This is a genomic window from Micromonospora sp. NPDC085948 (assembly GCF_040686315.1).
Lineage (GTDB): Bacteria > Actinomycetota > Actinomycetes > Mycobacteriales > Micromonosporaceae > Micromonospora.
Map to the genome: position 1 here is coordinate 112,548 of NZ_JBFBJW010000011.1, position 109,199 is coordinate 221,746.

Annotated in this window: 118 protein-coding genes, 1 tRNA gene, 1 other RNA gene, 2 pseudogenes and 1 riboswitch (1 of these 123 only partly in view); of the genes and pseudogenes, 68 read left to right on the forward strand and 54 right to left on the reverse strand. The window is 71.2% G+C overall.

The window, feature by feature from the left end:
* Positions 1-187: the final stretch of a LuxR C-terminal-related transcriptional regulator gene (locus tag AB0O48_RS24920; RefSeq protein ID WP_365068627.1), read on the forward strand. It extends 2,717 nt beyond the left edge of the window; 187 of the gene's 2,904 nt are visible here — the last part of the coding sequence; the start codon falls outside the window, past its left edge; the stop codon is at positions 185-187.
* Positions 188-200: 13 nt separating this feature from the next.
* Here the strand turns inward: AB0O48_RS24920 and AB0O48_RS24925 are convergent, their stop codons facing one another.
* From AB0O48_RS24925 to AB0O48_RS24945, 5 genes are all read right to left on the reverse strand, one after another.
* Positions 201-749 carry a DsbA family protein gene (locus AB0O48_RS24925; protein ID WP_357244813.1) on the reverse strand — a complete coding sequence of 183 codons (549 nt, stop codon included), beginning with the start codon at positions 747-749 and terminating at the stop codon, positions 201-203.
* The gene (locus tag AB0O48_RS24930; RefSeq protein WP_357244815.1) at positions 746-1,243 is read right to left on the reverse strand and encodes a redoxin domain-containing protein; all 498 of its coding nucleotides are present in this window, start codon (positions 1,241-1,243) and stop codon (positions 746-748) included. Before AB0O48_RS24930 ends, AB0O48_RS24925 begins: the two co-directional genes overlap by 4 nt.
* 96 nt (positions 1,244-1,339) lie before the next feature.
* Positions 1,340-2,026 carry a BON domain-containing protein gene (locus tag AB0O48_RS24935; RefSeq protein WP_357244817.1) on the reverse strand — a complete coding sequence of 229 codons (687 nt, stop codon included), beginning with the start codon at positions 2,024-2,026 and terminating at the stop codon, positions 1,340-1,342.
* A gap of 581 nt (positions 2,027-2,607) precedes the next feature.
* Positions 2,608-3,006: a hypothetical protein gene (locus AB0O48_RS24940; RefSeq protein WP_357244819.1), complete on the reverse strand. Its 399-nt coding sequence runs from the start codon at positions 3,004-3,006 to the stop codon at positions 2,608-2,610.
* Between the two features lie 140 nt (positions 3,007-3,146).
* Positions 3,147-3,287, reverse strand: coding sequence for a hypothetical protein (locus AB0O48_RS24945; protein WP_204941479.1), 141 nt, complete (start codon positions 3,285-3,287; stop codon positions 3,147-3,149).
* A gap of 384 nt (positions 3,288-3,671) precedes the next feature.
* Between AB0O48_RS24945 and AB0O48_RS24950 the strand changes: the two genes are divergently transcribed.
* Entirely contained in the window at positions 3,672-4,034 is a 363-nt protein-coding gene (locus AB0O48_RS24950) for an STAS domain-containing protein (protein WP_357244821.1), read from the forward strand.
* 19 nt (positions 4,035-4,053) lie between these two features.
* On the opposite strand, the gene AB0O48_RS24955 is transcribed toward AB0O48_RS24950, so the two are convergent.
* On the reverse strand, positions 4,054-4,881 hold the full coding sequence (locus tag AB0O48_RS24955; RefSeq protein WP_357244823.1) for a 5'/3'-nucleotidase SurE: 828 nt from the start codon (positions 4,879-4,881) through the stop codon (positions 4,054-4,056).
* Complete coding sequence (locus AB0O48_RS24960) at positions 4,878-5,855, reverse strand: PfkB family carbohydrate kinase (RefSeq protein ID WP_365068631.1); 978 nt, start codon at positions 5,853-5,855, stop codon at positions 4,878-4,880. Before AB0O48_RS24960 ends, AB0O48_RS24955 begins: the two co-directional genes overlap by 4 nt.
* 188 nt (positions 5,856-6,043) lie before the next feature.
* Between AB0O48_RS24960 and AB0O48_RS24965 the strand changes: the two genes are divergently transcribed.
* The gene (locus tag AB0O48_RS24965) at positions 6,044-6,511 is read left to right on the forward strand and encodes an SRPBCC family protein (protein WP_365068633.1); all 468 of its coding nucleotides are present in this window, start codon (positions 6,044-6,046) and stop codon (positions 6,509-6,511) included.
* A 169-nt stretch (positions 6,512-6,680) separates the two neighbouring features.
* Here AB0O48_RS24965 and AB0O48_RS24970 read toward each other — a convergent pair whose 3' ends face one another.
* From AB0O48_RS24970 to AB0O48_RS24990, 5 genes are all read right to left on the reverse strand, one after another.
* The gene (locus tag AB0O48_RS24970) at positions 6,681-7,181 is read right to left on the reverse strand and encodes a hypothetical protein (RefSeq protein WP_357244828.1); all 501 of its coding nucleotides are present in this window, start codon (positions 7,179-7,181) and stop codon (positions 6,681-6,683) included.
* Positions 7,182-7,388: 207 nt separating this feature from the next.
* A complete protein-coding gene (locus AB0O48_RS24975; protein ID WP_357245193.1) occupies positions 7,389-8,405 on the reverse strand; it encodes a hypothetical protein in 1,017 nt (338 codons plus the stop codon).
* A gap of 56 nt (positions 8,406-8,461) precedes the next feature.
* Positions 8,462-8,593: riboswitch (cyclic di-AMP (ydaO/yuaA leader) on the reverse strand.
* A 111-nt stretch (positions 8,594-8,704) separates the two neighbouring features.
* Positions 8,705-9,622, reverse strand: a complete 918-nt coding sequence (locus AB0O48_RS24980; RefSeq protein WP_365068636.1) for a cation diffusion facilitator family transporter — start codon at positions 9,620-9,622, stop codon at positions 8,705-8,707.
* 107 nt (positions 9,623-9,729) lie between these two features.
* Entirely contained in the window at positions 9,730-11,844 is a 2,115-nt protein-coding gene (locus AB0O48_RS24985; protein ID WP_365068638.1) for an AAA family ATPase, read from the reverse strand.
* Positions 11,845-11,952: 108 nt separating this feature from the next.
* On the reverse strand, positions 11,953-12,900 hold the full coding sequence (locus tag AB0O48_RS24990; RefSeq protein WP_365068640.1) for an alpha/beta hydrolase: 948 nt from the start codon (positions 12,898-12,900) through the stop codon (positions 11,953-11,955).
* Between the two features lie 159 nt (positions 12,901-13,059).
* Here AB0O48_RS24990 and AB0O48_RS24995 point away from each other — a divergent pair, with 159 nt between their 5' ends.
* Entirely contained in the window at positions 13,060-13,686 is a 627-nt protein-coding gene (locus tag AB0O48_RS24995) for a carbonic anhydrase (protein WP_357244836.1), read from the forward strand.
* 74 nt (positions 13,687-13,760) lie between these two features.
* Here AB0O48_RS24995 and AB0O48_RS25000 read toward each other — a convergent pair whose 3' ends face one another.
* Positions 13,761-14,090 carry a hypothetical protein gene (locus AB0O48_RS25000; protein ID WP_238687209.1) on the reverse strand — a complete coding sequence of 110 codons (330 nt, stop codon included), beginning with the start codon at positions 14,088-14,090 and terminating at the stop codon, positions 13,761-13,763.
* A 309-nt stretch (positions 14,091-14,399) separates the two neighbouring features.
* Here AB0O48_RS25000 and AB0O48_RS25005 point away from each other — a divergent pair, with 309 nt between their 5' ends.
* Positions 14,400-14,891, forward strand: a complete 492-nt coding sequence (locus tag AB0O48_RS25005) for a DUF3145 domain-containing protein (RefSeq protein ID WP_357244838.1) — start codon at positions 14,400-14,402, stop codon at positions 14,889-14,891.
* Positions 14,892-14,977: 86 nt separating this feature from the next.
* Positions 14,978-16,711 carry a glycoside hydrolase family 3 N-terminal domain-containing protein gene (locus AB0O48_RS25010; protein ID WP_365068643.1) on the forward strand — a complete coding sequence of 578 codons (1,734 nt, stop codon included), beginning with the start codon at positions 14,978-14,980 and terminating at the stop codon, positions 16,709-16,711.
* Positions 16,712-16,741: 30 nt separating this feature from the next.
* Here AB0O48_RS25010 and AB0O48_RS25015 read toward each other — a convergent pair whose 3' ends face one another.
* Positions 16,742-17,407: a lipoprotein gene (locus AB0O48_RS25015; RefSeq protein WP_357244841.1), complete on the reverse strand. Its 666-nt coding sequence runs from the start codon at positions 17,405-17,407 to the stop codon at positions 16,742-16,744.
* A gap of 135 nt (positions 17,408-17,542) precedes the next feature.
* Between AB0O48_RS25015 and AB0O48_RS25020 the strand changes: the two genes are divergently transcribed.
* Positions 17,543-17,761, forward strand: a complete 219-nt coding sequence (locus AB0O48_RS25020) for a hypothetical protein (RefSeq protein ID WP_365068645.1) — start codon at positions 17,543-17,545, stop codon at positions 17,759-17,761.
* A 48-nt stretch (positions 17,762-17,809) separates the two neighbouring features.
* Here AB0O48_RS25020 and fabF read toward each other — a convergent pair whose 3' ends face one another.
* From fabF to AB0O48_RS25060, 8 genes and pseudogenes are all read right to left on the reverse strand, one after another.
* Positions 17,810-19,036, reverse strand: a complete 1,227-nt coding sequence (gene fabF / locus AB0O48_RS25025; RefSeq protein ID WP_357244845.1) for a beta-ketoacyl-ACP synthase II — start codon at positions 19,034-19,036, stop codon at positions 17,810-17,812.
* Between the two features lie 2 nt (positions 19,037-19,038).
* A complete protein-coding gene (locus AB0O48_RS25030) occupies positions 19,039-19,278 on the reverse strand; it encodes an acyl carrier protein (RefSeq protein ID WP_030330276.1) in 240 nt (79 codons plus the stop codon).
* A gap of 85 nt (positions 19,279-19,363) precedes the next feature.
* Positions 19,364-20,308 (reverse strand): beta-ketoacyl-ACP synthase III, encoded by a 945-nt coding sequence (locus AB0O48_RS25035; RefSeq protein ID WP_357244847.1) that lies wholly within the window; start codon positions 20,306-20,308, stop codon positions 19,364-19,366.
* Positions 20,309-20,322: 14 nt separating this feature from the next.
* Positions 20,323-21,231: pseudogene (locus tag AB0O48_RS25040) on the reverse strand (ACP S-malonyltransferase); the annotation flags it as partial.
* 78 nt (positions 21,232-21,309) lie between these two features.
* Positions 21,310-22,611, reverse strand: a complete 1,302-nt coding sequence (locus AB0O48_RS25045) for a helix-turn-helix domain-containing protein (RefSeq protein ID WP_357244849.1) — start codon at positions 22,609-22,611, stop codon at positions 21,310-21,312.
* 11 nt (positions 22,612-22,622) lie between these two features.
* Positions 22,623-23,426: a septum formation family protein gene (locus tag AB0O48_RS25050; RefSeq protein ID WP_357244851.1), complete on the reverse strand. Its 804-nt coding sequence runs from the start codon at positions 23,424-23,426 to the stop codon at positions 22,623-22,625.
* 136 nt (positions 23,427-23,562) lie between these two features.
* Positions 23,563-24,246: a response regulator transcription factor gene (locus AB0O48_RS25055; RefSeq protein ID WP_357244853.1), complete on the reverse strand. Its 684-nt coding sequence runs from the start codon at positions 24,244-24,246 to the stop codon at positions 23,563-23,565.
* Positions 24,243-25,448, reverse strand: a complete 1,206-nt coding sequence (locus AB0O48_RS25060) for a histidine kinase (RefSeq protein ID WP_365068649.1) — start codon at positions 25,446-25,448, stop codon at positions 24,243-24,245. Before AB0O48_RS25060 ends, AB0O48_RS25055 begins: the two co-directional genes overlap by 4 nt.
* A gap of 120 nt (positions 25,449-25,568) precedes the next feature.
* Between AB0O48_RS25060 and AB0O48_RS25065 the strand changes: the two genes are divergently transcribed.
* Both AB0O48_RS25065 and AB0O48_RS25070 read left to right on the forward strand, forming a co-directional pair.
* Entirely contained in the window at positions 25,569-26,111 is a 543-nt protein-coding gene (locus AB0O48_RS25065; RefSeq protein ID WP_365068651.1) for a phosphoribosyltransferase family protein, read from the forward strand.
* 213 nt (positions 26,112-26,324) lie between these two features.
* A complete protein-coding gene (locus AB0O48_RS25070; RefSeq protein WP_357571383.1) occupies positions 26,325-26,645 on the forward strand; it encodes a hypothetical protein in 321 nt (106 codons plus the stop codon).
* Positions 26,646-26,677: 32 nt separating this feature from the next.
* Here AB0O48_RS25070 and AB0O48_RS25075 read toward each other — a convergent pair whose 3' ends face one another.
* A complete protein-coding gene (locus tag AB0O48_RS25075; protein ID WP_357244861.1) occupies positions 26,678-27,328 on the reverse strand; it encodes a hypothetical protein in 651 nt (216 codons plus the stop codon).
* A 241-nt stretch (positions 27,329-27,569) separates the two neighbouring features.
* Between AB0O48_RS25075 and AB0O48_RS25080 the strand changes: the two genes are divergently transcribed.
* Complete coding sequence (locus AB0O48_RS25080) at positions 27,570-28,187, forward strand: copper resistance protein CopC (RefSeq protein WP_365068653.1); 618 nt, start codon at positions 27,570-27,572, stop codon at positions 28,185-28,187.
* A gap of 123 nt (positions 28,188-28,310) precedes the next feature.
* A pseudogene (locus AB0O48_RS25085) lies at positions 28,311-28,430 on the forward strand (transposase); the annotation flags it as partial.
* Positions 28,431-28,552: 122 nt separating this feature from the next.
* Here the strand turns inward: AB0O48_RS25085 and AB0O48_RS25090 are convergent.
* The 4 genes from AB0O48_RS25090 to AB0O48_RS25105 all read right to left on the reverse strand — a co-directional run bounded on the left by AB0O48_RS25090 (position 28,553) and on the right by AB0O48_RS25105 (position 33,466).
* Complete coding sequence (locus tag AB0O48_RS25090; RefSeq protein WP_357571385.1) at positions 28,553-29,101, reverse strand: DinB family protein; 549 nt, start codon at positions 29,099-29,101, stop codon at positions 28,553-28,555.
* A gap of 281 nt (positions 29,102-29,382) precedes the next feature.
* Positions 29,383-30,792 (reverse strand): glutamate--tRNA ligase, encoded by a 1,410-nt coding sequence (gene gltX / locus AB0O48_RS25095; protein ID WP_357244864.1) that lies wholly within the window; start codon positions 30,790-30,792, stop codon positions 29,383-29,385.
* Positions 30,793-30,842: 50 nt separating this feature from the next.
* Positions 30,843-32,120 carry an MFS transporter gene (locus AB0O48_RS25100; RefSeq protein WP_357244866.1) on the reverse strand — a complete coding sequence of 426 codons (1,278 nt, stop codon included), beginning with the start codon at positions 32,118-32,120 and terminating at the stop codon, positions 30,843-30,845.
* Positions 32,117-33,466 carry a GH1 family beta-glucosidase gene (locus tag AB0O48_RS25105; protein WP_365068656.1) on the reverse strand — a complete coding sequence of 450 codons (1,350 nt, stop codon included), beginning with the start codon at positions 33,464-33,466 and terminating at the stop codon, positions 32,117-32,119. Before AB0O48_RS25105 ends, AB0O48_RS25100 begins: the two co-directional genes overlap by 4 nt.
* Positions 33,467-33,654: 188 nt before the next feature.
* Between AB0O48_RS25105 and AB0O48_RS25110 the strand changes: the two genes are divergently transcribed.
* A complete protein-coding gene (locus AB0O48_RS25110) occupies positions 33,655-34,101 on the forward strand; it encodes an SRPBCC domain-containing protein (protein WP_088988232.1) in 447 nt (148 codons plus the stop codon).
* 277 nt (positions 34,102-34,378) lie between these two features.
* On the opposite strand, the gene aceE is transcribed toward AB0O48_RS25110, so the two are convergent.
* Positions 34,379-37,117, reverse strand: a complete 2,739-nt coding sequence (gene aceE, locus AB0O48_RS25115) for a pyruvate dehydrogenase (acetyl-transferring), homodimeric type (RefSeq protein ID WP_357244870.1) — start codon at positions 37,115-37,117, stop codon at positions 34,379-34,381.
* Positions 37,118-37,289: 172 nt separating this feature from the next.
* Between aceE and AB0O48_RS25120 the strand changes: the two genes are divergently transcribed.
* Positions 37,290-37,673, forward strand: coding sequence for a hypothetical protein (locus AB0O48_RS25120; RefSeq protein ID WP_365068659.1), 384 nt, complete (start codon positions 37,290-37,292; stop codon positions 37,671-37,673).
* A gap of 26 nt (positions 37,674-37,699) precedes the next feature.
* Positions 37,700-38,104 (forward strand): YjbQ family protein, encoded by a 405-nt coding sequence (locus AB0O48_RS25125; RefSeq protein WP_357244874.1) that lies wholly within the window; start codon positions 37,700-37,702, stop codon positions 38,102-38,104.
* Positions 38,105-38,248: 144 nt separating this feature from the next.
* Here AB0O48_RS25125 and AB0O48_RS25130 read toward each other — a convergent pair whose 3' ends face one another.
* Positions 38,249-39,895: an alkaline phosphatase D family protein gene (locus AB0O48_RS25130; protein WP_357571388.1), complete on the reverse strand. Its 1,647-nt coding sequence runs from the start codon at positions 39,893-39,895 to the stop codon at positions 38,249-38,251.
* A 227-nt stretch (positions 39,896-40,122) separates the two neighbouring features.
* Here AB0O48_RS25130 and AB0O48_RS25135 point away from each other — a divergent pair, with 227 nt between their 5' ends.
* The 5 genes from AB0O48_RS25135 (at position 40,123) to AB0O48_RS25155 (ending at position 44,306) form a co-directional block, all read left to right on the forward strand.
* Positions 40,123-40,527: a MarR family winged helix-turn-helix transcriptional regulator gene (locus AB0O48_RS25135; protein WP_365068774.1), complete on the forward strand. Its 405-nt coding sequence runs from the start codon at positions 40,123-40,125 to the stop codon at positions 40,525-40,527.
* Positions 40,528-40,578: 51 nt separating this feature from the next.
* Entirely contained in the window at positions 40,579-43,056 is a 2,478-nt protein-coding gene (locus AB0O48_RS25140) for a thiamine pyrophosphate-dependent enzyme (RefSeq protein WP_365068661.1), read from the forward strand.
* A gap of 113 nt (positions 43,057-43,169) precedes the next feature.
* A complete protein-coding gene (locus AB0O48_RS25145; protein ID WP_007463483.1) occupies positions 43,170-43,607 on the forward strand; it encodes a DUF3052 domain-containing protein in 438 nt (145 codons plus the stop codon).
* 86 nt (positions 43,608-43,693) lie between these two features.
* Entirely contained in the window at positions 43,694-44,158 is a 465-nt protein-coding gene (locus AB0O48_RS25150; protein ID WP_357244880.1) for a peroxiredoxin, read from the forward strand.
* Between the two features lie 76 nt (positions 44,159-44,234).
* Positions 44,235-44,306, forward strand: a tRNA-Val gene (locus AB0O48_RS25155).
* Positions 44,307-44,678: 372 nt separating this feature from the next.
* Here AB0O48_RS25155 and AB0O48_RS25160 read toward each other — a convergent pair.
* Positions 44,679-45,266 carry a TetR/AcrR family transcriptional regulator gene (locus AB0O48_RS25160; protein ID WP_365068664.1) on the reverse strand — a complete coding sequence of 196 codons (588 nt, stop codon included), beginning with the start codon at positions 45,264-45,266 and terminating at the stop codon, positions 44,679-44,681.
* A 74-nt stretch (positions 45,267-45,340) separates the two neighbouring features.
* On the opposite strand from AB0O48_RS25160, the gene AB0O48_RS25165 reads away from it, so the two are divergent.
* Together AB0O48_RS25165 and AB0O48_RS25170 are read left to right on the forward strand one after the other, a co-directional pair.
* Complete coding sequence (locus tag AB0O48_RS25165) at positions 45,341-45,757, forward strand: nuclear transport factor 2 family protein (RefSeq protein WP_365068666.1); 417 nt, start codon at positions 45,341-45,343, stop codon at positions 45,755-45,757.
* Complete coding sequence (locus AB0O48_RS25170) at positions 45,754-45,957, forward strand: heavy-metal-associated domain-containing protein (protein WP_357244886.1); 204 nt, start codon at positions 45,754-45,756, stop codon at positions 45,955-45,957. The genes AB0O48_RS25165 and AB0O48_RS25170 overlap by 4 nt, the downstream gene beginning before the upstream one ends.
* Positions 45,958-45,985: 28 nt before the next feature.
* Here the strand turns inward: AB0O48_RS25170 and AB0O48_RS25175 are convergent, their stop codons facing one another.
* Together AB0O48_RS25175 and AB0O48_RS25180 are read right to left on the reverse strand one after the other, a co-directional pair.
* The gene (locus tag AB0O48_RS25175) at positions 45,986-46,399 is read right to left on the reverse strand and encodes a hypothetical protein (protein ID WP_365068668.1); all 414 of its coding nucleotides are present in this window, start codon (positions 46,397-46,399) and stop codon (positions 45,986-45,988) included.
* Entirely contained in the window at positions 46,399-46,521 is a 123-nt protein-coding gene (locus AB0O48_RS25180; RefSeq protein WP_365068670.1) for a hypothetical protein, read from the reverse strand. Before AB0O48_RS25180 ends, AB0O48_RS25175 begins: the two co-directional genes overlap by 1 nt.
* 404 nt (positions 46,522-46,925) lie before the next feature.
* Here AB0O48_RS25180 and AB0O48_RS25185 point away from each other — a divergent pair, with 404 nt between their 5' ends.
* Complete coding sequence (locus AB0O48_RS25185; protein WP_365068672.1) at positions 46,926-47,477, forward strand: DinB family protein; 552 nt, start codon at positions 46,926-46,928, stop codon at positions 47,475-47,477.
* Positions 47,478-47,482: 5 nt separating this feature from the next.
* On the opposite strand, the gene AB0O48_RS25190 is transcribed toward AB0O48_RS25185, so the two are convergent.
* Both AB0O48_RS25190 and AB0O48_RS25195 read right to left on the reverse strand, forming a co-directional pair.
* The gene (locus AB0O48_RS25190; protein ID WP_357244894.1) at positions 47,483-48,235 is read right to left on the reverse strand and encodes a hypothetical protein; all 753 of its coding nucleotides are present in this window, start codon (positions 48,233-48,235) and stop codon (positions 47,483-47,485) included.
* A gap of 93 nt (positions 48,236-48,328) precedes the next feature.
* Entirely contained in the window at positions 48,329-49,069 is a 741-nt protein-coding gene (locus AB0O48_RS25195; protein WP_365068674.1) for a 3-oxoacyl-ACP reductase family protein, read from the reverse strand.
* A 229-nt stretch (positions 49,070-49,298) separates the two neighbouring features.
* On the opposite strand from AB0O48_RS25195, the gene AB0O48_RS25200 reads away from it, so the two are divergent.
* The 3 genes from AB0O48_RS25200 to AB0O48_RS25210 all read left to right on the forward strand — a co-directional run bounded on the left by AB0O48_RS25200 (position 49,299) and on the right by AB0O48_RS25210 (position 51,729).
* Positions 49,299-49,928 carry an HAD-IA family hydrolase gene (locus AB0O48_RS25200; RefSeq protein WP_365068676.1) on the forward strand — a complete coding sequence of 210 codons (630 nt, stop codon included), beginning with the start codon at positions 49,299-49,301 and terminating at the stop codon, positions 49,926-49,928.
* Between the two features lie 73 nt (positions 49,929-50,001).
* Positions 50,002-50,481, forward strand: a complete 480-nt coding sequence (locus AB0O48_RS25205) for an N-acetyltransferase (protein WP_357244900.1) — start codon at positions 50,002-50,004, stop codon at positions 50,479-50,481.
* Between the two features lie 105 nt (positions 50,482-50,586).
* A complete protein-coding gene (locus AB0O48_RS25210) occupies positions 50,587-51,729 on the forward strand; it encodes a polysaccharide pyruvyl transferase family protein (protein ID WP_357244902.1) in 1,143 nt (380 codons plus the stop codon).
* An 8-nt stretch (positions 51,730-51,737) separates the two neighbouring features.
* On the opposite strand, the gene AB0O48_RS25215 is transcribed toward AB0O48_RS25210, so the two are convergent.
* Positions 51,738-51,944 (reverse strand): hypothetical protein, encoded by a 207-nt coding sequence (locus AB0O48_RS25215; RefSeq protein ID WP_357244904.1) that lies wholly within the window; start codon positions 51,942-51,944, stop codon positions 51,738-51,740.
* 83 nt (positions 51,945-52,027) lie between these two features.
* On the opposite strand from AB0O48_RS25215, the gene AB0O48_RS25220 reads away from it, so the two are divergent.
* The 3 genes from AB0O48_RS25220 (at position 52,028) to AB0O48_RS25230 (ending at position 56,879) form a co-directional block, all read left to right on the forward strand.
* A complete protein-coding gene (locus tag AB0O48_RS25220) occupies positions 52,028-52,546 on the forward strand; it encodes a DinB family protein (RefSeq protein WP_365068679.1) in 519 nt (172 codons plus the stop codon).
* A 162-nt stretch (positions 52,547-52,708) separates the two neighbouring features.
* The gene (locus tag AB0O48_RS25225) at positions 52,709-55,903 is read left to right on the forward strand and encodes a DEAD/DEAH box helicase (RefSeq protein ID WP_365068681.1); all 3,195 of its coding nucleotides are present in this window, start codon (positions 52,709-52,711) and stop codon (positions 55,901-55,903) included.
* Between the two features lie 73 nt (positions 55,904-55,976).
* Positions 55,977-56,879 carry an SWIM zinc finger family protein gene (locus AB0O48_RS25230; protein WP_365068683.1) on the forward strand — a complete coding sequence of 301 codons (903 nt, stop codon included), beginning with the start codon at positions 55,977-55,979 and terminating at the stop codon, positions 56,877-56,879.
* Positions 56,880-56,883: 4 nt separating this feature from the next.
* Here AB0O48_RS25230 and AB0O48_RS25235 read toward each other — a convergent pair whose 3' ends face one another.
* On the reverse strand, positions 56,884-57,141 hold the full coding sequence (locus AB0O48_RS25235) for a DUF3040 domain-containing protein (protein WP_357244910.1): 258 nt from the start codon (positions 57,139-57,141) through the stop codon (positions 56,884-56,886).
* 432 nt (positions 57,142-57,573) lie between these two features.
* Between AB0O48_RS25235 and AB0O48_RS25240 the strand changes: the two genes are divergently transcribed.
* The 5 genes from AB0O48_RS25240 to AB0O48_RS25260 are packed head-to-tail and all read left to right on the forward strand — an operon-like array spanning position 57,574 to position 63,887.
* On the forward strand, positions 57,574-59,685 hold the full coding sequence (locus AB0O48_RS25240) for a DUF1800 domain-containing protein (RefSeq protein WP_365068686.1): 2,112 nt from the start codon (positions 57,574-57,576) through the stop codon (positions 59,683-59,685).
* A gap of 8 nt (positions 59,686-59,693) precedes the next feature.
* Entirely contained in the window at positions 59,694-61,076 is a 1,383-nt protein-coding gene (locus tag AB0O48_RS25245; protein WP_357244914.1) for a DUF1501 domain-containing protein, read from the forward strand.
* Positions 61,073-62,491: a ferredoxin reductase family protein gene (locus tag AB0O48_RS25250; RefSeq protein ID WP_357244916.1), complete on the forward strand. Its 1,419-nt coding sequence runs from the start codon at positions 61,073-61,075 to the stop codon at positions 62,489-62,491. Before AB0O48_RS25245 ends, AB0O48_RS25250 begins: the two co-directional genes overlap by 4 nt.
* Positions 62,492-62,503: 12 nt before the next feature.
* Positions 62,504-63,115 (forward strand): FMN-binding protein, encoded by a 612-nt coding sequence (locus AB0O48_RS25255; protein ID WP_357244918.1) that lies wholly within the window; start codon positions 62,504-62,506, stop codon positions 63,113-63,115.
* 49 nt (positions 63,116-63,164) lie between these two features.
* Complete coding sequence (locus AB0O48_RS25260; RefSeq protein ID WP_357245200.1) at positions 63,165-63,887, forward strand: FAD:protein FMN transferase; 723 nt, start codon at positions 63,165-63,167, stop codon at positions 63,885-63,887.
* A gap of 293 nt (positions 63,888-64,180) precedes the next feature.
* Here the strand turns inward: AB0O48_RS25260 and AB0O48_RS25265 are convergent, their stop codons facing one another.
* Positions 64,181-64,852 (reverse strand): bifunctional DNA primase/polymerase, encoded by a 672-nt coding sequence (locus AB0O48_RS25265; protein WP_365068688.1) that lies wholly within the window; start codon positions 64,850-64,852, stop codon positions 64,181-64,183.
* Between the two features lie 248 nt (positions 64,853-65,100).
* On the opposite strand from AB0O48_RS25265, the gene AB0O48_RS25270 reads away from it, so the two are divergent.
* From AB0O48_RS25270 to mctP, 7 genes are all read left to right on the forward strand, one after another.
* Positions 65,101-66,330 carry a helix-turn-helix domain-containing protein gene (locus tag AB0O48_RS25270; protein WP_357244922.1) on the forward strand — a complete coding sequence of 410 codons (1,230 nt, stop codon included), beginning with the start codon at positions 65,101-65,103 and terminating at the stop codon, positions 66,328-66,330.
* Between the two features lie 16 nt (positions 66,331-66,346).
* Positions 66,347-66,919, forward strand: coding sequence for a flavoprotein (locus AB0O48_RS25275; RefSeq protein WP_365068690.1), 573 nt, complete (start codon positions 66,347-66,349; stop codon positions 66,917-66,919).
* 83 nt (positions 66,920-67,002) lie between these two features.
* On the forward strand, positions 67,003-67,875 hold the full coding sequence (locus AB0O48_RS25280; RefSeq protein ID WP_357571396.1) for a Nif3-like dinuclear metal center hexameric protein: 873 nt from the start codon (positions 67,003-67,005) through the stop codon (positions 67,873-67,875).
* Complete coding sequence (locus AB0O48_RS25285) at positions 67,865-68,602, forward strand: C4-type zinc ribbon domain-containing protein (protein WP_357244928.1); 738 nt, start codon at positions 67,865-67,867, stop codon at positions 68,600-68,602. Before AB0O48_RS25280 ends, AB0O48_RS25285 begins: the two co-directional genes overlap by 11 nt.
* Before the next feature lie 3 nt (positions 68,603-68,605).
* Positions 68,606-69,748 carry a bifunctional RNase H/acid phosphatase gene (locus AB0O48_RS25290; protein ID WP_365068693.1) on the forward strand — a complete coding sequence of 381 codons (1,143 nt, stop codon included), beginning with the start codon at positions 68,606-68,608 and terminating at the stop codon, positions 69,746-69,748.
* 166 nt (positions 69,749-69,914) lie between these two features.
* Positions 69,915-70,157, forward strand: coding sequence for a DUF3311 domain-containing protein (locus AB0O48_RS25295; RefSeq protein WP_238647498.1), 243 nt, complete (start codon positions 69,915-69,917; stop codon positions 70,155-70,157).
* Complete coding sequence (gene mctP, locus AB0O48_RS25300) at positions 70,157-71,806, forward strand: monocarboxylate uptake permease MctP (protein WP_357571398.1); 1,650 nt, start codon at positions 70,157-70,159, stop codon at positions 71,804-71,806. Before AB0O48_RS25295 ends, mctP begins: the two co-directional genes overlap by 1 nt.
* Positions 71,807-72,090: 284 nt before the next feature.
* Here mctP and AB0O48_RS25305 read toward each other — a convergent pair whose 3' ends face one another.
* The gene (locus tag AB0O48_RS25305) at positions 72,091-72,549 is read right to left on the reverse strand and encodes a MarR family transcriptional regulator (protein WP_357571399.1); all 459 of its coding nucleotides are present in this window, start codon (positions 72,547-72,549) and stop codon (positions 72,091-72,093) included.
* Positions 72,550-72,603: 54 nt separating this feature from the next.
* Between AB0O48_RS25305 and AB0O48_RS25310 the strand changes: the two genes are divergently transcribed.
* A complete protein-coding gene (locus tag AB0O48_RS25310) occupies positions 72,604-73,836 on the forward strand; it encodes an MFS transporter (protein ID WP_365068696.1) in 1,233 nt (410 codons plus the stop codon).
* A 29-nt stretch (positions 73,837-73,865) separates the two neighbouring features.
* On the opposite strand, the gene AB0O48_RS25315 is transcribed toward AB0O48_RS25310, so the two are convergent.
* Positions 73,866-74,627: a sulfite exporter TauE/SafE family protein gene (locus tag AB0O48_RS25315; protein ID WP_357571400.1), complete on the reverse strand. Its 762-nt coding sequence runs from the start codon at positions 74,625-74,627 to the stop codon at positions 73,866-73,868.
* 130 nt (positions 74,628-74,757) lie between these two features.
* On the opposite strand from AB0O48_RS25315, the gene rnpB reads away from it, so the two are divergent.
* The 6 genes from rnpB (at position 74,758) to AB0O48_RS25345 (ending at position 82,034) form a co-directional block, all read left to right on the forward strand.
* An RNA gene (rnpB, locus tag AB0O48_RS25320) (RNase P RNA component class A) lies at positions 74,758-75,173 on the forward strand.
* Positions 75,174-75,392: 219 nt separating this feature from the next.
* Positions 75,393-75,779 (forward strand): hypothetical protein, encoded by a 387-nt coding sequence (locus AB0O48_RS25325; protein ID WP_365068699.1) that lies wholly within the window; start codon positions 75,393-75,395, stop codon positions 75,777-75,779.
* Between the two features lie 623 nt (positions 75,780-76,402).
* A complete protein-coding gene (locus AB0O48_RS25330; protein WP_365068701.1) occupies positions 76,403-78,781 on the forward strand; it encodes a hypothetical protein in 2,379 nt (792 codons plus the stop codon).
* 961 nt (positions 78,782-79,742) lie between these two features.
* Positions 79,743-80,372, forward strand: a complete 630-nt coding sequence (locus AB0O48_RS25335) for a hypothetical protein (protein ID WP_365068702.1) — start codon at positions 79,743-79,745, stop codon at positions 80,370-80,372.
* Positions 80,373-80,475: 103 nt separating this feature from the next.
* On the forward strand, positions 80,476-81,009 hold the full coding sequence (locus AB0O48_RS25340) for a hypothetical protein (RefSeq protein ID WP_365068704.1): 534 nt from the start codon (positions 80,476-80,478) through the stop codon (positions 81,007-81,009).
* A gap of 68 nt (positions 81,010-81,077) precedes the next feature.
* Complete coding sequence (locus AB0O48_RS25345; protein ID WP_365068706.1) at positions 81,078-82,034, forward strand: threonine/serine dehydratase; 957 nt, start codon at positions 81,078-81,080, stop codon at positions 82,032-82,034.
* Between the two features lie 17 nt (positions 82,035-82,051).
* Here the strand turns inward: AB0O48_RS25345 and AB0O48_RS25350 are convergent, their stop codons facing one another.
* The 6 genes from AB0O48_RS25350 to AB0O48_RS25375 all read right to left on the reverse strand — a co-directional run bounded on the left by AB0O48_RS25350 (position 82,052) and on the right by AB0O48_RS25375 (position 85,134).
* Positions 82,052-82,486, reverse strand: a complete 435-nt coding sequence (locus tag AB0O48_RS25350; RefSeq protein ID WP_357244946.1) for a hypothetical protein — start codon at positions 82,484-82,486, stop codon at positions 82,052-82,054.
* Positions 82,487-82,552: 66 nt separating this feature from the next.
* Positions 82,553-83,227, reverse strand: a complete 675-nt coding sequence (locus AB0O48_RS25355; protein ID WP_365068709.1) for a PhzF family phenazine biosynthesis protein — start codon at positions 83,225-83,227, stop codon at positions 82,553-82,555.
* 8 nt (positions 83,228-83,235) lie between these two features.
* The gene (locus tag AB0O48_RS25360) at positions 83,236-83,730 is read right to left on the reverse strand and encodes a nuclear transport factor 2 family protein (RefSeq protein ID WP_365068711.1); all 495 of its coding nucleotides are present in this window, start codon (positions 83,728-83,730) and stop codon (positions 83,236-83,238) included.
* Positions 83,731-83,773: 43 nt separating this feature from the next.
* Positions 83,774-84,109, reverse strand: coding sequence for a glyoxalase superfamily protein (locus AB0O48_RS25365; protein ID WP_365068713.1), 336 nt, complete (start codon positions 84,107-84,109; stop codon positions 83,774-83,776).
* Positions 84,110-84,149: 40 nt separating this feature from the next.
* Positions 84,150-84,341: a DUF397 domain-containing protein gene (locus AB0O48_RS25370; protein WP_365068715.1), complete on the reverse strand. Its 192-nt coding sequence runs from the start codon at positions 84,339-84,341 to the stop codon at positions 84,150-84,152.
* Positions 84,328-85,134 (reverse strand): helix-turn-helix transcriptional regulator, encoded by an 807-nt coding sequence (locus AB0O48_RS25375; protein WP_365068717.1) that lies wholly within the window; start codon positions 85,132-85,134, stop codon positions 84,328-84,330. Before AB0O48_RS25375 ends, AB0O48_RS25370 begins: the two co-directional genes overlap by 14 nt.
* Positions 85,135-85,478: 344 nt before the next feature.
* Here AB0O48_RS25375 and AB0O48_RS25380 point away from each other — a divergent pair, with 344 nt between their 5' ends.
* The 5 genes from AB0O48_RS25380 to AB0O48_RS25400 all read left to right on the forward strand — a co-directional run bounded on the left by AB0O48_RS25380 (position 85,479) and on the right by AB0O48_RS25400 (position 87,431).
* The gene (locus AB0O48_RS25380; RefSeq protein ID WP_357571406.1) at positions 85,479-85,754 is read left to right on the forward strand and encodes a hypothetical protein; all 276 of its coding nucleotides are present in this window, start codon (positions 85,479-85,481) and stop codon (positions 85,752-85,754) included.
* Positions 85,751-86,026 carry a hypothetical protein gene (locus AB0O48_RS25385; protein WP_357571407.1) on the forward strand — a complete coding sequence of 92 codons (276 nt, stop codon included), beginning with the start codon at positions 85,751-85,753 and terminating at the stop codon, positions 86,024-86,026. The genes AB0O48_RS25380 and AB0O48_RS25385 overlap by 4 nt, the downstream gene beginning before the upstream one ends.
* A 56-nt stretch (positions 86,027-86,082) precedes the next feature.
* Positions 86,083-86,439: a hypothetical protein gene (locus tag AB0O48_RS25390; protein WP_357571408.1), complete on the forward strand. Its 357-nt coding sequence runs from the start codon at positions 86,083-86,085 to the stop codon at positions 86,437-86,439.
* Positions 86,436-86,843 carry a MerR family transcriptional regulator gene (locus tag AB0O48_RS25395; RefSeq protein ID WP_357571409.1) on the forward strand — a complete coding sequence of 136 codons (408 nt, stop codon included), beginning with the start codon at positions 86,436-86,438 and terminating at the stop codon, positions 86,841-86,843. Before AB0O48_RS25390 ends, AB0O48_RS25395 begins: the two co-directional genes overlap by 4 nt.
* Before the next feature lie 90 nt (positions 86,844-86,933).
* Entirely contained in the window at positions 86,934-87,431 is a 498-nt protein-coding gene (locus AB0O48_RS25400) for a hypothetical protein (protein WP_365068720.1), read from the forward strand.
* Position 87,432: 1 nt separating this feature from the next.
* Here AB0O48_RS25400 and AB0O48_RS25405 read toward each other — a convergent pair whose 3' ends face one another.
* On the reverse strand, positions 87,433-88,353 hold the full coding sequence (locus AB0O48_RS25405) for an expansin EXLX1 family cellulose-binding protein (RefSeq protein WP_365068722.1): 921 nt from the start codon (positions 88,351-88,353) through the stop codon (positions 87,433-87,435).
* Between the two features lie 217 nt (positions 88,354-88,570).
* Between AB0O48_RS25405 and AB0O48_RS25410 the strand changes: the two genes are divergently transcribed.
* Both AB0O48_RS25410 and AB0O48_RS25415 read left to right on the forward strand, forming a co-directional pair.
* A complete protein-coding gene (locus AB0O48_RS25410; RefSeq protein WP_365068724.1) occupies positions 88,571-89,017 on the forward strand; it encodes a DUF3592 domain-containing protein in 447 nt (148 codons plus the stop codon).
* A 39-nt stretch (positions 89,018-89,056) separates the two neighbouring features.
* The gene (locus tag AB0O48_RS25415; RefSeq protein ID WP_365068726.1) at positions 89,057-89,866 is read left to right on the forward strand and encodes a class I SAM-dependent methyltransferase; all 810 of its coding nucleotides are present in this window, start codon (positions 89,057-89,059) and stop codon (positions 89,864-89,866) included.
* On the opposite strand, the gene AB0O48_RS25420 is transcribed toward AB0O48_RS25415, so the two are convergent.
* Positions 89,867-90,469, reverse strand: coding sequence for a TetR/AcrR family transcriptional regulator (locus tag AB0O48_RS25420; RefSeq protein WP_365068728.1), 603 nt, complete (start codon positions 90,467-90,469; stop codon positions 89,867-89,869).
* A 120-nt stretch (positions 90,470-90,589) separates the two neighbouring features.
* On the opposite strand from AB0O48_RS25420, the gene AB0O48_RS25425 reads away from it, so the two are divergent.
* From AB0O48_RS25425 to AB0O48_RS25435, 3 genes are all read left to right on the forward strand, one after another.
* Positions 90,590-91,426 carry an SDR family oxidoreductase gene (locus tag AB0O48_RS25425; RefSeq protein ID WP_365068731.1) on the forward strand — a complete coding sequence of 279 codons (837 nt, stop codon included), beginning with the start codon at positions 90,590-90,592 and terminating at the stop codon, positions 91,424-91,426.
* Positions 91,427-91,581: 155 nt separating this feature from the next.
* Positions 91,582-92,808: an epoxide hydrolase family protein gene (locus AB0O48_RS25430; RefSeq protein ID WP_365068733.1), complete on the forward strand. Its 1,227-nt coding sequence runs from the start codon at positions 91,582-91,584 to the stop codon at positions 92,806-92,808.
* Positions 92,809-93,750, forward strand: a complete 942-nt coding sequence (locus AB0O48_RS25435; RefSeq protein WP_365068735.1) for a redoxin family protein — start codon at positions 92,809-92,811, stop codon at positions 93,748-93,750.
* Here the strand turns inward: AB0O48_RS25435 and AB0O48_RS25440 are convergent.
* A complete protein-coding gene (locus AB0O48_RS25440) occupies positions 93,737-94,621 on the reverse strand; it encodes a transglutaminase domain-containing protein (protein ID WP_365068737.1) in 885 nt (294 codons plus the stop codon). The genes AB0O48_RS25435 and AB0O48_RS25440 overlap by 14 nt on opposite strands.
* Positions 94,622-95,056: 435 nt before the next feature.
* Between AB0O48_RS25440 and AB0O48_RS25445 the strand changes: the two genes are divergently transcribed.
* On the forward strand, positions 95,057-95,230 hold the full coding sequence (locus AB0O48_RS25445; protein ID WP_357244982.1) for a hypothetical protein: 174 nt from the start codon (positions 95,057-95,059) through the stop codon (positions 95,228-95,230).
* Between the two features lie 27 nt (positions 95,231-95,257).
* Here the strand turns inward: AB0O48_RS25445 and AB0O48_RS25450 are convergent, their stop codons facing one another.
* Positions 95,258-95,776: a hypothetical protein gene (locus AB0O48_RS25450; protein ID WP_365068739.1), complete on the reverse strand. Its 519-nt coding sequence runs from the start codon at positions 95,774-95,776 to the stop codon at positions 95,258-95,260.
* Between the two features lie 37 nt (positions 95,777-95,813).
* Positions 95,814-96,458 carry a GrpB family protein gene (locus AB0O48_RS25455; protein WP_365068741.1) on the reverse strand — a complete coding sequence of 215 codons (645 nt, stop codon included), beginning with the start codon at positions 96,456-96,458 and terminating at the stop codon, positions 95,814-95,816.
* 74 nt (positions 96,459-96,532) lie between these two features.
* Here AB0O48_RS25455 and AB0O48_RS25460 point away from each other — a divergent pair, with 74 nt between their 5' ends.
* Positions 96,533-96,865, forward strand: a complete 333-nt coding sequence (locus AB0O48_RS25460; protein WP_365068743.1) for a helix-turn-helix transcriptional regulator — start codon at positions 96,533-96,535, stop codon at positions 96,863-96,865.
* Positions 96,826-97,809 carry a hypothetical protein gene (locus AB0O48_RS25465; RefSeq protein ID WP_365068745.1) on the forward strand — a complete coding sequence of 328 codons (984 nt, stop codon included), beginning with the start codon at positions 96,826-96,828 and terminating at the stop codon, positions 97,807-97,809. Before AB0O48_RS25460 ends, AB0O48_RS25465 begins: the two co-directional genes overlap by 40 nt.
* A 3-nt stretch (positions 97,810-97,812) precedes the next feature.
* Here AB0O48_RS25465 and AB0O48_RS25470 read toward each other — a convergent pair whose 3' ends face one another.
* On the reverse strand, positions 97,813-98,310 hold the full coding sequence (locus AB0O48_RS25470; RefSeq protein ID WP_357244992.1) for an NUDIX domain-containing protein: 498 nt from the start codon (positions 98,308-98,310) through the stop codon (positions 97,813-97,815).
* Between the two features lie 176 nt (positions 98,311-98,486).
* Between AB0O48_RS25470 and AB0O48_RS25475 the strand changes: the two genes are divergently transcribed.
* From AB0O48_RS25475 to npdG, 4 genes are all read left to right on the forward strand, one after another.
* Positions 98,487-98,690 carry a hypothetical protein gene (locus tag AB0O48_RS25475; protein WP_357244995.1) on the forward strand — a complete coding sequence of 68 codons (204 nt, stop codon included), beginning with the start codon at positions 98,487-98,489 and terminating at the stop codon, positions 98,688-98,690.
* Positions 98,691-98,772: 82 nt separating this feature from the next.
* Positions 98,773-99,678 (forward strand): histone, encoded by a 906-nt coding sequence (locus tag AB0O48_RS25480; RefSeq protein WP_365068748.1) that lies wholly within the window; start codon positions 98,773-98,775, stop codon positions 99,676-99,678.
* Between the two features lie 83 nt (positions 99,679-99,761).
* Positions 99,762-101,192, forward strand: a complete 1,431-nt coding sequence (locus tag AB0O48_RS25485; protein ID WP_357571420.1) for an RNB domain-containing ribonuclease — start codon at positions 99,762-99,764, stop codon at positions 101,190-101,192.
* A gap of 87 nt (positions 101,193-101,279) precedes the next feature.
* Positions 101,280-101,978 carry an NADPH-dependent F420 reductase gene (gene npdG, locus AB0O48_RS25490; RefSeq protein ID WP_357245001.1) on the forward strand — a complete coding sequence of 233 codons (699 nt, stop codon included), beginning with the start codon at positions 101,280-101,282 and terminating at the stop codon, positions 101,976-101,978.
* Positions 101,979-102,109: 131 nt separating this feature from the next.
* On the opposite strand, the gene panB is transcribed toward npdG, so the two are convergent.
* Both panB and AB0O48_RS25500 read right to left on the reverse strand, forming a co-directional pair.
* Positions 102,110-102,955 (reverse strand): 3-methyl-2-oxobutanoate hydroxymethyltransferase, encoded by an 846-nt coding sequence (gene panB, locus AB0O48_RS25495; RefSeq protein WP_357571421.1) that lies wholly within the window; start codon positions 102,953-102,955, stop codon positions 102,110-102,112.
* A 188-nt stretch (positions 102,956-103,143) separates the two neighbouring features.
* Positions 103,144-104,901, reverse strand: a complete 1,758-nt coding sequence (locus AB0O48_RS25500) for an NAD+ synthase (protein WP_357571422.1) — start codon at positions 104,899-104,901, stop codon at positions 103,144-103,146.
* Between the two features lie 287 nt (positions 104,902-105,188).
* Here AB0O48_RS25500 and glnA point away from each other — a divergent pair, with 287 nt between their 5' ends.
* The 4 genes from glnA to AB0O48_RS25520 all read left to right on the forward strand — a co-directional run bounded on the left by glnA (position 105,189) and on the right by AB0O48_RS25520 (position 108,345).
* On the forward strand, positions 105,189-106,538 hold the full coding sequence (glnA, locus tag AB0O48_RS25505; protein WP_354974466.1) for a type I glutamate--ammonia ligase: 1,350 nt from the start codon (positions 105,189-105,191) through the stop codon (positions 106,536-106,538).
* 90 nt (positions 106,539-106,628) lie between these two features.
* Positions 106,629-107,054, forward strand: coding sequence for a DUF350 domain-containing protein (locus tag AB0O48_RS25510; protein ID WP_357245007.1), 426 nt, complete (start codon positions 106,629-106,631; stop codon positions 107,052-107,054).
* Positions 107,055-107,133: 79 nt separating this feature from the next.
* Positions 107,134-107,826, forward strand: a complete 693-nt coding sequence (locus tag AB0O48_RS25515) for a WYL domain-containing protein (protein WP_357245009.1) — start codon at positions 107,134-107,136, stop codon at positions 107,824-107,826.
* Positions 107,827-107,973: 147 nt separating this feature from the next.
* Entirely contained in the window at positions 107,974-108,345 is a 372-nt protein-coding gene (locus tag AB0O48_RS25520; protein ID WP_357245011.1) for a VOC family protein, read from the forward strand.
* A gap of 242 nt (positions 108,346-108,587) precedes the next feature.
* On the opposite strand, the gene AB0O48_RS25525 is transcribed toward AB0O48_RS25520, so the two are convergent.
* The gene (locus AB0O48_RS25525; RefSeq protein ID WP_357245013.1) at positions 108,588-109,106 is read right to left on the reverse strand and encodes a hypothetical protein; all 519 of its coding nucleotides are present in this window, start codon (positions 109,104-109,106) and stop codon (positions 108,588-108,590) included.
* Positions 109,107-109,199: the final 93 nt, after the last annotated feature.

The window sequence follows — 109,199 nt, forward strand, 5'->3', positions numbered from 1 at the left end:
GCTCACCGAGCGGGAGTTGACCATCCTGCGCTACCTGCAGAGCATCCTGTCCAACGTGGAGATCGCCAGCGAGTTGTCCCTCTCGGTCAACACGGTGAAGACCCACGTTCGCAACATCTACCGCAAACTCGACGCGACCCGCCGGCGCGAGGCGGTCCGGCGGGCGCGCGAGTTGCAGCTGATCTGAGCGGGCCGACAGGTCAGGCGTCGCCCGCCGCGTCCACGGCCGCCAGCAGATCGGGCAGGTCGTACCCGCCCTCGTGGCGGACGCCGTTGACGAACAGGGTGGGGGTGCCGTTCACCCCGCTGCGGATGCCGCCCACGAAGTCCCGGCGCACCCGGTCCGCGTGCGCCCGGTTCTCCACCTCGGCGTTCAGCTCGTCCGGCGGCAGTCCGACCTGCTCGACACCGAGCGAGAGGTGCACCGGGTCGAGTTGGTCCTGGTGCTCGTAGAGCCAGTCGTGCATCTCCCAGAACCGGCCCCGGACCGCGGCGGCCTCGGCCGTCTCGGCGGCCCGTTCGGCGTACGGGTGCACGTTGGCGATGGGGAAGTAGCGGTAGACCAGCCGGACGGTGTCGGCCCGCTGCCGCAGCAACTCGTGCAGGTTCGGGTAGGCCGCACCGCAGAACTGGCACTGGAAGTCGCCGTACTCGACGACGGTCACCGCCGCGTCGGCCGGCCCCCGGACGTGGTCCTCGGTGGTGACCGGGTCCCGGAGTCGGGCGGTCACCTGCAGTGGCGTGGTCATCCGGTCATCACCTTCCGATCGGCGGCGAGTTGGTCGAGCGCGTCGAAGATGCCGTCGGCGCCCGGGTTGACGTCGGGCGGCGAAACGAAGCTCCAGGTCACCTGCCCGGCCGGGTCGAGCACCACGAGTGCGCGGTCCGCCTCACCCTGCGAGTTGTACGCGCCGTAGCGGCGGGCCACCTCGCCCTTCGGCTCGAAGTCGGCTAGCAGCGGGAACTCGATGCCCCGGCTCTCCGCGAACGCCCGGTGTGACCAGATGCTGTCCACCGAGATGCCGAGCACCACCGCCCGGTACTGCGCGAAGACGGGTGCCGCCGACTGGTAGAGCGACATCTGGTCGCCGCACACCGGGCTCCAGTCGGCCGGATAGAAGGCGAGCACGACCGGTCGTCCGCGGAACTGCTCGGGCCCGGTCAGGGCACCGTCCGGGGTGGCCGGCAGGGTGAAACCGGGCGCGGAACGCCCCGGCTGGATCAGCCCGTTCGGATCACTCATGCCCCCAGCCTGCTCCCGGGGTGGGTGAGTCCGGCTCACCCACCCCGGGTGGTTTCGCGCTCGCTCAGTGCCAGCCGGGCGCTCGCCCGCGCTCGCTCAGCGCAGCACCGGGGCGACCGCGATGTGGTTCTGCACCTCCCGGATGCCCGGGGCGGACCAGGCCACCTGCTCGACCTCGGCCCGTTCGGGCATGGAGTGCACCAACCCGGCGAGCACCGCGGTGTCGCCGTGCACCCGCACGCTGATCCGTTCGGCCTCGGTCGCTCCGGCTCGGGCGAGCGCGTCGATGATCCGATCGGCGAGCTGTCGGCCGTCCGGTGCGGCGGCGGGCCGTACGGTGATGCCGTTGCTCAGCCCCCGTACGCCGGTGAGCCGTCCCACCGCCCGCTCTGCCGCGCGGCGCTGGTATTCCCACTCGACGTCGCCGTGCAGCGTCACCCAGCCGGCCGAGACAGTGACCTGGAGCTTCTCGATGGGTACGAACGCGTCCCATTCCAGCGCGTGGCTGGCCGCAGCGGCCAGGTCGGGATCGGTGCGTTCGGCGGCGTCGGCCAGCTGCACGGCCAGGTCGTTGGCGACCGCCCGGACCCGGGCGACCCGGTGGGCGGCCCGTTCGGCGGCCCACTTCTTGGCGTAGCTGTCCACCCGGCCGGTCAGCGTGACGACGCCCTCGGCGACGGTCACACCGATCTCGTGCGGCTGCACCCTCGGTTCCCAGGTCAGCTCGTCGAGTACGGCGGACTGGATGTCCTGGTCGGTGCGGTCGATCTCCGCGATCGCCATCTGGGCCTCCTCCCTGCGTGGGTGGCGGACCGGTGGCGGCTGCGGCCGGAGGTCCGCCGGGGTCCGAGCCTGCCGTCGGTCCGGGTGATCCGTCCTCACCCACGGTGGGTGAGGAGTCGCAGCTCCGAGTGCCAGGGTGTCCGAAGGCAGATGCATGGGAGCGCTTCCAAAGCGAGCGCCTTTCGGTTACCGTAATCGCAGTCCTCGATTGCGGGAGCCGTCGCGTCGGGTGGTGGAAGTCAGGGCAACTCCACCTCGTCCCCGTCGTCGTGCTCGTCCCCCGGGCCACGACGTCCCCAGCGGATCGACTCCGTCCCCCGGTCTCGATCCGCGAGCAAGCCACCGATACCCGCACGTCTCGCGGGCCTGGTCCGCTGCGTGCTGGCCACCGCCGTCGTGGTGGGTCCGCACCCCGCCGGCCCCCGCCCGAACACCGGTCCGCCGGGCTGCCTGAGGGGTCCGGCACCCGGCGGGCCGGCCCACAACTTCATATTGGGTACGGCACCGGCCGGCGGCACGACGACGGACCCCGCCCGACCAGGGGTGAGCGGGGTCCGTGCTGGTGCTGGTGGACCTGTCGGTCAGACCGCCGGGGAGTTGGGTCGGTCCACGTCGACGAACTCCACGTCGTCGACAGCGTGGGCGTCCCGGCTGCCGGCGGCCCGCGCGGCGGAGCCGACGGCCCAGCCGACGGCGGCGCCGACAAGCGCGGCGCCGATCAGCAGCGTCCACGGCAGAGCCGGCTGTCGACCGGCGAGCGCGTCGAAGGCCAGCGAGGCCCGGCGTCGCGCCTCCTCGGCGGCGGAGCCCACCAGGTCACCCGCACCGTCGGCGATGTCGCCGCTGTTGCGACGGGCCGAGCGGGCGGTGTCCCGCACGCTGTCTCCGGCCGAGTTCACGGCAGAGAGCAGCTGCTCCCAGGCATGGTCCGCAATCCGCTCCGGCTTGCTGCGGCGGTCCAGCACGTTGGTTCCGAACATCGTGGTTACCTCCTCGGGTGCCGAAGCCGCCGGCCACTTCGGACTTCGGCGTCTGTTCAGCGCGTCACGGTTCGCCTACCCCGCCAGTGCCCAGGGCCGCCCGAGCGCAAACCCGGCCGGCTCCGGCCCGCCGCCGCGACTCAGCGCACCACCACCACGGCGACGCCGCGGGCGAAGTCGTCGTCATCGTCGTCATCGTCGTCTCCACCGCCGAAACCGCAGGCCAGTACGAGAGCGAGTAGAACGCCGACGCCGGCCAGACCGGCAAGTCGTTTGATCATCGAAGGTCCTCTCCGTATGGGGGGTGTCCCGGCCCGATGCTAGGTGGCGTCGGCAACTGGTGGGCCCGGGTCGGGGGGTGTCCGCGCGCGACACGCCGGTGGCACGGGGCGGGCCGCCGGTCGGGGGTCGGTTGTCGGGCGCGTCGGGTCGGGACGGCTACCCTGGTCCGCGGCGCATCGGTCGCGACCGGTCGTCGGAGGTCAAATAACAAAAAGTCTTGAGCAATCAGATACTCAAAAGTGCGGATATGGGTGCCTTTGTGGGTCCGGATCCGTGAATTGCTCATCCCGAGGGGTGGCGACCGAGGCTGTCAGAGGAATACTCTCGGTCGCGGCCCGCGTACTGATGAGGCGCCCGGGGGACGGGCGGGTGGAGGTGCTCGCGTGAGCCTGTCGATCGTGAAGTCTGTTCTGTCCGGTGGAGTCGTGGAGATCGCCCCGCGGGGCGAGATCGACGTCGACACAGCGTACGAGGTGCGCGAGGCGATCGCGGAGGTGCTGGCCAAGGGCCGGCCGCTCCGCATCGAGCTGAACATGAGGCTGGTCACCTTCATCGACTCCGTCGGCATCAGCGCCATGGTTGCCGGCTTCCAGACGGCCGAGGTCAGCAACGTCAAGCTGGTGGTCACCGAGCCGAGCCGGTTCGTGCACCGGCAGCTCTGGGTGACCGGTCTGCTCGGCCTGTTCGGTGCCCCCGAGCCCTACTTCGCCGGTGCCGCCACCCCCGAGGTGCTGCCTGGCGCCTGAGCGCCACCAGACAGCACGGTCAGGGCTGGTCGTCCAGTCCGGTCAGGTCGATGTCGGTCGCCTCGGTGACTGCTCGGATGGCCGTCACCGACGCGTACCCGGCGGCCAGCAACGCCACATCGGTGCCGGGCTGCGCGGCCTGCCCCGGCTCCTCCAGTGAGGTACGCACGAAGCCGTGGCCGGATTCGGCCACCGTCATCTGCACCTGACCGAAGCTGGCCAGCGTGCCGCGTCGCACCCCGCGCAGCCGCCCGTGCGGCAGATCCGGGGCGTTCACGTTGAGCACGCTCTCCATCGGCCCGGAGGTCAACCGGGGGAGCAGGTCCAGGGCGACCCGCGCGGCGGTGCTCCAGTGCCGCTCGGCGTCGCGTACCCGGGCGGCGGCGTCCACCGCGGCACCACCGCTGGCTGCCGTCGCCTCGCCCGCGGACAGCACGTCGAGGGAGACCGCCATCGCCCGGCAACCGTTCGTGGCGGCGGTGAAGGCGGCTCCCACAGTTCCGGAGTGCAGCACGGCCCGCCCCGCGTTGGCACCCCGGTTGATCCCGGAGAGCACCACCGACGGCGGTGGGCCGAATGCGCCGTGCAGCGCGATCAGGGTGATGAAGCCGGGGGAGCCACCCACCCCGTACGCCGGCACGCCAGCCAGGTCCGGCAGCGGATGGTCGTTCACGACGACCCTCCCGTCGCGCTCCACGGCGCTCATCGCGGCGCTGGTCCCGCTCGCCTCCTCCAACGGCGCGGCGACCACCACGTCCAGGCCCCGCTGTGCCGCCGCCCAGGCCAGTGCCTGAATGCCGGGCGCGGCAATCCCGTCGTCGTTGGTGATCAGCACCCGCAGCGTCATCGTTCGACCACCCGGCCGGCCAACTCGTCCGGGGTGGTCCGCTCCTGGGGTCGGCTGTCCGCCGGCACCAGCCGGACCCGGTCGACCAGGCCGGTGATCGAGTCCAGTCGTCCGGTGCCCAAACCGTGCCGGGTCACGTTCATCGCGCCGGCGGCGGCGCCGGTGCGGATGGCGGTCCGGATGTCCCCGCCCCGGGCCACGACGGCGGCCACCCCGGCGGTCATCGAGTCGCCCGCACCGCGCGGATCGGCGGCCTCCAACCGGGGCATCTCGACCTCGAACAACTCGCCGTCGATGAGCGCCAACGCCGGCTGTTCGGCCCGGCTCACCACCACCGTCTCGGCGCCGGCGGCGTGCAGTTCGTACATGGCCCGGGTCAGCTCCAGGCTGTCGTCGCTGCAGGCGCGGCCGTCGCGGATCAGCTCCTCGTGACTCACCTTGAGGAAGAACACACCGCTCTCCAACACCGCGCCGAGGTGGTCGCCGGAGAGGTCGACCACCACCCGGCCGCCGTTGGCGGCGAGGTCGGCGGCGAAGCGCCGGTACAGATCGGCCGGGACCAGCCACGGCTCGTTCGGCCCACTGAGGATGCTCACCGCGGCCCGCAGGCCCTCGCCGAGGGCCAGGTTGTACAGCTCGTCCAACTCGTGTCGGCTCAACGGCTGCCCCGGTATGTCGGCGATCTCCTGCCGCGAGCCGTCCCGGCGGTCGTGCACGTACCCGCCGCTGCCGGAGTCACGGACCACCACCTTCAGGTCCACGCCCTCGCTGACCAGGAGCGGCTCCAGCACCTGACCGATCTCGCCGCCGAGGGCGGCGCAGAGCACCACGTCGACACCGAGCGACATCGCCATCCGCGCCTGCCAGACGCCCTGCCCGCCGGGGTGCAGATGCAGCTCGGGGTGGTCGTTCGGCTGGTCCACGGTGACCGTGAGCTGCGGGGTGGGCGCGAAGACCATCACGTGCCCGCTCATCCGTCGTCGCCACTCATGATGCCGCCCTCCTGCACGGTTGGGTGATTCCTCACCAACCGACCCTAATGCGACACCTGGCGGCGGGGCATCCCATCGGCTGCGGTTCGCCCTGGCATCGGCGGCCGTCGGGCGTTGCCAGGCAGACATCGGTACGGGACGATCGTGCGACACGCGACGGTGGGAGAAGAGTGCTCAGCAGCGATACCTTCAGCTACACCGTCCAGGCCCGGTGCACGCTGGCCGACGCCGCGGCGATGCTCAGCGACCTGACCCGACAGGGCGAACTGCATCCGCTGATCGTCCAGGTCCGCCAACTGCCGCCCCGACCCGGCGCCCGGGCCAGCTACACGATCAACGACAGGCTGGTGGCCGGCCCACTGCGCTTCCGGACCACGTACCACGCGGACGTGCTGATCAGCGAGCACGACGAGATCGTCATGGTGGCCCGCCAGTGGCCCGCCACCACGGTGCGCAACCACACGCGACTGCGCGCCGAGCCGGAGGGTCTGGTCCGGATCGACGTCGAGATCACCCTGACCGCGCCGACGCCGCTGTTCCGGTACGCGTTCCGCCAGGCGCGGGCCGCTCACCTCGCCCTCGCCGCCCGCCTCGGCCCGGCCCTCGACCGAGCCGGTGACCCACCACCCCCAGCCTGACCGCCCCCGCCCCGCCGTCCCGCCTCATGATCGTGCTCGATCCAGGATCTAGTGGCCTGCGGGCGTCGGGAGGCCACTACGTCCTGGTTATAGCGCGATCTTGGCGGCGCGATCTTGGCGGCCCGGTCGCGTCAGCCCGGGTCGCGCCAGCCCGGTCGTGGTGGCGCGGTCACGGGTTGCGGCCGTGGCCTGCCAGGGCGGGTCGGGCGGCGGGACGTCGGCCCCACGGCTTGTACGTGGACAGCACCGTCGCGATGATCATCAAGGTCGTCGACACCGCCGGCGCGATGACCAGGTCCACGCGGTCCCGGGCGGGGAGGGCGGCGCCCACCGCACCGGCGTGCCGCAGATTCGGCGTGAGCAGGAACAACACCAGTCCGACCATCACCGTGGTGAGCACGAGCTTGGCCAGCACCCAGCGATGGCGCCACAGCCCCCACGGGGTGAGTAGCGCGCTGGCGACCCCGATCAGCCAGACCAGGACGCTCAGCGGCGCGAACAGCACCGTGCCGACCAGCGCCGTGACCGGGTAGACCACCGCCGGGTCGGCGCCCCGCTGCACGGCGATGCCGAGGGTGAGGAGCACCAGGTCGGCGCCGAGCCAGCCGAGCGAGGTGACCAGGTGCAGGGTGAGGAGCCCCTTGCGGGCGGTGGGTGGGATCCGACGCATACCGCGATGCTGCCCGCCGACCCGCGCCGGGTCGTCCGACCGCCGACGACATCCGGGGTACGCCCGGCGACGTACCCCGGCCCGGCGACACCATCCTGATCAACACGACAATCGCCGACTCCGGGGTATCCCGTCGTCCGGACACCCCGGAGTCGGCGACCGCGAGTGGATCACCCCCGGACCGGACCGGGGGAGCCGTCGGGTGGGTCAGTAGACCGACAGGTGTACGTGGTTGGTGTGGTCGGTGGACGGGGTCCCGCTCGCGCCGCTGTACGACTTCCACCCGCTGCTGGGCAGCCAGATCTGCCGGTACCAGATCACGTACAGCACGGCGAGCCGGTCGGCGTTGCGGATGAAGTACGCGGCCAGGTTGTTGCCGTACGTCTTGTCGCCGCCGGTGGCGTTGCCGCCGAAGCCGCTCGCCTGGGCGGCGAAGTCGCAGGCCCGGCCCTTGGGATGTTCACCGGAGCCGCTGGGGCGGTGACAGGAGACGTACCGGGTGAAGCCGGCGGCCTTGGCCTGGTTGAGCGCGTGCAGGGTGCGCGGGGTGATGCAGCCGTTGGCGGGGGTGGGGTCGTTGACGCTGCACGACTCGGATGGCCAGGAGCCGTCCGAGTTGCGGGGTGCCGCCTTCGCGTTGGCGGTGGAGGTGCCCCGGTTGGAGCCGCTGTCGGCGGTGGGCTGCGGCTTGGGGGTGTTGGCCACGGTCAGGGCCCGTTCGGCCTGGTCCTTGCGCTTGGCCATCACCGCGACCTGCTTGCGCTGTTCGGTGATCTCGCCGTTCAGGGCGGTCCGGGTGCGGTTGGCCTGGTCCTTGGTGGCGAGCAGATCGCGCAGCACCCGGTCCTCGTTGGCGGCCACCGCCTCCAGGGCGGCGGCCCGGTCCATGAAGCCCTCCGGGCTGTTGCTGTTGAGCAGCGCCGACACCGCGCCGAGCCGGCCGGTGCGGTACGCCACGCCGGCGATCTGACCGACCTTGCCGTCGCGCTGGGCCAGCTCGACCTCGATGGTCTTCAGTTGGGTGGCGAGTTGCTGCTGCCGCTGCACGGAGGTGTCCAGAGCGCGCTTCGCGTCCAGGTAGCCCTTGCTGGCTGCCTCGAGTTGGGCGCGGAGCGAGGGGGTGCCGCCCTCCTCGTCGGAGTCGGGTGCGGCGGCGGCCCGCAGGCCGGTCGGGGGAGCGGCCGAGGCGGTGCCGGCCGGGATCGCGACGCCGAGGGCGAACATCGCGACGATCAGGGCCGCCAGTCGGGCGGCGGGTGGTCGTGCTGGTGCCACTGCGCATGTCCTTCCGTCAGCCGCCGACCGGGTTAGCTGACGGGTTCGGGACGGAAGATCCCTACCGCTGACGCGGATGCACCCCAGGAACGTGGTTCCCCGGTTCGCCCGGTTGGGCGATTAGGCGGCGGCCGCCACCGGCGCCTGGAGGGCGCCGCCTGGTGGAGGCCGGGACCGAGCCTACCGGTGCGGGTGGGGCGGCTGCAGCCGATGTGACGGACGGTGCGTACGTCGTCACGAGAAAAGTGTCACCACTCGATCGAGCCGCAGGCTCCGGAGGCGGCGCCGGGCTCGATCTGCAACGTCGCGTGTTCGATCCGGAAGTCGTCGTGCAGGGCGGTACGCGCTGCGGTGAGCACCGCGCCGACCTCGGCGCCGGGTGCCATGGTCAGGTGCGCGGAGGCCACGTCCATGCCGGAGGTGAGCGTCCAGACGTGCAGGTCGTGCACCTCGACCACCCCGGGGACCGCGGCCAGCCGGTCGTGCACGGCGGTCACCTGGAGGTGCTCCGGGGCGGCCTGCACCAGGATGCGGACGGCGGCCCGTGCCAGCCGCCAGGTGCGCGGCAGGATGAACACGCCGATGGCGACGGCGACCAGTGGGTCGGCCCACCACCAGTCGGTGACGGAGATGAGGAGCGCCGCGCCGATCACGCCGAGTGAGCCCAGCAGGTCGCCGAGCACCTCCAGGTAGGCGCCCTGGATGTTGATGCTCTCCCGGGCTCCGGCGCGGAGCAGGGCGAAGGCGGCGATGTTGGCGAGCAGGCCGAGCACGGCCACCACGAGCATCGGGCCGGCGACGACCTCGTGCGGGTCGCCGAAGCGGCGGATCGCGGTGATCAACACGTAGATCGCGACGCCGGAGAGCAGAACGGCGTTGGCCAGCGCGGCGAGGACCTCGAGTCGGTAGAGCCCGAAGGTGCGCTGCGGGTCGGTGGTGGCCCGGCGGGTCGCGGTGATCGCGGCGAGCGCCATCCCGATGCCGAGCACGTCGGTGAACATGTGTCCGGCGTCGGAGAGCAGGGCGAGTGAACCGGTGTGCAGGGCGGTCACCGCCTCGACCACCATCAGAGCGGCGAGCAGCCCGAATGCCGCCCAGAGTCGACCCCTGTGCTGGTGTGCGGCATTGGCGACCGACCCATGGTGGTGGTCATGACCTGCGCCCACGAGATCCACCTTCCGCCGCCGGTTGGGGCCCGGTCAAATGTATGCTCACATCGCTATGTATGCAAGTGTGGCGTGGACCGCTGGTCCGCCGGGCGAGGCGCGCCGGATCAGCCGGTTGGATCGATGGTGGTGAGCCGTTGCGTGGCCCGGGAAAGTGCCACGTACAGGGTGCGTACCCCCGCGCCCGGATCCGCCCGGATCTCGCTCGGGGCGACGAGCACGACCCCGTCGTACTCCATGCCCTTGGCCTCCAGGCTGGTCACCACCTGGAGGCGCGGCGCGGCGAGCGCGGCGAGCCAACCGGCGACCTCGTCGCGGCGGGGGACCGGCGTGATCACCCCGACCGTGCCCTCCACCTCGGCCAGCAGCCCGGCGGCCGCCTTCACGACGGCGGTCTCCAACCCGCTCGCGGGCACCACCAGCTCGACCGGATCGACCCCGGTGGAGCGCACCGCGGTCGGCAGCGGCAGGTCGGGGTAGAGCCGGCGGATCTCCGCCGCCGCCACCGCGAAGATCTCCGACGAGTTGCGGTAGTTGGTGGTGAGCGTGAAATCGTGCCGCTTACGCCGGCCCAGCGCCTGGTCCCGGGCCCGGGTCAGCTCCTCCGGATCGCCGGTCCACGCGGTCTGCGCGGGGTCACCCACCACCGTCCAGGAGGCCAGGCTGCCGCGCCGTCCGACCATCCGCCACTGCATCGGCGAGACGTCCTGTGCCTCGTCCACCACCACGTGCGCGTAGTCCCGGTAGTCCTCCGGACGCTCCCGGGCCGCCGCCCGGGCCGCCCGCTGCCGTTCGCTCGCGGTGGTCAGCTCGCGGACGCCGCCAGCGAGCTGGAACGGGTCGCGGCGGGCCTTGGCCGGCTGCGCCGGCTTGCCGAGCAGGGCGTCCAACTCGTCGAGCAGCGCGATGTCGGCGATGGTCAACCCGTCGGATTCCAGGCTCCGGTACGCGGCGCCGAGCAGCCGGATCTCCGCGGAGGAGAGGATCCCGCCCGCGTACCGGCGCAGCCGCTCCGGCCGGGCCAGCCAGCCGAGCACGTGCCGGGGGTGCAGCCGGGGCCACCACGCCTTGAGAAACTCGCGGAACTCGGCCCGGTCGGCGATCTCCGCCTCGAAGGTCCGCTGGTCCGGCAGGCGAACGCCCACCTCGCGGGCCTGCGCCCAGAGCGCGGCGAACACCCCGTCGAAGCCGGCCCGGCGCACCTCGTTGCGACGGGCGCCGCGGTGCAGCGCGCGGTCCCGGATCCGGTCCAGCGCGGCCCGGTCCAGCCGCAGCAGCGTGCCCCGGTAGAGCAGCCGCAGCTCACCCGGGCCGTCCGGAACCGCGTCCCGGACCGCGCGTTCCAGCACCCGACGCATCCGCAGCGAGCCCTTCACCGCCGCCACCTCGGGCGGGTCGGTGCGGGTGGCGGTCATCCCCGGAAACAGAGTGCCCAGCGAGTGCAGGGTGGCGGTGTCCTCACCGAGCGAGGGCAGCACCGAGGCGATGTACTCGACGAAGACCCCCGACGGGCCGACCACCAGGATCCCGCCCCCGGCGTAGCGGCTGCGCTCGGAATAGAGCAGGAACGCCGCCCGGTGCAGGGCGACCGCGGTCTTGCCGGTGCCCGGGCCGCCCGCGACGATCGTCACCCCGGAGCCGGGCGAACGGATCGCCTCGTCCTGCTCCCGTTGGATTGTCGCCACGATGTCGCGCATGCCCCGGCCGGTCGCCTTGGACAGGGTGGCCAGCAGGGCGCCGTCGCCGACGACCGTCATCCCCTCCGGGGCGGCGGTCGGGTCCAGCAGGTCGTCCTCGATCCGGGTGACCCGCTCGGCACGGGACTGGATCGTGCGGCGACGCACCACGTCCAGTGGCTGCGCCGGCGTGGCCTGGTAGAAGGCGGCGGCGGCGGGTGCCCGCCAGTCGACGACGAGCGTGCTGGCGTCCTCGTCCCGGATCCCGAGTCGCCCCACGTGCAGCACCTGCCGGTCCCGCAGGTCCAGCCGGCCGAAGACCAACCCCTCGTACTCGGCGTCCAGGACGTGCCGCCGCTGCGCCGCGTGGAAGACCATCGCGTCGCGCTCGACCAACGCGCCGAACGTGCCCACCCGGGCGATCCGGTAGCCGTCACGCTCGGCGCGGACCGCCGAGCGCCGCAGTTCGGCCAGTCGGGCGTACACCCGGTCGAGGTGTCGTTGCTCGACGGCGATCTCCTGCTCCAGGCCGGTCTGGTCGGTCAACACACGCTCCTTCGAAGGTCGCCGGCAGGCGGCGGAAACCGCGCAAGCCAACCGCAGAAGGGTACGGCCCCGGGCCGTGCCCGCCGCGCCCGAGGTGCGGGAACGCGCTCAGCCGCCCGTCCCGGCGGCGGTCGCGGCGGCGATCGGGGGCGTCGGCCCGGTGAGTACCCGCCGCAGGACGCCGGTGAGCGCGGCGTTGACCTCGTCCGGGCGCTCCATCATCAGCATGTGCCCGGCGCCCGGGCAGACGGTCAGCTCGGTGGCCGGGAGGGCCGCCGCGATCGACTCGGCGCAGGGCGGCGGGGTCAGCCGGTCCCGGTCGCCGACCAGGGCGGCGGCCGGCAGGTGCGCCAACGCGCCGAGGGTGTCCAGTCGGTGCTGGGTGCCGATGGAGGCACGGAACCCGCCGATCGAGCGCAGCGAGGCACGAGCCACCGCCGACGTCACCAGCCGGATGTCGGCCGGCTCGCAGCGGTCTCCGAACAGCATCCACCTGATGCTCGGTTGCAGCGCGTTCAGCAGTGCCCGGGGCGCTCGCCACGAGCCGCACCGGGCCAGCACGCCGGCGCCTGTCGTCTCGGCCAGCCGGATCAGTCGGGCGATCCGCGGCGAGAGCCCGTAGACGGTGTGGGTGTGCCCCTCGGCGGTGGTGGACACGAAGACCAGACCGGCGGTACGGCCGGCGAAGTGCGCGGGGTGGCGGTGGGCGTACTCCATGATCGTCATGCCGCCCATCGAGTGCCCGACCAGCACCACCGGGCCGCTCGGCGCCACCGTGTCGAGCACCGCGGCCAGGTCGTCGCCGAGTTGGGCAAGGGTGGCCGAGGGCAACGCCATGCAGCTGGACCGGCCGTGGCCCCGCGCGTCGTAGGTGACCACCCGCACCGACCCGCCGACCGACGCCGCGGTGAGCGCGTCGACCTGCCGGTGCCAGGCGCGCCCGTCCAACGTCCAGCCGTGCAACAGGACGGCGGTGACCTGGGCGTCCGTCGGCCCCGTCACCTCCACGTTGAGCCGTACACCGTCGGGCATACCGACCTCGAAGCGCTCCGGCATCGTCACCTCCCCAGGGCCGCCCGGCACCACCAGTCCCTCCAATATCCGGCTACCCGCCAGGACACCACGCCAATCGCGCCGCGGCTGACATTCCCCGACCTCGCCCGTGGGGCCCGACGGCGGGCCAAGCTGGAGGACATGGGGTCGTCGGGAGCGCCCATGGGCGAGGCGTCGGGGCAGCGGCGGCAGGCCGGCGGCACTCCTCGCTCGGCACTGGCCGACCTGCTCGCCGGTAACCGGCGGTTCGTCAGCGGGCAGCCGATCCACGGGCACGACGTCACGGCCGCCGCGGCCGCCGCCTCGGGCGACCAGCAGCCGTACGCCGTGGTGCTCGGCTGCATCGACTCGCGGGTGCCGCTGGAGGCGATCTTCGACCAGACCTTCGGCGCGATCTGCGTGATCCGTACCGGTGGGCACGTCCTCGACCGGGCGGTGTGCGGGTCGATCGAGTACGTGGTCGGTCAGCTCGGCGTACCGCTGGTGCTGGTCCTCGGGCACGAGCGGTGCGGCGCGGTGGAGGCCACGGTGGCGGCGGTGCGCGCCGGGGAGCGCCCCGGTGGCTCGCTGGCGTACCTGGTGGACGAGATCGCCCCGGCGGTGACCGGGGTGGGGATCGACGACCCGGCGGTGCTGCCGCTCGCGATCCGCCGGCACGTCCGCCGGACGGTGCGCACCCTGCGCGAGGACGACCTGCTGGCCGGGCCGGTCGCCGCCGGTCGGGTGGCCGTGGCCGGCGGCCTCTACGACCTGGCCACCGGCGAGGTCGCCCTGCTCGATCCGGGCTGACCGGGACCGTGGACACGCGAAACCGCCCGCCGGGACTCCCGACGGGCGGTTTCGATGATGCGGTGGGGGAGGGCTCAGCCCTCGAAGACACCGGCCGCGACCAGGCGCTTCTCGGTGGCCTCCCAGCCGTCACCCGGGTGGGTGACAGCCAGGTTGTTGATCTCGGCCCGGATCTTGGCGGCGTGGCCGGCGGCGGCCAGCACGCGGATCTCCTCGACGAAGGCGTCGGAGTCCGTGCGCAGGTGCGCGGTCTTGCCGTTGGTCAGGTTCCGCACGTAGGCGTGCTTGCCGCCGTTGAGCGGGATGAGGTACTTGAACTCGCCCAGCACGCTGAGGGCGCCACCCTGGCCAGCCTGGCCGGCCCGGACGGACGCGCGCGCGGTCTTAGAGGTGTTGCTCGCCACGGAGGTACTCCTTGCAAGACGTACGGGAGGACTGGACGTCCGGGGGCTGTGTGCGGGCCACACTGCGCTCGGCCCGCGAAGGTGTAACGCGGCATAAGCCGCCGGTGGAACTGTACAGGACCACGACATCATGCTGGTCGTCGCGGTGTCCTGAGAGGTAACCGCAGCCACCCGTCCGGCTATTCCGGCCGGCGTTTTTTCCGATTCCCTGGCGCACCACGCGTCACAGGAGTCATCATGTGTTGCAGCAGCCACCTGGGTGGACGAGGTCGTAGGGGAAGACGCACCTCGCTCTCCCGGGAGGTCACCGTGCCAACGCGTGGCGTCGTATACGTCCATTCGACCCCGCTCGCCGTGTGCTCACACGTCGAGTGGGCGATCGCGCGCGTCCTAGCCGCGCCGGTCAACCTGCAGTGGACGGCTCAGCCCGTCGACCCCGGCGCACGCCGGGCCGAGTGCGGGTGGACCGGTCGTCCGGGGACGGGCGCCGAGCTGGCTGTTGCCCTCCGGCAGTGGCCCATGATCCGTTTCGAGGTCACCGAGGAGCCGAGTCCCGGTGTCGACGGCGAGCGGTTCATGTACGTGCCCGCGCGGGGTCTGTTCCGGGCCACCGTCGGTGTCGCGGGCGACATCCAGCTCGGCGAGGACCGGCTCCGCGCCCTGATGGTCGCCTCCCGGGCGCCTGAGGCGCTGGCACACGCTCTGGACAAGGCGCTCGGCACCGCGTGGGACGCCGACCTGGAGCCCTACCGGTACGCCGGCGACGGCGCCCCGGTGACCTTGCTCACCCGCGTGGGCTGACCCGGTCGCCCGTCCGCTGGCCGTACGCGTCGGGCCGGGCGCGACCGGTAAGGTCAAGTTGCCCCGATAAGGGAGAAGCTGGTGGGATGGGCGGCGTGTCGAATCGCCCCTGGCGCGCCACCGTCGCAGTCGCCGCCCTGACCGCCCTGCTCGTCTCCGGCTGCTCGGGTGCCGCCGAGCGCCCCACGCCGACGGCCAGCCCGGTCGGCGCGTCCGCCGCCCCGAGCGCCCCCGCCGCGACGCCGGCCAGCGACCCCGCCGCCCGTGCCGCGGCGCTTGTCGCCACGCTGTCCGACGAAGATCTTGTCGGTCAGGTGCTGATGCCGTACGCCTACGGCGACTCGGCGACGAAGGTCTCCGCCGGCTCGGCCGCCGGCAACCAGGCCCTCGCCGGGGTCGACACCCCCGCCGACATGATCACCAAGTACCGGCTGGGCGGCCTGATCCTGGTCGGCTTCAGCGCCGACGACCCGACCAAGGGCAACCAGGAGACCACGAACGTCGACAACCCGAAGCAGGTGCACGAACTCACCAGCGGGCTGCGTGCCGCCGCCGGTCGGCTCGCCGCCGGCCCCGCGCCACTCCTGGTCGGCACCGACCAGGAGTACGGCGTCGTCACCCGGGTGACCGACGGGGTCACCGTGCTGCCCAGCGCCCTCGCGGCGGGCGCGGCTGGCGACCCGAAGCTGACCGAGGCCGCCTGGCGGGCCGCCGGTGCCGAGCTGGCGGCGATGGGGATCAACGTCGACTTCGCCCCGGTGGCCGACGTGCTGGCCACCCGCAGCACCGTGATCGGCTCCCGTTCGTTCGGCGCCGACCCGAAGCAGGCCGCGGCGCAGGTGGGTGGCGCCGTCCGCGGCCTCCAGGCGGAGGGTGTCGCGGCCACCCTGAAGCACTTCCCCGGGCACGGCCACAGCGCCGACGACTCGCACCAGGATCTGCCGGTGCTCACCCAGTCGGCCGCGGCGTTGCAGAGCGGCGCCTGGCCGCCGTTCACCGCCGGCATCGACGCCGGGGCGATGGCGGTGATGTCCGGGCACCTGGACGCGCGCGCGATCGACCCGGGGACCCCGGCGACGTTCTCCCACAAGCTGCTCACCGACGTGTTGCGCGGTCAGCTCGGCTTCAAGGGCGTGGTGATCACCGACGGGATGAACATGCCGCCCGCGAAGCGCTGGGCTCCCGGCGAGGCGGCGGTCCGGGCGCTCAACGCCGGCAACGACCTCATCCTGATGACCCCGAACGTCGGTCAGGCGTACGACGGGCTGCTCGCCGCTCTGCGCGGCGGGTCGCTGCCCCGGACCCGGCTGGTCGAGGCGGTCACCCGGGTGCTGACCATGAAGTTCCGGCTTGCGGAGACCCCCGCCGCGCAGATGTCCACGCTCAACGCCCCGACTCACCGCGCCGCGGCCGACGCGCTGGCCGCCGCCGCCGTCACCGTGCTGCGCGGCACCTGCGGCGCCCCGGTACGCGGGCCGGTCACCGTCACCTCCTCCGGCGGTCGGGACGGCACCCGCGCCGCGCTCACCGCCGCGCTGACCGCCGCCGGGGTGCAGGTCAAGCCCAGCGGCGGCACGATCGTGCACCTGGTGGGCTACGGCGACGGCGCCAAGGACCTGCGCACCGACGCGGCGGTCACGGTCGCCATGGACACCCCGTACGTGCTGAGTGGTGCGACGTCACCGACGCTGCTGGCCACCTACTCCTCCAGCCGGGCGTCCATGACCGGGCTGGCCGCCGTGCTCGCCGGCAAGGCCCGGCCGGGCGGACGGTCCCCGGTGACCGTCCCCGGACTGCCCGCCACGACCTGTGGCACCTGACCGGTCGGCGCGGACCGGTCGGCGCCCACCTCACTCGCTCTTCGCGAGCCCTCGCACCGCGAGCCGATACGCCGGCAGCACGTCGGTCCGTTCGACGATCAGCCCCTCGCTGACCTCGAAGACCAGCGTCTGACCCGCCGACTGGACGGCCAGCGCCCAGTTCCGCGACTCCTCCTCGGCCAGCGCGTCGGTGGCGAGCCAGGTCATCTCGGTGGCGTCGAAGCCGCCGGCGCGCAGGTCGCGGAACTGCTGGCCGGCAACTTTCTCGCCGCCTCCGGTGGCGTAACTCTCCAGCGCGGCGCGCGGGGTGACCGTCGGTGAGTCCGCCGCCCAGATCCGCAGGAACCCGCCACCGGCCGCCCGGCCGTCCACCTCGCAGCGCACGGTGGTGCCGCCGCGTTTGGTGAGCGCCTCGCCGACCAGTTCGGCCAGCTCGCCCTTGGGCGGCTCGATCGCCTTGGCCGTCCACCCTTCGGCCAGCGGAAACGACACAGGTACCGGGCAGGGGGAACCCGGGCCGCCGGCGGTGCCGCTGGGCGATGCCGGGGCCACCTCGTCGTACCAGGGCTCGCCCGTGGCCTGCGGGGCCGGGCCGCCGGCCGCGGGCCGGGCGGGAGCGGCGGCGTCGTCGCCGCAACCGGCCAGCAGGCCGAGGGCGAGCGCCGCCGACACGGCGACGCGGGTACGAGTGTGCATGGTGGTGGTCCCCGTCAATTGATCTACAGTCGGCCCATCCAATCCGTGCGGTGTTTCCATGTCAACAGGGGATCGTGTGCCCGCGCGACGGAAATCGGGTCGCCGCCGCCCCGCTCGGTCTGACAACCTCACCGCATGGGAGAGGCAGCGGGATTCCGGCACACGCAACGGTCGGACGGCACTGTGGTGATCACCCACCACGGACGGGTCGCCGGCACGTTGCGCGGCGCTCGGGCCGCGGAGTTCCTCGCCGAGGTCGACGACGACCCGCAGCTGGTGATGGCCCGCTGGACCGGCAACTACCGCCACGGCAACGAGCGCACCGCGAAACAGCACCCCCGCAACCGCGGCTGAACGACGCAGGGCCCCTCCTCGACGAGGAGAGGCCCTGCGCGCAGCGTCTCAGGGACGGGCGAAGACGAGCGCCACGTTGTGGCCGCCGAAGCCGAACGCGTTGTTCAACGCGGCCGGGATCTCCATGTGGCGGGCCTTGTGCGCCGCGACATCCAGCGTGAGACCGGGCTCCGGGTCGTCGAGGTTGATCGTCGGAGGGACGACACTGTCGCGGATCGCCAGGATGGTGGCGATCGACTCCAGCGCGCCGGCCGCACCGAGCAGGTGACCGGTCATCGACTTCGTCGCGGACAGCACCGGGTGGTCGCCGAGCGCCTTGTGCAGCCCGCCGATCTCCAGCATGTCACCGACCGGCGTCGAGGTGGCGTGCGCGTTGACGTGCACGATGTCCCGCTTGGCCACGTCCGCGTCCGCGATCGCCTTGGCGATGGCCCGGATGGCGCCCTCGCCCTCGGCGTGCGGCTGCACGATGTCGTACGCGTCGGACGTGATGCCGGCGCCGGCGAGGCGCGCGTACACCCGGGCGCCCCGGGCCGCGGCGTGCTCGGCCCGCTCCAGCACCAGGATGCCGGCGCCCTCGCCGAGGACGAAGCCGTCGCGGCCCCGGTCCCACGGGCGGGAGGCGCGCTCGGGCTCGTCGTTGCGGGTCGACATGGCCCGCATCGAGCTGAAGCCGGCGATCGGCAGCGGGTGGATGACCGCCTCGGTGCCGCCGGCCACCACCACGTCGGCCCGGCCGGAACGGATGATGTCCAGGCCCAGCGCGATCGCCTCGGCGCCGGTGGCGCAGGCGCTGGCCACCGCGTGCACCCCGGCCTTGGCGCCCAACTCCAGCCCGACCCAGGCGGCCGGACCGTTCGGCATCAGCATCGGGATCGTGTGCGGGGAGACCCGCCGTGGCCCGGACGCTTCGAGGATGTCGTCCTGGGCGAGCAGGGTGGTGGCACCGCCGATGCCGGAGCCGACGCTGACGGCCAGCCGCTCCCCGTCGAGGTCGGAGCCGGCGAGGCCGGCGTCCGCCCAGGCCTGCTGCGCCGCGATGATCGCGATCGCCTCGGAACGGTCCAGTCGGCGCAGGCGGATCCGGTCCAGCACCTCGGACGGCTCCACGGCCAACTGGGCGGCGATCCGGACCGGCAGTTGCGCGGCCCACTCCTGGGTGAGGGCACTCACCCCGGAGCGGCCGGCGAGCATGGCGTCCCAGGTCGACGCGACGTCCCCGCCGAGCGGGGTCGTCGCGCCGAGCCCGGTGACGACGACGTCAGGACGACTCATGATCAGGACTGCGCCGCGATGTAGCTGACGGCGTCACCGACGGTCTTGAGGTTCTGCACCTCGTTGTCCGGGATCTTGACGCCGAACTTCTCCTCGGCGGCCACCACGACCTCGACCATGGAGAGCGAGTCGACGTCGAGGTCGTCGGTGAAGGACTTCCCCTCGGCCACGTCGTCCGGGTTCACTCCGGCAACCTCTTCGAGGATCTCGGCGAGGCCGGTGGTGATCTCGTCACGGGTCATTGCGGTTGGTTCCTTTCATCGGGGTTGTCCGACGGACGGCGTCGCCGACCGCCACTCCTCGACGCGTACGCGTCGAAGGGGGTCTTCAGGGGCAGCGGACGACCTGACCGGCGTAGGTCAGGCCGCCGCCGAAGCCGAACAGCAGCACCGGTGCGCCCGAGGGCACCTCCCGGCGCTCGACCAGCTTGGACAGGGCCAGCGGCACGCTCGCGGCGGAGGTGTTGCCGGACTCGACGATGTCCTTCGCGATGATCGCGTTGGGGATGTTGAGCCGCTTGGCGATGCCGTCGATGATCCGGGAGTTGGCCTGGTGCGGCACGAACGCGGCCAGCTCCGACGGGTCGACCCCGGCCCGCTCGCAGGCCTGCAGGGCGAGCGGCGCCAGCTCGGTGGTGGCCCAGCGGAACACCGCCTGTCCCTCCTGCTGGACGTACGGGCGCCAGCCCTCGATGCGGACCGCGTCGCTCTTCTCCGGCACCGAACCCCAGACCACCGGCCCGATCCCGGACGGCTCGTCGTCGGCGGTGGCCGTGACCACCGCCGCACCGGCGCCGTCGGCGAAGATGATGCAGGTGGAACGGTCGGTCCAGTCGGTGAAGTCGGACAGCTTCTCCGCCCCGATGACGATCGCGTTGCGCGACGCGCCGGCCCGGATGGCGTGGTCGACGGTGCCCAGCGCGTACGCGAAGCCCGAGCAGGCGGTGTTCAGGTCGTACGCGCCCGGGGCGGTGATGCCCAGCTTGGCGGCGACCCGGCAGGCCACGTTGGGGCTGCGGTCGATCGACGTGCAGGTGGCGACCACGACCAGGTCGATGTCGGCGGCGCTCAGACCCGAGTTGGCCAGCGCCTTGCCGGCGGCGGCGGCGGCCATGTCGGCCACCGTCTCGGTGTCGGCGATCCGCCGGCTGACGATGCCGACGCGGTCGCGGATCCACTCGTCGTTGGTGTCGACGAGCTGGGCGATGTCGTCGTTGGTCACCACCCGGGACGGCTGGTAGTGCCCCATCGAGACGATGCGACTGCCAGTCATGAACGACCTCCGATGCGGGCGATCAGGTCCCGTGCGGCCGGCAGGTCGTCCGGGGTGTTCAGGGTGACGATCTCCGGCGCGCCCTCGCCCTTGAGGTCTCGCTTGACCAGCCCGGCGAGAGTGCCGGCCGGTGGTAGTTCGATCACGCCGGTGACCCCGAGGTCGGCCAGCGTACGCATGCACAGATCCCAGCGCACCGGCGCGGTGACCTGGCGGACCAGGCGCCGCACCAGCTCGGGGCCGTTGTCGACGGCGGTGCCGTCGAGGTTCGACAGCAGGATCCGGACCGGGTCGGCGGGGGTGATCTCGGCGGCGACGGCGGCGAGCGCGGTCTCCGCCGGGGCCATGTACGGGGTGTGGAACGCGCCGGCCACCTTGAGTCGGATGACCCGGGCACGGGCGGGCGGCTCGGCGGCGAGCTTGTCGAGCCCGTCCAGCGCGCCCGCGGCGACGGTCTGCCCGGCGCCGTTGCGGTTGGCCGGGTACAGCCCGTGCGTCGTGATCGCGGTGAGCACCTCGTCCGGGTCGCCGCCCAGCACGGCGGCCATGCCGGTCGGCTCCAGCGCGCAGGCGGCGGCCATCTCCCGGCCGCGTACGCCGGCGAGGGTGATCGCGGCTTCCGGGGTCAGCACGCCGGCGACGGCGGCGGCACCCAACTCGCCGACGCTGTGCCCGGCGGTGAGTCCGACGCCGTCCAGGGGCAGGTGTTCGGCCGCGAGCAACGCCGCCGCGACCAGCAGCGGCTGGGTGCGGGCGGTGTCCATGATCTCGTCCGCGTCGGCGGCGGTGCCCAGGTGCACCAGATCGACCCCGGCCAACGCCGACCACTCGCGCAGCCGCGCCTCGGTGCCGGTCAGGTCGAGCCAGGGGGTCAGGAAGCCGGGTTTCTGAGAACCCTGGCCGGGACTAAGTACGGCGAGCACGCCTAAGACTCTCCCGGATTCGCGCGGGTAACGCTGTGCCGCCTTCGACCAAACCGCACTAGAACCTTTGGAGGTTTCCTACAAAAATCGGCGGGGATCATCCTCGTTTTGTGCCGTTTTCCGGTTGGCCGGGGTCATTGTCTGGGTCGGTCCGGTCGAGGAGAGCGGGACGACCGGGTCCAACCGCCCCACGGTCAGCGCGACCTGAAGCGCGAACGCGTCCCGGGGCGACAGCGGCGAGAAGCCGGTCACCTCGGCGATCCGCCGCAGCCGGTAACGCACCGTGTTCGGATGGACGAACAACGCGCGGGCGGCGCTCTCCAGCGTGCCACCGGCGGCCAGGAAGGCGTCGAGCGTCGCCAGCAACTCGCCGCCGGCGCGCACCAGCGTCGCGTACACGTCGTGGCGCAACCGTCGACGAGCCTCCGCGTCGCCGGCCAGGGCCCGCTCCGGCAGCAGATCCGCGGCCGGCACCGGGCGGGGAGCACCGGGCCAGGCCGGCGCGGCCCGGAAACCGGACAACGCGGCCCGCGCCGACTCGGTCGCCTCGTCCAGACTCGGTACGGCCGGACCGACCACCACCGGCCCGTCGCCGAACGCGCCGAGGAGTTTGGCGGTGGCGGTCAACGGGTCCGCCGCCCCGCCCAACACGATGACCAACCGGTCGCCGTGCACCCCGCCGATCACCTCCACACCGATCCGGCGGGCCTGCCGATAGACCACGTGCAGCACCGCGGAGACCTCCCCACCGGGGGAGCGACCGACCGCCACCGCCACCGGCGGCGCGTCCGCCCAGCCGAGCGCGGCGGCCCGACTGGCCAGCACATCGGGTGAGTCACCGCGCAACAGCGCGTCGACGAGCAGGGCCTGCAACCGGGCGTCCCACGCACCACGCGACTCGGCCGCCCGTGCGTACACCCGGGCGGCGGCGAACGCGATCTCCCGGGAGAAGCGCAGCACCGCTTCGCGTAGCTGCTGCTCCTCACCCTCGGCGGCCAGGTGCGACACCTGCTCCTCGACCACGTCGATGGTCACCTTGATCAACGCGACGGTCTGCTGGAGGGTGATCGACCGGGCCAGCGCCTGCGGGGCGGCGGCGAAGACCTCGTCCGAGACCTCCTGGGTGCTGTCCGCCGTGCCGCCACCCTCGCTCAACCACTGCACCAGCGACCGGGCGCCCGCCTGGGCCACCAGCATCACCCAGGAGCGCTGGTCGGCCGGGAGCGCCCGGAACCACGGCAGCGTCTCGTCCATCCGGGCCACGCTGGAGGTGGCCAACGCCCCCGCCGAACGCTCGATCCGGCGCAGCGTGGCCGCCAGTTCTCCACCCCCCGGCGTACTCACCGCCCTAGCCTGACACGTCGTGAGCAGGCCATCCACGTCGGCACCGGTCAGCGGGTCGCCGGGAGCACGCGTCGACCGGCGCCCTTCACCGAAGTGTTGAGCACTCGGCCGGGGCTGTGCAGGAAACACCAGGCGCCGGCGCCCGCCTGCCACTCGGGCTCGGTCGTCGGGAAGAGCGCCGCCACCTCGAACCGGTCGCCCAGGTCCCGCTCCGGCAGCCCGACGTGTTGCGCGATCCGTGACCGGCAACCCGCCTCCATGACCTCGTCGGTGACCTCGCCGGCCTCCGGACCGGGCCGCCAGAGGCCGGCGAACTCGGTGGCGTGCGGCCCGGTGCAGTCGGTTGGCGGCAGGTTGACGCCGCTGGCGGTCTCCTCCGGTTCGGTGAAGCAGCTCAGCCGCAGCGGCGAGTCACCGGTCAGGGCGCCGGCCAGGGTGTTGGCCCGGGGATTCGGAAACCACCGGTCCACCGCATGCATCTCCAGCAGGTCGCAGCGGTACCACCGCTCACCCGCATCCCAACGGGCCGCCGACGGGGTCAGCACCCGCATCGCCAGCCGTGACTCGCGCCACTCGCCGCCCAGGAACAGGGCAGCCTCGGCGTCGCAGGACTTGTACGCCCGCCCGATGCCCTCGCTGTCGGCGGGCGGTGGCTTCGACGCGTCGGCGTCCGCGCCACCGAACAGGCCGGCCAGAAAGGTCTCCGTCTCGTGCTTCGACGAGCAGGGGATCGGCGTGTACGCCTCCGGGCTGCGCTCGTCGGAGGCGGTGGCATGGCACACCCCGGCCTCGGGCATGAGGAACGAGGATGGTTCCTCGGCGAGGATGGCGTCGCAACCGCCCGCCCCCATGATCAACACCGTCAGGGCCGTCGTCCCCCACCACCGTCGCACGGTCTCCCCATTCTCAGCGGCCGACATCGACGTCGGTGGCGCGCAGCGTACGGCAGGCAGGCGGTCCGTCGGCGTCCGGAGTGGACGCGGGGACTCACGGTTGCGGGGGAGCGGGCAACCCCAGCTCCTGGGCCAGGATCGCGGCCTGTACCCGGCTGCGCAGCCCCAGTTTCGCCAGGATCCGGCTCACGTGCGTCTTGGTGGTGCTCTCCGCCAGCACCAGCCGGTCGGCGATCTGCTGGTTGGACAGGCCCAGGCCGAGGCAGGCCAACACGTCGCGTTCCCGCGGGGTGAGGGTGCCCAGCGCGGCCCGGGTGTCCGCCGACGCGCCCGGTGCGGTGGCCGCGAAGGCGGCGATCAACCGGCGGGTCACGGCAGGGGCGATGAATCCGTCGCCGCTCGCCACCGTCCGCACCGCGGCCACCAGGCCCTCGGCGTCGGTGTCCTTGAGCAGGAACCCGGCCGCGCCGGCGCGCAGCGCGCCGAAGACGTACTCGTCGAGGTCGAAGGTGGTGAGCACCAGCACGTCGGCGAGCAGTTCGGTGACGATCGCCCGGGTCGCGGAGATCCCGTCCCGGCGGGGCATGCGAACGTCCAGCACGGCCACGTCCGGGCGCAACTCCCGGCACAGCCGGACCGCCTCGTCGCCGTCGGCCGCCTCGCCGACCACCGTCAGGCCGGCGGCGGCGCCCAGGATCAGGGCCAGGCCGGCGCGTACCGCCGGCTGGTCGTCGGCAAGCACCACCCGCACCGTCGCGTCGTCCGCCGGCCCGGTCACCCGACCTCCCCGGTGGGCAGGGCGGCCCGGACCTGCCAGCGCCCGTCCTGCGGCCCGGCGGTGAACCGCCCGGCCAGCAGCGTGGCCCGCTCCCGCATCCCGATCAGCCCGGCTCCGGCGCCCGGCAACCCGCCCCCGGGTGCGCGCACCGGATTCTCCACCGTCACCACCACCTCCGACGGCCGGTACGCGATGGTCAGCTCCGCCTCACCCGTGCCGTGCTTGAGCGCGTTGGTCAGCGACTCCTGCACGATCCGGTACGCGGCGAGGTCCACCCCCACCGGCAGCGGGCCGGGGGTGCCGTCGGTGCGCACCCGCACGGCGAGGCCGGCGGCCTGGATCCGCTCGACCAACCCGTCCGCCTCGGCGAGCCGCGCGGTGACCACCTCCGGCAGCGCCGGGCCGTCGCCCGTCGGAGCCGGCCCGCGACCGGTCGCCGGCTCGCGCAGCAGCTCGATCATCTGACGCATCTCCGCCAGGCCCTGCACGCTGCTCTCCCGGATCACCCGCAACGCCGAGGAGATCTGACCGCGGTCCAGGCCCGGTACGGACAGCACGGCGGTGGCGTGGATGGCGACCGCGCTGAGGTGGTTGGCGACGACGTCGTGCAGCTCCCGGGCCATCCGGGCACGTTCGGCGCTGACCGCCTGCTGGCGGTCCAGCTCGGCCAGCCGGGCGGTCTGCTCGGCCCGCGCCCGTTCGGCGGCGGCCTGGTCGCGGTACTGACGCACGCTGATCCCGGTCAGGACCGGCAGTAGTCCGGCGAGCACCACCAGCACCCCGATGGTGACGCCGCGCCAGTTGTCGAGGGAGATTACGCCGACGACGGCACCGACGAGGCTCAGTCCGATGGTCACCCGCAGCAGCCACCGCCACAGCCGGGGCGGGCCGTACACGCAGGCGTCGTAGAGCACCTGCGTGTAGACCAGGATCGTGCCCAGCGAGTTGCCGAGCGCGGTGTCCACCGCCAGCGCCCCGGTGCCCACGGCCAGGCTGGCGCGTGGGGCCACCCGACGCATGCCCACGGCGGCGCACATCACCAGCAGCGGCGGCAGGAACAGCGCCGAGGGCACGCCCGTGTCCGGGCGGACCTGCGGCTGCCAACCCAGGGCGTAGAGGACCAGGCCGCCGGCCAGCGACGCGGCGGCGAGCGCGAGGTCGCGGCCGAGGGTGCCGGAGCCGAGCCACGGTGGCGGTCGCATGCCCACGATCCCACCACAGCCGCCGACGCTTCGACACCGCCCGGAGAAGGAGCCCGACGGCACCGACATGCGCCGAAAGGGGTACGCGCGGCGATGCCCGACAGCGCGAGAATGATCAACATGACTGATCGGGAGAACCTGGCCGCCCTGGCCCGCGAGATCGACGCGACCTGCCGACTGACCGGCACGTTCGTGCTCCGCTCCGGGCGGACCGCCGACGAGTACTTCGACAAGTACCGCTTCGAGGCCGATCCCCGCCTGCTGGACCGGGTGGCCGCCCACCTCGCGCACCTGGTCCCGACGGGCACCGAGGTGCTGGCCGGATTGGAGATGGGGGGTATCCCGGTGGTGACCGCGCTCGGCCGGCACACCGGGCTGCCGTGCGCGTTCGTCCGCAAGAGCGCCAAGCCGTACGGGACGGCCCGGCTGGCCGAGGGGGCGGACCTGACCGGGCGGCAGGTGCTGGTGGTCGAGGACGTCGTCACCTCCGGCGGACAGGTGGTCATCTCCACCGGCCAACTCCGCGACCTGGGTGCCCGGGTGGAACACGCACTCTGCGTGATCGACCGCGCCGAGGGTGGGGCCGAGGCGCTCGCCGGTCACGGCGTGGCGCTGCGGGCGCTCCTGCGCCGGGCGGATCTGGAGGCGCACCGCGCCCGCTGAGCGCCCGCCCGACCGGGTTGCGGGCCGCCGCGTGAACGGCACGAAAAGAACCTGTGAACTGCGCGACCAGGTTCCGCGCTCGCCGTCGTCTGCGTGAGCTGGCCGGTGCCGACCCCGGGTACGCGGCGCGCGGCCCGTCGGTCCCGGCCAGTACGGTGACAGGGGCACGTCGGGGAAGTACCCGCGGGTGAGGCGAGCGTGAGGAGACCGGGAATGGCGCACGGGGAGGCCGAGCACGGCTGCGCCCAGGGCGAGCCCTGCCGGCCGGGGCACCACGACCCGCAGGCGAGTGGCAAGCACCGTCGGCCGACCGCCGGCGCGCCGTCGCACCCGGTCGAGCCGTGGGCCGACGACGAGACCACCCTCCCGCGTCAGCGCTCCGCCGAGCCGCCCGCCCGGAGCGAGCCCGACGCGGACGTCCCCGCTGGTTGCCTCAGCGACCTTGCCGGCTGGGCCGGGGCCCATCGGCACGGTCCGGTCCGGCCGCGCCGACGCGCCACCCGCCGGGAGCGGCCACCGCGCCGCTGGTGCTGAGCCCCCGGCGCCTCGGCGACGGCGGCCCGGAGCTAACGGGTACGACGGCGGATCAGCAGGGCGATCCCGGCGAGGCCGACCGTGATCGTCAGCATCACTCCGACGTTGAGCAGTAGCAGGCGCTGCAGATCGCCGAGCGCGTCGTCGAGGTCCTTCGCCGGGTCGAGCGTGTCCTCCGGGAGCACCCGCTCGCCACCGCCCGCGCCGCCACTGACCGTGTCGAACTGCCGCTCCAGCGGCACACCGGCGGTGCGCAGGGTCTCGGACATGCTGAGCCGACCCAGGAACCAGCCAGCACTGATCTTGCGGGCGTCCGGCTGCTTCGCCGGTCGGTAGACCCGCGGGCCGCCGACCGCCTTGGGATAGAGGTCGTACGTCTGCTGCGCCGTCTCACCGGCGAACACCACGACCGTGTACTTCGGACCGAGGTCGGCCGGCTTCGGCCCGGTCCGCATGCCGGTCTGCCCGAGGAAGTTGACCTGGTCGATGACCGCGCCGACGTGGGCGGGCTGCGTGTCCGCGCGCAGGCGCAGCGGCGCGTCGAGGCCCACACCGGTGATGTCCACCCCGGCTGGTGCCGGGTTCGGCGCCGCCGAGGCCGGACCGGCGGTGCCGAACGACAGCAGCGCCGTCGCCAGCGCGCCCACCACCACGGTGGCCAACCGCCTCATGTGTCGGACCATCCCGCCTCCTCGCCCCGTTCGATGGATGGCTTCGGTGTGACGCCTGGAGCGGTCTGCCGATGCGACGCCGACCAGGAGGGTCGGTCCTACACCTACAGACTCCGCAAAACGTCGATGAGTTGCAGCTTGTGGAACAGTAATTGGAACTATCTGCGATCTCTGCTCGACTAATGAGGAGCCGTTTGATCAGCGGGCGGATCGTACCCTTACGGAGGGGTTCATGGGGGGCAGGGTTACACGTATGGCACGGGTCGTGCCAGTGGTGCTCGGCGTGGCGTTCGGTGTGTCGTTTTTGGTGCCGGCCGCTCCGGCCGCCGCGCACAACTCGCTGACCGGCAGCGATCCGCGCGACGGTGCCCGAGTGGCGACGGCGCCCGCCCGGATCGAGCTGCGGTTCCTCGCCACGCCCGCACCGGCTACGACGAAGATCACAATAACGGGACCGGACAATGTGGTCGCTGGCGGCCCGCCCGTCTTCGCCGGCAAGCGGGTGCGAGTGCCGTTCACGCCGGCGGCCGCGGGGCTCTACGTCGTCGGCTACCAGCTCGCGTCCAGCGACGGGCACCCGGTGAAGGGCGAGGTGCGGTTCACCCTCACGACCGGGACCGCCGCCAGCCCGGCCGTCCTGCCGTCGGCTGACGGTGGCGCCAGCCCGGCCGGTTCGCCCTCGGCCGTCGGCACACCCTCCGTCGGTCCCGCGTCGGAGACGCCTGGCAGCTTGACGGCCCCTGCGCTGCCGGCGGCGTCGGAGCAGTCCGACTCCGGCGGTCGCTGGTGGATCTGGGCGCTCGGCGGCCTGCTGCTGCTCGCCGCACTCGCAGCCGGCCTCTTGTTCCGCCGCCGGCAACGAGTTCGGTGACCCTCTGCTACTCACCGCTCCCGGTGGGCCAGGTGAGCACTCGGCTTTGACCAGAGCCGTGTGAGTTCTGAGCGCAGATCGTGCCCCTGCTGGTGGTCGGGAGACAGAACCGCTGGTGGGATGTCGCGCTATCGGGAACGACGCTCGGTCTCCGGCGGCAAGAGTGACACCGCCGACGCCCACACGCTGGCCGACATGGTCCGCGCCGACCGGCACCAGCTGCGCCCGGTGGCCGGCGACAGCGACCCGCCACGGTCCGCCGCTTGACGGCCCAGCCGTAGCTTCCAGCAAGAGACCAACGATTTCCGTTGGCCAGGCCCGCGACTCCTCACCGTACGGACCGGTCGACGGGGTCAGGGCAGAGGCTACCCGCGCGCCTGCCGCAGCAACCGAAGTTGGCCGACCTCGGCGGCATTCTTCATCAGCTCGGCGTTCACCCAAGCGATCATGTGGGCGACGGTGTGCACGGGATCGTCCTGCCACGGAAACGGCGCGGTACCGTCGAGGTCGGCGTCGCTGAGCTGGTCGAACACCGCCAACCATTCGGTACGGAGGTCACACAGCCACGCCACCGTCTTGTCGCCGTCACCGGGCCAGCTGATCTCGGTACGCTCCCGTGGCGTGCGCCCCTGGGCATGGTCGATAGCGACCGTCCACCACCAGCCGATATGCCAGGTGATCCACCCGACCGTCGGGACGGGAATCGGGTCAGGTTCGGCATCCGCCCAGTCCGGCGCCCACCCGCCGTCGGCATCCGGGCGTACCGTCCAGCAATGCGTAGCGGGCTCCCAGAGGAAGTCCGCCGGCTCCAGGCGTTCCAGGTGGTACTCGAACAGCGACCAGGTCAGGTCGAACTGCCAACGCAGCAAGTCACGACGGGATACAGGCACCAGGCGACCTTGCCACACCCGCATGTTCCGGGTCGAACGGGATTCTTGCCCCGATCGGCAACCCCAGGGACCATCACGGCGGCCGGCACGGGTTGCCGCCTCCCTCAACTGGCCCCTCAACGTTGATCTTTTCGCTGGAAGCTGCGGCTGGGCCTTGACAGCCAACGCACATGGGATGCCTTTGCTCTGCACCCGCGGATGCGACGGCTACGGTCTGTGACCGGCGCCTATCGGGGTGCAGAGCAAAGGCGGGGCGGTGCGGAGTTGCGCCGGTGACGCGTTCTTGACGCGTCGCCGAGCGACAGTCAGACCAGTCGGAGTCGGGCGGCGCGCATCCGGGTCAGGGTGCGCTCGCGACCGAGCACCTCCAGCGACTCGAACAGCGGCAGGCCCACGGTGCGGCCGGTGACCGCGACGCGTACCGGTGCCTGGGTCTTGCCGAGCTTGAGGCCACGCTCGGCGCCGACCGCCTCCAGCGTCGACTTCAGGGCCTCGGCGTCCCACGGCTCCAGCGCCTCGAACGCCGCGATGGCGGCGTCCAGCAGTTCGGCCGAGCCGTCCTTCATCGTCTTGGCCCAGGCGGCCTCGTCGATCAGCGGGGAGGCGAGGAACAGGAAGTCGACGTTCGGCACGATCTCGCTGAGTAGCGCGAGCCGGGTCTGGGCCAGCGGGGCGACGGCGGCGAACGCGTCGGCGTCGAACTCCTCGGGCTGCCACGGCGGCGGCGCGATGGTCCCGGTGCCGGTCAGCCACGGCTGGCAGGCGTCGATGAAGTCGGGCACGGGCAGCGCGCGAATGTACTCGCCGTTGAACGCGCGCAGCTTCTTCTCGTCGAAGAACGCGGGGGAGGGGTTGACCTCCTCCAGCCGGAACTCGTCCTCGATGACCGACCAGGGGACGATCTCCCGGTCGCCGGACGGTGCCCAGCCGAGCAGCATCAGGTAGTTGCGCATCGCGCCGGCGAGGTAGCCCTCGTCGCGGTACGCCTCCAGGGCGACCTTGTCCCGGCGCTTGGAGAGCTTCTGCCGCTTCTCGTTGACCACCACCGGCACGTGCGCCCAGATCGGCGGCTTGACCCCGAGGGCGTCCCAGAGCAACTGCTGCTTGGGCGTGTTGGGCAGGTGCTCCTCGGCCCGGATCACGTGGGTGATTCCCATGGTCATGTCGTCGACGACGTTGGCCAGCAGGAAGACCGGCGAGCCGTCGCCGCGGGCGATGACGAAGTCCTCGATGAGCTTGTTCTCGAAGGTGGGCTCACCGCGGATCAGGTCGACCACCACTGTCGTGCCCTCGTCGGGCGTCCGGAAGCGCAGTGCGTGCCCCGGACCCGGGCCGAGGCCACGGTCGCGGTGGTAGCCGTCGTAGCCCTGGTACTGGGAGCCGGTGCGGGCCTGCACGTCCTCGCGGGTGCAGTCGCAGTAGTAGGCGCGGCCCGAGTCGTAGAGACGAGCGGCGGCGGCCCGGTGCTCGCCGGCGTTCTCCGACTGGAAGTACGGACCCTCGTAGCTGCCCCGGGAGATGCCGATCCAGTCCAGCGCGGAGAGGATGCCCTCGGTCCACTCGGGCTTGTTGCGCGCCGCGTCGGTGTCCTCGACGCGCAGCACGAACACCCCGCCCTGCTGCTTGGCGTAGATCCAGTTCTGCAGCGCCGAGCGGGCACCGCCGACGTGGAACATACCGGTCGGGGAGGGGGCGAAGCGCACACGTACCGTCACGTCCCCCAGCCTACGGCGGCCCGCGACCGCATTCCGCCAGGGGCCTCGACTCACGGCACCGAGCGGATCTTCACCACCAGGGCGCTGCCGACCAGGGTGACCACGGCGGTGACCGCGTAGAGCGTGGGGTAACCGCCCAGGTACACCACGAGCGGGGCGGACAGGGCTGGGCCGAGCACCTGCGGCGCCGAGTTCGCGATGTTGATGACGCCCAGGTCCTTGGCCCGGTCGGTGGCCCGGGGCAGCACCTGGGTGATCAACGCGGCGTCCACCGCGAGGTAGACGCCGTAGCCGGCGCCGAGCAGCAGCGCGGCGACGATCGCCATCGGCCAGACCGGCGCGACCGCGAGCAGCAGCGCCGCCACCGCCATGATCAGCCCGGACACGATGACGTAGATCTTGCGGCGCCCGGAGCGGTCCGAGAGCCGGCCGGCGACCACCGCGGTCAGCATCATGCCGAGCGTGTAGAGCAGGATCAGCACCAGCAGCCCACCCTCGGGGTCGGGGTGGCGCACCCCGTCGGTGAGGAAGTACAGCAGGTAGAGGGTGCCCAACGCGTTGCCGAGCTGGACCAGGAACCGGGTGATCCAGGCCCAGGCGAAGTCCGGGTGTCGACGCGGGCTGATCCACATCGAGGCCAGCAGTGCCCGCGTGCGCACCACGGGCCGATGCGCACGCGGCAGCGGTTCGTCGGGGGTGAACAGCGCGAACGGCAGCGACAGCACCAGAATGGCCGCCGCGATGGCCAGGTAGCCGGCCGCGTTGCCGGTGACCACGGCCGTGACCAGCACCGCGCCGAGCACCAGCCCGAGCGCCTGCGGGATGCCCACCCAACCCGAGACGCCGCCGCGTTGCGTGACCGGCACCCGATCCGGGATGGCCGCGCTGAGGCTGGCCAGCATCGCGTTGAAGCAGACCTGCGCCGCCACCCAGCCGAGGGCCACCCCGAGGATGGTCCGCTGCTGGGCCAGCAGCACCAGGGCCACCGCGCCGAGCAGCGCCCCGCCCGCGGTCCAGACGTGCCGGCGGCCGAACTCCCGGCCGGCGATCCGCAGGCAGGTCCGGTCGGAGTACGCCCCCGCGAGGGGGTTGGCGAGCACCGCGGCCAGGGCGCCGAGGCCGGTGACCACCGCCAGCATGTTCTCCTTGTCGCCGGGCGCGATCTGCTCGATCTGTTGCGGCAGCAGCACCTGGATGGGCGTGAAGAACGCCATCCACACCCCGAGGTTGGCCGCGAAGATCAGACCGATCCAGCCGCGCCGGACCGGCACGGTCGGCTCGGCGAGCGCGGCCGGCAGCGACGCCGGCGTCGGGTCGAGGGTGGTCACCGCGCCGACCCGTCCCGGGAGGCCACGATCACGTCCCGCAACCAGGTGTACGACGACTTCGGCGTACGCGTCTGGGTGGCGTAGTCGACGTGCACCAGACCGAAGCGCTTGGTGAACCCCTCGGCCCACTCCCAGTTGTCCAGCAGCGACCAGACGAAGTACCCGCGGACGTCCACCCCGTCGTCGATGGCGGCCCGGACCGCCCGCAGGTGCCCGTCCAGGTACGCGATCCGCTCCGGATCGGCCACCTGCCCGTCGGCGTCGGGTGCGTCGTCGTACGCGCAGCCGCCCTCGGTGATCTCGATGGGCGGCAGGTCGTCGCCGTAGGTGTCGCGGAGCCAGCCGAGCAGCTCGCGCAGGCCGTCGGGGGCCACCGGCCAGTCGAAGGCGGTCCGTGGATAGCCGTCCAGCGGCACCAGGTCGAACGGCAGCGGCGAACCCTCCTCGGCGGCCCGTACGCCGGTGGGGTTGTAGTAGTTGACCCCGAGCACGTCGATCGGCGCGGCGATGGTGTCCAGGTCGCCGGGGCGCACGACGCTCGGGTCGAGGCCGGGCAGCTCCGGATAGCCGCGGCCGAGCAGCGGGTCGGTGAAGAGCCGGTTGTGCAGCGCCTCGTACGCCGCCCCGGCGGCCCGGTCGGCGTCGCGGTCGCCGAGCACCCGCACCGGCGAGTAGTTGTTGGCGATCGCCACCGGGCTGCTGGTGTGGGTGCGCAGCGCGGCGACCGCGAGCCCGTGCCCGAGCAGTTGGTGGTGGGCGGTCGGAAAGGCGTCGAAGAGCAGCGCCCGGCCGGGGGCGTGCTCGCCCATGCCGTACCCGAGGCTCATGTGGATGAACGGCTCGTTCAGGGTGATCCAGAGCCGGACCCGGTCGCCGAGTCGGGCGGCGGTCAGGTCGGCGTACTCGGCGAACCGGGCGGCGGTGTCGCGGTGCAGCCAGCCGCCGGCCTCTTCGAGTGGCTGCGGCAGGTCCCAGTGGTAGAGGGTCGCCACCGGGTCGACGCCGGCGGCCAGCAACTCGTCCACCAGTCGGTCGTAGAAGTCCAGGCCGGCCGGGTTGGTCGGGCCGGTGCCGGTGGGCCGCACCCGGGGCCAGGCGATGGAGAACCGGTACGCGCCGACGCCCAGGCCGGACATCAGCGCGACGTCCTCGGCGTACCGGTGGTAGTGGTCGCAGGCGACCTCGCCGCTGCTGCCGTCGCTGATCCGTCCGGGGGAGTGGGCGAACGTGTCCCAGATGGACGCTCCGCGACCGTCGGCCGTGGCGGCGCCCTCGATCTGGTGGGCCGAGGTGGATACGCCCCAACGGAAGCCGGCGGGGAACCCCGGCATCGGTGCGGTCGACATGCGCCCTCCCGGTCAACGTGAAACGTGCTCGGGACTTTAGGGCGCTCTCCATCAATGCGCCATAGGCCGGCTTGGCGCAATCCGCAATGGTTGATCGGCGTGTCTTTTTCCGAACCCGTCCAGGTAAGTCCGATTTAGCGCATAGAGTGCCGATATCGTGTGATGTCCTCACCGGAGGAAAGACGGAAATGATCCTCGTTGAACGCAGTGCGCACGTGGCGGCGCCAATTGAAGTGGTCTGGGATGTCGTCCAGCGGGCCGAGCAGTTGCCGGCCTGGCTGGCGGGCGTCCGCGCGGCCGAGGTGCTCTCGGGAGAGGGCTTCGGCCGGCGACAACTGGTCCAGGCGGGGCGCGGCTCGGCGCACGAGGCCGAGGTGATCGCCTACCAGGAGCCGACGCTGATCGGCTGGCGGGAACGGGCCAAGGGCGCGGGCTCTCGGGCGGAGGCGCGCACCGAGATCTACGTCCAGCTCACCACCGACGAGGAGGAGGGCGGGACCATCGTGCGACTCATCGTGGTCCGCTGGCCGGCCGGCCCGGTCAAGGCTGCCCTGCTGCGCCTCGGACTGCGTCGGGTCGGCGCCGACCTGGAGGACTCGCTGGCCCGGCTCACCGACCTGGCCGCCGTCGGCTGACGAGCGCCCATCCTCCCGGCGTCACCCGCGACGGCGGTGGTCCGGATCCCCGCCAGGGACCCCGGACCGCCGCCGCTTCCGGCTCCCGACCCCGCCGGCCCGCGGTCGCGCCCACCCCTGCTCGGGTCGATCATGGAGTCGTGGTGCCCGGTGCGAGGTGTCTTGACTGCTTCGTCCCCCACCACAACTCCATGATCGACCCGAGCGGGGGGTGTGGGTTGTGATCGAACAGAAGGGCCCGGCGCGCAAGCGCCGGGCCCTTCTCGATGGTGCTGGATCAGCTGTCGCCGCCGGTCTCGCCGACCGGGGCGGCGTTGACGTCGTCGATCGCGTACTTCTTGGCGGCCTCGGCCGGCACGCTGGCCGCCACCGCACCGCTGCGGGCAAGCTGCCGCAGCGTGGCCACCACGATGGACTCCGCGTCGACGTGGAAGTGCCGGCGCAGCGCGTGCCGGGTGTCCGACATGCCGAAGCCGTCGGTGCCGAGCGACGTGTAGTCGCCGGGCACCCAGCGGGCGATCAGGTCCGGCACCGCCCGCATCCAGTCGCTGACCGCGACCTTCGGCCCGTCCGCGTCGGCGAGCTTCCGCGCGATGTACGGCACCTTCGCCTCGGCGCCCGGGTTGAGGAGGTTGTACTCCTCGGTCTCCACCGCGTCGCGACGCAGCTCCGTCCAGGAGGTCACCGACCAGACGTCGGCGGCCACCCCCCAGTCCTGGGCGAGCAACTGCTGGGCCTTGAGCGCCCACTGCATGCCGGTGCCGGAGGCGAGCACGTTGGCCTTCGGGCCGTCGACCTCCGGTGCCGGGGAGTAGCGGTAGATGCCCTTGAGCAGGCCTTCCACGTCCACCCCGGCCGGCTCGGCCGGCTGCAAAATCGGCTCGTTGTAGACCGTCAGGTAGTAGAAGACGTTCTCCTGCGCGTCCCCGTACATCCGGTGCAGGCCGTGCTCCATGATGTGCGCGATCTCGAACGAGAACGCCGGGTCGTACGCGACCACGGCCGGGTTGGTGGCCGCGATCAGCAGCGAGTGCCCGTCCTCGTGCTGGAGGCCCTCACCGTTGAGCGTGGTCCGACCGGCGGTGGCGCCGAGCAGGAAGCCCCGCGCCATCTGGTCGGCTGCCGCCCAGAGCCCGTCGGCGGTCCGCTGGAACCCGAACATCGAGTAGAAGATGTACATCGGGATCATCGGCTCGTCGTGCGTGGCGTACGCCGAACCCGCGGCGGTGAACGAGGCGACCGAGCCGGCCTCGTTGATCCCCTCGTGCAGGATCTGCCCGGTGGTCGACTCCTTGTACGACAGGAACAGCTCCCGGTCGACCGAGGTGTAGCGCTGGCCGTGCGGCGAGTAGATCTTCGCGGTGGGGAAGATCGAGTCGAGACCGAAGGTACGGGCCTCGTCCGGGATGATCGGCACCCAGCGCTTGCCGAACTCCTTGTCCTTCATGATGTCCTTGAGCAGGCGGACGAAGGCCATCGTCGTGGCCACCTTCTGCTTGCCCGAGCCGCGCTTGACGTCGGCGAACCGCTCCGGACCGGGGATGGTCAGCCGCTTGGTGCTGGTCCGCCGGGACGGCAGGTAGCCGCCGAGCTGCTCGCGCCGCTCCTTCAGGTACTGGATCTCCTCGGACTTCTCACCCGGGTTGTAGTACGGCGGAAGGTAGGGGTTGTCCTCCAGCGCCTTGTCCGGGATGTCCAGGTAGAGCCGGTCGCGGAAGGTCTTCAGGTCCTCCAGCGTCAGCTTCTTCATCTGGTGGGTCGCGTTGCGGCCCTCGAAGTGCGAGCCGAGCGTCCAGCCCTTGATCGTCTTCGCCAGGATGACGGTGGGCTGACCGGTGTGCTCGGTGGCCGCCTTGTAGGCCGCGTAGAGCTTGCGGTAGTCGTGCCCACCCCGCTTGAGGTTCCAGATCTCGTCGTCGCTGAGCGGGTCGACCATCTTGCGGGTCCGCGCGTCGCGGCCGAAGAAGTGCTCCCGCACGTACGCGCCCGACTCCGCCTTGTAGGTCTGGTAGTCGCCGTCGGTCGTGGTGTTCATGAGGTTGACGAGCGCGCCGTCGGTGTCCGCGGCGAGCAGCGGGTCCCACTCCCGGCCCCAGACGACCTTGATGACGTTCCAGCCGGCACCCCGGAAGAACGACTCCAGCTCCTGCATGACCTTGCCGTTGCCCCGGACCGGGCCGTCCAGCCGCTGGAGGTTGCAGTTGATCACGAAGGTGAGGTTGTCCAGCTCCTCGCGGGCGGCCACGCCGATGGCGCCCAGCGTCTCCGGCTCGTCCATCTCGCCGTCGCCGAGGAACGCCCAGACGTGCTGCTGCGAGGTGTCCTTGATGCCGCGGTGCTGCAGGTAGCGGTTGAACCGGGCCTGGTAGATCGCGTTCAGACCGCCGAGACCCATCGAGACGGTGGGGAACTCCCAGAAGTCCGGCATCAGCCGCGGGTGCGGGTACGACGGCAGCCCACCGCCGGGGTGCGACAACTCCTGGCGGAACCCGTCGAGCTGGTGCTCGCTGAGCCGCCCCTCCAGGAACGCCCGCGCGTACATGCCGGGGGAGGCATGGCCCTGGTAGAAGATGTGGTCGCCGCCGCCCGGGTGGTTCTTGCCCCGGAAGAAGTGGTTGAAGCCCACCTCGTAGAGCGACGCCGAGCTGGCGAAGGTCGAGATGTGCCCGCCGACGCCGATCTCCGGGCGCTGCGCCCGGTGTACCAGCATCGCGGCGTTCCACCGGACGTACGCCCGGATCCGCCGCTCGACGTGCTCGTCACCCGGGAACCACGGTTCGCGTTCCGACGGGATGGTGTTGATGTAGTCGGTGGTGGTCAGGGGCGGAACCCCGACCTGGCGCTCACGGGCCCGCTCCAGCAAGCGCAGCATGACGTAGCGGGCGCGCTTGGCACCGCGTTCGTCGATGACACCGTCAAGCGACTCGACCCATTCGCTTGTCTCTTCAGGGTCGATGTCCGGAAGCTGGCTCGGTAGGCCGTCGCTGATCACCGGGCGCTTGCGTTCCGTAGCCACAGGCGTTCCCTCGGTTGTGTGTGGGATAGGTCTCTAGCGCCATCCTGCCCTCTCGTGGCACCCCTCGTCACGCCTAGGTCCCCCGGACGCGATGCTGAACACAGGTACCCGCCGGTAACTTAGCGCTACGAAGTGCCCTCGACCCCTTGTCTGGGCCTTTTATCGTGACGCCATGAACGGGCGACGAGTGGGTGCGGGCGGTGCGCTTCTGGCGGTCGGGACCCTCGCGGCGATCCCCGGAACGTGGGTGCTGGCGTCGGGGGACCCCGCCGTACTCCCGGTCGTGATCTTCGGTCTGGCCGCCGTGGTGTTCGGCGCGGTCCAGGCGCGCCGCGGCCTGCGGGCCCCGGCCCCCGCGAGGACGCGGCCGGTGCCGGGTCAGCGCCGCGGGCACGAGGACACCTACACCCCATATACCTACTACGGGAGCGGCTCGAGCGACTACGGGAGCGGCACCGGCGCTGAGGGCTGGTCCGACGGCGGTGGCTGGTCCGGAGGCGGTGGCGGTTCCGGTGGCGGTGGCGGCGACTCGGGTGGCGGTGGCGGCGGATCCTGACTCGTGTCTGCGGCAGAATGCGACGTATGCGCAGCGACGTCATCACCGTCCAGACCGGGTCACGGCCGACCGTCCGGGACATCACCGCAGAGGCCCAGCAGTTCGTCTCCGGCGAGGACGACGGCCTGTTGCACGTCTTCGTGCCGCACGCCACCGCCGGTCTGGCGATCATCGAGACCGGGTCGGGCTCCGACGACGACCTGCTGAGCGCGCTGGACGACCTGCTGCCCACGACGGATCGTTGGCGGCACCGGCACGGATCGCCCGGCCACGGCCGCGACCACGTGCTGCCGGCGCTCGTCCCCCCGTACGCCACGCTGCCGGTGCTCGGCGGCCGGCTCGCGCTCGGCACCTGGCAGTCGATCTGTCTCGTCGACACCAACGGCGACAACCCGACCCGCCAGGTCCGCTTCTCGTTCCTCCCCGGCTGATCGCCGTCCTGGGCCTCGACCCGTGCCGCCGCTCCGTGTCGGCGCTCAGCTCAAGATCCGCGCAACATCTCCGAAACTGCTGCCTCAGCCTGTGCCGAGGCAGCAGTTTCCCCGATGTTGCGCGGATCTTGCGGCGTCGGGCGGTTAGGGGCGGACGGTTTCCTGATCGACGGTCTGCTGGCCGGGGTCCGCGGACGGCGCGGCGCTGCGAACCGCCGACGGGACCGGGTTGTCCGCCGTCTGGTGCAGGCCGGGCACGCGGTCCTCGATCACGAACGAGGCCCGGGTGTACGCGGGCGCGCCCGGTCGGCTGACGTACGGCAGCACGTCGAAGTCGGCGGTGAGCTGTCCCGGGGTGATCGTGGTGCGCACGTATCCCCGCAGGTTGTTCTGGAAGCGCAGGTGCGGGTTGAACGCGAACCACGGGTGCGAGCCGGACGTCGAGTCCGCGCCGTCACCCGTCGAGGTGATCGAGGAGCAGACCAGCTCGGTACCGACGGTGCGCGAGGTCGGATCGGCGTAGTCCAGCTTGAGGTCGCTGGCCCAGTGCGCGTGCACGTCGCCGGTCAGCACCACCGGGTTGCGTACCCCGGCAGCCAACCAACCCCGGGTGATGCGGTCCCGGGAGGCGACGTAGCCGTCCCAGGAGTCCATGCTGGTGACGGTGAGCGGACCGGAGTTGTTGTCCCGTTGAGCGAAGAAGACCTGCTGGCCCAGGATGTCCCACTGGGCGTCCGAGCGACGGAAGCCGTCCAGCAGCCACGCCTCCTGCTCGGCCCCGGTGATCGACCGGGACGGGTCGGCTGCCGCCGCGCAGTCCCGATAGCCGTCGCCGCAGGCCTGGTCGTCGCGGTACTGCCGGGTGTCGAGCAGGTGGAACGTGGCGAGCCGCCCCCAGCGCACCCGCCGGTAGAGCTGCATGTCGATGCCGCGGGGGATCGAGGTGCGCCGCAGCGGCATGTTCTCGTAGTACGCCTGGAACGCCGCCGCCCGCCGCGCGGGAAACTCCGGGTCCGGCGCCTCGGGCACCTCGTCGGCCCAGTTGTTCTCCACCTCGTGGTCGTCGAACACCACCGCCCACGGCGCCACCGCGTGCGCGGCCTGCAGGTCGGCGTCGGTCTTGTACTGGGCGTGCCGCTGCCGGTAGTTGGCCAGCGTCCGGGTCTCCGGTCCCTCGTGGTCACGCGGGTTGCCACCGGGGACGTTGTACGTGTCCGGGGCGTACTCGTACTGGTAGTCGCCCAGGTGCAGGATCAGCTCCGGCTCGGTCTCGGCCAGCCGCCGGTAGGCGGTGAAGTAACCGTGCTCGTACTGGGAGCAGGAGGCGAAGCCCATCGCCAGGGCGGCCGGCATGCTCCATGGTGCCGGGGCGGTGCGGGTACGTCCGGTCGGCGAGACGTGGCGCTCGGCCCGGAACCGGTAGAAGTACTCGCGCCCGGGCAGCAGGCCGGCCAACTCCACGTGCACGCTGTGCGCCGAGCGGGTGCGGGCGACGGCGACGCCGCGGCGCACCACATGCCGGAACCGCTCGTCGACGGCCAACTCCCAGTGGACCGGCACCGCGCGGTCCGGCATGCCGCCGAGGCCGTCCTCGGCCAGTGGCTGCGGGGCCAGGCGGGTCCACAACACGAATCCGTCGTGGTCGGGGTCGCCGGAGGCCACACCGAGGGTGAACGGGTAGGCCAGCGGCCGGGCCGCCGCCGCGCCGGCCGCCGCCGGCAGCCCGGTGACCGCGCCTGCGGCGCCGATTGCGGCGCCGGACAGCAGGATGGTACGTCGGGACAGTGACACGAATCCTCCCCAGAGTCCGATCTGCGTGACACCGGGAGCCTGGCGAGCCCCGGTGGCCGACAGATGACAGTCAGTGGCCCGGCTCGTCGCCGGCAGTCGAACACCGACGACCGCTGTCGATTCGTCCTGGGCGCACTGCGTACGATGTGGCCGTGACGCAGGAGGTGGGTTCCGCAGCAGGTGGACCGGTGGATCGGGCTGATCTCGCCGCCGACGTGCTGCGCCGGATGGCCCACGTGAGCGACGCTCTGCGTCACCGGCAGGGCTCCGCGTTCGCCGAACTGGGGCTCACGCCGGCGGCGGCCCGGGCGTTGCGCGAACTGGACCCGGACCACCCGCTGCCCGCCCGTGATCTCGCCGGTCGACTGGGCTGCGACAGGTCGAACGTGACGATGCTGGTCGACAAGCTGGAGCAGGCCGGGTTGGTCGAGCGCCGCACCGACCCCGGGGACCGTCGGCAGAAGACGTTGGTGGTGACCGAGCGGGGACGCGTCGAACGGGACCGGGTGACCGAGGTGATGTCCGACTCCCGACTCCTGTCCGGGCTGACCGACCGGGAGCTGAGCACCCTTCGTGACCTGGTCCGGAAGGTGTCCTCCGGTGACCGTCTGGAGCCCTGCGGGCCGGAGTGAGTCGACACGCGCCGACCGTGTCCCACTGGGCGACCAGGGCCCTCGTCGGTAATGCTGTCCCACGTGACAACCCCGCAAGATCTCGACGACCGGTTCCGGGAGACCCTGGCGGCTCTGCCCGCCGCGGGGCGGCGGCGTGATCCCGCCGACCCGGTCAGCGACGATGCCCCACTGACCGGCGCGCAGGTGCTGGACCTGTTCGACGCGCAGGTGACCAGCCGGCAGCTCGACCTGGCCGGCCGTTGGCTGCGCAGCTTCGGGGAGGGTTTCTACACCATCGGCTCGGCCGGGCACGAGGGCAACGCCGCGGTCGCCGCCGCGCTGCGCCCCACCGATCCGGCGCTGCTGCACTACCGCTCCGGCGCCTTCTACTGCGTCCGCGCCGCGCAGGTCGCCGCCGACTCGGCATCGACCGCCGACCCGAAGCCGCCCGACGCCGAGCCGCCCGACGCCGAGCCGAGCAGCTCCGAGCTGACCCACGCCGAGTCGAGCAACTCCGAGCCGCCCGACTCCGAGCCGACCGACGCCCACCCCATCGGGTCCGAGCCGCCCACCGGCGGGTTCGCGCCGTACGTGGACGCGGCCCGGGACGTGCTGCGCGGGATGGTCGCCTCCAGTCAGGAACCGGTCGCCGGCGGCCGGCACAAGGTGTTCGGCCGAGCCGATCTGGCCATCGTGCCGACCACCTCCACCATCGCCTCGCACCTGCCCCGCGCGGTCGGGATGGGGCTGGCCGTGCAGCGGCTGCGCCGGCTGGACAACGCCGGGCGACGTACCGCAGTCGGCAGTGGCGCGGTCCCAGCGGCCGCCCCGTGGCCCCCGGACGCGATCGTCGTGTGTTCCTTCGGCGACGCCTCGGTCAACCACGCCAGTGCCACCGCGGCGTTCAACACCGCCGGGTGGTACGACCACGCCAAGCTGCGTATCCCGGTGCTCTTCGTCTGCGAGGACAACGGGCTGGGCATCAGCGTCCGTTCACCGGAGGGCTGGGTCGAGGCCACCCTGCGGGCCAGGCCGGGCATCCGCTACTTCAGCGCGGACGGGGCAGACCCGGTGCAGACGTACGCGGTGGCGGCGGAGGCCGCGGCCTGGGTACGCCGTACCCGGCGGCCGGCCGTGTTGCACCTGCGGACGGTACGGCTGATGGGACACGCCGGGGCGGACGCGGAGTCGGCGTACCGGAGCGCGGCCGAACTGGCCGAGGACCTGGACCGGGACCCGGTGGTCGCCACCGCGCGGCTGCTCGTCGACGCCGGCGTGGCCACCGGCGAGGAGTTGCTGGCCCGGTACGACGAGACCGGCTGGCAGGTACGGCGGCTGGCCGAGGAGGTGCTGGGCGAGCCGAAGTTGGCCTCCGCGGCCGACGTGGTGTCGGCGCTGGCGCCCCGCCGTCCGGTGCGGGTGGCGCGGGCGGTGGGCGACGCCGCGGCGCGGGCCAGCGGACCGGGCGCCGGTGCCCGGGCCGAGGCGTTCGGGGGCAAACCGCCGGAGCTGGCCGGGCCGATGACCCTGGCGCAGAGCATCAACGCGGCACTCGCCGACGGGATGCTCGACCACCCGCAGATGGCAATCTTCGGCGAGGACGTGGCGGCCAAGGGCGGCGTGTACGGGGTGACGAAGGGGCTGCGTGACCGTTTCGGGGCGGCCCGGGTCTTCGACACGTTGCTCGACGAGACGTCGGTCCTCGGGTTGGGCCTCGGCGCCGGGTTGGCCGGGATGCTGCCGGTGCCGGAGATCCAGTACCTGGCGTACCTGCACAACGCGGAGGACCAACTGCGCGGCGAGGCGGCCACCATGCAGTTCTTCTCGCGGGGTGCGTTCCGCAACCCGATGGTGGTCCGGGTGGCCGGGCTGGCGTACCAGGAGGGGTTCGGCGGGCACTTCCACAACGACAACTCGGTGGCCGTACTCCGGGATGTGCCCGGTCTGGTGGTCGCGGTGCCGGCGCGGCCGGACGACGCGGCACCGATGCTACGGACCTGCCTGGCCAGCGCGGCGGTGGATGGCAGCGTCTGCGTGTTCGTGGAGCCGATAGCGCTCTACCACACGCGCGACCTGTACGCCGAGGGCGACGGGGAGTGGCTGGCCGGCTATCCGGAGCCGGGCGCGTGGGTGTCCGGGCACGTGCCGATCGGCCGGGCCCGGGTCTACCGGGTCGGCTCGGCCGACGACCTGACCATCATCACCTTCGGTAACGGGGTGCGGATGTCGCTGCGGGCCGCGGCGGTCCTCGCCGAGGAGGGGGTGGGCACCCGGGTGGTGGATCTGCGCTGGCTGGCGCCGCTGCCGGTGGCCGACATCATCCGGGAGTCGTCGGCGACCGGCCGGGTGCTGGTGGTGGACGAGACGCGCCGATCCGGCGGGGTGGGCGAGGGGGTCATCGCCGCCCTGGTCGACGCCGGATATGTCGGTGCCGCACGTCGAGTGGCCGGAGTTGACTCGTTTGTACCATTAGGTCCGGCAGCGCGTCACGTACTGGTCTCCGCGGAAGCCATTACCGACGGTGCCCGTACGCTGCTGGCACGGTAAATTCCGTTCCACCCGGTGCGCCACTTGCGCGCGGACCAACAACTGTGTGGACTTTGCCTGACGGCCGTCGCACCGACGCCGCGAGCAGGGACGAGATGAGGAGGCACGCGACAGTGAGCGCGACCGCTGGTCAGGCCGCCGACGGGGTACGCAGCCTGGCGGACCGGTTCGGTATCGAACCGGGGATGGTCGTCATGGAGATGGGGTACGACGACGACGTCGACCAGGATCTCCGAGACGCCCTGACCGACCGCTGTGGAGATCTGGTCGACGAGGACACCGACGAGGTGGTCGACGCCGTGCTGGTGTGGTACCGCGACGGCGACGGTGACCTTTTCGAACTTCTCGTCGACGCCCTCGGCCCGCTGGCCGACAACGGGGTCGTGTGGCTCCTCACCCCGAAGGCGGGGCGTGACGGGCATGTCGAGCCGAGCGAGGTCGCGGAGTCCGCGCCCACCGCCGGCCTTCAGCAGACCTCGACCGTCAACGCCGGCCGGGACTGGAGCGGCGCACGTCTCGTGCTGCGCCGAGGGGCCAAGGCCAAGAAGTAGCCCGCGCCGCTTCGCAGCCCGGCGGTCCGCACCGTCGGGTGGCAGGCTGGTGCCGTAACCCGACTCGACCCCCGAGGAGAGTACGCATGCCCATCGAGGTTGGCGCCGAGGCGCCGGACTTCGTCCTGAAGGACCAGAACAACCAGGAGGTCCGACTGTCGGACTTCCGGGGCAGGCGCTCCGTCCTGCTGGTCTTCTACCCGCTCGCCTTCACCGGCACCTGCCAGGGTGAGCTGTGCGAGGTGCGGGACAACCTCGACGCGTACGCGAACGACGACGTCCAGGTGTTGACGGTCAGTGTCGACTCGGTCTACAGCCACAAGATCTGGGCCGACCGTGAGGGCTACCAGTTCCCCATGCTTGCCGACTTCTGGCCGCACGGCGCCGTCGCCCAGGCGTACGGGGTCTTCAACGACGTCGCCGGCATCGCCAACCGGGGCACCTTCGTCATCGACAAGGCCGGCGTGGTCCGCTTCGCCGAGATGAACGGCCCGGGCGAGGCCCGCGACCAGCAGGGCTGGCGCAAGGCCCTCGCCGAAGTGACCGGCTGACCGGAGTACGCCGTGCGCCGGGGCCGGCGGCGAGCAGGTAAGCTTGCCAGCCACCGGCCCGCCGCACGGGCGATCCGGGCGCGTAGCTCAGTGGGAGAGCACCCGCCTTACAAGCGGGGGGTCGCAGGTTCGAAACCTGCCGCGCCCACCCCTCAGTCCAGCAAGCGAGATGGGCTGCCGGTGATCCGGCGGCCCATCTCGTCTCCTGGCCCAGCCCACGAGGCCTGCTCGCGCTTCCGCTCACGACCCCGTGGCCTCCGCTCGCTGTCCACCCCCGGGGCACTCCTCGGGCGGGGCGTAGGCACGAATGGTGCCGTTGTGTCGCGCCACGTCGCCCTCGGCGGTGAGGGGTACGAGGCGTTTGCAGACGGGACACCGGCCCCGCTGGTGCGGCGGGCGCTGCGTCACCGCGCCTCCCCGGGTCGGTCGTCGCACGTCATCGGTTTTCTCAGCCGGGTCATGTCGCCCATCGTTGCCGATCGAGGCTCGGCCGCGGCCGCACCTCAGCGTCCGCGGATGATCACCCGCTGGGTCGCAGCAGCCTGATCAGGACGGTACGCAGCGCGTCGGCGGCCTCGGCCCGGGACATCCGGCCGGCGTCGACCTCCTCGCCCACGGCGTGGCCGATCTTGATGGTGATCGCGGCGAGCAACCCGGCCGGTAGTCCACTGTCGAATTCGCCGCTCGCCTGTCCGCGCCGGACCACCCGGTCGATCCGGTCGGCGACCGGCGCGTGCCGTTCCTCGTCGACCTGCGGGCTCACCGGCAGTGACGCGATCTGCTGGGTCAGGCCCGGATAGCGCTCGGCGATCTGGGTGCCGGCCGTGAGGACGCGGATGAGCGCGTCCGGGGCGGGTCCGCGGTCCGGCTCGGCGGCGTCCATCGCGGCGACGGCCTCGTCGGTGATCCGTCGGACGACGGCCACCATCAGGTGCTCACGGGACGGGAAGTGGGCGTAGACGGTCTGCCGGGTGACGCCGGCGGCACCGGCGATGGCGTCGAGGCTGGCGTCGGGCTGCGCGTCGAGCAGTCGGAGCGCCGCGTCGAGGATCGCACCGCTGTTGCGGCGCGCGTCCGCGCGGCGGTTGCGGTCCGCTGAACCACTCATCTCTTACACCTTGCCAAAGTTGTTGAGGGTCGATATTTTACAAGCTGTAAAGCTTCGACCGAAGGATGGGTGAGATGAAGGCTTCCGACGGCACTGACCCGAAGGAGTTCATCGCCAACTTCTTCACCTCTTTCATGCACGATCTGGTCCGTGGCGACGAGGATCCGGCGACGGTCGTGGACCGCTACCACACGCCCGACATTGTGCAGGTCGCCGACGGCCACCTGATGGACCGCGCCAAGCTCATCGCGCACACCCGCCCGGCCCGCAAGCACCAGACCGGCGCCCGGTGGGAGGTGCACGAGGCGATCGCCGACGGGGACCGGATCGCCGCCCGCTACACCCTGCACTTCCAGACCTCCACACGGGAGGGCAGTGTGGACGTGTACTTCTTCGGGCAGTTCGCTGACGACGGGCGGATGCGGCAGGCGCACATGCTCACCCGTGCCGTTCCCGTCCGGGCCAGCGACGAGGAGCAGCTGTCGACATGACCGTCAGCAGCTATCGCGTGATCGGTATGGCCTGCGGGCACTGCGCGGGCTTCGTCACCGAGCAGATCGAACGGATTCCCGGTGTCACCGACGTGGCAGTGGACGTCGAAGGCGACACCGCCACGGTGACGAGCGACCGACCTCTCGACATCGCCGAGGTGCGTGCCGCCGTCGAGGAAGCCGGCTACGAACTGCCCTGACGCCTGCCCCCGGGACGGACCGTGCGCGTCAGTGTGCGGGATCCGTCAGGTCCCGGGTGACGATCGCGAAGCGATGCGCGAACTCGACGGCTGCGTCGAGGTGGAGACTGGTGACGGGCGAGTCCACCAACGGTGGGGTGTCGCGGCGAACCGCGAAGCGGGTCCGTACCAGCGTGTCGTCCGGGCCCTCCTCGTCGATGTCCACCAGCTCGGGCATCGTGCCCGGGCGACCGCTGCCCGAGGCGGTCCAGCGGTACCGCAACTCCAACACGCCGTCCTCGGGGCAACTCCAGCTCAACTGGCTCACCGAAGCGCCACCGGCGGCGTTGGCCCACGCGCTCCAGCCGGTGCCGTCACTTCGCAGGCACACCCAACTGGACTCCAACGCGCCGTAGTCGTACGGGCCGCTGTCCCACAGCCCGACGAGGATCTCGTCGGGCATCAGGAGTCGCTGCCCAGGTTGAGCCGTAGGGCGTGCATCGCCACCTCCTCGAACGACGTGTCGAACACCTCGACGCTCACGTCGTCGGCGAGAACCTCGACGAGGTCTTCGTGGCAGACCACGAGGAAGTGGCGCAGCTGCCGCCAGCCCGAGGGATGTCTGATCCGGGAACGGCACCGCGTTCTGTGCCTCCAACCTGCCGGGCCACGGCGAACCCTGCACCTCGTAGAACCCGTACTCCCAGTCGGGGTCGTGGAGAGGGTGACCGGGCAACGCCTCGTCGTTCGGACAGCCGAAGAGCACCTGCGTGAAACCGACGAAGGTGGCCATCGCCACGCGGTGCGGCGCCTCGGCGACGAAGACGAGACGACAGCTCCGCTCGTCCGCCAGCAGTAGCTCACCCGACCCGGCGGGCGACGGAGAAACTCCCAGGTCCAGCAGGACCGCCTGTGGCCTCACCCACCGAATTCTATTCGGGTCCACGCGGGATGGACCGACCCCGATCGGCCCGTTAGCCTCGTCCACCATGACCAACGTGGACGAGGACGGTCACCCCGAGCCGCCGATCGCGGGCGACGAGACCGCCACCCTGTTGGGTTCCCTGGACCGCCAGCGCGCGACCCTCGCGTGGAAGACCGGTGGGCTCGACGCCGACAGCCTGCGGGCGACGCTCGGCCCGTCGTCGATCACCCTGGGTGGGCTGCTCAAGCACCTGGCCTTCGTCGAGGATCTCTACTTCTCGCTGAAGCTGGCCGGGCGCTCACCGGGAGCACCGTGGGAGACGGGCGACTGGGCCGCGAACCCCGGCTGGGAATGGCGCTCCGCCGCCGAGGACACCCCGGAGCAGCTCTACACGCTCTGGCGGGAGGCGGTGGCCCGTTCCCGTGCCACCGTCGCCGAGCTGCTGACCGACGCCGGACCGGAGCAGTTGGCCCGGGGTGAGTGGCCGGACGATCGCGTACCGAGCCTGCGCCGGGTCCTCGTCGACCTCATCGAGGAGTACGCCCGGCACGTCGGTCACGCCGACCTGATCCGGGAGTCGGTGGACGGGCTCACCGGCGAGGACCCGCCCCGCTGAGGGGTTCACGTCAGGGTCGCGTGCAGCCGATCCAGTTCGCGCTGGGTGCCGATGGCCTGGCGGTGCTCGGGGTGCTCCACGTACTGCCGAACCGTGTTCGCGAGGAACGCCGGGTCCACGTGCAGCCGCCCGACCGGCAGCGGATACGGGTGGGGCGGCTTTCCTGGCGCCGCGGCCAACCGCATCAGGGGGATGCTCGCGGCCCTGCGGGGCGGAGGAGGCGGACCACCCGGCAGTAGGCGATCCCAGGGCAGGAAGGTCCGCCTGACGAGGCCCTGTTCCGTGATGCCATCGCGGTCCAGGGTGAGCAGTGGCCGGTTCAGCAGCAGGGTGAGCGCGATACCGCCCAGGACGACGGCCGCGACAGCGATGGCCAGCGCCACCGCGCCCGTGGTCCGGACGAGCTGCGCGCGATCCCCGCCAGCGATCCGTTCGGTCTGCACGAAGGCCGCCGCGATCCAGCCAAGAACCATCGACCAGGAGCCCATCCACGCGGGGCTCGCCGGCGCGACGAAGCGGTGCCGCTGCGGGTCCACCAGCCAGGTCGCGGGCCGCCGGTTGCGTCTGGTCAACAGGGCGTAGCCGACCCACGGCACCAGGAGCGTGCCGGAGAGGACAGCCATCCACGCCAGGAAGGCGACGCCACTCGGGTCGATCCGCCAGGTCACCGGCCTGAACCACAGTTCGGCGCACACCCGCAGGGCGAACGCGGCCACGGCGAAGGGCCAGACCAGCAGGCGTGCCGCGCGCAGGGGCATGGCCGGCACCGTAGGCCGTCCGGTCAAGCCGTCCAGCGGGTCGAACCTGAGGTCGGGCGGCGCCGGAGGGCGCGGCGACGCCGCCCGGGGTCCTCAGCTGGTGAAGCCGCCGTCCACGTTGACCACCGCGCCGGTCACGTACCCGGCCTCGGGGCTGGCCAGGTGCGCGACGGTGGCGGCGATGTCGGCGGGCCGAGCGTAGCGGCCCACGGCGGTGAATCCGCTGATGGTCGCCGCGTTCGGTCCGTCCGCCGGGTTGGCGTCCGTGTCCGTCGGCCCGGGGTTGACCAGGTTGACGGTGATGTCCCGTGGTCCCAGCTCGCGGGCCAGGCCCCGGGTCAGGCCGACCAGAGCGGTCTTGCTCATCGAGTAGAGCGTCAGCCCGGGGAAGACGGCCCGCTCTCCGACGTTGCTGCCGATGCTGATGATTCGTCCGCCTTCCCCCAGGTGCCGCAGCGCCGCCTGCACGGCGACGTACGGCGCCCGGATGTTCACCGCGATCGTCCGCTCCACCTCTGCCATGCCCAGTTCGTCCACGGCGCCGACGAGGAAGACCGCTGCGTTGTTCACCAGGATGTCCAGCCGACCCAGGTCGGCGACCGTCCGGTCGACCGCGTCCCGCACGGCGCTCGGGTCGGCGCCGTCGGCCTGGACGGCCAGTGCTCGCCGGCCGAGCGCCTCGATCTGCCGCACCACTGTCGCGGCCCGCTCCGCGTCCTGTCGGTAGGTGAACGCCACATCGGCCCCGTCCTGGGCCAGGCGCAGGGCGATGCCGGCCCCGATGCCGCGGGAACCACCGGTCACCAGGGCAACCTTGTCGCTGAGTGTCGTCATGCAAACGATCATGTGGCCGTGCCGACCTCCCGGTCTGGCGGCGATCGGACCCCTCGTTCCCACCTCCAGGTCCGATACCCGCGACCGCACCCACCCAGCCTCAAGATCTGCGCTGCTTCAGGGATCGTGCTGCCTCAACGGCCGACGAGACAGCAGGAGCACCGAAGTTGCGCGGATCTTGGGCTGCGGGGGAGGGTGGCCTGGGGACCGGGCGACGGGGAGGGTGATCGTGGGGCTGGGTGGCATCGGGGCGGTGCTGTTCGACATGGACGGCACCCTCGTCGACTCCGACGCCGCCGTCGAGCGGGCCTGGGAACAGTGGGCCGCCGAGTACGGGGTCGACCCGGCGGCGGCGTTGACGATCGCCCATGGCAGCCCCGCGGACCGGACCATCCGCCGCCTGCTGCCCGCGCTCGATGACACCACTGTCGCCGCGGCGTCGGCGCGGCAGCTCGCGTTGCAGTACGACGACCTGTCCGACGTGGTGGCCACCCCGGGGGCGCACGACCTGCTGACCGCGCTGGCCCGGCTGGGACTGCCCTGGGCGGTGGTGACCAGCGCCGACCGGCGGCTGGCCGAGGCTCGGCTCGGTGCCGCCGGCATCATCGCTCCCGTGCTGGTCACCGTGGAGGACGTGCGTGTCGGCAAGCCGGATCCGGAGGGTTACCGGCGGGCCGCCGCCCGGTTGGGCGTACCCGTGCCGCGGTGTCTGGTCGTCGAGGACGCCGAGGTGGGCCTGCGGGCCGGGCGGGCCGCCGGCGCGATGACCGCCGCGCTGAAAGGGCTCGATGGCGACCTGCGGCTCGACGACCTGACGCAGTTGACGCGCCACCTGGACCCGTCGCCCACCGCGCGCTGACCGGCGAACCCGGTGGCGTACCCGGGTCGGATCTGCTGCACTCTTCCCCGTCGACGACGGAGGGGAGGACTCGGTGGAGTTGACGCTGACACCGATGACGGAGCAGGACCTGGCCCGGTTGCTCGGGGAGCTGGAGCAGGCGTACGCCGAGGACCTGGTGGCGCACCGGGGGTTGACCCCGGAGGCGGCCCACGAGCGGTCGGCCACCCAGATCCGGGAGTCGCTGCCGGCGGGCGCGGCGTCCGAGAGGGCGCTGCTGCGGGTGGGCCGGGTCGACGGCATCGAGGTCGGTTGGATCTGGGTGACCCTGCCGACGACGGCCGCCCCGAGCCAGGCCTGGATCGACAACATCGAGGTGCATCCCGCGCAGCGGGGACGCGGGTACGCACGTCGGATGATCCAGCTCATCGAGGCCGAACTCGCCCAGCTCAACGTGCCCGAGCTGGGTCTGAACGTCTTCGGTACGAACACCGCGGCGATCGGGCTCTACCGGAGTCTCGGCTTCGAGGTCACGTCGCAGCAGATGGTGAAGCGGATCGCCGCGGCGGGCTGAGCCGGCGGCGCGGCCCCGGAGCGACCCCAGGCCGGTCCCCTGGGCAGGACTGTTCACCTGCCCAGCGGGAAACCGGCGCGGACCGCACCTGGGGAGGAGCGACGGATGACGCACGGTGTCGGACTGACCATCGGTGTGCTCGGCTCGTACGGTGGGCGAAACCTCGGCGACGAGGCGATCCTCACCGGCCTGCTCACCGATCTGCGTACGCAGGAACCAAACGCCCGGATCATCGTCTTCTCCCGTAACCCGGAGCACACGCGGGCCGCCCACCCGGACGTCGAGGCGGTGCCCTGGGAAGGCGTCAGCCGCACCGACTCCGCCCTCGTCCTGGCCCAACTCGACCTACTGATCCTGGGTGGCGGCGGCATCCTCTACGACCGGGAGGCCCGCCGCTACCTGCGGGTGGTCCGGGTCGCACAGGAACGCGGCCTGCCCCTGATCACGTACGCGGTGGGGGTCGGGCCGCTCAGCGACGCGGTGGACACCGGCATGGTCCGGGAGACGCTCTCCGGCGCGACCCAGGTGACGGTCCGTGACCAGGAGTCCCGGATGGTGCTGGAGGAGGCGGGTCTGCTCAATCCGATCACGGTCACCGCCGACCCGGCGTTCCTCCTGCAACCCGAGGACTTCCCGGCCCACCTGCTCGCCGAGGAGGGGGTGCCGGTCGGTAAACGGCTGGTCGGGATCAGCGTGCGGGAGCCGGGGCGGGCCGCCGAGCGGCTCGACGTGGACGGCTACCACCGGCTGCTGGCCCAGATCGGTGACTTCCTGGTGCACCGGATCGACGCGTACGTGCTGTTCGTGCCGATGGAACGGGACGACATCCGGCACGCCCACGGGGTGCTCTCCCACATGGTCGCCGCCGATCACGGTCGGATCCTGCACGGCACCTACTCGCCGCAGCAGGTGCTCGGACTGATGCGCCACTTCGACCTGGCCGTCGGCATGCGTCTGCACTTCCTGATCTTCGCGGCGATGGTCGGCACACCGTTCCTGCCCCTGCCGTACGCCGGCAAGGTCTTCGACCTGGCCCAGCGGCTCGGCGTGCCGGCGCTGCGCGGCGTGGAGCGGGAGGTCGAGGGGCCGCTGTTGGCCGAGGTCGACCGGCTGTGGGACGAGCGGGAGCAACGCGCGGAGGCCACCGCCCGACGGGTGGCCGAGGTGTGCGAGCAGGCGCGGGGCACCTCGGAGGTCACCCGCGGGGTGCTGGAGGGCCTACGCAGCCAGGCCCTCACCCGGGTCTGAGTGGGCGGTCACACGGCGGGACCCGTCCACCGGTAGCGCCACTCGCGGGCCTCTTCGTGGGCGGTCTCCAGCTCGTAGATCTGTGCCTGCGCCAGCCCACCCGAGCCGAGGTGGTGGTGGGTCAGCGGTGGACGGCCGTTGCTGTCCAGTTCGACGGTGATGGTCTGCCCGTCCGCCGTGCCGCCGACGAGAAGGATCCGCACGGATGAAGCCATGCGCCCATCCTGCCCGTCGTGCCGCCCGCCCGCAGCGGATAGCGGGGCAGCGGGGCGACCCGACCCGTGGCTAGGGTCGGCGGATGGAGCAGACGATCGATCCGACGCTCGGCCCGGTGCTCGCCCGTACCGGCGACGAGCGCGCCGTACTGGACTCGTTCCTCGACTTCCACCGGGCCGTGCTGCTGCGCAAACTACGCGGTCTCTCCGACGCCGACGCGGGCCGACGGCTGGTGCCCTCGGCGACCACGCTCGCCGGGCTGGTCAAGCATCTGACCCTGGTCGAGCGGAACTGGTTCCCGACCCTGCTGGCCCCCGAGCCGGGCGACGTCTACCTGACCTCGGAGGAGGATGCGGTGGCGAGCTTCACGCTCGGTGACCAGGACACCGTCGCCGAGCTCACCGAGGCGTACGAGCGGGCCTGCGCCCGATCGCGGGCGATCGCCGCCCGCTTCGACCTTGACCACGTGGTGCCGCACCCACAGCTCGGCGAGGTGTCGCTGCGCTGGATTCTGGTGCACCTGATCGAGGAGACGGCCCGGCACGCGGGTCACGCCGACATCCTGCGCGAGCTGACCGACGGCGAGTGCGGCGCGCTCTGAACCCCGCTGCCCCGCGATCTTGCACTTTCTGTCGCGGCATAAGGGGCATACGCCACGCATCGCCGACAGAAACTGCAAGATCGCGCGAGGGGTGCGCCGGGTCGCGCCGGGGTCGCGCGGGGGCCGCCTATCCTGGGCGCGGGCGGCGACGAGGAGGAGCAGGTGCTGGTCATCCACGGGCTGTGGCTGCCCGGCGACGACTCGACCGGCGGCCTCGCCGTCTGGGCCGAGGACAGCGCCGCGCCACAGGCGCCGACCCGGTCCGGCCGGCCGCCCCGGGAACGCCCGCACCCCTTCGCCGCCGGGCACGCCGACCTGGTCGCCGTCCTCGCCGACGCCGCCGAACCGGCCCACCCCGGCACCGCGCTGCTCACCCTGCCCACCCGGGCGGGCGCGCCGGTCGACTCGCCCGAGCTGATCCGGACCGCCGTCGCACCCCCGGCCCGCGGCCGGCTCACCCTGGCCGGGTGGCGCGTCCCCGTGCTGATGTACGCCCCAGACGACGCGCTCTCGCTGCTCCGCGCCCTGGACGACCTCCCGGCGGTGCCCGGGTCAACCCTGCGCCACCTCGCCGACCTGGCCGACTTCGCCGCCGACCTGGTGACCCGCGGTCGAGTCCTCCCCGGCGTCGCCACGACGGCCGGTGGCACGGTCGCAGGGGCGTCGTCAGGCGGTTCCGTCCAGGTGCCGGCCCAGGCGGTCTGGCGTCCGCTGCTGACCGGCACCGACGCCGCCTGGGCGCGCTCGCTGGCGCTGGCCCTGCCGCCAGCCGCCCGAGCCGCCGTGGACTCCGCCACCCTTGACCCGGCCGGCATCGCGGCCTTGGCCGGTGGTTCGGGTGGGAGCGAGTTGACCGCGGCCGAGGTCGTCGCGGATGCGCTCGACGCGCTCACCGACGCCGCCGCGCGGGCCGCCCTGGCGACCACCACCCTGGCCCGGGGACTGCGCCCGGGTGGCCCGGCACCGGCCTGGTTGGCGGCGCTCGCCGGCCCGCAGCGTGACTTCACCGTCGATCCGACGGCGTTGGCCACGCTGCGCGAAGAGCTGGACGCCTGGCAGCGGGACGCCGCCGGCGGCCCGGTGCGGGCCAGTTTCCGACTGGTGGAGCCGGCCCCGGACGAGGTCACCGAACCGATCCTGGCGACCCGACCGGCGCCGAACGACATCGTGCCGGCGCCGGTCGAGTCGGTCGGTGGTGGGCGTTGGCGGCTGGAGTTCGGGTTGCAGGCCGCGGACGAGCCCGGCCTGCACGTCGACGCCGGGCAGGTCTGGCGGGCGCCGCAGACGCTCGGCGGCCTGGCCGGCCGGACGACCAGCCCGCAGGAGACGCTGCTCGCCGAGCTGGGCCGGGCCAGCCGGCTCTGGCCGGACCTGGACGCCGCACTGCGCACCGCCGCCCCCGAGGCGATGGGCCTCGACGTCGAGGGGGCGCACCGGTTCCTCAGCGAGGGCGCTCCGGTGCTGCACGCGGCCGGGTTCGGGGTGCTGCTGCCGTCCTGGTGGCAGCGCTCGTCGGCGCGGCTCGGCGCCCGGCTGCGGGCCCGCAGCCGCACCGCGCCCGGCACGGTCGGTGGCATGGAGGCCGGTGTCGGGCTGGATGCCCTGGTCGACTACCGCTGGGAGATCGCCCTCGGGGACCAGCCGCTGTCCGCCGAGGAGCTGGCCGCGTTGGCGGAGATGAAGACCCCGCTGGTACGGCTGCGCGGCCGGTGGGTCGAGCTGGACCCGGGGCGGCTCGCCGCCGGTCTGCGGCTGCTCCGCTCGGCGGGCGAGCTGACCGTCGCCGACCTGCTCCGCCTCGGGCTGGCCGACGGTGAGGCCACCGGGGCGCTGCCGGTGCTGGAGGTGACCGCCGACGGGGCGCTGGGCGACCTGCTCGCCGGTGCGGTCGAGCGTCGGCTCACCCCGCTGGACCCACCACCGGGCTTCCAGGGGACGTTGCGGCCGTACCAGCAGCGTGGGCTGGCCTGGCTGGCGTTCCTGCGTTCACTCGGCCTGGGTGGCGTGCTCGCCGACGACATGGGGCTGGGCAAGACGGTGCAACTGCTCGCGCTGCTCGCCGGGGACCCACCGGAGGCCGGACCGACGTTGCTCGTCTGTCCGATGTCGCTGGTCGGCAACTGGCAGCGGGAGGCGGCCCGGTTCACCCCGCAGCTGCGGGTGCACGTACACCATGGGGCGGAGCGGGCGCGGGGGGCGGAGTTCACCGCGACCGCGCACGGCGCGGACCTGGTCGTCACCACCTACTCGGTGGCCGCCCGCGACGCCGCCGACCTGGCCGGCATCGACTGGCACCGGGTGGTGGTGGACGAGGCGCAGGCGATCAAGAACGCGTCGACCCGGCAGGCCGAGGCGGTCCGCGCGTTGCCCGCCCGGCAGCGGGTGGCGGTGACCGGTACGCCGGTGGAGAACCGGCTCGCCGACCTGTGGTCGATCATGCAGTTCGCGAATCCGGGGTTGCTGGGGCCGGCGGCGACGTTCCGCAAACAGTTCGCCGAGCCGATCGAACGGCACGGCGACGCCGAGGCCGCCGAACGGCTCCGCCGGATCACCGGGCCGTTCGTGTTGCGCCGGCTCAAGACCGACTCGTCGATCATCTCGGATCTGCCGGAGAAGCTGGAGATGGAGGTGCTCTGCAACCTCACCGCCGAGCAGGCCGCCCTGTACCGGGTGGTGGTCGACGACATGCTGGCCCGGATCGAGACAAGCGACGGCATCGAGCGACGCGGCCTGGTGCTGGCCACCATGACCCGACTCAAGCAGGTCTGCAACCACCCGGCCCAACTGCTGCGTGACGGCTCGCCCCTGGAGGGCCGCTCCGGCAAGCTGGCCCGGCTCACCGAGATCATGGAAGAGGTGCTGGCGGCGGGGGAGCGGGCACTGCTCTTCACCCAGTACGCCGAGTTCGGCGCGATGCTGCGGGGTCACCTGTCGGCGCGGTTCGGCCGGGAGGTGCTGTTCCTGCACGGCGGCCTCGGTAAGGCCGAACGGGACGCCATGGTGCAGCGCTTCCAGTCGGCGGACGGTCCGTCGCTGTTCGTCCTCTCCCTCAAGGCCGGTGGCACCGGGCTCACCCTGACCGCCGCCAACCACGTGGTGCACGTGGACCGGTGGTGGAACCCGGCGGTGGAGGACCAGGCCACCGACCGGGCGTTCCGGATCGGGCAGCGTCGACGGGTGCAGGTCCGCAAGTTCGTCTGCGCCGGCACGGTCGAGGAGAAGGTGGCCGCGATGATCGCGGACAAGCGCAGCCTCGCCGAGCGGGTGGTCGGCACCGGCGAGCAGTGGATCACCGAGCTGTCCACCGGTCAGTTGCGGGACCTGTTCACCCTGGAGGCCGGGGCGGTGGTGGAGTGAGCGAGCGGAGCGCGCGAACCATCAGGCACAGCGTGGTGCCTCACGCCGGCGCGGAGCGCAGCGGAGCGCTGGCGTGACCGACTTCGCCGACTACGGGCGCCCCCGCCGGGTCGACGGGGGACTGCGGGCACGCAGCGCCCGAGGGGCGATCGGTCGCTCCTGGTGGTCGCGGCGGTTTCTGGAGGTGCTGGAGTCGTTCGCGCTGGGCACCCGGCTGACCCGTGGCCGGTCGTACGCGCGGGCCGGCCAGGTGCTCACGCTGGACATCGCGCCCGGACGGGTCAGCGCGGTGGTGCAGGGCTCCCGGCCGCAGCCGTACCAGGCATCCATCGCGCTGAAGCCGTTTCCGTCCGCGCTCTGGTCCCGGATCGAGGCGGAGCTGGCCGGCCAGGCGTTCTTCAGCGCCCGGCTGCTCGCCGGGGACCTCCCCGACGAGTTGGAGGAGCTGTTCATCGCCGCCGGCGCGCCGCTCTTCCCGACCGGCGTGGACGAGCTGACCCAGCGGTGCAACTGCCCCGACTTCGCCGTGCCGTGCAAGCACCTCGCGGCGACGTTCTACCTGCTGGCCGAGGCGTTCGACGCGGACCCGTTCGAGCTGCTGCACTGGCGCGGTCGATCCCGTGCCGAGTTGCTCGACGAGTTGCGTGCCCGGCGGGTCGAGGCCACCGGAACGGCCCTGCCACACGCCCCGGTCGATCCACCGTCCGAAGCGGACGACGAGGGATCGACTGTGGACGTCGTGGCACCCGTCGGTGCGGCCCGTGCGCTGGCCGGTCTGCCGGCAACTCCGCTGGCCGACGCCGCGGACCGGTTCTGGATGCCGCCGGTGCCGCTGCCCGATCGGCCACCCCGGCTGGCGACCGGCCCCGACCTGCTGCTGCGCCAGCTCGGAGCGCCAGCGCCGGCCATCGGCGGGCCGGGACTGCTCGAACGGTTGCGCCGCGCGTACCGGGCGTTCAACCCGGCCGACCGGTGAGCCGTCACGTCCACCGGCGGCGGAACCGCCACATGACCGCGGCGTTGGCCACCAGCACCACCGCGCAGATCGCGCCGGTCAACCGACCGGCGAACACGGCTATCGCCGGCAGCGACGCCCACAGCACGATGGTCAACAACATCAGGTAGCGGCCCCTGCGGGCCCGGGCCCGGTGGTCCAGCCGGTTGAAGAAGGCCGGGTCACTCTCCCGGAGCTGACGGGTGATCTGGTCGAATCTGCGCTGATCCTCTTTGCTGAGCATGGCGCTGCCTTCCCCTCACGCGTTCAGCGGTTCGGCGGCATACCCGCTGCTGCGGCGGCTCACGCTCACCCGCTGCTGCTACTTTTCCGCCACGTGAGGTCACCTCATCTCCGGCTTACCCAAACCTTAAGTTTGCCTGTGGTGGTGAACGACGCGGAACGTGTCGCGTGTGGCGGAGCGGTCCGGTCTGTGCCCGGCTGCCGCGCGTCCGCCCTGCTGGGAAGCTCCGCGCCCGCCCGGCGCCCGGCGCCCGACCGCGATGCCGCACTGAGCGCTGTCTTAAGTGCCCTCGCGAGGGTGTTCAGCCCACCTTGAAGGCACCTGAGTGCTTGGTTACCTTGCCGTAGCAACCCCCCTCAGGCAACAGTCGCCGCACCTGCCGCACCTGCCCGGTCGCAGCTTCCGGCGCTCATCAGAAATCGGGATTGGTACATGGCCGACCAGAATGTGCCACCACGCCGACCGCGGGACGACCGCGGTTGGGACGGACGCCAGCACCACAACGCGGACGGCTACGGCGACCCCAGCACGTCCGCGCCCTACGGGTACGAGTCGCCCCACCCCTACCAGGGCGGCTACCCCGCGCAGGCCGACCCGCGCGAGCAGTACGGCGACGGTTACGCCCACGCCGGACACCCCGCCCCCGGCCCGCGTGGACCGCAGTGGGTCGGCCCGGAGGGTCTCGGCCGGCCGGCGCCGGCGCGACCGGCCGGTGCCGGACTGCCCGCTCTGGACGATGACGACGACTCGGGCCGCAAGGTCGGCCGGCGCAAGGCCGTGTTCGCCCTCGGCGGCACCGCTGCCGTCGTCGCCGGTGGCGCGGCGCTCGCCATGACCCCGCAGATCCGTGGCCTCTTCGGCGACGGGACGACGGCGGCGGCGAAGGCTGGCGACGCGACCGGCAGCACGGTGACCGACGGCACCGCGGCGCGGCCCAGCGGCCAGCAGCCCAGCACGGTGCGGACGTACACCGAGCAGAACGAGAGCTACATGGGCTCCCGGGCCGGCGAGGCGTTGAAGAAGAACGCGCCAACGACCGGACGGACCCTGTCCGGTCCGGCCGCCGCCGCCACGTCGACCAAGGTGACCGTCAAGACGGTGCTGGCCAAGGACCCGATCCTGCACCTGGCCCGGCGCGCCACCTTCGGACCGACGCCCGAGGTGATCGCCGACATCAAGAGCAAGGGCATCGACGCCTGGATCCGCGCCCAGTTGGAGCCGGACAAGATCGAGCCGAGCAAGGCCGAGCTGAAGCTCGCCGAGTTGCCGACCCTGAAGCTCGACCCACAGCAGTTGCGCGCCCAGCGGGACCAGCTCAACGACCAGGGCGCCCAGCCGGAGCGGGAGATGGTGGACGCCACCATCGCCCGGCAGATCTGGTCCAAGCGCCAGCTGTTCGAGGTGATGGTCGACTTCTGGAACGACTTCCTGCACGTCGCCGCCGACTTCGACGGCGGCGAGGCCTACCGCAACTCGTTCGACCAGGACGTCGTGCGCAAGCACGCGCTGGGCAGCTACCCGGAGATGCTTGTCGCCGCGAACAAGCACCCCGCGCTGCTGATCTACCTGAACCAGAAGGACTCCCGCAAGGACGCGATCAACGAGAACCTCGCCCGGGAGAACCTGGAGCTCTACTCGGTCGGCGTCGACGGTGGTTACGAGGAGCAGGACGTCCGGCAGGCGGCGATGCTGCAGACCGGCCGCGGCATCGACCGCGAGGGCAAGTACGTCTTCAAGCCCGAGCAGCACTACGTCGGCAAGGTCAAGATCCTCGGCTTCACCCACGCCAACGACTCGCTGGACCCGAAGAAGGCCGACGCGGCGATCGACGCGTACATCGCCTACATCGCGCTGCACCCGTCGACGGCGAAGTACGTCGCGCAGAGCCTGGCGACCCGGTTCGTCTCGGACACCCCGCCGAAGTCCCTGGTGGACCGGCTCGCGAAGACGTACACCACGAACAACGGCCTGATCAAGCCGGTGTTGATGGCACTGTTCTCCTCCTCGGAGTTCTGGGCCGGTGTGGGCCAGAAGGTGCGCCGGCCGATGGAGTACCTGGTCGCCACGTACCGCACCCTGGGTGTCTCACCGGAGGCGTCGCCGAAGCACAACAACGGCGACAACAAGCGCACCCCGTACGCCCGGGGCCTGCGGCAGATCCACGACAAGCTGCGCGAGCTGGGCCACTTCCCGATGGGTCAGCCCACCCCGGACGGCTACCCGGATGTCTACGTCGCCTGGACGTCGGCCGGCACCATGGTCAACGGCTGGAACGAGGCGGGCGAGATCATCGGCGGTTACCGCACCACCTTCACGTACACAGCCCCGGAGAAGTTGGTCGCCGCGCCGCCGGCCACCGCCGGGGCGTACGTGGACGCGCTCTCCCAGCGGCTGGTGGGTCAGAAGCTGAGCACGCGGGAGAAGGACCTGATCCTCAATGTGGCCGGTGTCCCGCCGACTGCCAAGGTCGACGCCACGTTCAACGGGGCCATCACCGCCGTCGCGCGGGCGATCCTCGCTTCCCCCCAGCACCACCTCCGGTGAGGCACCCGATGGAGAAGACTGTGTACAACTCTTTCCCCCTGCACCCCGAATGCCCCGATGTGCGACGGCTGGCCGACAACCCGGCCGAGGCGTTGCTGCGCGCGGAGGCGGACATCGTCGCCGCCGAGAGCGCCGCCGAGCGGGACCGCTACCGCACCCTGGAGAATCTGGAGGAGGCGCAGCAGGACGGTCGTGGCGTCACCCGCCGGACCTTCGTCGTGGGTGCCGCGGCCACCGCCACCGCCCTGGCCACCGCCCAGTTCGTCACCACGTCGGCGTCGTTCGCCGCGACCCCGACTGGCACCCTGATCCACGTCTTCCTCTACGGCGGCCTGGACGGGCTGAGCCTGGTCGCGCCGGACAACGACCCCGTGCTCGCCAAGGACCGTCCCGACCTGCTGCTCGGCAACGACTCGTTGGCCCTGGACCGCGGGTTCAAGATGACCAGCGCGTTCAAGCCGTTGGAGAAGTGGCTGGCGGCCGGTCAGCTGGGCTTCGTCCCGGGGACCTCGGACCCGCGCCTGTCGCGCAGCCACTTCCAGGCCGCGGACGCCTGCAACCTGGGTGGCCTGCCCAACGAGACCGGTGGCCGGGGCTGGCTCGACGGCCTCGTCGACCACCTGGGCAAGGGCACCGCGTTCCGCAGCGTCGGCATCGGCAGCACGCTGCCCCGTTCGCTGGTGGGCACCAACGGCGCCCTGTCGCTGAACAACGTGGGATCGCTGCGGCTCAACGGCGACCAGAAGTACCGGGCCGCCACCGAGGCGGCCATCCGGGGGCTCTTCACCGGGATCAACCACCCGGTGGAGGAGGCCGTGCAGGAGGGCATGGGTGCGCTGGCCACCGCCCAGCAGTTGGCGGCCAAGCCGTACGAGCCCGCCGAGGGCGTCAAGTACGAGGGCGTCGGCAACTCGTTCAAGCAGCTCGCCCAACTGATCAAGGGCGGCGCGAACGTCCGGGTCGCCACCGTCGGGATGGGCGGTTACGACACCCACGAGAACCAGGGCACCGCCGCGGGCGGCCAACTGCACCGCAAGTTGAACGAGCTGGCCACCGCGATGGCGGCCTTCTTCACCGACCTCGGTCCGCAGGCCGCCGACGTGACGATCATGGTGTCCAGCGAGTTCGGTCGTCGGATCCGCTCCAACACCGGCGGCACCGACCACGGGCACGGTGGGGTGGTCACGATCCTCTCCGGCAAGAAGCTGGCCGGTTCGCTGCTCGGCGACTGGAACGGTCTGGACAAGCCGGACTCCGGTGACGTGCCGGAGTACAACAACATGTTCAACGTGTACGGCGCGGTGGCCCAGGGCCGGTTCGGGCTCACCAACGCGGAGGTCGAGAAGGTCTTCCCCCGCCAGAAGTACGCCCCGATGAAGCTGTACGCGTGACGTACCCGCACACCCACGCCGCCGGCCGTCGTACCGGGACCTCGTCCCGGCACGGCGGCCGGTCGGCTGCTCCCGTACCCCCGCAGGTCCCGGACCGGCGCGGACCCGGCGGCCGGCGGCTGCTGGGCCTGCTGCTCCTGGTCGGCCTGCTCGCCAGCGTGCTGCCGTGGTGGCTGGGCACCCCCGCCGGTTCGTTGCGCAGCACCGCGTCCACCGTCACCGCAGCCGGCCGGATCAGCGGTCTGATCGCCGGCTACCTGCTGCTGGTGCAGGTGCTGATGATGAGCCGGCTGCCGGTGCTGGAGCGGTGGATCGGCGGTGAGCAGATAGCCCGCTGGCACCGCGACGTCGGCGCCACCCTGCTGGTCGCCGTGCTGGCGCACCTGTCGCTGATCATCGTCGGCTACTCGGACCTGCGGAACCAGTCGCTCCTCGCCGAGGTCGGCACGCTGCTCGGCGACTACGAGGACATGGTGTCGGCGTTCGTCGCCGCCGGCCTCATGATGCTTGTCGGGTTCAGCAGCATCCGGGGGATCCGCCGGGCGCTGCCCTACGAGATGTGGCACCTGCTGCACCTGTCCAGCTACCTGATCCTGCTGCTCGGCTTCGGCCACCAGTTCGCCCACGGCGCGCAGCTGTACAAGCCCGGTCCGGTGCGCACCGGCTGGATCGCGCTCTACGTGCTGGTGGTCGCCGCCCTGCTCTGGGGCCGGGTGCTCGCGCCGTTGGCGTTCAACCTGCGCTACCGGCTGCGGGTCGCCGACGTGGTCGCCGAGAGCCCCGACACCATCTCCATCTATCTCACCGGCGAGCGGCTCGGCCGGCTGACGATGCTCGGTGGCCAGTACTTCCGCTGGCGTTTCCTCACCCGGGGCTGCTGGTGGCAGTCGCACCCGTTCTCCGTCTCCGCCGCCGCGAACGGTCGCTGGCTGCGGCTCACCGTCAAGGTCGTCGGCACGCACACCGCGGACCTGCGCGACCTGACCCCGGGCAGCCGGGTCTGGGCGGAAGGCCCATCGGGCACCTTCACGGCCGCGCACCGGGTCCGCGAGCGGGCACTGCTGATCGCGGGCGGCAGCGGCATCACGCCGATCCGGGCGATGCTGGAGGAGCTGCCGCCGGGCGCGGCCCTGATCTACCGGGCCCGTACGCCCGCCGACGTGCTGCTCAGCCGTGAGCTGGACTGGCTGGCGCAGGAGCGGCACACCTCGGTCTGGTACGTCATCGGCTCCCGCGACGACCCCGGTCCCCGTCAGCTGATGAGCCCGGACGGGTTGCGGCAACTGGTGCCCGACGTGGCCCGGCGCGACGTCTACCTGTGCGGGCCGCCCGGCCTGGTGGAGCAGTCGGTCCGCGCGCTGCGCGGCGCCGGTGTGCCCCGACGGCAGATCCATCTGGCCACGTTCGAGTTGTAGGAAGGCATCCCCATGCGTCGCGCGTTGCTCGCGATCACCGGCCTGGCCGCCAGCACCACCGCGCTCGTGGTGTTCAAGGGCTCGCCGGGCGCCACCCAGGTCGCCCAGAACCTGCCGACCGCCCAGCCGGTCAACCCCACCCCGCAGGGTGTCGACCCGGCCGCCGAACCGCCCGCCGGCGCGACCGCCGAACCGCCCGCCGGGGCACCGACGCCGTCGGTGAAGCCCAGCGCGCCGTCGTCGGCCAAACCCACCAAGAGCACCACCCGGCCGCCCAGCACCCCCCGTGCCACCACGAAGGCTCCCTCCGCGCCGCGGACCACCACCAAGGCGCCGGAGTCGACCACGCGGCGGGTCACGGGGCCGGGCGTGGACAACGAGTACGGCTTCGTCCAGGTGCAGATCGTCGTCTCCGGCACCCGGATCGTCGAGGCCGTCTCGCTGTCGCTGCCCAGCGGCGGCGAGTCCGACATCCACAGCGACGACGTCAGCAGCAGGTACGACGGCACCGGCGGCGAGGTGGTGCAGAAGCAGAGCGCCAACGTCAACACCGTCTCCGGCGCCACCGAGACCAGCAACTCCTACAAGCAGTCCCTGCGGGGCGCGATCGAGCAGGCGTTCTGACGTGCCGGCCGCGATGATCCGACCCGGGCTGTGCCGGGTCGAGCAGATCATGGGTACGGCGATCACCCTGGACCTGGCCGACGACCTGCCCCCGGCGGCCCTGCACGAGTTGGCCGACGACGTCTTCGCCTGGATGCGCGAGGTGGACGCCCGGTTCAGCACGTACCGGCCGGACAGCGAGGTGTGCCGCTTCGACCGGGGTGAGGTGCTGCTCTCCGAGGCGTCCGCGGATCTGCGGTTCGTGCTGGAGGCCTGCGCGGACCTGTGGGGTGCCACCGACGGCTTCTTCGACGCGTACGCCACCGGGCGGCTCGACCCGTCCGGCTTCGTCAAGGGTTGGGCCGCTCAGGTCGCCTCGGATCGCCTGCTCGCGGCCGGCGCGGCGAACCACTGCGTGAACGCCGGCGGTGACGTGCGGGTGCGCGGCCTCTCCCCGGCCGGGGCGCCGTGGCGCGTCGGCATCCGGCACCCCTGGGACGCCATGGCGACCTGCCTGGTGCTCACCGGCACCGACCTGGCGGTGGCCACGTCCGGCGTCTACGAGCGTGGCCGGCACGTGCTGGACCCGCGCCGGGGCGCCCCGGCCAGCGGGTTGCGCTCGGTGACAGTGGTCGGCGCGGACCTCGGTGTGGCCGACGCGTACGCCACCGCCGCCCTCGCCATGGGAACACCCGGCCTCGGCTGGCTGAACGGCCTCGACGACCACACCCACGCGGTGGTGACCGACGACGCCCGCCAGTACGGTTCCGCCGGCCTGCCGCTCACCGACTAGAAGGCCGCGCAGCCCGGCCGGGGCTCCTAGCGGACCGGGCGGTGGGTGCCGGCCGGGCGGGAGCCGGTGGGGCGTGGGCGGCCGGGACGCGAGCCGGACGGCCGGGTGCCGGCCCACCGGTGGCGTGGGTGGCTGCGGCGGGGCGGTTCGGTGCCGCCGGGATGAGGCGCCCTGTCGTTCGTGGACATCGTTCCCCCGTTCGTGGCGCGCGTTCGCGCCGTCTCCCTGTCAACGAGGACCGGCGCCCCGGCGACGCTGTCGGGCACCTGATGGAATCGTCGGCCGGGCACGTCTCACATGCCTCGTCGGGGCAGTGGCAGGTGGCCGGGGAGCAGGTCGGGGGCGAGCGTCACCCCGGCGGCGCGCAGCGCCCCGATCAACGTGTTCTGCACGAGGTACGAATCCGGCAGCTGCCAGCGGGCCTGCTCGGGGGCGACCGCCCAGCGGACCGTGCCCTCCGGCAGTCGGGTGGGCGGCGCGGGGACCCACGAGCCCGGCCCGTGCCGGACCACGTGGAAGCAGTGCTCCAACTCCGGCCGGAGCGGGTCACCGGGGCGGACCAGGAACATCCACCGCCCGGTGGGGGTGACCAGCACCGGTCCTCGTACGCCGGTGCCGGCCGGGTGGATCTGCACCGCGTCGAGCACGTGCCGGCCCAGGTGGGCGGGCACCTCCAGCACGTCGAAGGCCCGGCCGGTGGGCAGCAGCACCCCGTGTGGACGGTTCCGCCACCAGGTGGCCACCCGGGCCGGGTCGGCGCTGGCGGCCAACTCCCAGTTCTCCAGGGCGGGATGGCAACCCACGGTGGGACAGCCGGCCCGGCCGCAGACGAAACGGCTGCGGGCCAGACAGGCCCCCGGCGTGACCTCCCACCCGTGCGTGGCGTACCGCATGGCGACCCGGCGCAGCCGGACTCGTTCCAGCGGTGACAGTTCGGCGACGCGCGGTCCGACGTTCCCCCACATGTGTGCCATCTCCCTTCGTCGGGCCCGGCGGTCGCCAGGTCGCATGTCGAGCACCGTCACTGCCGTAACCCACGATCGTTGAGGTTGACGAACGGCTCGTGCAACTTGCACGAAAAGTACGAGGACTGGCTGTACGGCTGACGTACATCGTGTGCGACCAGCGAAAACCTGAAAGCGAACGGCCGTCGTCGCACCCGCGGACATCGCCCCGGCTCGATCGGTCGGCGGCGGCAGGGGAGGATGGGCAGATGGACGAGCTACCCATAGGACGGCGAGTGGCGTACTGGCGGGGACGCCGCAAGATGTCCCAGCAGGTCTTCGCCGACCGGCTGGGAAAGTCCAAGAGCTGGGTGGACAAGGTCGAACGCGGCGTCCGCCGGTTGGACAAGTTCTCCGTCCTCTACGAGATCGCCGACATCCTCCAGGTCGACGTGCAGCTCCTGCTGGGCAAGGACCCGGAGCGCCGCACCGACGCGCTGAACTGCATCGACCAGGTCGAGGTGCAGGAGATCCGGGCGGCGCTGGAACGCTACGACTCGATGAGCGCGTACTTCGACGCGGTGCCGTGTCCGCCGCCGCTTGACGACCTGCGCAAGGCCGTCAACCACGCCTGGCTGACCTACCAGTACGGCCGCTACGGCATGCTCACCCGGGCGCTGCCCAAGCTGCTGCGCGACGCACAGGCCGCCGACGCCGCCTACGGCGGTGACCGGGCACCCGAGGCGGCCCACCTGCTCGGGCAGGTCTACCAGATCGCCTCCTCGGTGCTGCGCAAGCTCGGCGAGTGCGACCTCGCCTGGTTGGCCGCCGACCGGTCGATGGCGGTGGCCCAGCGGGCCGACGACCCTCTGCTGGCCGGCATCGCGACCACCCGGGTCTGCAACGCGCTCGTCGCGATGGGCCGGGCCCGCCCTGCGCTGGAGCTGAACGTCCAGATCGCCAACCGGCTGGCCCCGGGTGGGAGCAACGGGGTCACCCCGGCCCGCCTCTCCGTCTACGGGATGCTGCTGCTCCAGGGTGCGATGGCCGCGTCGCGCATCGGTGACACGGCGAGCGTCGACGACCTCATCAACTGCGCGCAGGAGGCCGCCACGCTGCTCGGCGGCGACCACAACCACTACTGGACGTCGTTCGGCCCGACGAACGTCGAACTGCACCGGGCCGCCGCCGCGGTGGAGCTGGGTGACGGGGGGCGGGCCGTGGAGGTGCACCAGATGCGCATCGCGGAGCCCGCCTTCAACGCGCTGCTGCCCGAACGTCGCGCCCACCACCTGCTCGACATCGCCCGCGGGTACGCCCAACTGGGCGACGTGGCGAACGCCGGCGAGATGCTGCTGCTCGGTGACCGACTCGCTCCGTCGGAGGTCCGCTGCCGGCCGATCGCCCACGAGGTGATGTCGGACATCCTTCGTCGCACACGTGGTGCGCCGCCTTCTCCGGTAGCGGAGTTGGCTGAGCACATGGGAGTAGGGGTATGAGCGCGGAGCCGGTGTGATGGCCGGTTCAGCACGCCACAGCGGGCACCGCCAGGTGCTCTACGTCATCGCCTGCGGTTCACCGCTGGCCCGGCACGTCGGTCGCCTGGTCGACCTTGCCCAGCAGGATGGTTGGGACGTCTGCGTGGTCGTCACCCCGGACGGGGCGAAGTTCGTCGACCAGGCCGCACTGGCCCGGCAGACCGGCCACCCGGTGCGGACGCACTACAAGAATCCCGGTGACCCGGACGTGTTGCCGCCCGCCGACGCCATGATCGTCTGCCCGGCCACCGTCAACACGGTCAACAAGTGGGCGGCCGGGATCACCGACACCCTGGCGCTCGGGTTGCTGGTCGAGGCGCAGGGCAAGGGCGTCCCCATCGTCGCGGTGCCGTACACCAACGCCGCGATGGCCGTCCACCCCGCGTTCCGCGCCGGGGTGGCCCGGCTGGCCGAGTGGGGCGTCACGGTGCTCTTCGGTGACCACGTGATCGCCCTGCATCCGCCCGGCACGGGGGAGCAGTACCTGCACACCTTCCCGTGGACGATGCCGCTCGCCGCCCTGGACGCCGTCTCCGTGAGCGCTGCCTGACGCTCACCCGTACGGCCTGCCCGCGACCCGGCCTGGCCGGGTGTCACCGCTGGACCGCCCCCGCGCCGGTAAGCTGGCCCGCCGTGAGCACTAGCAGATCCGCCCCCACGGTGACCGAGGTGGTGGCCGAGCTGGAACGGCGCTATCCACCGGCCTGGGCCGAGGAGTGGGACCGGGTGGGCCTGGTGCTCGGCGAGCCGGCCGCCCCGGTCCGCCGGGTGCTCTGCGTCGTCGACGTGGTGCCCGAGACGGTCGCCGAGGCCCTCGCCGCCGACGTGGACATGATCGTCGCGCATCACCCCCTGCTGCTGCGCGGGGTCTCCTCGGTGGCTCCGACGACCTTCAAGGGCCGGATCATCCACCAGCTGATCCGGGCCGGGGTGGCGCTCTACGCGGCGCACACCAACGCCGATGTGGCCGCCCCGGGCGTCTCCGACGCCCTCGCCGCCCGATTCGGGCTGACCGGGCTGCGCCCGCTGCAGCGGCCCGCGCCCGGCTCGGCCGCCCACGGCGACGACCGGGGCTTCGGCCGGATCGGGGAGCTGCCCCAGCCGATGACTCTCGCCGAGCTGACCCGACACGCGGCCGCCGTGCTCCCCGTCACGTCCTGGGGAGTTCGCGCGGCGGGGGATCCCGGGCGTATGGTTCGTACCCTCGCCGTCAGCGGCGGGTCGGGGGACAGCTTCCTCGGCGCCGCGACCGCCGCCGGGGTGGACGCGTTCCTCACCGCCGACCTGCGGCACCACCCGGCCGGCGAGCACCTCGCCGCCGATGGTCCCGCCCTGATCGACGCCGCCCACTGGGCGACCGAACGACCGTGGCTGGACGACCTGGCCGCCCTCCTGCGGGAGGCGCTGGGCGTCGAGACGCTGGTGTCCGACCTGGACACCGACCCGTGGACCGTGCACGCCGCCGCACCCGCTGTGGACGACAAGGAGCCCGACCGTGAAGGCTGACCCTCAGGTGCAGCGCCGCCTGCTCGACCTCCAGGCGATCGACACCAACCTCGCCCAGCTCGCGCACCGCCGGCGTTCGCTGCCGGAGCGGGCCGAACTGGAGTCGCTGGCCCGGGAGTTGTCGTCGTTGGAGGATGAGCGGGTCCGCGCCCAGGTGGCGGTCGACGACCTGGACCGGGACATCGCCCGGTTGGAGAAGGACGTCGAGCAGGTCCGCGCCCGCAAGGAGAAGGACGAGAACCGGCTCGCCGCAGGCACCGGCCCGGCCCGGGAGTTGGAGGCGCTCCAGCACGAGCTGGTCTCGTTGAACCGGCGCCAGGGCGACCTGGAGGACGCCGAGCTGGAGCTGATGGAGCAGCGCGAGACCGCGCAGGGCGTCCTGGACGGCGTGGAGCAGCGGCTGGCCGAGACCCGGGACAAGCGGGCCGCGACCGAGCAGCGCCGCGACGACGCGATGGCCGAGATCGCCAAGGAGGAGGAGTTCAAGCGCGGCGCCCGTCAGCCGCTCGCCGCCGACCTCCCGGCCGACCTGGTCACCCTCTACGACAAGATCCGCGCGGACACGGGGTTGGGTGCCGCGCTGCTCACCATGGGCCGCTGCGGCGGCTGCCGGCTGGACCTGTCCGGCGCCGACCTGGCCCGGATCCGCAAGGCCGCCCCGGACGACGTGGTCCGCTGCGAGGACTGCCGGCGGATCATGGTCCGCACCAACGAGTCGGGTCTGTAGGTCGTGGCCGCGCGGGTTGTCAGCATCGAGGCCGACGGCGGTTCCCGGGGCAACCCCGGCCCCGCCGGCTATGGCGCAGTGGTGCGGGACGCGGAGACCGGCGAGGTGCTCGCCGAGCGCTCCGAGTCGCTCGGCACGGCGACGAACAACGTCGCCGAGTACCAGGGACTGATCGCCGGGCTGACCGCCGCCGCCGAGCTGGGCGCCGCCGAGGTCGACGTCCGGATGGACTCCAAGCTGGTGGTCGAGCAGATGTGCGGCCGGTGGCAGATCAAGCACCCCGGCCTGCGACCCCTCGCCGCCGAGGCGGCCGTGCTGGTGGGCCGCTTCGCCGCGGTCCGGTTCGCGTGGATCCCCCGCGAGCAGAACCGGCACGCCGACGCGCTCGCCAACGCCGCCATGGACGCCGCCGCCGGCCGACCCGCGCGGACCCCGACGACGGGCCAACCTCCGGCGACGCCCGCGACGGGCAGCGACCCGGCCACCGCGCCGGCCTCGTGGGAGCCGCGGCCGTCGTTCACCGCCACCCGGCTGATCCTGGTCCGGCACGGCGAGACCGAGTACACCGAGCAGCGGCGCTACTCCGGCCGCGGCGACGTGCCACTCTCCGCGAAGGGCCGGGCCCAGGCCCTGGCCACCGGCGCCCGGGTGGCCGCGCTGGCCCCGTCCGTCGCGGCCGTGCTCAGCTCACCGTTGTCCCGGTGTACGGCCACCGCGGCGGCGATCACCGAAGCGCTCGACGGCGACGTGCCGGTCCGCACCGAGGACGACCTGATCGAGTGCGACTTCGGCCAGTGGGAGGGTCGCACCTTCACCGAGGTGCGCGAGCAGTGGCCGGGGGAGATGGACGCCTGGCTCGCCTCACCCCGGATCGCGCCGCCGGACGGGGAGTCGTTCACCCACGTCGCCGAACGCGCGCATCGCGTCGTCACCGGGCTGGTCACCGCGTACCCCGGCGAGACCGTGGTGGTCGTCTCGCACGTCTCGCCGATCAAGCTGGTGCTGCGCGACGCCCTCGCGGCCGGCGACGGGTTCCTGCATCGGCTCTTCCTGGACGCGGCCGGCATTTCGGTGCTCGACATGTGGCCCGACGGCGGCATCGCGGTCCGCACGGTCAACGACACCGCCCACCTCGCCGCAATCTGAGCCGGCGCTCCTCGCACGTTCCCGCCCGGCTGGTCGGTCACGCCGTTCGGCGCAGCCGGTCGGCCGTTCGGCGCAGCACCCTCCGGGCGGGTCAGGTGACCGCCGTCACAGAGTCGTAGCCTCCGGCCGTTACATCGAGAGCCTCGACTCCCCGGAGGTGTGTCAGATGGCTGCACCGGAACCGGAGGCGCCGACCACGGCGCCAACCAGGGCGAAGGACCACAGCCCCTGGAACTGGTTGCTATTCATCCCCATCGTGGTGCCGCTGATCCCGGTCTTCTTCAATGGCGACTCGCCCCGGGTCTTCGGCTTTCCGCGCTTCTACTGGCTGCAACTGGCGTTCATCCTGCTTGGCGTCGGCACCACGACGCTGGTCTACCAGATGACGAAGAAGCGGGGTGGCTCCTGATGTGGCGTGACCATCTCACCGAGATCATCGTCTTCTCGTTCCTCTTCCTGCTGGTGAGCGTGATGGGCTTCGTGGCCGCCCGGTGGCGGGCGCCGAAGGACATGGCGCACCTGGACGAGTGGGGGCTGGGCGGGCGCAGCTTCGGCGGCTGGATCACCTGGTTCCTGGTCGGTGGTGACCTCTACACCGCGTACACCTTCGTGGCGGTGCCGGCTTTGATGTTCGGTGCCGGAGCGGCCGGGTTCTTCGCCGTGCCGTACACCATCGTGATCTATCCGCTGGTGTTCCTGGTGCTGGTCCGGCTCTGGTCGGTGTCGCACCGGCACGGGTTCGTCACCCCGGCCGACTTCGTCCGCAACCGGTTCGACTCGCCGGTGCTGGCCCTGCTGATCGCGATCACCGGCATCGTGGCCACCATGCCGTACATCGCGTTGCAGTTGATCGGCATCGAGGCCGTGCTCAAGACGATGGGGGTCACCGGCGACAACGCGGTGGCCCGGCACCTGCCGATCATCATCGCCTTCGCGATCCTGGCCGCGTACACCTACCAGTCGGGGCTGCGCGCGCCGGCGCTCATCGCGTTCGTCAAGGACAGCCTGATCTACATCGTCATCCTGGTGGCGGTCGTCTACCTGCCGTACAAGTTGGGTGGCTGGGGGGACATCTTCGCCGCCGCCGACGCGAAGTTCGACGCCTCACCCAGCCCGAACGACGGCATCCTGCTCAACGGCAACAACCAGCTCCAGTACGTGACGCTGGCGCTCGGCTCGGCGTTGGCGCTCTTCCTCTACCCGCACAGCATCACCGGTGTGCTGGCCAGCCGGAACCGTGACGTGATCAAGCGGAACATGTCGGCGCTGCCCGCGTACAGCCTTCTGCTCGGGCTGATCGCGCTGCTCGGTTACATGGCCATCGCGGCCGGTGTGAAGCCGCTGCCCGGCGCGAAGGAGGGCACGGTCGACAGCAACACGGTCGTGCCGCTGCTGTTCGACCAGCAGTTCCCGGACTGGTTCGCCGGTGTCGCGTACGCGGCGATCGGCATCGGCGCGCTGGTGCCCGCGGCGATCATGTCGATCGCGGCGGCGAACCTGTTCACCCGCAACATCTACAAGGAGTACCTGAAGCGGGACGCCTCCCCGGCCCAGGAGGCCAACGTCTCGAAGATCACCTCGCTGGTGGTGAAGGTCGGCGCGGTGGCCTGCATCGTCTTCCTCGACCCGCAGTTCTCCATCGACCTCCAGCTGATCGGTGGCGTGATCATCCTGCAGACGCTGCCGGCGGTGGCGCTGGGTCTCTACACCCGCTGGTTCCACCGCACCGGCCTGATCGTCGGCTGGGCGGTCGGCATGGGGCTGGGCATGTGGATGCTCTACCAGGTGGCCAGCCCGACCCGGAAGCACTTCGGTGGCTCGGCGTTCCCGCTGTCCGAGTTCGGGTTCGACACCACCAAGACGATCTACGTCGGCATCGTGGCCGTGGCGGTCAACCTGGCCGTGGCGGCACTGGTGACGCTCGCGCTGCGGGCCGCGAAGGTCGAGGAAGGGGTCGACGGCACCGAACCGGACGACTACTTCGCCGACGAGGGCGACCCTCGGGTCACCCCCGGTGCCGATCGCGACGCCGACTCGGCCCGCGAGCCGGTCGCCTGACCCCAGGCACGTACGCCCGGGCGCCGACGTGTGTCGGTGCCCGGGCGTACCTGTCCCGCGCCCTGTCCCGCGCCCGCGTCGCTCGCGTCTCCCGCGTCGCTCGCGTCTCCCGCGTCGCTCGCGCCTCCCGCGTCTCCCGCGTCGATCTTGCAGTTGTGGTGCCCAGCAGATGGTGATTCCGTCCTTTTGTCCCCCACCACAACTGCAAGATCGACGGGCCGGGGTGGGGTGGGCCGGGGTGGGGTGGGCCGGGGTGGGCCGGGGCGGGGTGGGGTTGGCGCGGTCTAGCGGCGGTTGCGGTTGATCAGGGCCTGGTTGAGGCGGCTCAGCAGACTCGCCAGGGTGGCCCGGTCCTCGGTGGTCCAGTCGGCCAGCATGTCGCCGTAGAGCCGGGTGCGGGCAGCCTGCACGACGGCCATCCGCTGGAGACCGGCCGGGGTGGGGGAGATGACCGTGCCGCGGCCGTCGGACGGGTCCGGCGTACGCGTGATGAGGCCGTCGCGCTGAAGCGCGGAGACCTGCCGGGTCACGGTGGAGCCGTCCAGGTTGAGGCGGTCGGCGAGCGCGGAGACGTTCTGTGGGCCGGCGTCGGCCAGGTGGCGCAGGATGACGTACGCCGCGCGGTCCAGCACCCGGTGCTCGGCGGTGCCGGTGGCCCGCCGGGTGGCCTCGCCGAAGCGCATCAGCAGGGCCACCTCGGTCTCGATCTGGCCGAGGGTGGTCTCGTCGTGGTCGTCGCTCATAGCTGTATGATACAGAATAAGTACCTGTACGATACAGCTAGTTGGGGAGTCGGAGTGGATCGGCGTACCGAACCGAACCGCAGTGCCATCTACGCCACCACGCTGGTGGCCTTTCTCGCCATCGCCGGCATCGCCGTCGTCGACCCGATCCTGCCGGCCATCGGCGAGGCGATCGGCGTCAGCGCCTGGCAGGTCGAGTTGCTGTTCACCGCGTACATCGCGGTCATGGCCCTCGGCATGATCCCGGCGACGCTGGCCAGCGGCCGGTTCGGCTTCAAGCCGGTGCTCATCACCGGCGTCTCCGTGGTCGGTCTCGCCGCGATCCTCGCCTCGTTCAGCGACAACATCGTGCAGCTCTCCGTGCTGCGCGGTGTCTGGGGGCTGGGTAACGCGATGTTCTTCGCCACCGCCATGGTGGTGCTCGTCAACCTGGCCGTCGACCGGGAATGGGTGGTCGGCCTCTTCGAGACCGCCCTCGGTCTCGGCTTCGCCGTCGGACCGCTGATCGGTGGTCTGCTCGGCGAGGTCAGCTGGCGGCTGCCGTTCTTCGTCTGCGGCGTCTTCATGGTCCTCGCCCTCGGCGTGGCCTCCCGCAAACTGCGCGAGCCCACCAACCGGCAGGCCCCGGTACGCGTCGGCCAGATCTTCGCCACCTACCGCCGGCCGGCGTTCATCGCCCTCTGCGTGGTGACCGCCGCGTACAACTTCGTGTTCTTCGTGGTGCTCGGCTACACGCCGCTCTTCCTCGGCCTGGACGTCATCCCGCTGGGGCTCGCCTTCACCGGCTGGGGGCTCGGCCTGGCCGCCGGCATCATGGTGATCGGCCACCGGCTGGCCCACCGCATCGGCGCGGTGCAGACCGTCGGCGTGGCCATCGCCGGGCTGCTGGTCTGCATGGTCCTCTTCGCCACCTCCCACAGCACCGCCGAGGCGCTCGTGGTGCTGGTGCTCGCCGGACTCTGCATGGGCCTGGCCAACGCCAACCTCACCGACCTGGCTCTCGGCCTCGGCTCCAGCGACCGGCGCGTCGCCACCGGCGCGTTCAACCTGGTCCGCTGGGGTGCCGCAGCGCCAGCACCGATCATCTCCGGCAAGCTCGCCGAACACTCGCTGTCGTTGCCGTTCTGGGTCGGCTTCGGGGTGCTCGCCGTCGGTGTGCTGGTCTACCTGGCCTTCGCGCACCTGATGGCCGCCGGCTATGGCGAACGGGTGCTCTGGTCCCGCTGGAACCGCGCCGCCGCGAGCACCGAGAACGCCGCCGAGGAACCGGTGGGCGAGGCGTACTGAGCGGGCACCCGCCGCGCCCTGCGGGAGGCTCAACTCAGGGCGCGCCAGAGCAGGTACAGGCCGATCGTCGTGCCGAACACCACGATCAGCGTCTTGAGCAGCACCGGCGGCAGCCGGCGCACCAGCCGGGCGCCCGCGTACCCCCCGATCAGCGTGGCCGGCGCGACCACCGCGACGGCCGTCCAGTTCACCGGGCCGAACACGGCGAACACCACGAGCGTGGTCAACCCGACAAGCGCGGAGAGCAGATTCTTGATCGCGCTGACCCGCGCCAGGGTCGCATCCAGCACCAGGGCCAACCCGGCGACCAGCATCACCCCGAGGGCCGCCCCGAAGTACCCGCCGTACACCGCACCCAGCGCGACCATCGTCTGCACCGTGACCGTCCGCTGGCGCGGGGACAGATCCCGGGGGTGACCGACCAGCCGGCGCAGCGGGTCCTGGAAGGCCAGGACCGCGGTCGCGCCGAGGACCAAGAAGGGTACGACCAGCTCGAACGCGCGGGCCGGGGTGGCCAGCAGCAGCAGCGCGCCGAGAATCGTGCCGACGATCGTGGTGGGCAGCAGCGTGGCCAGGGCGCGGGGGCGCGGCAGGTCCATCCGGCTGCCGGCCACGCTGGCCAGGTAACCGGGGAACACCGCGATGGAGTTGCTGACATTCGCCGCGACCGGGGGCAACCCGACCGCGATCATCGCCGGAAACGTGATCAGTGAGCCACCGCCGGCCACCGCGTTGACCGTGCCAGCGGCGAGTCCGGCAGCGAGCAGCAGCGCGGCGTGGGAGAGATCCATAGCCCCACGAGGCTAGCCGCTGCCCGACCGGGAGGGCCCGCCGGACCGCCGCCCTTGAGCAGCGCGATCTTGTGCGGGCGGGGCGGCAATACCGGCAGTGCGTCCGTCGTTAGGATGAGAGCGCGACGGACGAGTCGACCGGGCGGTCGCGTCGGCGGGCTTCGGCCCGCCGCCGAGGAACGTCCGGACTCCACAGGGCAGGGTGGTTGTTAACGGCAACCCGGGGCGACCCGCGGGACAGTGCCACAGAAAACAGACCGCCGACCCCATCGGGGACGGTAAGGGTGAAACGGTGGGGTAAGAGCCCACCAGCACCCCGGGTGACCGGGGTGGCTCGGTAAACCCCACCCGGAGCAAGGCCAAGCAAGGGCCGTCACCGCAAGATGACGACCCGGCGCAGACGCTTGAGGGCTGCCCGCCCGATGTCTGCGGGTAGGCCGCTGGAGCCTGCCGGCAACGGCAGGCCGAGATGGATGGCCGCCGCCGGCGCAAACCTTTCGGGGTACGCGCCGCGCACAGAATCCGGCGTACAGGTCGACTCGTCCGTCGCCCACCAGGCCAGGCGCCCCGATATGGTGGCTGACCTGCTGTTTCTTCGGGCGCTGATGGTCGTCGGTGGTTGTCTCTGGTCAGCGTTTGACGGCCCGGTGACGGCCCAGACGGCCCAGAGACGGCCCAAGAGCAGCCGTCCGCCGGATGGCCACTCAACGACCAACATCTGTCAAAGCTATTTACTGCTCGTCATCGATCAACTACAGATCCTGTATGAAGATCCTTCGGCGGTACTGGGGGCTGCTGGCTCTCTTGGTGTTGATCGCCGTCTGGTGGTCCGGCAACGCCGGCCCTGAGCTTCTCTATGTCCTGTCCGCCGGAGTGGTCATTTGGTCGCTGCTTCAGGCACCCGCGTGGTGTGGTGCCGGTACCCGCAAGCGGGGAGCCTTCTGCCGCAACAACTCCTACGGACTGCTGCTCGGGTGCCACCTACGCGAGCACAGATGGCAAAAGTTCAAGCTGCTCTTTTGGAATCGCCGATGGGCCGAGTTCACTCGCGGGACCTGGGCTACCCCAGCTTCCAGGTTGGCGACCGTGACGGGTCTGGTCGGGACCGTCTCGGCCATCGCCACCGGCATCAAGGACTTCGCGTTGAGTTGAAGCGGAACCTAGAGCCGCCGTCCCGCCACTAGCGTGAACCCCCGCGACACCTGCTCACACGGCGTCTCGGGCTGCCATCGTTGGTGGCTGGTTGACGACGTTTGACATTGTCTTGTGCCCCCTGTATGCCCCACGGGCGAGATGCGGCAGCGCTTGCAGGGCCTCCCGGACCAGCGAATTAAGAGGCACAGCCGGAGTCGCTGCCAGACGACCGCAACCTCGGCGACGTCGTCGGCCTGGACTCGGCTCAAGCCGTCGTTGGTTGCACCGGTTGCTGTCGGGGTTGCTGCCGCAGCGGAGCGCCCTGACGTCTCGCTTACAAGAAACTGCGCGCCTCGGTCGGAGGCGTCCGTGTATGTCGGCCACCTCGGGCTGCCATCCGTATGGCGCTGGCCGCTGTCGCCCTCGTCCTTGGCCAGGTGCTGTCAGCGTTGCTGTCGACTGCAAAGCGGACCTGTTTCGCCGTGGAGGGGGATAGGAACCCGATCTGTCGTTAATCCGACCCGCGCTTCGGATCAAATGGGACGAACAAACGCATGACCGTCCTCAACCCATCGCTGAAGACACCCAATCCACGCCGTTGTTGGGTCATTGCAGATACCGCTGTCAAGTAAGATCAGTGAATGGCGCTCCCCCTTAACGCTCAAGAGTTAGCCGAAAAGTATCCGGCCCCAGAGTTCCGAGCCGCACTGAGAAGGTTGCGAAGAATACACGTATTCCTCGAGAAAACGATCATCCCCAAATCTTATCGGGTATCTACAGAACTTCACACGCCCATCAAGTTGACACCATATGGTGAAAGAGTCTTCCAAGCTCTAACGCGAAAGCAGGTTCCGTACCCGGAGGCTCGCCTATTGTGTTTCCTTGAAATGTGGCACACGGAGCTTCTTGTTGACCCCTTAGAGACAGACGCCGACGCCCTCACGAGTGCAATCAGTAAGGAAATCGAGCAAAAGAAGATCCGGTTCCCCTTTACCCATGGAAGGCTGCTCTACGATCGGCTTGCAGATCGCGAGCGTCCGGATAGGAACTACTTGCCTGAGGCCGAGACATGGGCGCTGCTGCAGGATACACCGCAGGGGATAGCGCAAATCGGCACTATGGTCGCGGGTCCGTACGGAATACTCAAGAGCAAGGAGGTCAGAACCCTTCAGCCAGACAGGCGGGTGGCTTACCACTGCTCCGATCTATCCTGCAATGATCTGCACCGATACTACCTATTAACTTCCACAGAAGCCGAGATTAACGAAAACAGGTCGAAGATTTCCAAGGAGATGGAGAGGGAGAGCAAAGAGGCGAGCAAGTGGGCAGAGTTTCTCGCGAACACCAACAAAGATGCTGACTCCTTAATCTATGACGACATGAACGGCGATCCGCTGCCGTTCCTGATCGGCGACACGCTCGATCTAGATGAACAGAAGCTGCTTTTGGGATGGTTGTTCGACAACACGGCTGGTGAGCTTCGGGAAACCGTTCGCGGTCTAGGGATGCAAGGTAAAGCCCAAAGTATGTGCGGGCTACTAGGCTCAGCTGAGGTGATACAACTAATCTGCCTTGCATCAAATAAGCAGATAATTGCAGGCCTTGACACGCTCGTACTCAAGGGCACAATCAAGATTCCGGAGAACGAAACTCGCGCTCCCGTGCTCAACGCCTTCGCGATAGGGCCCTATGGCCTATGTGGAGAACTCAATCGTTACGGGGTTCGACTTCGAGCAAGATCCTTGAATGCCGCACCCCTGCGCCTCCGGCGGCTCGTTGGCCAAATGTATCCCCTCGATAGCGAGCCGGACCGCCAAGAGTTGGACTGGCAGTTACGCGAGGAGACTGCCGAGAGACTTGAGGCAAAGATAGACCAGTATCTGAGGCGGCAGACCCCGCGCGAGGCGGTATCAACACTTCTACTCGCACGTCGAAGCAATGTAGTAGTTGCCACGGAGAAGCTACAGATCCAACAGGACCTGCTCACGACTGATGAAGATAGAATCAACTCAACCCTGTGGAAATTGGGATATTCAATCAGCGATTCCCTCGATCCTCATGCCCAGTTCTGGCGTTATCACGAGGCTATAGACCAGACATGTCGCCAGTCAATGTTGAACCCGCCAAGCGCGGACATGGAAGAGATCCGGGAGCGCTCCGTCAACTACTTCGTCGCCTTGGAGGAAATTCTCCGCGACAGTCTGACGTACACCACTTGGGCGTTGACGTCCGATCATTACGCCAGCGACCGCCGTTTGGTATTCAGGCCACATATACACGCAACTGCAGCGCTAGAAGGGCTAAGGTCTTTCCTCTCTCAACACGAGAGCGATCATCCAATCGATCTCACGGAGCCCGTGAATCTATATGCCCTGACTCGTGGCTTCCGAGTACTTGCCGACCATCTCAGTCACCTAAGCTCGGAGGAGGATATTCATCGACGGCCAGAAGGAGATCTTCCGGGGTGGGCGAAGGTAAGACAGGGCCTACAGGTATTTCCGTTCCTGCACACCCACCTCTTTCTTGATTTAGCACCAGAGAGCCGGGAGAAGATCCTGAGCGATCTTAAGGAAATTAGTAGAGCACTAGTGGCGGCGGAGGTCAGCGACGTCCGCAACTCCCTGCTTCATCCCCGGCCAGCCGATCTGAATCGCTTGAGGGGCGCCTTGGATTCGATCGAGGGTGCGGTGCGACTGATTCAGCGATCGGGATACTCCAGGCAGGTGTTTCGGCGTATCAAAAGGGAGGTCGACGAGAGCGGCCGAGCAACCAGTCTATTGGCAAACACGTATGGTGAAACCGCTTTTTTGCATTCCCCATCTCACTTCGAATGGGCTGAATTTCCCGCCACAAAGAGGGGACTGCATTTCATGACGGCAGCCTTCATGTCTGACCCGCCGGAGACGCTGAGATTCGAGACGAACTCGCCTTCCGCGTACTCAAAGCTGTGGGAGAACTACCCCCGCCGGCCGCAAAAGGTCGAAGCCTCTAGCGGTCTAGCGTACTCAGTGACCCGGTAGGGAACTCCGTTAACGACTCGTGTCGTCCCGTCTGCCGTCGACCCGCCCACTGTGGGAGCGGGCCGGCGCCCGGCAGGCCATCGTCAAGCGGACCTTGACAGCTCGTACGAACGCTGGCGGGCCGGGCGGTGGTCTGCTCGCTTGTCCGGGTCGATGGCAGACGGGATGATCTACCGCAACCACCACGGACCCGGCGGCTGCCGACGATCTTCGGCCGTCCCGGAGCCGGAGCGCCCCCGCCGGAGGCGCAGTAGCCGCAACCCCGCTCGGCGCGCCTGCTCGCCGACGAGGCCGGCGTGCGCCCGCTAATCCGCGCGGTCCTGGCCCCGCGTGCCCTGCCGACTGCCGGCCCACCACCTAAAAGGCTCAACGACCTGTCGTTCTGCGGCGGCCCTCCGGGCTTCCCCGCCTTTGCGCCAGCGGCCGGGCGTCAGGCGTGACGGCCGCAGAGCGACAGCGGCAGCGGCCGGCGCGCGCCCAGGCGGCGGCGCGTGCGGCCCGTTGCGGGCCGCCTTGAAGACGTACAGAAACTTTGAACCACTCCGCCGTGGAGCCCGACACCGCCGGCAGTCCGGCCGGCCCGGTCAGAGGCCGAGGCTTCCCTGATGCTCGCCGAACGATCGGGTGAGGCTGTCGAGAGCGGCTTTGCCCTTCTGGGCGGTGCCGAGTGAGGGTTGGCCGATGACGCCGCGCGTGGTTGTCCGCTTCGTTGCAACGGCGGAGGTACCCAACAAGTTCATGGTCGTTCATGTTCATCCGCCCATCCTGGCGCGGTGGACGGGCCATCGGACATCCGCCCATTGGCAGATCCGGCGGCGCCGACGGCCTGATGCCTTGTTCCCTGGCACGTGAAGCACGAGGATCGCGCTCACAACGCGACCGATAGTCTGTTCGGGCTTGCGACTCGGGCTCCGGGACCGCGCCCGTGACAGCGCTGTACCTGACGGCCAGACTCGTCCGGGTGGAACTCGTTGAGTTGGGTGTGGTCGTTGCCCCGTCCGGTGTCCTGGTTCTCGCGACGGTTGGGCACCTCGACTACATCTGGCCGAGCATCGGGGAGCGGCTTTCGGATCGTGCGGCGGCGGTTGCTGCCACTGGTGGTGGCCATATCCAGGAGTGGCTGTTCGAGGCGATCGTCGTACCTGTCAACGCCGACCGTCGACTCCCCGTGCTGGCGGCCACCCAGCCGTCGCCGGCCTTCGGCGAGCCCGCCATCACGATGCTTGAGGTCCGCCTGGGCGGAGGAGGCGCCGGCCGGTTGCTTGGTGATCTACCGGCCGACCGGTGCGGCATGGTCCTGGGGGACGCCGTCGCGCTCGATTCGTGGGCCGGCCCGTCCGTGGAGCCAGGTACCGACTACGACAACTTTTGCCGGTTGGCTGCCGACCATCCGCTGCATGTTGGATCGGTCGAGGTTGCCGGCTGCCCCGTCCTCGGCATCGGCTGGAACGGAGGCGACCACTCGATGCGGCATCGGGGAGAGCGGGCGGCGGGTCACGTCTACCCCGCGACGATCACCAGTGGCCACTCGTCCGGGGCCGTTCTGCGCTGGCATGTTGACCCCGCCAAGGTCCGATCTGAGACGGCGTAAGGGCGGCGTGATCCCCGCTGACGGCCTGAGCGGGGGAGCGGTGGACCTGGTGGCTCCGCCAGGCTTTATGGTGGCGCGCGGGAGCGGGGTGTGGACTTGGGAGATGTCCTCGTATCTGGATTTCTTCGTTGACTTCGCGGTCAGCGGCATGGTCCTTGGCGTCGGTCTCGGCTCCCGTCCGGACGACTGGCCGGGCGTACTGGGGTCCGATTTCGATGAGGGGTCGTGGAACGATCGCCATCTGGTGCGGCAGTTCGGGTTCGTCGACGCCAACTTCCATGACGGATCGGGCGAGTGGATCTGTGATTCCGTCGGCGTCAAGCCATGGAAGTTGCATCGGTTCGACGACATGATTCCCAAGGCGATCGGCAGTCGGTACGGGAGCTTCCCGCCCCGGGTGCCGTTCGAGGAGGTGGCCGACCGGCTCGGCAGTGCGGGCGTGGAGATCTATCACGTCCGCCGGGTACATATGGCTTCCCTCGAACATTATTGGATACCGGATGGCAAGGTCATGTTCTGGTTGATCTCCGACTACCAGCTGGACGACTTCCCCGCGTTGCGGCTCGGGGACGTCTATGCGGTGTCCACCACCACCGGCGTCGACCTTGGGGCGGAGCGGCTGACCCGGTACCGCTGATGGGGCATCACGTCGATTGCTCCTGAGCCGCGGGCAGGCCCGTGCCGCCGCTGTGGCACGCTTCGGTGATGATCGAGCTCGCGGACATCGAGGCGGCTGCCGACCGGATCGCCGGCCAGGTGGTCCACACGCCCACCGTGCCCAGCCCCGGCCTGTCTGAGCTCCTCGGCGTGCCCGTCACCGCCAAGCTGGAGCTGCTGCAACGTACCGGGTCGTTCAAGGCGCGTGGCGCGGCGGCGAAGCTGCTCGTCCTGGACGACGCCGAGCGGGCGGCGGGCGTGCTGGCGGTCAGCGGCGGCAACCACGGCATCGCGGTCGCGGTGATGGCCGGCGCCCTGGGCGTGGCGGCGACCGTGGTGATGCCCCGGACAGCGCCGGCGCGTGCCGTCGAGGTAGCCCGCGCGGCCGGTGCCGACGTCCATCTGACCGACGGCATGGCCGCCGCGTTCGCGCTCATGTCCCGGCTGCGGGAGGACGGCCTGACCCTGCTGCACCCGTTCGACGACCCGGTGGTGCTCGCCGGGCAGGGCACGGTCGGACTGGAGCTCGCCGACGACGCCGGTGAGCTGACCGACGTGCTGGTCAGCATCGGCGGCGGGGCGCTGATCTCCGGGGTGGCCGCGGCGCTGCGGGCACGCCGGCCGGGGGTACGGATCTGGGGTGTGGAGACCGAGGGCGCGCAGGCGATGTCGCAGGCCCTGGCCAAGGGTGGGCCGGTCGAGGTGCCGCTGTCGTCGATCGTCACCACGCTCAGCGCGCCGACCGTCTCGCAGCTCACCTACGACCACGTGACAGCCCTGGTCAGCGACGTGCTCGTGGTCTCCGACGCCGAGGCGGTGCGGGGGACGGTGGAGTTGGCCGAGCATGCGAAGGTCTGGGCCGAGCCGGCCGCCGGATGCCTGCTGCCGGCCGCCCGCCGGGTACGGGAGCGGGTGGGTGACGATGCCCGGTTGGGCCTCGTGCTCTGTGGCGGCAACTCCACGGTCGCCGACGTGGCGTCGTGGACGGCACGCCTGGGGGCCTGAGCGCCCTCGGGTGATCCCTACGGCGTGGCTTCGTGCCCCGGCATCCCGTGGCTACGCCGTCGCTCCTTCATCTCCGCTTCGTAGATGTGCCGCCGTCCGCCGGCCAGCTTCTCCCGCGCATCCCGCTCGATCTCCTGGAACGTGGCGTAGTAGCCGTCGTCGAACTCCTCCACGATCTGGAAGGTCCAGCGGCCGGGCAGGAGGTTCCGGCCCAGTAGCTCTTTCTCCACGCGGTTGGCGACGTCGTCGTGACCCGCGTCGCGCAGCAGCTTCACCACCCGATCGAGGGTGAGGTCGGCCCCGCCCACGAGCTGGTGCGCCGAATACAGGTGGCCGCGTACCCGATGGATCGTCTCCATCGCCTTGCTGAGTTCGCCCAGCGCTTCGACTGTGGTGTCGTCCAGCCCTGCTGGGCGGGAGTGCTGTTCGTCGGTCGAATCCTTGCTATTCACGACATTCCCCTACCCGCTGGGGATCCTGCTACTCGTACCCCACTGCTCCTCGCTCCGGAATCTCATTCAGAGGGAGCGGATTTCCTCGAGGACGACTCGGCCGCCCACCTCGACGGTGTCGTCCGGGCCAGGTCGGGTCAGGATCTGCGATCCCTTGCCCTGCCTGATGTCCAACGCGCGGCGCAGTTCGGCGGTGAGCACGATCGCGGACGCCCCGGTGGCCTCATCTTCGATGATGCCGTCGCCCCGGCGGGGAAATCCCCTGGTACGTACCCGACCGGCGGTGCGGTCCTGCCACGCCCACGCGTACAGCCATCCCTCACCGGGCGGCGGAGCCGGCAGCCCGTCGACCACCTCGGCCGAGGCGTACTGCTGCATGAGCCTGTCGGGCGCCCACTGCGCGCGACCCCTGATCCAGGTGAACTCGCCGTCCTGCCAGGTTGGCACCGGACCCGCCGGCGGGTGCAGGACTGCCGGGCCGGCGTGGAGCCGACTCAGCAACCAGGACGTGCCCACCAGGGGATGCCCGGCAAACGGCAGCCGCACGCTCGGCGTGTGGATGTCGACGACCCCGCTCCCGGCGTCATCGACGAAGACGGTCTCGCTGAAACCCAACCGCGCGGCCACGGTTTGACGGTCCTGCCCAGGAGCCACGGCAGGGCCGTCGAGAACAACGCCGAGCGGGTTCCCGTACCGACCGCCGGGACCGCAGAACACCCGGAGTACGTGGAGATCTGGCACAAGCGATGCTATCGAGGCGCGGCGCGCGGCATGATGCGCCGTTCCCCGGTGTCGGCCATCGAGTGCAACATGCCGGCGGCGAGCGGGATGAGCCGGGCAAGACCGGGTTGGTTGTTGCGCCGGGCCAGTTCGGGGCCGAGCCTGGTCATCAGCCGGGTCAGCGCCGGCAGAGGGCGGATGAAGAGCGTGATCTCGCTGATCAGGCCGTCGGCGGCCAGGCGGAGGCGCTGCGCTTCGTACAGGCGCCGGTCGCCGATCCGGGCTTCGTAGAATAGCGCCACGGTACGACCCTCGGCGACCTGGTCGGTGTAAGTGATGTCCTCGATCGTGGCCAGGGCCACCTCAAGCAGATCGCGTACCTGTTGGCGACCGTGGAAGGCGAACTGCTCGGTGATCGGCGAGACCAGTGTGACGTCCGGGCTGAGAGCCGCGACCGCCGCCGCGGCGTCACCTGCCTCGCCGGCGGCACGCCATGCGGCGACTGCATGGTACGGCTGATTCACCGATACTCCTTCCGAGTGGGCACCTTCGATGACGGCGGGAGGCTCATCGGTGGAGTGCTCCGATGCGGAGCCGGTTGCCGTCCGGGTCGACCACCTCGAACTCACGTCCCCAGTCCTTCTGTCCGACGGCTCCCACGCCGCAGGCAGCCGCCGCCGCATCGATGTCGTCGACGTACAGGTACAACAGGGTGTCTGGCCGCGCATCCCCGGTGTGCTCCGACAGGTGGATCTCCACGTCGCCGCGGGTGATGCTCACGTAGAGCGGCAGGTCAGAGGCGAACCGGTGCTCCCACTGCTGCACGAAACCAAGGCGGGAGTACCAAATCGCGGCGGCGTTGGCGTCCGTGGTGCGGAGGACAGGCGCAAGGCGTTCGGTCATCCAGGCAGTCTGGCACCGAGGTCCGACGAGAGGGCTCCGGTTACCGCCGCTCGGCGACCTGAGCGACGAACGTGGCCCAGGCTGCTGGGGCGAAGCGCAATGCCGGGCCGGCCGCGTCCTTCGAGTCGCGGACGGCCACAACACCGGGCAGGTTGCTCGCTACCTCGACGCAGTTCCCGCCGCTCGCGCCGCTGCGGGTGGACTTGCGCCACCGGGCGTTACTGAGGTCCATGATGGCTCTCAACTTCCTTCAGCAGGTCGATGGACTGCCGGCGCGGTAGCGCCTCGTTCCGGACGCTCTCCCACCTTGCCTGAAGCGTAGCTACCTCATCGTCCTTGTCGATGACGTCGCCGCCAAGCTGGTTTTCGAGGTGGCCAACCCATACGCCCTCGCTGGACCGAGCCAGCGCGAACGGCCCGGACAGCCCGATGTGCAGACCGCTGGCGATTGGGATGACGTGGACGTGAACGTGGGGGAGTTCGGCCATCGCAACCAGGTGGGCGACCTGCTGGGCCATGATCCCGCCCAGACCATCACCCGTGCGCCGTATCGTGGCTTCGTCCAGCACGGCGACGAACTGCGGCCTGCGCTCGCCGGTCAGGATCGCCTGCCGGCTCATGCGCCCCTGCACGCGCTGCTCAACTTCGTCATCGGTGAGGCTTTCGACGGTTCGTAGGACGGTGCGGGCGTAATGCTCCACCTGGAGTAGGCCGGGGATCAGGTTGGGCTCGAAGTAGCGGAGTTGTGTCGCTTCGCGTTCAGCATCCAGCCAGGGCAGGAACCATGACGGTGCGCCGAACTTCGTCGCCAGGCGCTCGAAGAGTCCGCCGTTGTTGAGCGCCCGATCAGCGCCCTTGATGAAGTCGATCGTGAGCGCTCGCGTGGCACTTTCTACGGCGCTGACATGTGAGGCACTGAAACCCGCAGCGCGGCCGAATGACTCTTGCGTCATGCCGGAAGCCCCGCGGGCGCGGCGGATCTCGCCAACGATGAACGTCGACAACGGGCCTGGTACGTCAGCCATTCAATGCCCCTCAACTCAAAGGTCGACTACCCGAGGTGCCACACGTTGGAACTCTGTTAGGCCAGGTCAGCCCAGGTGCCGGGCGCACCTGTCGAGCGTAGTGGTCTCCACAGCAGAGTGTCACCAGGCGGCGCGGCCGTAAGGACGAAGAGGTCTGGCGGTCGTGTTCGTAGCGGGGCCGCTCCCGGTGGGCGAGCACTCACGGGAGCGGCCCCTTCCCAACGACACCAGGGGGAGACCGTGTCCGACAACATGCCCGAGAAGCGCAAGCCCCCGAACCCGGATGCACCAGACGGCGTGAGCCGCGCTGTGGCGTACCCCTGGGGGTCGTGGTGATCGGGTCGATGAGGGCCGGCGATGTGGTCCTCCTGACCACGGCGGCGAGCGTGCAGTTCCTGCGCCCGATCTTCGTGCGCGTGATCCGTGAGCTGCCCGAGCGGCACACGTACGACGGTTGGGTGTGGATTGAGGGGTACGAGCTGAACGCCGCCGGTGACGCGGTGGCGCGGCGAGAGTTGTACGTGCTGCGTGCGGGCGTACGGCTCCAGGCCCAGCCCGCGGCACCGACCAAACCCGCCAGGCGCCGGCCCGTCCGCCGGGGTTCGGTGCGGGTCGGATGACCGCCCGCCCTCGCCCACACCTGCCGATGCGCCCGGCGTGGCTGTGCCGAAACTGCGCCGCGCCCTGGCCGTGTGGCCGGGCTCAACTGGATCTCGCGGCCGAGTTCTACGGTCATTCGATCGCCCTGGCGTTCTACCTGGCCGCGTCGATGCACGAGGCGATCGACGACGTACATGGTCTGGGTCTGCGTCCGAACCTGCCGGCCATGCACGCCCGGTTCCTCGGGTGGTTGTCCCTGGCCCGACGGCCTCGCCGGCCCGGTCGAGCCTGAGGTCCCGTGCGTCGGGCTTGCATCTGATACCTGGGTACAGGCTTACCGTCGACGGTATGAGTGATCGCCACGTCACGACTGACGACGCCCGGGTGCCGGAGGCGTGCACCCTCCCGACGGCGGAACGGCCGCTGCGGCTCGCCGAGTTCGATCAGTTCTGCGCCGCTGCGGTGCGGGGCCTCGACCGGCTGTCGGCGCGGCACCTGCGGTTGCGGCTGGATGGTGGTGCGCGGGCCGAGGAGATGGCGCGGGACCTGACGGCCCGGGAGTCGTCCTGCTGCTCGTTCTTCACGTTCGACCTCTCCCGGCCGGACCCCGACTCGCTCTCGCTGGACGTCCGGGTGCCGGCGGCCCACGTCGACGTGCTCGACGCCCTCGCCGAACGGGCCGTGTCCCTGCGGGATCAGAGGTGACCGGGTCGGGCCTGCGCAGCGGTCAACTGGCCGATGCGGCAGGAGTCAACCAGCAGACGCTGCGCTACTACGAGCGCCGAGGTCTGCTCGACTCGCCGCAGCGGTCGCCGGGCGGGCACCGGCTCTACCCGCCCGAGACGGTCACCCTGCTGCGGGTCATCAAGGCCGCGCAACGCCTGGGATTCACCCTCAAGGAGGTTGCCGACCTGCTCGACGCCGGCCGGCACCGGGGCCGGTCCGACACCGGCCTCCAGGCGCGGGCCAGGGAGAAGCTCATCGAGGTCGAGCAGCGGCTGGCGGACCTGACGGTCATCCGCGACACCCTGCGGGACGCCATCTCGGCCGGTTGTGACGACCTGGTCGCCTGCGCCGACAGCGCCTGCTGCCCCCTGCCCCTCCGGTGATCGGATGGATCAACTCCGGGGCGGGAAGCCGTGCTCACACTGACCAACGACTGTCCGAGCTGACTTTGCGAGGTCGCCTAGCCTCGGCTCGTGGACGACACACTCCTTCGCCGGCTCCGGGTCGAGCAGGCCCGAGCGCTGCTCGACAACGCCGACCCGCACCACGCGGTGATGCTGGCCTGCGACCTGCTGGTGGCCGGCGTCGACGGCGAGGCCGTGGTGGCGCTCGCGTCGGAGTCAGCCCGGACACTGCCGGTGCATGACGCGAACCGGCGCCTGGCGGCGGTCCTCGCCGAACTGGGGCTCGGGGAGCCAGACCTGCCGACCGCGGTGGCACTGATCGCGGCCGACACCGCCGAGCGGATCCTCGACGGGAGCATCACCGCCGAGGTGGGGACGCACGGTCTCTACGTGGTGGGATACGAGGGCAGCCAACTGGACGACCTGCTTCCGGCCGTCAGCGCGCTGGCCAGTCGTCTTGAGGACGACCTCCACGGACGGGCCGACGACGAGCTGCGGACCCAGCTCGCCGCGCTCGCGCGGACCATCCTCAACCGCGCCCGGACCCAGGCAGGTAAGGGCGGGTGAGTCAGCAGCGGGGGGCGTTGAGCGGGGCGGCACCGGCGAGCGCTTCGACGGTCGCCGTTGGCGCGACCGATTCGGACGGGGTCGGCGAGGGCGCGATGCTGGGGGACGGCGGGGCCGAGGGCGAACTGCTGGGCGTGGGGGCGGCGAGGGCGGCCGTACTGCGTTGGACCTGCTTCGTGACCATCCGGATGGCGGTGGCGGTCGCCTGGCGCCCGTACACGTCGGTGACCCTGATGCTGTACGGCCCGGGGCCGAGGCCGCCCTCGACGGTCCAGTAGTTGTCACTCTGGCGGGCCGCCTTGCGGAAGCCGCCGCCGGGTCCCTTCGCCTCCACCGACCGGAGCGGGTTGCCGTGGTTGCCGACCTGCACCGCGAACCAGTACCGCGAGGCGCCACCCTTCATCCGGAAGGTGAGGCCGCCGTCGAGCGGAGGGTTCACCACCGCCCGGTACGTCACCTGCGCGATGCCCTGCGCCCGATCGGCGATCTTGGCGAACGCCTCGTCGGAGAGGTCGATCTTGCCGGTACCGCACCCGCCGCACTGGTCCATGACCATGACCCGGACGCTGCCCTTCGGACCGGTCACGTCCAGGTAGCTGCCGCAGGCCGCGGACCCGGAGTACGCCGACGAGCCGAGGGCCACGTAGAGCCGGTCTGCCGGTGGACCCGGGAAGGAGCAGTTGCCGCCCGAGCGGCCGGCGTCGTAGAAGCTGGCCTTTGCCTTGTGGACGGTGTTGCCCGTCGGTGGGGCGGCGCAGGCCGGGGTGGCGCCGCCGCGGACGGCGAGGGTGATGCCGAGTACGGCGGCCAGAGCGGTGACTCCGGCGCCGGCCAACAGGTGTCTGACCCGCCGATTCCGCCGGGGTGCGCCGTTGGTGCCGACCGGGGTGTCGTTCTCGGGAGCCGCGTCTGGTGCCGTCACGGCGCCTGATGTTGCCGCACGGCGCTGTGGCAGCGCAAAGCCGTCCCACCGAACGTCACTCGCCGGATCGGCGAGGGCGCAATCCGTTGAGAGCGCTGGTGGCAACCAGGTCGGCGCACTCGGCAGGTCGGACCGCTTGCTGGGCCGGGCGAGGAACCGCCGGCCGATCCGACAGAGTGGCACCAGCCGCGTTGCGGCTTCCTTTTACGGTTTGGCCATGAACCGTCGACGGCCCAGCCGAAGCTTCCTGCGGGTGTTCTCGGCGTTCTGTCTCGTCTTCGTGATGACGCTCACGACGCTTGCCGCCTGGTCAGCCTTGGACGAGCGCCGTGGATCGGAGGTAGAGGCCGAAGTGCTGGACGTCGAGCATCGAGGGCCTCGAACTTTCGTGACGGTCCAGTTCAGTACGAGCCGTGGCGAGGTCTGTGAAGCACGCTTCCGCGTGGCAGTCGGTGCTAACCGGTCCGTGACCATCGGCAAACGCATCCGCGTCCACCATGCCAAGAGCGACCCCTGCGCCAGGGTGCGTGAGGTCGGCGATCGATCCGGGTGGTTCATCCTCCTCATCGCGGTGGTACTTCTGATCGCCTTCAGCATCATGGCCTACGTCGCCTGGCGCCGGCCACGACCTCCGCTCCCACTCCGCTACGCGGGCATGCCCTGAGAAGTCGAACCAGGTCGCAACCGAGGAAAGGGGCATGAGGTGAAGCCCTCTATCTCTGACGTGCAGGAATATCTTTCACTGGAGCCGCTGACGACGCGGATCCAGACCCATCAGCGCTACAGCGAGTTTCCGGAGGACGTCGAGAGGACGGTCCAGCAGGCGGTGTCGCTGTCCGAGGACGCGGATCTGCTCGATGTCGGCTGCGGCACCGGAGCCTTCCTTCGCAATCTCGCGCAGCGGGGCCATCGTGGCCGGCTCGTAGGGCTGGACACCTCACCCGCGGCCGTACATGCGCTCCATGACGTCGCAGGCGTGTCGGCGCAACTCGGCAACGCGATGGGCCTCCCGTACGACGCGGCGGCTTTCGATGTCGTCACAGCCCGCCACATGCTCTATCACGTTCCGAACGTGCGGCGAGCGCTGGCCGAGTGCCGGCGGGTGCTCAGGTCGGAGGGAGTTTTCGCAGCCGTGGTCAACCGTCCCGGCACGACACCTCAGGTGTCTGCGCTCGTCGCTGAGCTGGTCACGTCGGCGGGGATCGACATCCCGGTTGTGCCCAACTCGCGGGTCAACAGCGACAATCTGCCCGAGATGATCGCGTCGACCTTCGGCGCGGTCGCCGTACACCAATACGACAACGCCCTCGTCTTCGACCGTCCGGAGCCGGTCATCGCGTTCGCGGCGGCCCAACTGTCGTTCTATGGCGTCGAGCCCGACTCGGCACTCCGCCCGGAGTTGACGCGAGCCATCGGCGCGAAGGTACGCGCCTGGTTCGCCTCCGAGGTGGGGCCGTGGCGTGACCCCAAGGGCTACGTAGTCTGCACGGCGCGTCAGGGCCAGCAGGGCTAGTCACTCGCCGGCTCGGCGGGGGCGCAACCCGCGCAGGGCGGTAATGACGACGAGGTCGGCGTACTCGGCGGTGAGCGGGCCGCTGCGGTGCAGCCATCGGCTGAACAACGGTCCCCAGATCAGGTCCACCGCCACGTCCAGGTCGATGTCCTCGGCCAGTTGCCCGGCCTGTTGGGCGCTGCGCAGGCGCTGCCGTTTGGCCTGTTTCAGCGGCCCGTCCAGGCGTTCGGCGTAGGCGGACGCCAGCTCGGGGTCGAGCGCGATCTCGGTGGCCAGGGCACGCATCGGTTGCTCGTAGCGGGGATCGTTCATCTCCTCGACCGTGGCGCGGAGCACCAGGGTCAGGTCGGCGGCCAGGTCGCCGGTGTCCGGCAAGGTCGGCGGCCCGCCCTCGGTGGCCTCGCTGAGCATGAGGAAGGCGTCGAAGATGACCGCACCCTTGGACGGCCACCAGCGGTAGATGGTCTGTTTGCCGACGCCGGCGCGCGCGGCGATGCCCTCGATGCTGACCTTCGCGTACCCGATCTCCTGGAGCAGGTCGAAGGCCGCGGTGAGGATGGCGCGTCGGGAGGTCTCTCTCCGGCGGGCCGTGTTGGGCGTCATGGGAAGCCACGATATCAGCGACGAGACGAACCGTCTCGTCTTGACGGAAGGGGCAGTGCGGCCTAGTCTCCTTCACAACGAGACGGACCGTCTCGTCTCGCTTGAGGAGTGGAGACCGACATGCGTACCTGGTTCATCACCGGCGCCAGCCGCGGCCTGGGCCGCGCCTTCACCGATGCCGCGCTCGACCGTGGGGACCAGGTGGTCGCCGCCGCCCGGACCATCGCCCGGGAGGACTTCGACGAGCGGTACGGCGACCGACTGCTGGCCCTGACCCTCGACGTGACCGACCGGGCGGCGGTCTTCGCCGCCGTGGCCGTCGCCGTCGAGCACTTCGGACGGCTCGACATCGTCGTCAACAACGCCGGGACCCTGTCCATGGGAATGGTCGAAGAGTTCACCGAGGCGCAGGCGCGAGCCCAGTTCGAGGTCAACCTCTTCGGGGCGCTGTGGGTCAGTCAGGCGGTGCTGCCGCACCTGCGCGCCCAACGGTCCGGCCACATCGTGCAGGTGTCCAGCATCGCCGCGCTCGGCGGCTTTCCGAGCACCGGCATGTACAGCGCGAGCAAATTCGCCCTGGAAGGCATGAGCGAGGCACTGGCAATGGAGGCGGCAGCCTTCGACGTCACACTCAGCATCGTGCAGCCCGGCGGTTACTGGACCGACCTCTACACCAGTTTGAGCGCCACCACTCCGATGGAGGACTACGCGCCGCTGCGCGCCGAACTGGAACAACAGTGGGCGGAGGGATCGATCGACAGCGAGCCCCGGCTGGCCGCCGAGGCGCTGCTGCGCCTGGTCGACAGCGACGACCCGCCGCTGCGGCTCCTGCTCGGAAGCATGGTGTACGACCTGGCGTTTGACATCGCCCGCCGTCGCATGGACACCTGGGCGGGCTGGGAACAGGTCAGCCGGGCCGCCGAGCACGCGGTGCCCGCCCCCGAGCACGACAACTGAGGGACTGCTCGTATCGCCACGAGCCGGGGCGTGCCGTTCTAGGCTCCGAGATATGGCGGCGGCGTGCCCATCTCGAATTGGCACACAGGTCCGGGCAGTGCCTTCACCCCATGATTCTCCTCACGAGGCGCAAACCTAGACGGAGAGGAACACGCATGGCTGTCAAAACCAAGACTCGTCCCGGCACCACGGAGATTCGGCCGTTCTCGGTCGACATTCCCCAGGCGGACCTGGACGACCTGAAACGGCGCATCGCGGCCACCCGCTGGCCGGACAAGGAAACGGTGAACGACCAGTCGCAGGGCGTGCCACTCGCCACCATTCAGGCCGTCGCCCGCTATTGGGAGAACGAGTACGACTGGCGCAAGGTCGAAGCACGAATGAACGCCGTACCGCAGTTCATGACCACCATCGACGGCGTCGACATCCACTTCATCCACGTGCGCTCGAAGCACGAGGACGCGCTGCCGCTCATCGTCACCCACGGGTGGCCCGGATCGGTGATCGAGCAGATGAAGATCATCGAACCGCTGACCGACCCCACCGCCCACGGTGGCAGTGCGTCGGACGCCTTCCACCTGGTGATCCCGTCGTTGCCGGGCCACGGTTTCTCCGGCAAGCCGACCGAGTCGGGCTGGAACCCGGAGAAGATCGCGACAGCCTGGACCGAGCTGATGAAGCGTCTCGGCTACTCGCGGTTCGTCGCCCAGGGCGGCGACTGGGGCGCCGTCATCGTGGACCAGATGGGTAAGCAGGCGCCGCCGGAACTGCTCGGCATCCACACCAACATGCCCGGTGCGGTCCCACCCGAGATCGACCTGTTGTTCCAGGGCGACACCACAGGCGCGAACAACGCCATGGGTTCGCTGCCGTCCGGCCTGTCCGCCGACGAGATGCGCGCTGCCGAGGAAGTCAACTACGTCTGGAAGCACGTCGCGTACGCCCTCATGATGGCGACGCGTCCGCAGACGCTGACCGGGCTGGCGGACTCCCCGGTCGGTCTGGCGTCCTTCCTGCTCGACCACGACGCGAAGAGCCTGGCCCTGATCGCGCAGGTCTTCGACGGGGCCACCGCGGGCCTCACCCGCGACGACATCCTGGACAACATCTCGCTCTACTGGTTGACGAACACCGCGGTCTCCGCATCCCGGCTGTACGCGGAGAACAAGCTGTCGTTCTTCGCCGCCAAGGGTGTGACCATCCCGGTCGCCGTGAGTGTCTTTCCCGACGAGCTGTACGAGGCGCCGCAGAGTTGGGCCGAGCAGGCGTATCCCAACCTCATCTACTTCAACAAGCTCGACAGGGGCGGGCACTTCGCGGCCTGGGAGCAGCCGAAGATCTTCTCCGAGGAGCTTCGCACCGCCTTCCGGTCGCTGCGCTAGATGGCCGTGCACCTGCCCCCGCTGAACGGGGCGGCCGAGTGGCTCAACTCCGAGCCACTCGGCCCCGCCGACCTGGACGGGCGCGTCGTCCTGGTCAACTTCTGGACGCTGACCTGCATCAACTGGCTGCGCCAGGAGCCGTACGTCCGGGCCTGGTCGCAGGCCTACCGCGATGACGGGCTGGTCGTCGTCGGGGTGCACACCCCGGAGTTCGGATTCGAGCACGAGGTCGACTGGGTGCGGCGGGCGGTGGCGGCCCGATCCATCGACTACCCGGTCGCGGTCGACAACGACTACGCGATCTGGCGCGCCTTCGCCAACCAGTACTGGCCGGCGCTGTACGTCGTCGACAACCACGGGGTCATCCGCGACGAGCACTTCGGTGAGGGGCGCTACGAGCAGTCCGAGCGGGTGCTCCAGCAACTGCTCGGCATCGAGCGCGACCCCGTACCCGTCACGGGGCTCGGCCCGGAGGCGGAGGCCGACTGGGGCAATCTGCGCACGCCCGAGACGTACCTCGGTTTCAGTCGGGGCGAACACTTCGCGTCGCCCAACGGTCCGGCGCTCGACGAGCGTCGCGCCTACCAGGTGCCGGACAACCTCGGCCTCAACCAGTGGGCATTGGCGGGGGAGTGGACGATCGGGTCGGAGAACGTCGTGCTCGACCGGGCCGGCGGCGGCATCGCCTTCCGGTTCCACGCCCGCGACGCGCATCTCGTGCTTGCCCCCGGGGCGGGAGCGTCGATCCCGTTCCGCGTGCTGCTCGACGGGACCCCTCCCGGCCCGTCCCACGGCGTCGACGTCGACGAGGCCGGCAACGGCGTGCTGGAGGACGGCCGCCTCTACCAGCTCGTCCGCCAGGACGGCGCGGTCCGGGAGCGGACCCTGGAGATCACGTTCGACGAGCCCGGCGCCGAGGCGTACGCCTTCACCTTCGGCTGACGCGCAGATCGACAGTGCTCACCGTGTCGGAGACCGGTGAGAGGCTGCGTATCTGAGCGCCGGGACGCAGGCGGCTGTCGGTCGCGTACCGGTCGGTGAGCGCTTTCTCCGCGGCCTCGTCGCCGCCATCGGCTTCGAGGAGCAGGGCGGCGATCTCGTCGGTGAGCGTGAGGTCGGCGTTGGCGAGGTCGTCGGTCATCGCGCCGAAGCGGTCCCACAGCAACAGCTCGTCCTTCTGCCGGTGAGCGAGTTCCTGGATGACGTAGTCGTGGATGAACCAGGCGCCGCGGATCGGGGATTCCGGGGCCACGCCGTAGGCGTCCGGGTCGATCGTCCCGGCCCGGTACGCCGACCACACCCGCGCTGCCGAGTCGAAGAGCCCTGCCGTCGGGTCGATGTCGTAGCCGTCGAACCGCCAGTCGCCAGCCGGGTCGAGTTCCGGGTCCGCCCACACCCAACGGTGGCCGTCCCAGTACTCGACCAGTACGTGATCATAATGCCAGCCTGGGGTGAGGTAGGAGGCGAAGCCGACCCGGCTGCGGCTGGGAATGCCGTGCTGCCGAAGCACCGCCACCGAGAGCAGTGTGTGGTCCCGGCAGCAGCCGGCCACCCGCTCGGCGGCCGGGCGCTCAGCGGTGAGTGGCAGGGGAAAGCGGGACTGGTCCGTGTCCAGGATGCGGTCCACCCAGCGGCAGTTCACCTCGTCCAGCCGGCTGTTGGGCAGCTCGACGCCGCCCGCGCGGTAGTGGACGATCACGTTGCGGGCGGTCGCCGCCACGGAGGGGATGTCGGTCGCCACGGCGTCGAGGAGCCCGCCGTGCCGACCGGGGTCGCTGTAGGAGGAGTGTCTCCGGTAGTCATCGAGTTCCATGGGACCAGTCTCTGGTCTGCCACCGTGTCAGGGTCAACGCCGCCGGATTTCACGCCTTCTACGATCGGCGGGTGCACACCACCCCTTCCAGCCCCATTGACGTGCCGCAGGTCTTTCCGGCGGTCGCCCCCTTCGCGCGGACGACCGTCCGGTTACATCCCCGCCCGGGTTCGCCGACAGCGGAGCAGAGTTCGGTAGGCGGCCCGCTGCTGTGGCCGGCCGACGAAGCCTGGCCGATGTGTGACGGACCGGAGCCCGACGACCACTACCGCGACTGTCCGGGTGAACCGGCGGCGCCGCTGGTGCCGGTGGTGCAGTTGCTGGCCGAGGACGTGCCCGAGGTGCCGTTCCTCGCCGGCACGGACATGCTTCAGGTCCTGTGGTGCCCGTTCGACCACGAGCCGTGGACGACACCACGAAAAGCGGTGGATTCCGGTGGAGGATCGTCCGGCGATGGCCGGTTGGGGATGGGACACCGACGACGATCACCCGTGGCGGACGATCCAGAACCCGAGCGGGCTCATGCTGGGCGACGTCGGCGGCATCTACCTCTTCGTCTGCACCGCCTGCCCCACCAGGCCGTTCGACTACCGCTTCGACTGTTCCTGACGACTTCCGGATGGCCAGCCGACGCGCTCACCTGCGGGTGAGCGGGACCGGTTGCCCCTGGCGTACGTCGAGGACCACCCGCTTGCCCAGCGGTTGGGCCAGATTGAGGGTCGCGGTACGCGGGTAGCCCGCGAGGGTGCACACCTCGCCGATGTTGTGGTGCTGTGCGATGACGATGACCACGACGGCGTTGGCCGACTCGACCGACTCCGCGTGGTAGTCGGCGCCACAGCGTCCGGTCGCCGGCCCGAAGGTTCCGGTGAAGCCGACGATCAACTGCGTACCGGCCCCGGTCGTGGCCGCCGACTCGATGGCGATGCCCGGCGGGGAGTTCCACGGTGGGGGTGTCGGGGTGACGGCGTCAGCGCCACCTGCGTCGATGAAGGCCTGGTCGTACCGGGCCAAGCCCTCCCGCGCCTGCTGACGCAGCTCAACGAGGCTCTCTCCGCGGGGTAGCGCAGCGTCGACCGTGGCGTTCGCGTCGGTGTCACAAGCAGCGAGCATCGCCGCCGCCACCACCCCGACGACCCAGCGCCATCGCACCATCGAAGACCCCTTGTTGGCAGAGTGACCGCCAGGATTATCAACCGTCGGCCCGGGTCGTGGTGCCCCGATGCTCGACCTCGGCTGCTGCCTCCGAGGCGGCGAAGATGCGCGCGTAGATCTCGTCGATGACCTCGTTCTTCGCCAGGCTGTATTCCCGGGGCCGATGGGCGGTGTCCCGCGCGAGGCGTCGTTTCGTCGCGGCGTACCGCTCCCGGTCGTGTGGGTGCGCGCGCAGCCAGTCGCGGAAGAGCCGGTGCCGGACCGGTTCCGGCGCACCCTGCGGCCACACGTGCAGGTTGACGTCCTCGGCGGAGCTGAGCAGCATCCGGTGCCCGTGCCACCAGGGCTCCCGCAGGACGAGCCGGTAGCCGAGCCGTTCCAGGGCGGGAAGGTAGCCGGACTCCTCGGCGGTGTCCTCGATGACGAGGTCGACGTCGATGACGGGTTTGGCGGCGAGCTGCGGCACCGCCGTGGACCCGACGTGTTCCAGGCCGATGATCAGCCCACCAAGCGCCTCGGTGAGCGACGATCGGACGGCGCGGAACCGCTGCGCCCAGGCCGGGTCGTACTCCTCGATGACGACGGACTCCCACGTCCGTGGCGGCTCGCCCACCAGGCCGGCGTCGACCTGTTCGGGGGTGCCGTGGAAGCGCTGCACGACGTCCTGCGGATACTCGGCCACGCCAACCTCCCGACGACGCAAAGTCCGCCAGGATACGACCCCTACCCTATGTAGAGTTCCGATACAGTGGTCGGATGCGGATCACCATTCCGGTCGCGAAGGTGCTCGCGGCGCTGCTCGCCGAGCCCGACGAACAGCGCTACGGGCTGGACCTGATGCGACTGACCGGCCTGCCCAGCGGCACCCTCTACCCGGTGCTGCACCGGTTGCAGGGCGCCGGCTGGCTGGCCGCCGACTGGGAGGCGATCGACCCCGTCGCGGCCGGCCGACCGGCCCGCCGCTACTACCGCCTCACCGCCGACGGCGTGGCGCAGGCCCGCCAGGCGCTCGCCGACCTGCGTGCCGCGATCCCCGACGGTCGCCGCTCGTGGGTCGGCACCGAGCCCACCGGGGCGCCGGCGTGGTGACCCGGCGCATCGCCGTGTTGCTGCTGGCGTTGGCCGCGCGCCGCTGGCCGGCCGACGTCCGCGACGACCTGCGCCGCGAGTGGGCCGCCGAGCTGCACGTCCTCGCCGAGAACGGCCGCTGGACGACGATGCTCGGCTTCGCGGCGAGCCTGGCCGTCAGCCGTGCCGGTGCCCCACTCGTCGACCGCACCCTGACCCGCGGTCGCGTCGGTCGCAGCGCCGCCGCACTGCTGCTGTCGCCGCTCGCCTGCGTCGGGATCGTGCTCGGCAGCGGGGCCGCGATGTACCGGGCCGAGGTCTGGCTGACGGGGCCGAACTGGTTGGAGCGGGCGCAGAAACCACTCTGGGCGGCGGTCACCGTCGGGCTGGCGGTCCTGCTGGCCGTGTTCGCCGCGCGCTGGGCCCGGCACACCGCACTCGACGGCCCGCTGCGCATCGCGCTCGGCGTGGTGCTCCCGGTCGGTGCGACAGCCATCGTGCTGATGCAGCTCATCGGCCCCGAGGACCTCGCCGCCGTACCCGGTCTGCTGCTCTGGTTGGCCGGCCTGACCCTCGCGCTCTGGGCCGCGGCGAGCCTCGCCGCCCGGGGTCGCCTCCGCGCCGCCTGGTGGGTGGGCGTCCTCGGCGCACTCGTCGCCGCGGACCTCGCGGTGATCCTCGTCGTCGTCGACGCGTACCCCACCGCGATCGGCGCGGGGCCGACGATCCACGCGCGGGAGCACGTCGACCCGATCTCCGCGCCGATGTGGCTCTTCGTCTGTTGGACGGAGTGGAACTTCGGCCTGCCCCGGCCCATCGACTGGGAGATCTTCCTGATCACCAACCGGGTGCTGGTGGAGCCCATGCTCTACCTGGCCTGCACGCCGTACGCGCTGGCGTACACCATCCGGGCGGCCCGGTCCGCGCCCGTCGCACCGGTCGCCCTCGCGCCGACCCCGGTGTGAACCTCAGTCGGGTACGTCGTCCCACGTCGTACCCGGCTCCAGGTAACCGGCCAGCTGGTTCTCGCGCAGCGCGTACGCGATGACCAGCAGGGCGTGCTTGTCCAGCTCGGGCAGCCGGTCCAGCGGAAACCACCGCACGGCCAGCGACTCGTCGTCGTTGACCCGGGCGGTGCCGGCGACCAGCCGGCACAGGAACCCCAGGTTCAGGTATTCGCAGCGGTCCCCGTTCGGATAGGTGTGCGGGTGTGACACGGCGCTGGACATCCGCACCGGGGCGACGTCCAGGCCCGTCTCCTCGCGTACCTCGCGGACCAGCGCGGTGGCCGGCTGCTCGCCCGGCTCGACGAAACCACTGATCACCGACCAGCGCCCGTCGTCGGCGCGCTGGCCGAGCAGCAGCTCACCGGCGTCGTTGCGGATGACGGCGCTGACGCTCGGCAGCCAGAGCAGGTCGTGACCGACGTGCTTGCGCAACCCCACGATGTAGTCCGGTGTCGCCATCCGACGATCATAGGTGTGCGCCCACAGCGGGGCTCACCTGCGCACCTTCTGGTTTTCCAGTCCCACGCGTTTCGCCGTTTCGGCCCGACGAACGCCATGCATATCTACTGTGGAGAGGGTCGGCGACTTGTGCGATCCGGTGGCGGCCTGCCGGTTCGCGGTGCACAGTGATTCCCATGAGCGACAGCGAACGTGGTGGGCAGTTCTACTGGTGCACCCGGCATCACCGGGTCGAGACGGACGCCAACGTGTGTCCGGCGAAGCACGTTCTCGGCCCGTACAACTCGGCGGCCGACGCGGAGAACGCCCTGCAGCGAGTGCAGGAGCGCAACGAGGCGTGGGATGCCGAGGACGCTCGTTGGGCCGGGGAGGACAAGTAGACGGCGCGGGACGTCCCGCGCCGAGGTATTTCGTGCTCCGCGAGGACGCACGCGAGAGCACGTCCCCAAGGAGGGAACCACGATGGCCGAAGCACAGCAGGCCACCACCCGCCCGACCGTCCGACGCACCACCGCGAAGAAGACCGCCGCGGCCGAGCGGAACACGGCGGCGAGCCGGACCACCCCCGTGCGCAAGTCCACCGCGGGTGCGGCGGCGGCGAAGGCTCCGGCCCGGAAGGCCGCCGGCGGCGCGGGGCGCGCCCCGGCGAAGAAGACCACCACGGCGGCGAAGAAGGCCCCGGCGAAGAAGGCCACGACCAAGGCCACGAGTACGGCGGCGAAGAAGGCCCCCGCGAAGAAGACCACCACCCGCGCGACAACCGTCGCGGCGAAGCGGGCACCGGCGTCAGCGAAGCGGGCACCGGCGTCAACGAAGCGGGCTTCGGCGTCAGCGACGCGGGCTTCGGCGTCGGCGACGCGCAAGACCACCGCCGCCGCGAACAAGACCACGGGCACGGCGAAGAAGACCACCAGCGCCGCGAAGAAGACGACAAGCGCCGCGAAGAAGACCACAAGCGCCGCGAAGAAGACCACCGCCTCGGCGGCGAAGAAGACCACCGCCGCGGCCAAGGCGCCGGCGCGGAAGACCGCGACCAAGGCCTCCGCCGTGAAGAAGACAGCGGCGAAGAGGACGGCGGCGACGAAGACGGCCGCCAAGAAGGCGCCCGCGAAGAAGACCGCGTCGACAGGTCCCAGCGGCGGCGCCCGCAAGGCCCCGGCGAAGAAGGCCCCGGCCGCGAAGGCGACGGGCACGTCGTCGGCCACCGCGCGCAAGGCGGCGGCTAAGAAGGCCCCGGCGAAGAAGACCGTCGCGGCCAAGGCCCCGGCCCGCAAGGTCACCGCCCGCAAGTCACCGGCCCGCCCTGCCGCCGCCCGCGCCACCGCACCCCGGAGTACGCGCAGCACCGCCCGGAAGGCGACCGGCTGAGCACCTGTCGCCCCGGCTCGCCGGGGACATATCTCGGCCGGTCACGGGAAGCGGATCACCGGCGGCGCTGTCAGGATTGACCCGTGGTCATTCGACGCGTACTCGCGCCCCGCATCGACTTCGGCGCGCTGCGCCGCGAACTCGGCCTGTCGGAGGAGTTCCCGGCCGACGCCCAACGGGAGGCCGACGAGGCGGCCGGAGCGCCGCCTCGGCCGCCCGTCGACCGCACCGACATACCGTTCGTCACGGTCGACCCGGCCACCTCGCGCGACCTGGACCAGGCGATGCACCTCGCCCGGCGGACAGGTGGCGGCTACCGGGTGCGGTACGCGATCGCCGACGTCGCCGCCCACGTCGCCCCGGGCGGCGCGCTGGAGGCGGAGACCTGGCGGCGCGGGCAGACCATCTACCTGCCCGACGGCAACGTGCCGCTGCACCCCCGCACGCTCAGCGAGGGCGCGGCCAGCCTGCTTCCCGACGACGACCGGGCCGCGGTGGTCTGGACCATCGACCTGGACGCCGACGGCGGCACCGTGGCCGTCGAGCTGGAGCGTGCCCTGGTCCGCAGCCGGGCCAAACTCGACTACACCGGGGTGCAGGCGGCGGCCGACGCCGGGCGGCTGCCCGAGCCGATCGCACTGCTGCCCGAGATCGGCGACCGGCTGACGGCCCGAGGGCTGCGCCGGGGCGCCATCAACCTGCCGCTGCCCGAGCAGGATCTGGAACCCGACGGCGACGGCTGGCGGCTGGTGCTGCGTCCGACGGTGCCGATGGAGGAGCACAACGCGCAGATCTCCCTGCTGACCGGGATGGCCGCCGCCGACATCATGCTGGCCGGCCGGGTCGGGTTGCTGCGGACGATGCCGGCGCCGAAACCGGAGGCCGTGCAGCGGCTGCGGGCCGCCGCCGCGCCGCTGGGCGTGCAGTGGCCGGACGGCGTGGCCCCGGGTCAGGTGATCGCCGGTCTGGACGCCTCCCAGCCGCGCGCCGCCGCGTTCATCGACCAGGCGGCCGAGTTGATGCGTGGGGCCGCGTACACCGCCTTCGACGGGGAGCTGCCGGAGCACCCGGAACACGGTGGCGTGGCAGCCACGTACGCCCACGTCACGGCGCCGTTGCGGCGTCTGGCCGACCGGTACGCCACCGAGGTCTGCCTGGCCCTGCACGCGGGCCTTCCGGTGCCCGACTGGGCCCGCGCCGCGCTGCCCCGGCTGCCCGAGGTGATGGCCAGCACCGACCGGGTCGCCTCGGCGGCAGCCCGGGGAGCCGTCGAGTTGGCCGAGGCGGCGGTGCTGGAGCACCGGGTGGGCGAGACCTTCGACGCGGCCGTGTTGGACGTCGACGCCCCGCCCAACGGCAAGTCCCGCCCGCGACCACCGGGCGGCACCGTCGCGCTGGACGCCCCGCCGGTGCGCGCCCGCTGCTTCGGCCAACTGCCGCTCGGCGAACGGGTCCGCGTCCGACTGGTCACCGCCGACCCGACGGCCCGCACGGTGATGTTCGAACTGGCCTGACCCCGCCGGCGCGGCGGCCCGGCTCAGCGGGGATCGTCACAGTGCTCCGGGCCGCTGCCGGCTCGGCCCGTTTGCGAGGATGAACCCATGGCATACGACGCGAGCACGCTGCCCGACGTGTCCGGGCTGACGGTCGGCATCATCGGTGGGACCGGCGACCAGGGGCGAGGGCTCGCCTACCGGTTCGCGCGGGCCGGGCAGACGGTGCTGATCGGCTCCCGCAACGCTGAGCGGGCCGCGGAGTCCGCAGCCGAGATCGCCGCCCTGCCCGGTGTGGCGGCCACCGGCAGTGTCACGGGCGCGGCCAACGACGAGGTGGCCCGCCGCAGCGACGTGGTGATCATCGCGGTGCCGTGGGATGGGCACGCCGCCACCGTCGCCGCCCTCGCCGAGCCACTCGCCGGCCGGATCGTCGTCGACTGCGTCAACCCGCTCGGCTTCGACAAGCAGGGTCCGTACGCGCTGACCGTGGCCGAGGGCAGCGCCGTGCAGCAGGCCGCCGCGTTGCTGCCCGACTCCCGGGTCTGCGCGGCGTTCAACCACGTCAGTGCCCCGCTGCTGGCCGACCCGGAGATCGACCGGATCGACCTGGACGTGCTGATCTGCACCGAGGACCGCGAGTTGGTCGACGTGGTCGGCGCGCTCGCCGCCCGGATCCCGGGGATGCGCGGCATCTACGCCGGCCGGTTGCGTAACGCCCACCAGATCGAGGCGTTCACCGCCAACCTGATCGCGATCAACAAGCGCTACAAGGCACACGCCGGCATCCGCGTCACCGACCTCTGAGTCGAGCGGCGTGATCCACTCGGCTTCCGGGAAGTCGGGGTGTCCCTCGCACTGGGACACCCCGACCTCAAGAACACGGAGTGGATCAAGCCGCGCCGGTCGCGCCGCGCGAGACCGGCCGACGGGCCGGACTAGAAGGTGTGTTCGGCCGTCGGGAACTCGCCGCCGCGAACCTCGTCGGCGAAACGCCGGGTGGCGTCGGTGAGTGCGCCGGCCAGGTCCGCGTAGCGCTTCACGAAACGCGGCGCCTTTCCGGTACGCAGCCCGGCCATGTCCTGCCAGACCAGCACCTGCGCGTCGGTGTCCGGGCCGGCGCCGATGCCCACGGTCGGGATGGGCAGCTCGTGGGTGATCCGCTTGGCCACCTCACCGGGCACCATCTCCAGCACCACCGCGAAGGCGCCCGCCTCCGCCACCGCCCGCGCGTCGGCGAGCACCTCGTCCGCCGTGTCGCCCCGACCCTGCACCCGGTAACCGCCCAGGGTGTGTTCGCTCTGCGGGGTGAAGCCGATGTGCGCCATCACCGGGATGCCGGCGCCGACGATCGCGGCGATCTGCTCGGCGCAGCGGCGGCCACCCTCCAGCTTCACCGCGTGGCAGCCACCCTCCTTCATGAACCGGACGGCGGTGCGCAGCGCCTGCGCCGGCCCCTCCTCGTACGAGCCGAACGGCAGGTCACCGACGACAAGTGCCTGCCGGGTCGAGCGCACCACGGCCCGGACCAGCGGAAGCAGGTCGTCGGCGGTGATCGGCAGGGTGGTCTCGTAGCCGAACACGTTGTTCGCGGCCGAGTCGCCGACCAGCAGCACCGGCACGCCGGCCTGGTCGAAGATCCCTGCGGTGTACTGGTCGTACGAGGTCAGCATCGGCCACCGCTCGCCGCGCTCCTTGGCGGCGAGCAGGTCACGGGTGCGGACCCGACGGGTGAGCGGCCCGCCGTACAGCGCGGTCACCTCGCTCGGAGTGGACTCCACCATCTCTGTCTCCCTTCCTCGAGGCCGCCTGCGCGGTCCCCGGGTTCCGTCGCGATCGTCGCACCGCGAGACGGGGCGACGGCAGAGTCCAGTGCGAGATATCACTGCACCGCGCGAGGTCCGCGCCGCGCGGCCCGCGCGAGGCGACGCCGGGCCGGCCGCACCGACCCGGGCACCCAGAGGAGTACGACTCAGCCGTGCTCGCGCCACCGGTTGGTGATCGGCAGACGGCGGTCCCGGCCGAACGCCTTCATGGAGATCTTCGTGCCCGGTGCCGACTGGCGTCGCTTGTACTCGGCGGTATCCACCAGCCGCAGCACCTTGTCGACCACCGCCGGGTCGTGGCCCGACTCGACCAGCCCGTCGCGGCCCAGGTCACCGTCGACGTACCCGATCAGGATGGGGTCCAGGACGTCGTAGTCGGGCAGACTGTCGCTGTCCAGTTGGCCCGGGCTCAGCTCGGCGCTCGGTGGCTTGCCGATCGAGTTCTCCGGAATCGGGGCGGTCGCACCGCGCCGATCCGCGTCCCGGTTGCGCCACTTAGCGAGCCGCCAGATCAGCGTCTTCCAGACGTCCTTGACCGGGTTGAAGCCGCCCACCGAGTCGCCGTAGAGGGTGGAGTAGCCGACCGCCAGCTCACTCTTGTTGCCGGTGGTCAGCACCAGGTGGCCCTCCTGGTTCGACAGGGCCATCAGGATCACGCCACGGACCCGGGCCTGGAGGTTCTCCACGGCCACCCCGGACAACGACAGGTTGGCCAGGAAACCGTCCACCATCGGCTGGATCGGCTCGACGCGGTAGTCCAGGCCGGTGCGCTTGGCCAGGTCGGCGGCGTCCTCCCGGGAGTGCTCGGAGGAGTGCTGACTGGGCAGCGACACACCGACCACCCGGTCCGGCCCGAGGGCGTCGACGGCCAGCGCGGCCACCACCGCCGAGTCGATGCCGCCGGAGAGTCCGAGCACCACCGACGGGAACCGGTTCTTGTTCACGTAGTCGCGCAGGCCGAGCACGAGCGCCTGCCACACCTCGGCCTCGTCGGCCACCGGCTCGATCAGCCCGCCGGTGGCGGCCGGGCCGGACGGCGTGGGCGGAATGCCGTCCAGCGTGTGGTGCGCGACCCGCATCCCGTCGGCGATGGTCTCCGTGGTCGGCGAGGAGGTGGCGGCCGGCAGGTCGACGTCGTGCACGAGCAGGTGCTCGACGAACTGCGGGGCACGGGTGAGCAGGTCACCGTCGGCGCTCACGATCATCGAGTCGCCCTCGAAGACCAGCTCGTCCTGCCCGCCGATCATGTTGACGTACGCGATGGCGGCGCCCGCCTCGGCGGCCCGGCGGCGGACCAGCGGCAGTCGGATGTCGTCCTTGTTCAGTTCGTACGGCGAGCCGTTGATGTTGACCACCAGCCCGACGCCGGCCTGCCGGGCGGCGGCGAACGGCCCGCCGGCCTGCCACAGGTCCTCACAGATGGTCAACGCGACGTCCACGCCGCCGATCCGCACCACGGTCAGCGTGTCGCCGGAGACGAAGTAGCGGTCCTCGTCGAACACCCCGTAGTTGGGCAGGTGGTGCTTGAAGTAGCGGGCGGCAACGACTCCCCGGTGCAGCAGCGCGGCGGCGTTGCGGGCGCCCCGGCCCGGCTCGGCGTCCCCGCTGACCTGCGGCGGCCCGTCGGCGTCCAGGTAGCCGACCACGACCGGCAACTCCCCGAGGCCGTCGGCGGCGAGGTCGGCGGCGAGCCGCTCGACGGCGGCCTGGGACGCGGCGACGAAGGAGCGCCGGAAGACCAGGTCCTCGACCGGGTAACCGGTCAACATCAGCTCCGGGAAGAGCACCAACTGGGCACCGGCATCGGCGGCCTGGCGAGTCCAGCTGCGGACCAGGTCCGCGTTGCCGGCGATGTCGCCGACGCTCGGGTTGACCTGGGACAGGGCGAGACGCAGGGTGGGCATGCCCTCATCTTGCCCCAGCCTCCGCGCGACAATCCGTACCCTCGGACGAGATTGCCGCCACCTGCCGCGACGGGCGTCCGCGAGGCCGCGACGGCAGGAGCCCGGCCGGCACGGCGGCGGACGCGGGGCGGCCCGGCCGGGGCTCGCGCTCGCCGGGCGGGACACGAGGGGACGACCGGCGGCAGTTCGCGTAACGTCTGCGTAACCAGGCCCGGGGAGACTGGGCGATCAGGTCGGGCGCAGCCCGACCAAGGCGGACAAAAAGAGCGTCGCGAGGGGTTGGGGAAGTGGACCGTCAGCAGGAGTTCGTCCTCCGTACGCTGGAAGAGCGGGACATCCGGTTCGTCCGGCTGTGGTTCACGGACGTGCTGGGCACGCTCAAGAGCGTTTCGGTGGCGCCGGCCGAGCTGGAGGCGGCCTTCGAGGAGGGCATCGGCTTCGACGGCTCGGCCATCGAGGGTTTCGCCCGGGTCTTCGAATCGGACATGGTGGCCATGCCCGACCCGACGACCTTCCAGGTGTTCCCGTTCGAGGGCGGGGTCAGCGGCGAGAGCGCCCGGATGTTCTGCGACATCCTGCTGCCCGACGGCGGTCCGTCCTGGGCCGACCCCCGGCACGTGCTGCGCCGCGCGCTGTCCAAGGCCGCCGAGAAGGGCTTCACCTTCTACACCCACCCCGAGATCGAGTTCTTCCTGCTGGAGAACGGCCCCCAGGACGGCTCGGTGCCGACCCCGGTGGACACCGGCGGCTACTTCGAGCACACCACCCACGCCGTGGCGCGCGACTTCCGCCGCCAGGGCGTGCTGGCGCTGGAACGGATCGGCATCTCGGTGGAGTTCAGCCACCACGAGGTCGCGCCCGGCCAGCAGGAGATCGACCTGCGCTACGCCGACGCGCTCACCACCGCCGACAACATCATGACCTTCCGGCACGTGGTCAAGGAGGTGGCGCTCTCCACGGGTGTGCAGGCCAGCTTCATGCCGAAGCCGTTCACCGACCAGCCGGGCAGTGGGATGCACACCCACCTGTCGCTGTTCGAGGGGGAGCGCAACGCGTTCCACGACAGCGGCGACCCGATGAAGCTGTCCAAGGTGGCGAAGTCGTTCATCGCCGGCCTCCTGGTGCACGCCCGGGAATACACGGCGGTCACCAACCAGTGGGTCAACTCGTACAAGCGGCTCTTCCCGCAGGCCCTGCCGGACCGGATCACCGAGAGCCCGGCGTACGTCTGCTGGGGTCACCTCAACCGGTCCGCGCTGGTCCGGGTTCCCGCGTACGGCAAGCCCAACTCGGCCCGGGTCGAGGTCCGCTCGTTGGACTCGGCCGCCAACCCCTACCTGGCCTTCGCGGTGCTGCTCGGCGCCGGCCTGAAGGGCATCGAGGAGGGGTACGAGCTGCCGCCGGGCGCCGAGGACGACGTCTGGTCGCTGACCAGCGCCGAACGGCGTGCCATGGGATACGAGGCGCTGCCGGAGAACCTCGCCGAGGCCATCGACGTGATGGCCGGGTCCGAGCTGGTCGCCGAGGTGCTCGGCGAGCACGTCTTCGACTTCTTCCTGCGCAACAAGCGGGCCGAGTGGGAGCAGTACCGCCGCGAGGTCACCCCGTACGAGCGGCAGCGCTACCTGGCGCTCTGATCGCCGGGGGCTGACGCGGTTGCGTACTGCCGCTATCGTCTCGATCACCGCGCCGGTACCCCTCCGGGCGGAGAGTCGGGAGGCAAGTCGGTGCTGGAGGATCTGCTCAGCGGTGCCTGGCAGAGCGTCGTGTTCGGGATCGTCGGTGTGGGGCTGATGGCGGCCGGGTTCGGCCTGGTCGACCTGCTCACCCCCGGGCGGTTGCGGGACCTGATCTGGGTCGAGCGCAACGCCAACGCGGGGCTGCTGCTGGCCGCCAACCAGCTCGGCATCGCCGGGATCGTCTTCACCGCGATCCTGACCAGCTACAGCGACTTCGGCAGGGGGCTCGCCTCCACTGTGGTGTTCGGGCTGCTCGGGTTGGCGATCATGGCGCTGGCCTTCGTGGTGCTGGACCTGCTCACCCCGGGCAAGCTCGGCGAGGTCATCTGCTCGCCGGAGCCGCACCCGGCGGCCCGGGTCAGCGCCGCCACCCACTTCGGCGCCGCGCTGATCGTCTGCGCCTGCATCGCCTGACGGCGGTCGGTCCCGGTCCGGTCGCCGGGCCGGTCGCGTGCGGGTCCGGGCGTCGTACCCCGGTCGTAGCGTGCGGGGCATGAACCGTACGGACCGGCTCTACGCCCTGGTCGAGGAGCTGCGGGCGATGTCGCCCCGGCCGCGCAGCGCGCGCTGGCTGGCGGTCCGCTTCGAGGTCAGCAGCCGGACCATCGAGCGGGACATCGGCGCTCTCCAGGAGGCCGGTGTGCCGATCTGGGCCGAGCCGGGGCGCACCGGCGGCTACGTCCTGGACCGCAGCCGCACTCTGCCGCCGGTCAACCTGACGGCGGCGGAGGCGGTGGCGATGGCCGTCGCGCTGCACCGGCTCGACGGCACGCCGTTCGCCGGGCCGGGTGCCACCGCGCTGCGCAAACTGGTGGCGGTGCTGCCGGCCGCCGACGCCGCCGAAGCGCACCGCCTCGCCGGCCGGGTGCACCTCGTCGGCGACGGACCGGCCACGCCCGTCCCGGCCATCGTCGCCGACGCGGTCACCGCGCGGCGGGTGCTGCGCATCCGGTACGCCGACCGCGCCGGCGCGGACTCGGTGCGCGACGTCGAACCGCTGGGCTACCTCGGCAACCCCCGACACTGGTACCTGCTCGCCTGGTGCCGGCTGCGCGACGAGTTGCGCTGCTTCCGTACCGACCGGATCCGGAGCGTCCAGGCGCTGCCCGACGTGGTGGTCCGGGAGTTCCGCCCGACGGATCTGGACATCCCGCACGAACGGGTCCGCGCGTTGAGCCTGGTCTGAGGCGCATCGGCGGGCGGCGCCGACGGCCCGGTCGGAGGAAACCCTGTCGGGTGATCTGGAAACACCGACAGGACGGTGTCGCGGACGACCCCGAGACTGCTCCGGACGGCGGCCGAACGACCGGTACGCACAACCTGGAGGCAGCAGATGTCAACGACGCCCATCACCTGGTTCGAGATCGGCACCGACCGGCCGGAGGAGGCGGAACGTTTCTACGGAGAGCTGTTCGGCTGGACCTTCGAGGAGCAGGGCTCGACCGACGGCGGGTCCTACCGGGTGACCGGGGCCGGCGGGGACACCGGAATCGGCGGGGCCATCCGGGCGACCGACGGGACGTCGCCGAACTACGCGGTGTTCTACGCCGAGGTCGCCGACGTGGCGGAGACCTGCCGACGGGCCGAGGCGGCCGGCGGCCGGGTGCTGGTGCCGGTGCGGACGGCCCCGAGCGGGCTCACGTTGGCCCACCTGCTCGACCCGGCCGGCAACCACCTGGGAGTGTTCACGCCCCCGCCGGCCTGACGCCCGCGCGGGCCTGACGACCGCGCGGGCCTGACGACCGCGCGGGCCTGACGACCGCGCGGGCCTGACGCCCGCGCGGGCCTGACGCCGCGTGCGGGCCGCACTGGCGTCCCGGGGGCCGGTGATCGACTCGGTTTTCGTGATTCGGGGGAGTCGGGCTGTCGTGGACACCGCGAAATCACGGACGTCGAGTGGATCAGGCCTGGGGCAGGCCCGGTGTGGCCCGGGCCTGCCCCGAAGCGCTACGCGCCGGGCGTAGCGGCGGGGGCGCCGGGGCCGCCCGGGCCGTGACCGCCGGGGCCGCCGCGCCAGCCGTGGCCGCCGTGGCCACCCGGGCCGGGGAAGACGCCGGCCTCGACGGCCTTGGTGATGGCGTCGGCCTGCTCCTGGGTGAGCTTGCCGTCCTTGACCGCCTGGTCCAGCCGTTGCTTGAGCGCGGCCTGCCGCTCCTCGGCCGACGGGCGCTGCGGCCGATCGGCCTGCCGGCGCTGCTCGCGGACCTTCTCCAGCGCGGCGGTCACCTTGTCGGTGGGCACGCCCAACTCCTTCGCGAGTGCCTCGGCGAACTCGTTCTGCCGGTCGGCCTTTGCGCCGGGAGCGGCGTCGACCTTCGCTCCGGGAGCCGGGGCGGCGCTGGCGCTCGGTGCCGGCGTCGGGGTGTCCGCGGCGAAGGCGATGGTCGGGGCCGCGATCCCCACGCCGAGGACGCCAGCGGTGGCGAGGCCGGCCAGGAGATGCTGCCGACGGATGGTGCGGGACATGCTGTCCTCCAGGAGGTCGGTGACGCTCGTGTCATCACCGACAGTGAACAGCCAGCCTGGGCGCGACCCGTGGCGAACCTGTCAGCGACCTGA

Excerpts from the sequence above, each read along its gene's own strand:
- AB0O48_RS24960 (WP_365068631.1), bottom strand. The coding sequence starts at position 5,855 with ATGAGCGGGCACGTGATGGTCTTCGCGCCCACCCCGCAGCTCACGGTC.
- AB0O48_RS25170 (WP_357244886.1), top strand. The coding sequence starts at position 45,754 with ATGACCGTCAGCAGCTATCGCGTGATCGGTATGGCCTGCGGGCACTGC.
- AB0O48_RS25260 (WP_357245200.1), top strand. The coding sequence starts at position 63,165 with ATGGGTACGGCGATCACCCTGGACCTGGCCGACGACCTGCCCCCGGCG.
- AB0O48_RS25475 (WP_357244995.1), top strand. The coding sequence starts at position 98,487 with ATGAGCGACAGCGAACGTGGTGGGCAGTTCTACTGGTGCACCCGGCAT.
- AB0O48_RS25380 (WP_357571406.1), top strand. The coding sequence starts at position 85,479 with ATGAGGGCCGGCGATGTGGTCCTCCTGACCACGGCGGCGAGCGTGCAG.
- AB0O48_RS25150 (WP_357244880.1), top strand. The coding sequence starts at position 43,694 with ATGCCCATCGAGGTTGGCGCCGAGGCGCCGGACTTCGTCCTGAAGGAC.
- AB0O48_RS25070 (WP_357571383.1), top strand. The coding sequence starts at position 26,325 with ATGGCGCACGGGGAGGCCGAGCACGGCTGCGCCCAGGGCGAGCCCTGC.
- AB0O48_RS25435 (WP_365068735.1), top strand. The coding sequence starts at position 92,809 with ATGGCCGTGCACCTGCCCCCGCTGAACGGGGCGGCCGAGTGGCTCAAC.
- AB0O48_RS25210 (WP_357244902.1), top strand. The coding sequence starts at position 50,587 with ATGACGCACGGTGTCGGACTGACCATCGGTGTGCTCGGCTCGTACGGT.
- AB0O48_RS25035 (WP_357244847.1), bottom strand. The coding sequence starts at position 20,308 with ATGACTGGCAGTCGCATCGTCTCGATGGGGCACTACCAGCCGTCCCGG.
- AB0O48_RS25090 (WP_357571385.1), bottom strand. The coding sequence starts at position 29,101 with ATGCGGGTGTGGCAAGGTCGCCTGGTGCCTGTATCCCGTCGTGACTTG.
- AB0O48_RS25105 (WP_365068656.1), bottom strand. The coding sequence starts at position 33,466 with ATGTCGACCGCACCGATGCCGGGGTTCCCCGCCGGCTTCCGTTGGGGC.
- AB0O48_RS25240 (WP_365068686.1), top strand. The coding sequence starts at position 57,574 with ATGGCCGACCAGAATGTGCCACCACGCCGACCGCGGGACGACCGCGGT.
- AB0O48_RS25305 (WP_357571399.1), bottom strand. The coding sequence starts at position 72,549 with ATGAGCGACGACCACGACGAGACCACCCTCGGCCAGATCGAGACCGAG.
- AB0O48_RS25195 (WP_365068674.1), bottom strand. The coding sequence starts at position 49,069 with ATGACGACACTCAGCGACAAGGTTGCCCTGGTGACCGGTGGTTCCCGC.
- AB0O48_RS25440 (WP_365068737.1), bottom strand. The coding sequence starts at position 94,621 with ATGGAACTCGATGACTACCGGAGACACTCCTCCTACAGCGACCCCGGT.
- AB0O48_RS25370 (WP_365068715.1), bottom strand. The coding sequence starts at position 84,341 with ATGGACCTCAGTAACGCCCGGTGGCGCAAGTCCACCCGCAGCGGCGCG.
- AB0O48_RS24925 (WP_357244813.1), bottom strand. The coding sequence starts at position 749 with ATGACCACGCCACTGCAGGTGACCGCCCGACTCCGGGACCCGGTCACC.
- AB0O48_RS25340 (WP_365068704.1), top strand. The coding sequence starts at position 80,476 with ATGTCCTCGTATCTGGATTTCTTCGTTGACTTCGCGGTCAGCGGCATG.
- AB0O48_RS25020 (WP_365068645.1), top strand. The coding sequence starts at position 17,543 with ATGGGAGAGGCAGCGGGATTCCGGCACACGCAACGGTCGGACGGCACT.
- AB0O48_RS25375 (WP_365068717.1), bottom strand. The coding sequence starts at position 85,134 with ATGGCTGACGTACCAGGCCCGTTGTCGACGTTCATCGTTGGCGAGATC.
- AB0O48_RS25420 (WP_365068728.1), bottom strand. The coding sequence starts at position 90,469 with ATGACGCCCAACACGGCCCGCCGGAGAGAGACCTCCCGACGCGCCATC.
- AB0O48_RS25110 (WP_088988232.1), top strand. The coding sequence starts at position 33,655 with ATGATCCTCGTTGAACGCAGTGCGCACGTGGCGGCGCCAATTGAAGTG.
- AB0O48_RS25190 (WP_357244894.1), bottom strand. The coding sequence starts at position 48,235 with ATGCCCCTGCGCGCGGCACGCCTGCTGGTCTGGCCCTTCGCCGTGGCC.
- AB0O48_RS25160 (WP_365068664.1), bottom strand. The coding sequence starts at position 45,266 with ATGAGTGGTTCAGCGGACCGCAACCGCCGCGCGGACGCGCGCCGCAAC.
- AB0O48_RS25015 (WP_357244841.1), bottom strand. The coding sequence starts at position 17,407 with ATGCACACTCGTACCCGCGTCGCCGTGTCGGCGGCGCTCGCCCTCGGC.
- AB0O48_RS24945 (WP_204941479.1), bottom strand. The coding sequence starts at position 3,287 with ATGATCAAACGACTTGCCGGTCTGGCCGGCGTCGGCGTTCTACTCGCT.
- AB0O48_RS24975 (WP_357245193.1), bottom strand. The coding sequence starts at position 8,405 with ATGTTCGCCCTCGGCGTCGCGATCCCGGCCGGCACCGCCTCGGCCGCT.
- AB0O48_RS24955 (WP_357244823.1), bottom strand. The coding sequence starts at position 4,881 with ATGACGCTGCGGGTGCTGATCACCAACGACGACGGGATTGCCGCGCCC.
- AB0O48_RS25385 (WP_357571407.1), top strand. The coding sequence starts at position 85,751 with ATGACCGCCCGCCCTCGCCCACACCTGCCGATGCGCCCGGCGTGGCTG.
- AB0O48_RS24940 (WP_357244819.1), bottom strand. The coding sequence starts at position 3,006 with ATGTTCGGAACCAACGTGCTGGACCGCCGCAGCAAGCCGGAGCGGATT.
- AB0O48_RS24990 (WP_365068640.1), bottom strand. The coding sequence starts at position 12,900 with ATGCCGGAGCGCTTCGAGGTCGGTATGCCCGACGGTGTACGGCTCAAC.
- AB0O48_RS25030 (WP_030330276.1), bottom strand. The coding sequence starts at position 19,278 with ATGACCCGTGACGAGATCACCACCGGCCTCGCCGAGATCCTCGAAGAG.
- AB0O48_RS25060 (WP_365068649.1), bottom strand. The coding sequence starts at position 25,448 with ATGCGACCGCCACCGTGGCTCGGCTCCGGCACCCTCGGCCGCGACCTC.
- AB0O48_RS25140 (WP_365068661.1), top strand. The coding sequence starts at position 40,579 with ATGCTGTCCCACGTGACAACCCCGCAAGATCTCGACGACCGGTTCCGG.
- AB0O48_RS25275 (WP_365068690.1), top strand. The coding sequence starts at position 66,347 with ATGGCCGGTTCAGCACGCCACAGCGGGCACCGCCAGGTGCTCTACGTC.
- AB0O48_RS25175 (WP_365068668.1), bottom strand. The coding sequence starts at position 46,399 with ATGCCCGACGAGATCCTCGTCGGGCTGTGGGACAGCGGCCCGTACGAC.
- AB0O48_RS24935 (WP_357244817.1), bottom strand. The coding sequence starts at position 2,026 with ATGGCGATCGCGGAGATCGACCGCACCGACCAGGACATCCAGTCCGCC.
- AB0O48_RS25525 (WP_357245013.1), bottom strand. The coding sequence starts at position 109,106 with ATGTCCCGCACCATCCGTCGGCAGCATCTCCTGGCCGGCCTCGCCACC.
- AB0O48_RS25075 (WP_357244861.1), bottom strand. The coding sequence starts at position 27,328 with ATGGTCCGACACATGAGGCGGTTGGCCACCGTGGTGGTGGGCGCGCTG.
- AB0O48_RS25470 (WP_357244992.1), bottom strand. The coding sequence starts at position 98,310 with ATGGCGACACCGGACTACATCGTGGGGTTGCGCAAGCACGTCGGTCAC.
- AB0O48_RS25480 (WP_365068748.1), top strand. The coding sequence starts at position 98,773 with ATGGCCGAAGCACAGCAGGCCACCACCCGCCCGACCGTCCGACGCACC.
- AB0O48_RS25245 (WP_357244914.1), top strand. The coding sequence starts at position 59,694 with ATGGAGAAGACTGTGTACAACTCTTTCCCCCTGCACCCCGAATGCCCC.
- AB0O48_RS25330 (WP_365068701.1), top strand. The coding sequence starts at position 76,403 with ATGGCGCTCCCCCTTAACGCTCAAGAGTTAGCCGAAAAGTATCCGGCC.
- AB0O48_RS25125 (WP_357244874.1), top strand. The coding sequence starts at position 37,700 with ATGCGCAGCGACGTCATCACCGTCCAGACCGGGTCACGGCCGACCGTC.
- AB0O48_RS25165 (WP_365068666.1), top strand. The coding sequence starts at position 45,341 with ATGAAGGCTTCCGACGGCACTGACCCGAAGGAGTTCATCGCCAACTTC.
- AB0O48_RS25295 (WP_238647498.1), top strand. The coding sequence starts at position 69,915 with ATGGCTGCACCGGAACCGGAGGCGCCGACCACGGCGCCAACCAGGGCG.
- AB0O48_RS25265 (WP_365068688.1), bottom strand. The coding sequence starts at position 64,852 with ATGTGGGGGAACGTCGGACCGCGCGTCGCCGAACTGTCACCGCTGGAA.
- AB0O48_RS25345 (WP_365068706.1), top strand. The coding sequence starts at position 81,078 with ATGATCGAGCTCGCGGACATCGAGGCGGCTGCCGACCGGATCGCCGGC.
- AB0O48_RS25255 (WP_357244918.1), top strand. The coding sequence starts at position 62,504 with ATGCGTCGCGCGTTGCTCGCGATCACCGGCCTGGCCGCCAGCACCACC.
- AB0O48_RS25235 (WP_357244910.1), bottom strand. The coding sequence starts at position 57,141 with ATGCTCAGCAAAGAGGATCAGCGCAGATTCGACCAGATCACCCGTCAG.
- AB0O48_RS25050 (WP_357244851.1), bottom strand. The coding sequence starts at position 23,426 with ATGGGGGCGGGCGGTTGCGACGCCATCCTCGCCGAGGAACCATCCTCG.
- AB0O48_RS25410 (WP_365068724.1), top strand. The coding sequence starts at position 88,571 with ATGAACCGTCGACGGCCCAGCCGAAGCTTCCTGCGGGTGTTCTCGGCG.
- AB0O48_RS25430 (WP_365068733.1), top strand. The coding sequence starts at position 91,582 with ATGGCTGTCAAAACCAAGACTCGTCCCGGCACCACGGAGATTCGGCCG.
- AB0O48_RS25365 (WP_365068713.1), bottom strand. The coding sequence starts at position 84,109 with ATGACCGAACGCCTTGCGCCTGTCCTCCGCACCACGGACGCCAACGCC.
- AB0O48_RS25500 (WP_357571422.1), bottom strand. The coding sequence starts at position 104,901 with ATGCCCACCCTGCGTCTCGCCCTGTCCCAGGTCAACCCGAGCGTCGGC.
- npdG (WP_357245001.1), top strand. The coding sequence starts at position 101,280 with ATGGCATACGACGCGAGCACGCTGCCCGACGTGTCCGGGCTGACGGTC.
- AB0O48_RS24930 (WP_357244815.1), bottom strand. The coding sequence starts at position 1,243 with ATGAGTGATCCGAACGGGCTGATCCAGCCGGGGCGTTCCGCGCCCGGT.
- AB0O48_RS25185 (WP_365068672.1), top strand. The coding sequence starts at position 46,926 with ATGACCAACGTGGACGAGGACGGTCACCCCGAGCCGCCGATCGCGGGC.
- AB0O48_RS25010 (WP_365068643.1), top strand. The coding sequence starts at position 14,978 with ATGGGCGGCGTGTCGAATCGCCCCTGGCGCGCCACCGTCGCAGTCGCC.
- AB0O48_RS25220 (WP_365068679.1), top strand. The coding sequence starts at position 52,028 with ATGGAGCAGACGATCGATCCGACGCTCGGCCCGGTGCTCGCCCGTACC.
- AB0O48_RS25460 (WP_365068743.1), top strand. The coding sequence starts at position 96,533 with ATGCGGATCACCATTCCGGTCGCGAAGGTGCTCGCGGCGCTGCTCGCC.
- AB0O48_RS25390 (WP_357571408.1), top strand. The coding sequence starts at position 86,083 with ATGAGTGATCGCCACGTCACGACTGACGACGCCCGGGTGCCGGAGGCG.
- AB0O48_RS25120 (WP_365068659.1), top strand. The coding sequence starts at position 37,290 with ATGAACGGGCGACGAGTGGGTGCGGGCGGTGCGCTTCTGGCGGTCGGG.
- AB0O48_RS24995 (WP_357244836.1), top strand. The coding sequence starts at position 13,060 with ATGGGCGAGGCGTCGGGGCAGCGGCGGCAGGCCGGCGGCACTCCTCGC.
- AB0O48_RS25450 (WP_365068739.1), bottom strand. The coding sequence starts at position 95,776 with ATGGTGCGATGGCGCTGGGTCGTCGGGGTGGTGGCGGCGGCGATGCTC.
- AB0O48_RS25215 (WP_357244904.1), bottom strand. The coding sequence starts at position 51,944 with ATGGCTTCATCCGTGCGGATCCTTCTCGTCGGCGGCACGGCGGACGGG.
- AB0O48_RS25080 (WP_365068653.1), top strand. The coding sequence starts at position 27,570 with ATGGCACGGGTCGTGCCAGTGGTGCTCGGCGTGGCGTTCGGTGTGTCG.
- AB0O48_RS24970 (WP_357244828.1), bottom strand. The coding sequence starts at position 7,181 with ATGCGTCGGATCCCACCCACCGCCCGCAAGGGGCTCCTCACCCTGCAC.
- panB (WP_357571421.1), bottom strand. The coding sequence starts at position 102,955 with ATGGTGGAGTCCACTCCGAGCGAGGTGACCGCGCTGTACGGCGGGCCG.
- AB0O48_RS25315 (WP_357571400.1), bottom strand. The coding sequence starts at position 74,627 with ATGGATCTCTCCCACGCCGCGCTGCTGCTCGCTGCCGGACTCGCCGCT.
- AB0O48_RS25135 (WP_365068774.1), top strand. The coding sequence starts at position 40,123 with ATGGCCCACGTGAGCGACGCTCTGCGTCACCGGCAGGGCTCCGCGTTC.
- fabF (WP_357244845.1), bottom strand. The coding sequence starts at position 19,036 with ATGAGTCGTCCTGACGTCGTCGTCACCGGGCTCGGCGCGACGACCCCG.
- mctP (WP_357571398.1), top strand. The coding sequence starts at position 70,157 with ATGTGGCGTGACCATCTCACCGAGATCATCGTCTTCTCGTTCCTCTTC.
- AB0O48_RS25515 (WP_357245009.1), top strand. The coding sequence starts at position 107,134 with ATGAACCGTACGGACCGGCTCTACGCCCTGGTCGAGGAGCTGCGGGCG.
- AB0O48_RS25270 (WP_357244922.1), top strand. The coding sequence starts at position 65,101 with ATGGACGAGCTACCCATAGGACGGCGAGTGGCGTACTGGCGGGGACGC.
- AB0O48_RS25520 (WP_357245011.1), top strand. The coding sequence starts at position 107,974 with ATGTCAACGACGCCCATCACCTGGTTCGAGATCGGCACCGACCGGCCG.
- AB0O48_RS25065 (WP_365068651.1), top strand. The coding sequence starts at position 25,569 with ATGACTGATCGGGAGAACCTGGCCGCCCTGGCCCGCGAGATCGACGCG.
- AB0O48_RS25425 (WP_365068731.1), top strand. The coding sequence starts at position 90,590 with ATGCGTACCTGGTTCATCACCGGCGCCAGCCGCGGCCTGGGCCGCGCC.
- AB0O48_RS25325 (WP_365068699.1), top strand. The coding sequence starts at position 75,393 with ATGAAGATCCTTCGGCGGTACTGGGGGCTGCTGGCTCTCTTGGTGTTG.